The following is a 112751-nucleotide window of genomic DNA, read 5'->3' on the forward strand; positions in this document are numbered from 1 at the left end:
TTAAAGCAAGAGAAGAGTTTCAAAGCCGGCATTCAACGCAAGCGAATGATGTGCGCGATGGACCAAGAGTACCTCGCGACCGTGCTGGGAAGCCTTTCATGACGGGGATGTTCATGCGTTTTCCGTGACCCTAGGACCCTAGGATCTTTCTAGTCTCTATCCCCTAACCTCACCAACCTTCTCACCAAATTCATTCTTCCCCAACTTTGCGCGGACAAAAGTGGTGACACGCCAAACGTGGCGGAGCATCATGCAATAAAGCGCAAAACAAAATAAGAAGCTGACGAACATGATGCTTTCATGCACTTGCAGCAGTTCGCCTACAATACCGATGCCGGCAAGACTGGTGGCGAGTAAACAAATGGCGGCCAATGTCTGACGTGGTGATAGGCCAACACGCTGAAAAATATGGTGTAAATGCTCGCGATCAGGTTTAAAAGGAGAATCGCCACGCTTTACGCGCCGGAACATAGTTGCCGTCATATCCATCAGTGGCAGGGCAATCAGCCATAGTCCGGTTACGGGTCGTATCGCGGCATTAGTCGGGTGCTGGCTGGCAAGCAGTAAAAACCAAATGACGGTAAAGCCAATCAACATGCTGCCGGCATCACCCATAAACACCTTTCGCTCACGCCCCAATACACCTAAATTAAATAGCAGGTACGGTGTCATAATCACGGTAAGCACAAGGCACAGATAGGCCATTGAGTGGTGACCGTTTAAATAGAGTAAAGCGCCCAAACTGACAAAGGTCACCGTCGCCAGCCCGCCTAATAAGCCATCAATCCCATCGACCATATTAAACGCATTAATGGCGCCAATTACAGCCAGTATGGTAAGCCCGTAACCGAGGGTATCTAGATGCACACGTCCGGTGGCAAAAATATTACCCAAGCGACTTAGTTCGATATCACCCAGGGCCATCATCGCCACTGCTAGCGCCGCTTGAACACCAATCCGCAGTTTAAAGTCGAGGTCGAACTTATCATCCAAGACGCCAATCGCGACCAAAATCAGCATACAAGTTGCGTATAATCCACTATGGGGTATCACATCTGGGTTGTTCACGAGAAAGTAAACCAGTGATAAACACACCGCCAGCCCACCAACTAAGGGGACAGCGCCAGCGTGGTGCTTACGCTGATCCGGTTTATCGACTAAGCCAACACGTTTGGCGAGTTTTCTTAGCACAAACAATGAGGCCGTGGAAAAAAATAATAGTAAAGCCAAATCGACGAGTGAAATAATCACGGTATTTTCCTTTTAGTGGGCGGCCGTGTGTTTTTATTATAAGCCGCTATCTAATTTAGTGTCGGTTGTTCGGTCGTTCAAACCATGGATTTCGGCCATCGGTTAGCTGATAAAGTGAGTATTTACGGTTAAGCTTTTGTCCGCCATCACGCTGGAGGGGCTGCCACGATAGCGCGCCACGTGAGGTGGTGGGTTTAACCGAGAGCAAATCAAACGGAATCGACACATAAAAGCCTTTGGTAAAGCTGCCCTCGCCGTATTCATCGGCGGATAAGTCAGTTTTGCTGGCATAAGCTCCCACGGTGATCCCGCTATCAAACTGTTTAGCGATATCCACTGTCACCCCCACATCTTCGGTCAAATAACGTCCGGCGCTTATTTTGGCCAGTGTACCGTCAAACAGGTTGAGCGGGTTTTGCCAATACAGGGTGGCATGGCCGGTGGTGGTCCCGGTTTGCACTCGGAATCTGCGGTTGCCATTTTCGGCAGGCTGGTATTCGTTTTTAAAAAGCCCAAACGCCGAGCCGGGCTCACGTTGTTTGACATAGTTGGCATCTAACCCAAAGGCAAATGGGCTGTCGATGGGGCGATAAAGCACTTCGCCACCCACACCGGCAAACATCGTCTCTAAATAGCCGCCATAGGTTTGGGTGTACCAGTTATCGCCAAAATGGTCGAGGTAGGTCAGCTGCACATTGGTCACACGCACAGTGTCTTCAAGATACTGGCGGTTTAACGTACGCACTCGCTTAAGATCGGTGCCATCGGGCGGCACCGTGTACTTAAATTTGTCGTAGGTGTCGGCAAGATTGACATACACGCTGGACGAAGCAATAAAATGATCGCCTAACTGGGCAGCGGCGTTGCCAGCCACGCCCAGTGAATACATATAGAAACTCTCTGAGCCGCCAAACGATTGTACAAACACAGGGGCGAGGCCTGCATCAAAGCTATCGCGCTGGTTGGCCTTTATGCTGCCCGATGTCGGTTGCGGCTGCCGGCGCATGCGCGCGTCGTCAGGGTTTGCGCCTACATAGCTGTTGGTAGCGACGGCAGCATAGGTGCTGGCATCAATCACGGTTTCAGTGATGGGCTGGCGCTCAGACTGGTCAATAATCCGGTATTGTTTGGCATTAATGCCAGTATTGGCGATCAAGGTAGCGGCGCGCGTTTGCGCCATATCTTGGTCTCGGTATTTGTTTTGCTCGCCGGTGATGGTTACTGTCTCGCCATCAAAATGTACTCGGTTATCGTGATACCCCGCGACATTGGCAAGCTGTGCGCTTAATTGTTGCCATTGTGCGGCGCTTAACTCGTCGCGTTTGGCTGTTGGGCGATAACTGGGGGCGTTGTCGTCAAGCCAAAAGGGGCTTACATGATTAAAATTGGTGTTAAGGCTTATGCCAGCGGTGATCACTGCGCCACGCTCATAGGCTAACCGTGCTGCCCCCCAATCTCCCAAGCGATACACTGCGCCCACATTCCAAGGGCTATTCACCTCCATGGCAATGCCGGTGCGCGTGCTAATAAAATCGGCTTGGTAATCGTTGCCGTCGTATTCAAGCTTTAGGCTCAGCGGCGCATAAGGGGTTTGGTATTCCACCCCGCCAAATAACGCGGTACAGCCGGTGAACATACGCTCTATATCGACACTTCCACCTTTGCCGGAGTAAGTGGTATCGCGACCACAATCTACCGATTGGTTTTTATCGCCGGTGAGGTTGGCGCGGTTGCCCATATAGCCCCAGCCGATACCGAGCGAGAAATCAAACGGCCCGGCACGTTTGGAGCCGACAATGTATTCACCATCAAACAACCCGGTGCCGCCGATGTCGCGCACGCCAACGGCAAGCTCTGGCAGCCAAAAGCTTTCTTGCCACAGGCGTAATTTGGCATCAATGCTTTTATCGGTGTATTTGGTGTCGCCGCTAAAATCGGGATCATCGCTATAAAGTAAGTCGTGCACCTGGGTATAGCGAACGGTGGTTTCTAACCATGGAAACAGCTGCAGTGAGGTATTGAAGTGCACATAGTCTTCGTTATAGGTGCTGCCCAAGGTAAATTCGCCTTCGGGCGCGGTGCGCGCGGTGGGCATTTGCATCAGCCCCACGCCGCCAAAGTCGGTTTGTGAGTGCACCAGCTCGGGATAATCGAAGCTGTCTGCTGATACTGCCTGACTGACGGCAAGGGCAACGGCGGAGAGAAAAATGCGTCCGGATGCAGAAGAAAAATCCATCATGGTCGGATTAACCTATTTTGTAAAAACGTTAGCACGTGTTGGTTAGGCGCGATCGCTTGGCCTTTAATGGTTTTGCTTGGCAAGGGGATATAAATCACTGAGCCGGGTAGAATATCGCGATGCTGGTGATTCCAATATGCCACTGGGTGTTGCGTGCGTTCGCCGGTGGGGCTGATCACCCATACTTGCGATACACCGAGTGTGGTCGTTTTCGCTTGCTGTATGTAGTCACGCGCCGCTTGGCGCGCATTCCAGGGGTAGTTGCCTGGTTGATTCACCGCGCCGAGCACTGTCACTTTTGTTGGGCGTTTAGGCAGCTGTAGGTGCCAATTGCTGTTTAATGCCGGGTTGGTGTCGGGGGTGATGCGGGTGATGTCGGGATCAATCGATCCGGCCACGCGCTCGCCAACCACCATTTTGCTGAGTGCCTGATAAAGCGTTTGCCACTGCTGACGTGGTTCGCCCGTGTGAACGGCGATTTGATCGCGTATGGGTTGGAGATCGCTTATTGCTTGTGCTTGCTGGCTTTCCATACGGTAAAGACCGGCGGCGGGCCAATATACATCATCGAGTGAGCGTTGTTGGGTTTGTGTCACGGTGAGCACTGCTTCGGCAAGGCGCGGCGGCTGTGTGAACGAGAGCGCAACGTCTTGATTGGCGGTGACCACGTTATTAGCGTGGGCGGGCAGCGCTAAAAGTAATACCGCTGCGCGTAGGCTCAGTTTGATGGCTTGATACTTACTCATCAGCGCCCCCTTGATACGGTTTTAAATGCGTCAGCGTGACTGCTGGTAAGCCAGGTGCGAGGTGCTGATAGGATTTAACCATGCGGCCAGTGTCTTCGCTAACCCAATAATGATTGGTGAACTCGACATTGAGCGTCGGTAGAGTGACACGCTCATGGTATTGCACTGTGTCAATCTTTGTGCCGTTTACCGAGATGGTTTGCGGTTTTCCGCGTTTGAACGTGGAGTCGGCGCGGTAACCGCTGTGATTGCCCGGTTGCCAATCTAGGGTGCGTGACCATGTGTGGGGCATGGTAAGGGTATTCAGGCCAACGCTGAGTGGATCAGGGCTATTCACTTGAGTGGCGGTGAGGTTACCTTCAGCAAAGTTAACCGTTTTTACAATGCGGCTGTTGCGGGTGACGATCATTTCATGATCCCCCGATAACCACTTTAAGTTTGGGCTAGGATGTTGGCTGGGTTCGGCAAACGCCAGCACCATAAATCCACGTGGGCCGTTATCGAGCTGTGCATAGAGGCTGGCATAGGGCAGGGCGTTGATTTCATCCCAGCTTTTTTTGGCATCGGGAAAGCCTTGATAGGCGAATTTAAATGAATCACTCAGATCTTGCATGCGCTGTGTGCAGCCTGTGGTGGCGAGTGCGATAAAAACAGCTAAAGCTGGAAAGAAGGGCTTATTCATAGGTTATTGGTTGACGGGCTGTATATGGATAAAAAAGTAGCTACAAAGCCGCCTTTGTAACTACTTGAATGGCTCTCGCCTTTAGTTATTAGCGTTAGCGCTAACAGAGGTTGATGTGTTGTTGTCATCATTGTTAGCAGCAGCAACTGCTACGCCAACTGCCGCGGCAGCCGCAACACCAGCAGCAATCGCACCAGCGCCAATACCACCAGCTGCAGCACCAGCAGCACCAGCAGCACCAGCTGCCCCAGCACCTGCTCCAGCCCCTGCACCAGCAGCGCCCGCACTAGCACTTGTACCGGCACCCGCGCCAGCACCTGCTCCAGCGCCACCACCACTTGCGCCAGCTCCCGGCGCGGCTTCTGTTGCGGCCATTGTGCTTGCTGCGAACAGCATAGCAATCAGACCCGTTGCAATTTTTTTCATTCGTCTCTCCATGATTTTTGCATTAATACAAAAACGTCTGCAAACGCAGACACCTGTAAACTCTAATAGCTACGCGGTGAGAAGTAAAATAAATACCGCGCACATCACAGATTTTTCATTTTAAATGTGCGGAAGAGCAGGGAAAGGGCCTAGGACCTAGGACCTAGGACCTAGGACCTAGGACCTAGAGAAAGAGCAGATCGTGCTTGCATTGGGGCTCTTGCTTTTTCTGTACTCTGTATTCAGTAATCGGTATTCGGGGTCTTGAATACGGAGCGCTTCGCTTACGGAATACGGGAAAGAGCAGAAAGCAGTGCCTAGGCCCTAGGAACTTTATTTGCAGAGCCAGGCACGATAGGCTTTTTCCGTATTCCGTATTCCGTATTCCGTATTCCGTATTCCGTATTCCGTATTCCGTTATCTTTCCCTAGGACCTAGGACCTAGGACCCTAGGATCTTTCTAGTCTCTAGCCTCTCCCCTCAACGCCATACTCGCAAAAATCACCACCCCGAGGGAGAAGAACAGAATACCCGAGTGCGCGTTTATATAGTGCTGCGTCAACATATATCCAGCGATGAGGATCAAATGGCAGCGCAATAGAACCGTTGCGAGTTGCTGTTCAGCATTGGCGTTAATCTTTGGTTTTCTTGTTGCTAGCCAAGGCGCGGCGAGTAAAACAATGAGCGTGCTAAAGCCGACTAGGCCTTTCACCTGTAATTCTTCAAAGAACTGGTTATGGGCACGCCGCATGTGGGTGACAACCGGATCGGCGTGGCCTTGCTCGACTAATTTTTGTTTTTCTTCCAGCCTTTTATTATAGCCTGTTCCCGTAATAGGGTTTTCTGTCGCCAGAAGAAGTGCGGTTTTCCATAGCTCAAGCCTTATTCCTGTAGAGCTGGTGACCGTCGGTGTTTGCTTGTTTTCTTGCTCAGTAATAAGTTCAGTGTGTTTAGCCTCTTGATAGTCGTTAAATTCAGAGATAGCTGCTTCTCCTCTATTTAATGCAGGAAGAACGGCAGTAACAATAATCAGTGCAACGCTGGTGGCGATGGCGAGATAGTCTCGAAATTGAAAGTGTTTTCGGTAGTAAAAAACAGCCCACAATGCCACGAATGGCGTGATCACCCATGAGCCTCGACCACCACAGAGTAAAGGTGCAGTAAAGCCGAGAGTGATGCCTAAAAACGCGATTTTTTTCAAGGTGGGCAATGTGTGTTGACAGCTATAGATATAGGCCAAAATGCTAAACACGCTCAGGCTTGCGGCCATGCCGGCGACTTGAACCGACATATATCCACCCGTCGAAAGCGCACGAATATCAAGAATATAGTGTTGATAGAGTGCGATAAGCCCCACGGCGGATGCCCCGATACTACAGCCATATAACACGACCGTGAGCGAGGGCGGGTATTGTAAGAGCAAGGCAAAAATTATGATGGCTAACAGTACGCGACTGGGCATATCGATTTGGCTGTAGTGCTCACTGGGTATGGCGAAGAATAGGGTCACTATGAAATAAAGCAGTAATGCACCACTGATGAGCATCGCGGGGGGCGTTTTTAGCTGTCGCCACGTCCCCGGAAATAACCCTAAGCCAGCCACTGCTAATAAAATCGCGGCATACTTGTATGATTCGGGGGTGATGAGCAAGGTGGCGAAGTAGGCCAAACATAACAAGCTGGTGAGCTGTTGGCGAGAAGTAAGTAGCAACGTCCTTTCCTCTGTTTTCTTTCTGAATTTTGTGAGTAACATGGTGCTGAAATGCGATTGCATTATACACGCGTGGTTGTTGGTTGCACTTTTTGTCGTGGAATACGCAAAGAGGTAAATCGAACGCCATATGCTTGTCCCTTGGTTCTTTGCGCCAGACTAGCGGTGGAGAGCGATGTTGGAATTAGTTATAGTAAGCACCCACGAGATGACCAAAGAGACAGTTCCGATATGCCAAAAAAAGCCATTGCTCTTATTCCTGCCCGTGGGGGATCAAAGGGATTGGCAAGAAAAAATGTCCTGCCCGTTAATGGAAAACCACTGATTGCATGGACAATAGAAGCTGCATTGCATAGCGAACACCTCGATGAGGTCTATGTTTCAACCGAAGATGAAGAGATTGCCCGAGTAAGTGAAGCATTCGGCGCACAAGTGATACCGCGGCCCGCTGAGCTTGCATCGGATCAAGCAAGCAGTATCGATGTGATTACCCATGCGTTATCATGGCTCGAGCAGTACGCGTTAGGTTGTGACGTCATGACGCTATTGCAGCCAACATCACCGTTGAGAACAGCACAATGCATTGATAACGCGCTTGCGCTTTACCGTGACAAAGACGCCGACTTTGTGATCAGCGTGTTTGAGCCACAACATACGCCTGTGAAAGCCTATATTGCTCAGCATGATGGATCGATTTCTGGGCTATTCAGCGATGATGCGCCATACCAAAGGCGCCAAGACCTACCGCGCGCGTTTCAGCCAAACGGTGCTATCTATATTTTTTCGGCGGCAGAATTTAAACGCCACAACTATTTTCCGAGGTCTAAGGTTTTCCCTTATGTGATGTCAGAGTACTTGTCTGCTGATATCGATACCAAACAAGACTTAGACGTTGTCGAGCAAAGAATGAAGGAATTGAAGAATGACTCAACCTGTATTTGAGATTTCAGGCAGAAAAATTGGCCTTGATTATGACCCGCTTGTCATTGCAGAAATTGGCATAAACCACGAAGGCTCTTTGGATGTTGCATATCAAATGGTGGATGCGGCAATCGAAGGTGGTGCCGAAGTGATAAAACACCAAACGCATGTTGTCGAAGATGAAATGAGCGGGGAAGCTAAAAGTGTCGTTCCAGGCAATGCCGATGTGTCTATTTACGAGATTATGGAGCGGTGTGCCCTCAATGAAGAAGATGAATCAAAGCTAAAGAACTATGTGGAGTCCAAGGGCGTAATTTTTATCAGCACACCTTTCTCTCGCGCCGCGGCCCTGCGCTTGGAAAGAATGAATGTTCCTGCTTACAAAATAGGCTCCGGGGAATGTAATAACTATCCGTTGCTTGATCTAATTGCGAGCTTTGGCAAGCCAATCATCTTAAGCACTGGGATGAATGATATTGAATCAGTGGCCAAAGCAGTGGCGATTTTTAGAAAGCATCAAACGCCATTTTGCTTGCTGCATACTACCAACCTTTACCCCACCCCTGACCATTTAATACGTATTGGTGCGATGGAGCAGTTACAAGCTGCCTTTCCTGATGCCGTTGTCGGTTTGTCTGATCACAGTATTGATAATCTCGCCTGCTTAGGGGCGGTTGCTGCTGGCGCGTCAGTACTTGAGCGCCACTTTACAGATAGTAAAGATAGGCAAGGGCCTGATATTGTTTGCTCGATGGATAGTGAGGAATGCAGAGCTCTTATCCACCAGTCTCGTCGCATGGCGCAGATGCGAGGAGGTGAAAAGAAAGCAGCGGCTGAAGAACAAGTGACCATAGACTTTGCTTACGCCAGTGTGGTGACGACTGCCGAGATTAAAGAGGGCGAAGCGCTAACACGTGATAATATTTGGGTAAAGCGCCCTGGTACGGGCGATTTTCTTGCTGAAGATTACGAGCGCTTGCTAGGCCAAAAAGCCGTATCTGCGATCCCTGCAAATGTTCAAATAAAGAAAGCACATATTAGCTAAGATGAAAAAAATCCTATTTTTGACAGGTACTCGGGCTGACTTTGGTAAACTGAAAAGTTTGATCGGTAAAGTAGAAAGTCATCCGCATTTTGAGGCGTACGTGTTTATCACGGGCATGCATATGATGGCCAAATATGGCATGACAGCACGTGAAGTCGAGAAGGCGGGATTCAAAAACCTCTACACATATATTAATCAAAACAGTTACGATTCGATGGATATTACCTTGGCCAAAACAATACAAGGATTGTCCGACTACGTAGCCGAAACTTCACCTGACATGATTGTGGTGCACGGTGACCGTGTTGAGGCGATGTCTGGCGCGATTGTTGGAGCACTTAATAATATTCTTGTCGCACATGTTGAGGGTGGCGAGGTGTCTGGAACCATTGATGAATTGATCCGTCACTCTGTTTCAAAAATGTCGCATATCCACTTTGTCTCCAACCAAATGGCGAAAAGTCGCCTTATTCAGTTGGGTGAGACGGAATCGAGTATATACACCATCGGATCACCGGATCTCGATATCATGACGTCACCTGACTTGCCCTCGTTATCTGCAGTAAAAGAGAGATATGAGATTGGCTTTGACACTTATGCGGTGTTTATGTATCACCCGGTGACAACAGAGCTAGACAAGCTGAAAACACATATATCGAGCACCGTTGATGCGCTACTCGAAAGTGATGAAAATTATATCATCATTTTTCCCAACAACGATGCTGGCTCAGAGACGATCATTGAAGAGTTAGAACGGTTAAGAGGTCATGATCGTTTCAAAATTTATCCGAGCATTAGGTTTGAGCATTTTCTAACCCTACTTAAAAACGCTGACTTTATGATAGGTAATTCGAGTGCAGGTGTGCGAGAAGTGCCTTTTTATGGAAAGCCGAGTATTAACCTTGGAACACGGCAAGACAAACGAGCCAATGCTAATTCAATTTTTAACGTCGAGGTTGAAGAAAAAGCATTGATTTTAGAGGCGATAAAGAAAGCTAAGACGGCACAATTTACATCGGTAAAAGAATTTGGCTTGGGAAATAGTGATAGGCTTTTTTTACAGGCGCTCGAATCAGATGCGATATGGCATACTAGCAAACAAAAAGTGTTTGTGGATCTATGCTGAGATATAAAATCGGTCTAGCAAGCATTGGATGAAGTCTGTTATGAAAGGTTTTTTAAATCGCTTTTGGTGCGTCGCTCAGTGAAGGTGTGATTCAACGTCCAGATGTTGGCATGTGTTTATGCAATAATCTGTAGTAAAGATCTAAGCGCTATATCAATCAATATGGCGCTTTAAAAATAGTTATTATGAGTTGTTTATGAATTTATTCCTAGTGACATCACCCTTTCAATACCTTTGTGCTTTAGAGGCAAAAAAGCACTACAAAACAAAAGATAATATACTGTTTTTGGTTGATCAAAGTAGTACTCGTGGCCTCGAGCAGCAGGAGAAAATTTTTAACCTACGTGAGTGGGACCATGTGATCACAACCACAAGAAAAAACAGAACGATAAATATCCCTAAGGCGATAAAAAAAATAAAACATATTCTCAAAGGAGAACAGTTAGACACTTTTTTTTACGGGGAGTATAACGCATGGCGAACTAAACTAGTTGCAGAAAACTTTCGTATAAAAAAAGATGTTTACTTTGATGACGGCACGCTAACAATTTGTGAGCTCCCTGAGTTTATTGAAACAAAAATAACGTACTCTCGAAGCCGATTATTGCAGGATATCCTATTAAGAATATATGGTTGTAAGCCGACGACGAAATCTTTACCGAGAGAGAATTTGGAGTTATTCACGGTTTTTGATTTGGAAAGCAACACGGTTAATATTGAAAAAAATACGTTTAGCCACTTAAAAGCGCATTACAACCATGGCGAACTTTTTTCTGAGCATGCGCCGATAGGCTTTATTGGACAAGGTGCCGTAGGCGATAAAGGTGGGGAGCCTATAAGCTCTTATGTTGAGCGGTTATCACACTTTGCGAAGATCAACGATAGGGGCATCGTCTATTTCCCTCACCGTACTGAATCCAATGAAGTTGCAGAAAAAATATCTAGCATTAAAAACCTTACATATCACAGAAGTTCTTTACCTTTAGAGCTTGAATTAATAGATAAAAAAATAAAACTATCTGGATTGTATGGCCTAAACTCAACGGCACAATATACCGCCAAGCTCTTCTATCCCAACATGCCGATTTATAACTTAGTTCCTCGCCATAGAAGCTTAAAGCCTCGCCAAGAGAGAATAAGATCTTTTTATAAAGAATCGGGGATTGAAGAGATACTAATTTGAGGTATTCGGGGTCTTGAATACAGAGATCCTCGCTTACGGAGTACGGGAAGAGAGGAGACGCTGCGCTTCTAGAGGCTAGAAACTAGATAGAGCAGATCGTGCTCGCATTGGGGACTTGCCCTTTCTGTACTCGGTATTTAAAAGCTTGAATACGGAATACGGGAAAGAGCAGAAAGCAGTGCCTAGGACCTAGGAACTTTATTTGCAAAGCCAGGCACGATAAGCTTTTCCGTATTCCGCCGTTATCTTTCCCCAGGACCTAGGACCCTAGGATCTTTTTAGCCTCTAGCCTCTAGCCTCTTCATACCCATTCGGGTTTTTCGACTGCCAGCGCCAGGTGTCTTCTACCATGGTTTGCAGATCGCGTGTGGCCGCCCAGCCTAATGTTGCTTCGGCATAGGCCGGGTCGGCGTAGCATTCAGCGATATCTCCGGCACGACGGGGTTTGATTTCGTAAGGGATTGGACGTTTTGCTGCGGCTTCAAACGCATGCACCATTTCTAGCACACTGTTGCCCTGGCCGGTACCGAGGTTAAAAATATGGGTGCCAGGTTGATGGGTTTTTTTATCCAACGCAGCCAAATGGCCCTCGGCCAGGTCGACCACATGAATATAATCTCGCACACCGGTGCCATCGGGCGTATCATAATCGTTACCAAATATGCCTAGCTTTTCGCGTCGGCCCACTGCTACTTGTGCCACAAAAGGCAGTAAGTTATTGGGTGTGCCTTGTGGATCTTCGCCGAGCAGGCCAGATTCATGCGCGCCGACGGGGTTAAAGTAACGCAGCAAAGTGATACTCCAGTCGGGATTGGCTTGGTGAAAATCTCGTAGGCACTCTTCCACCATCAATTTGCTACGTCCATAAGGATTGGTCGCCGAGGTGGGAAAATCTTCTTTAATCGGTACCGACGCCGGATCACCATAAACGGTAGCTGATGAGCTAAAAATGAGCGATTTCACTCCAGCTATATCCATTTCACTTACGAGAGTTAGGGTGCCTGAGACATTGTTGTCGTAGTATTTCAGTGGTTTTTCAACCGACTCACCCACAGCTTTTAATCCGGCAAAGTGGATGACGCTGTCAATACTGTGTCCAGAAAATACGCGCTTTAAGAAAGCACTATCACGGATATCGCCTTGTATAAAAGTCGGTCGCACGCCAGTGACTTGCTCAATACGATCGAGCACCATTTCTTTGCTATTGCATAGATTGTCGATAACAACAGGCGTGTGGCCTTGTTCAATCAGTTGAATGCAAGTGTGGCTGCCAATATATCCTGTGCCACCGGTGACGAGTACCTTCATGATCTATTGCCTAATTTCTTCTCCAGCACGGGAGTCTAGCAGGGAAGTACCCATAAAATCGAGCCTTGACGTATTGTTTTGGTCTGTATGCTCAGAGTATGAGGTTGAGGGTGCAATTGTTCGGATCAAAGGATGAACAAGCCTATCGGCCTGTTCATCCTTTTTTGTTTGTGGTTATCGCACAATCAGGCCGAGTAAGATGCCGACCACACCAAAGTCTGCGTCGCTAAAGGTGGTGTTGGCAAAGCCCAGATCGCCGAGTACGGGGAGCAAGAACACGGGTAGGAAGGTGATCAGTAGTCCTTGCGCAAAGGCGCCTAGAATTGCGCCGCGTCGTCCGCCGGTGGCATTACCGAATACCCCTGCTGCTGCGCCGACGAAAAAGTGGGGCACCACGCCTGGGATAATCACCGTAAGCCCCAGTATATAGAGCAGGAACATACCGACAAGCCCAGCAACAAAGCTAGATAAAAAGCCTACCAACACCGCATTGGGTGCGTAGGGGAAAACCACGGGACAGTCGAGTGCTGGCTTGGCATTGGGCACCAGTTTGTCGGAAATCCCTTTAAACGCTGGCACAATCTCGGCAATCACCATTCTTACCCCTTGCAAGATCACATACACCCCGCCTGCAAAGGTGATGGATTGCATTAATGCAAACATAAACCAGTGTTTACCGTCACTCACCTCGCGCACAAAGTCTCCGCCGGCAAACAGACACGTCACCATAAAAATAATCCCCATGGTGAACGAGATAGCGACTGGCGTATCACGCAAGAACAAGAGGCTTTTGGGCACGTCCATGTCTTCGGTGGAGTGGGCTTTGTTGCCAAATTTGCTGCCAATAAAGCCGGCTAACACGTAAGAGAGGGTTGAAAAGTGGCCAATGGCGACTTCATCTGAGCCGGTGACTTGTTGCATGTAGCGATGGGCGATGGCAGGGAAAAACACCATCACCGAGCCGACAACCACAGAGCCTAATGCGACCAATGGGATCCCTTCCATTCCGCTGGTGGAAAGAATCGCGGCGACCATCATCGACATAAACAAGGTGTGATGGCCGGTTAAAAAGATGAATTTCCACGGGGTTAAGCGTGCGATAAGAATGTTAACCAGCATGCCGAAGAACATGATCATTGCCATTTCCTTACCAAAGGCTTCTTGCGCAATGGAGACAATGGCTTCGTTGTTGGGCACCACGCCACTGATACCAAACGCATGCTGGAAAATGGTGGCAAAATCCCCGAGTGAGCTGACTACCAATGAGGCACCGGCTCCTAGGATCACAAAGCCTAGAATGGTTTTGATGGTACCTTTGATGCATTCAGTCGCGGGCTTTTTCTGGGCGATTAAACCAATCAGTGCAATCAAACCCACTAATACCGCGGGCTCAGAGAGCACGTCTTTCATCAGGAAGTTAAAAAAGGGCATAACGTCACTCCTTATAGGGCACCGAGTGCTTGTAGGGCCTCAGACAAGCGGGTTTTCATTGCTTCTTTGTCCACCATGTTGTCGAGTGCGACAATGCGCGGCGACACATTCATCGCTTGTAACTGTTGGGCGATATCGTTGGTGGCGACGAATATATCGGCGTCTGTCCCAGAGACGGAGCCCAGATCGATATGGTCGACACTGGCGTCGACGCCAAGATCGTTGATGATTTTTTTGATACTCATTTCCATCATTAGGCTGGTGCCAAGACCGTGGCCGCATACGACTGTGATTTTCATAATTCAGACCTTCTATTTGGGTTAACAGGTGCATTTTCAGCATGTTCGTTGTTTTAAAGCCGATAGCTAAGGGCGAGCCCTTTGTGTCTTTAAGTGTTGTTGCTACCGATGTAAGGGTTAGTAGTTGGCGATAATGGCTAATACTTCATCCACGTTGGTGGCGCGGCTGATCTGTGTGATGTGTGTGTCATTCATAAAAAGGTTCGCCAGTTGGGAGATAGCCTCGACATGGCTATTACTGTCGGTGGCCGCGAGGGTGACTAGCACCTTAACCGGATCGTTTTCGGCGCTGTCAAAATTGACGCCGTTTTTGATCACCGTGATAGCCAGGGCGAGGCGGTTAACGCCATCCTCAGGGCGTGCGTGGGGCATCGCGATACCCGGGCCCACCACATAGTAGGGACCGATTTCTTGGTGTGAGCGATAAATCGCGTCGACATAGCTTGGCGCAATGGCACCGTTATCCAAAAGTGCTGCGCAGGCTTTGTTGATGGCATCTTGCCAATCGTTGGCATCTTGGTGAATGCGGATAACGTCGGCGGTAATCAGATCTCGTAACATGGCTCTATCCGTTTTAAAGGTTTTATTAGGTTGTTGGAGAATTGTTGATAACTCTATCGCTGAAAACTGAGCAATAAATGGACAATGATCACAAATGGTAGCGCTATCTGATAGCGCTACCATAAGATGTGATAGCGCTATCATTTTTTCTGTCTACCAATGCGTCATGCTACAAAGAGGCCATGCGGGGCACGGATTAATCGCTGATGGCTGTGATAGGATACGGTGTCATAAAATGATGAGTAATCAATAGATACGATGAGTGAACTAAGAAAACGACGCAATACGGGTAAAGTTACGCTTGCGGATGTTGCCAAACAGGCTGGGGTAGGCACCATGACGGTTTCCAGGGTGTTGCGTACCCCGGATGCTGTCTCTGACAAATTGCGCGATAAGGTTCAACGCGCCGTCGAACAACTGGGCTATATTCCTAATAAAGCTGCGGGTGCCTTGGCATCAGCGCAAAGCTATGCCATTGCGTTGATCATTCCTTCTCTATTGGAAAAGGCGTGCGCCTTGTTTTTGCCTCGTTTTCAACAGCGGTTGAATAAAGCGGGCTATCAATTGTTGCTGGGTTACAGTGATTATTCGGTCCAGCAGGAAGAGGATTTATTGGCCGGTTTTTTAGAAAGTCGGCCAGCGGCAGTGGTGCTATTTGGCAATGAGCATACTCAGCGTACCCATCAATTGCTTGAGATGGCCAATGCGCCTGTCCTCGAAATCGCTGAGTCGCCTTCCATGAATAGCTATGCCAGCATGGGCAGCGATCCCCACGACATCGGCAAGCGCTGTACATCCCACCTTGTTAGCCAGGGCTTTCATCATATTGGTTTTATTGGTGCGCGGGGCAACCATGCCACCTTGCAGCGCAAGCTACAGGGCTGGCAGGGCGCGATGATTGAGCACTATTTAACCCCTGACCATTTTCTGACAACGCATGAGGCCCCATCGGCGCAATTAGGGGCCGAAGGGTTGGCGAAATTGTTGCTTCGCGATGCCACGTTGGACGCACTGGTATGTAGCCATGAAGAGATAGCTATCGGCGCGTTGTTTGAGTGTCACCGACGGGTGTTAAAAGTGCCGACTGATATCGCGATTATCAGCCTGGAGGGCACTTCCATGAGTGAGCATGCCTTTCCGAGCTTAACGAGCGCTGAAATTGACTATCAATCCCTCGGCGTACAGGCCGCGTCGGCCATTTTACAAGCCATTGAAGGTCAGCCGCTTACAGGCGCTCAAACTATCCCATTTAAACTCGCACATCGCGCCAGCACTGCCAGAAAAAATTAGTTTTGAGCCGTTTTAGAGGGACAGGCACTTTCGTTTGAGAGGGACAGGCACTTTAGTCTGAACACAGAAAGAGACGAGACGCTGCGCTTCTAGAGACTAGAAACTAGACAGAGCAGATCGCACTCGTATTGGCGTTTTTCGATAGTGCCATTGGCGTAGGTGACACAAGCCCCGGCACCATGTCAACAATCATGCACCATGCCAACGGGCGCCTGTCACGATCGTTGCCCGATTTGACCTCGATGTCGGAGGCGCCGTGCAACGGGCGCGCGGCTACATCGAGTTATAAGATTAACATTACTCCGGCGCTTGTCCGACCTACGCGAAATTTGGGATCGTGAGTTCGGGAAAAGCGGAAAACAATTCCTAGGAACTAGGACCTAGTATCGGCTATCGAGGACCGCGGCTATCGAGGACAGTCACTTTTGGTTGGGCTCGTTCGGGTGCTAAGATAACTATGGCTGAGTTGGTTTCGGCATTCTTAGGAGGTAAATCATGACTAACCATGACACAGAAAAGACCATTCCCGAGCGTGACCAGCGGCGGTTTGCGGTGTCGGCTAACCGAGCCAAAGCGAGTCATCGTATTCGCTACGTCGAGTCGGGCGGTGCCTCGGTGGATAATCAAGAATGCACATTTTGCCAAGCGGTGCCGAGCTTGAGTGAGGCGCCGGATAAGGACGAGAACTGAGACGCTGTGCTTCTAGAAACGAGAGACTAGATAGAGCAGCTCGCGCTCGCATTGAGGCTTTTGCTCTTTCTGTACTCTGTATTCGTGAATGGGAATACGGAGCGCTTCGCTTACAGAATACGGAGAAGAGCGGAAAGCAGTGCCTAGGTCCTAGGATCCTAGGTCCTAGGAACTTTATCTACAGGACTAGGCACGATATGCTTTTTTCCGTATTCCGTATTCCGTATTCCGTCCCCTAGGATCTTTCTAGTCTCTCCCCCCTAATGTGATCTTCCCCTCTCTTTATTAATGGTTCCAATATCAATAGTCGATCCCCCTCACATCTGTGATGTTTACAGATGGTGAAATTTTTCTTTCATCTGCATTATTTGTCCATATCGAAACGTTTCGATAGCGTTTTCCTGAGAAAAACGTTGATCATAAGAAAACGTGCCAGCGCATAGTGAACGCTGATTAAGTCCATCGTGAGTGAGAAGGTGATGAATGAATAAACATGGTTTGCTCCATCCTGAACTTGCACAGTTAGTCACCCAAATCGGGCATACCGATGAATTGACGGTGTGTGATGCGGGGCTGCCGATCCCCAACTCGGTGTCGCGTATTGATTTAGCGCTGACCCAAGGCGTGCCGAGCTTTATGCAGGCAGTCGAGGCGGTGTTAACTCACACCTGCATTGAATCTGTGGTGATTGCAGACGAGCTTGCAGCAGTTAGCCCAGCGCTGCACCAAGCCTTGCTTGCGCGATTAGAGCTAGAGAGTGCGGCGCGTCAGCAGCCGATCACTGTGACCACGATCAGCCACGAGGCGTTTAAAGCACGCACGGTGCAGAGCAAAGCGGTGGTGCGCACCGGAGAGTGCACGCCTTATGCCAATGTGATTTTTCAAGCCGGTGTCACCTTTTAGGTCGGCCTAAGCGAGTAACCACAATGACGCAACCTATCTTACAACTCAGCCAAGTCGTAAAAACCTTTCCCGGGGTGCGCGCCCTCGATGAGGCGAGCTTAAATGTCTATCCCGGCGAGGTAATGGCGCTACTCGGTGAAAATGGCGCGGGCAAGTCCACGTTGATGAAGGTACTCACCGGGATTTATCACGCCGACAGTGGCGACGTGAACTATCAAGGTGAACCGGTCTCGTTTAAAGGCCCGCGTGATTCGCAGCAAGCGGGGATCAGTATTATTCACCAAGAGCTCAATTTGATCCCAGAGCTGACCATTGCAGAGAACATCTTCTTAGGCCGCGAGTTTACTAACCGGTTTGGCAAGATTGATTGGACCAAGATGGCTGAAGAAGCCGATAAGCTGCTGGCGCGTTTAAATGTGAAAGCACGTGGCACCACGCCACTTGGCAGCTTGAGTTTAGGTGAGCAGCAGATGGTGGAAATAGCCAAAGCGCTGTCGTTTGAGTCGCAGGTGATCATTATGGATGAGCCGACCGATGCTTTGACCGACACCGAAACCGCCTCGCTGTTTGCGGTGATCAACGAGCTGCGAGCGCAAGGCTGCGGCATTGTTTATATCTCTCACCGACTCAAAGAAATTTTTGAGATTTGCGATCGGATCACCGTGTTACGTGACGGCAAGTTTATTGGTGAGTGTCCCGTTAGTGATACCGATGAAGACGGCCTGATTGAAATGATGGTGGGCCGCAAACTCGCCGAACAATACCCACGAAGTGATGTCACCCCTGATGGAATAAGCCTTGAGGTGGAAAATGTCAGCGGCCACGGGGTGGAAGAGGTGAGTTTTCAGCTACACCGCAGTGAAATTCTGGGTGTATCGGGCTTGATGGGCGCCGGGCGCACGGAGTTAATGAAAATTATCTATGGCGCCATGCCGCGTGAAGCTGGCGTGATTCGGCTTGATGGCAAGGTGATTAACCCAGTAAGTCCGCAAGATGCGCTGGCCAACGGCATTGCTTACATCTCTGAAGACCGCAAAGGCGAGGGCTTGGTGCTGGGTTTATCGGTGAAAGACAACATGTCGCTCAGTGCACTCGATAAGCTCACCCATTGGGGCAAAATACAGCCGCGTGATGAAGTGATGGCGGTGGATGATTTTATTCGTCTTTTTAACATCAAAACCCCCACCCGCGAGCAAATCATTGGCAACTTATCGGGCGGGAATCAGCAGAAAGTGGCGATCGCCAAAGGGCTGATGACCAAACCGAAAGTGCTGATCTTGGATGAGCCGACTCGGGGGGTCGATGTCGGTGCCAAAAAAGAGATTTATCAGCTAATTAACCAATTTAAAGCCGAGGGCATGAGCATCATCTTGGTGTCATCAGAAATGCCCGAAGTGCTTGGCATGAGCGACCGCATTTTAGTGATGCACGAAGGCCGCGTATGCGGTGAGTTTGATGCCAAAGACGCTAACCAAGAAACTCTGCTTGCCTGTGCGGTAGGCAAAGATGCCAATGAGGATGCAGCATGAGTGAGAATGCAATGAATAAGTCCCAGCCGTCAGAAGATGGACGTAAACCCCTGTTCAGTAAAGCGTGGTTGATTGAGCAAAAATCGCTCATTGCCTTGTTGGTGCTGATCGTGGTGATGTCATTTTTAAACAGCAACTTTTTCATGGTCGACAACCTGCTTAACATCCTGCGTCAAACCTCGGTAAACGCCATTATTGCCGTGGGGATGACATTGGTGATTTTAACCGCGGGTATCGACTTGAGTGTTGGCTCGGTGTTGGCGCTGTGTGGCGCGTTTGCCGCGAGTTTGATTGCGGTTGAAGTGCCTGTGTTAGTCGCGGTGCCCACCGCTTTGTTTGCAGGTGCGGCGATTGGTGCCATGACAGGCGTCGTGGTGGCCAAAGGCAAGGTACAGGCGTTTATTGCCACCTTGGTAGCAATGACCCTCTATCGCGGTGTCACCATGGTGTATACCGATGGCCGACCTATTTCTGCAGGCTTTACTGAAACGGCGGATGCGTTTGCATGGTTTGGTACCGGCTACCTGTTGGGCATTCCCGTCCCCGTGTGGCTGATGGCAATCGTGTTTATCGGCGCTTGGTATCTGCTTAATCATACCCGTTTTGGCCGTTATATTTACGCACTCGGTGGCAATGAATCTGCGGCGCGGTTATCGGGCATTAATGTCGATCGAATCAAGGTGGGCGTGTATAGCCTGTGTGGCATGCTCGCGGCGCTGGCAGGGATCATCGTCACCTCGCGCCTGTCCTCTGGACAACCGACCGCCGGTACTGGCTATGAGCTTGATGCGATTGCCGCAGTGGTGCTGGGCGGCACCAGCTTGATGGGCGGTAAAGGTAAGATCATGGGTACATTGATTGGTGCGCTGATCATCGGCTTTTTGAACAATGCCCTCAACCTGCTGGACGTGTCGTCTTACTACCAAATGATTGCCAAAGCGGTGGTGATTTTGCTCGCCGTGCTGGTGGATAACAAAAACAAATAGCTGCTTTAGACAAAGCTTTTCGAAATAGAGCTTATTGGGACAGGCACTTTAAGTTGGCATTCGTGAATGGGAATACGGAGCGCTTCGCTTACGGAGTACGGGGAAAAGCAGGAAGCAGTGCCTAGGTCCTAGGATCCTAGGCCCTAGGAACTTTAAGTTAGCGGGACAGACACTTTTATTTCTGTTTTATTAGCAAGCAAAAACAATACCCTACAAACACAAAAGGACTGAACGCATGAAAAAACTGACTACCTTGATTACCACTGCGCTACTGTCGTCAACGCTGAGCATCAGTGCGCAAGCGGAAGATAGAATGGCAATCGTGGTCTCAACCTTAAACAATCCATTTTTTGTCACCATGAAAGAGGGCGCAGAGCAGAAAGCACAAGATCTTGGTTATGAGCTCTTGGTGCTTGATTCGCAAAACGACGCCAGTAAAGAGCTGTCGAATGTGGAGGATTTAACCATCCGTGGCGTTAAAGCCATTTTGATTAATCCGACTGACTCAGATGCGGTCTCAAACGCCATCCGTATTGCGAATCGCGCGGAGATCCCGGTGATCACCCTAGACCGTGGCGCGAGCCGTGGGGACGTGGTGAGTCATATTGCTTCTGATAACGCTCAAGGCAGTAAAATGGCGGCGGAATACATCATCGGTAAAGTCGGTGAGCGAGCCAAAGTGATCCAACTTGAGGGTATTGCCGGCACGTCAGCAGCACGCGAGCGTGGTGAAGGCTTTATGGATGCCATTGAAGGCACCGACGTTCAGCTACTCGCCAGTCAGCCAGCGGATTTTGACCGTACCAAAGGCCTGAATGTGATGGAAAACCTGCTTGCCGCACATCCAGATGTTGAAGCGGTATTCGCCCAGAACGATGAAATGGCATTTGGCGCGTTGCGCGCGGTGCAGGCATCAGGCAAAGATGTCACCATTGTTGGTTTTGATGGCACCAAAGATGGCATTGCGGCCGTCGAGCGTGGTCATCTGGCAGCGACCATCGCTCAGCAACCGGGTATGATTGGTGAGCTGGGTGTCGAAACTGCGGATAAAGTGCTGAAAGGCGAGTCGGTAGACAGCTATATTCCCGTGCCGCTTAAGGTGATCAGCCAAGAAACGATCGCTGAATAAGCCGTCAGGGAAACGTATAGTGAGCACCATCGGGTTCGCACTGGGTGGTGCTTTTTTGATTTAAAAACGGTAAGGAATAGTAATGAGCCGATTGGTTGTTCTTGGCAGCGTCAATGCTGATCATGTTTTACGCGTCTCTAGTTTTCCTCGTCCCGGAGAGACATTACACGGCCACGATTATGCCGTAATTGCGGGCGGCAAAGGGGCGAATCAAGCGGTGGCAGCGGTGCGTTGCGGTGCTGATGTTGCCTTTATTGCCAGTGTGGGTGACGACGCCTTTGGTCAGCAGATTCGTCAGTCTTATGCGCAAGAGGGGATGGATGTCAGTGCGATAAAGGTACAGCCTGATACGCCGACTGGGATTGCGATGATCCAAGTGACTGAACAGGGTGAGAACAGTATTGCACTCTCGGCAGAAGCCAATGCCAATCTGACAGCGGAGACCATCAGCGATAATCTCACTAAAATCGCCGACGCTGACTATTTACTGATGCAGTTAGAAACGCCGATGTGTGGTATCGAAAAGGCGGCGTTTCATGCCAAAGCGGCAAAGACACAGGTGGTGCTTAATCCCGCCCCTGCCGCACCGTTGAGCGACGCGCTTCTTGCCGAGGTCGATATTATCACCCCGAATGAAACGGAAGCCCAAAGCCTGACGGGTATCGCGGTAACAGACACCGCCAGCGCCCAAGCGGCCTCGGACGTGCTTCATGAAAAAGGGGTAGGGACTGTATTGATTACCCTCGGCAAACAAGGCGTCTGGCTGAGTGAAAAGGACGAACAAGCGGGCCAGCTCATTCCTGGATTCCGTGTCGATGCCGTCGATACCACTGCCGCGGGTGATACCTTTAATGGGGCATTGGTGACAGGACTGATAGAGGGACAGACACTTTATCAGGCGATTCGCTTTGCGCATGCCGCGGCGGCATTATCCGTGACCCAGCGTGGCGCACAAACCTCGATTCCTTCTCGTTCAGAGGTTGAGGCGTTTTTGGCCCATCAAGATGCTTAATCGTTATTTCACCTTAGTCAGCGGAGCGCGATAAATGGCGACCATGAAAGATATTGCCAAACGGGCGGGCGTGTCGACATCGACGGTCAGTCATGTCATTAACAACACCCGTTATGTGAGTGAGGCGATTGCTGAGAAGGTAAACCAAGCCGCGAAAGAGCTTAACTATTACGCCCCGTCGGCACTGGCTCGCAGCCTAAAAGTGAATCGTACTAAAACGTTTGGGATGCTGGTGACTACCTCCACCAACCCGTTTTTTGGTGAAGTAGTAAAAGGCGTCGAGCGCAGCTGTTATCACAATGGCTACAGTTTGATTTTATGCAACACGGAAGGCGATGCTGAGCGTATGCGTGCTTCAATTGATACGCTGTTGCAAAAGCGGGTCGATGGTTTGATTTTGATGTGCTCGACCTTGGAAGGTGAGCGGATTGAAGGCTTTGATCGTTATCCGGATATTCCCGTGGTGGTGATGGATTGGGGGCCGATTGATTTTGCTTGCGATAAAATTCAAGACAATTCCTATCAAGGCGGCTATTTAGCGACCCAGCACTTGATTGACTGTGGCCACCGCCAGATTGGTTGCATCAGTGGTCCTTTGCTTAAACAACAAGCACAGCGCCGTTTTCAAGGCTTTAAAGATGCGCTGCGCGATGCTGGACTTACTGAGAACGCAGACTGGATGGTAGAAGCGGACTTTGAGTGTGAGGGAGGCTATCAAGGCATGCAAGCGATCGCCGCGAGCGGCTCCCTGCCGAGCGCGATTTTTGCCGGCAATGACATGATGGCGATGGGCGCGATCAATGCTGCTAATGCACTCGGCATTCGGGTACCCGAGGATCTTTCTATCATGGGGTACGATGATATCCACCTCGCAAAATTTGTCTCGCCCTCCCTGACCACTATTCACCAGCCCAAGTACCGTCTCGGTCAAGCGGCCGTTGAAACGCTACTCCACAAACTGGATGACCCTCAAAGTGACAGCCAAACCGTTCAGCTCGAGCCAACTTTAGTAGTGCGCGAGAGTGTGAAGCGGGTATAGCTATCAAGCTATCAGCTATCGGGGACAGGCACTTTAAGCTAACTAGATATTAGCAAACGGGACAGACACTTTTGAACACTCGGGGGACAGTCACTTATAAACACTCGGGGGACAGTCACTTATATGATTGCCCTAGCGACGTAAGTGTGAAGTCGTTATGATGCCTGTCCTCAGTGGCCAACCGGTAAATCGCCTCGTTATGTTTTCAATTGTCGACCAAAACCAATACTTTGTGGTGATCAATAAGCACCACGGCGTTAGCGTGCAAAAAGAAGCCGATCATGCGGTACTTCTACCGGCCGTGGCGGCGCATATTGGGGTTGAGAAAGTCTACCTTGTGCATCGGTTGGACAAGATGACATCGGGCTTGCTGCTGCTGGCAACTTCTTCTCATGCGGCGTCTGTCCTCTCTGGGCTGTTTGCTTCTCGCGAGATAGAAAAGTTCTATTTGGCATTAAGTGCGAAAAAGCCGCGTAAGAAGCAGGGATTGATCGTTGGTGATATGACTAAGGGGCGGCGAGGTAGCTGGAAATTACTGACCAGCAAAGATAACCCTGCGAGAACGCGTTTTACCTCTATTGCTGGTGGTGAGGGGCGGCGACTTTTTCTCTGTCGGCCCTACACAGGCAAAACCCATCAAATTCGCGTGGCGATGAAAAGCATTGGCTCTCCGCTTATCGGTGATGATTACTATGGCGGCGAGCCTGCAGATCGTGGCTACTTACACGCTTATGGGCTGCAATTTACATGTCGTTTTACCGACGATCAGCCTGAAACACGCTATAGCTATGTACTGCCCCCGAGCGCAGGCGAGTTGTGGCCAGCCTTACCGGCGGAGTGGGAACAGCCTTGGCAATTAATTAGCTAGCACATCCGGGGGCATCGATAGCGTTTTTGAGGATTTGTCGACCACGGGTGTCGCGAACCAAAATGGTATAGCTGATACCACTATCTAACATACTGCGGATATCGTTATCCTCGCAATAACGACGCTCTAAGCCGGAAAAGAGCTGCCCCGGTGCTTTTTTGGCATTCTTCTCCAGAAGCGTCAGCTCGATAATGGCATCTTGCGCACGAGCGCGAACCAGTGAGTAGCCTTCAATATCCATCGGCAGTAACTGTGCAATCATGTCGGCACGTTGGATTGCGGCTTCTGCGGCTTGGTCATGCTGGGTGCTACTACAGGCACTCAGTATTAGCCCAATGGCAGCCATCATTAATACTTTTACTAATCGCATTAGGCAGGGTCCTGAGGAAGCACTTTTTTGAAAGGTTTAACGGTTACGTCTGCATAGACGCCAGCGGCTACATAAGGGTCTTTGTCGGCCCAGACTTGGGCGGCTGATAATGACTCAAACCAAGCAAGAACGGTTGATCCCGTAAACCCAGCTTCGCCCGGCTCGTCGCTATCAACGGCAGGGTTTGGTCCTGCAATCATCAAACGGTTTTCTTTTTCCAGTTGGTGTAAGCGCTCAAGGTGTGCGTCGCGCGCTTGCTTGCGTAGCGGTAGGCTGTTCTCGATGTCTTGCGAATAAATGAGATACCACATCGTCATTGTCCTTGATAGATGTTTATAGCCACTAGGATACAGAGTCCAGATTTCTGAGTACAGTGTATTAGTGAGTATTGGGGGGGGGCAGGCACTTAAGCATCTAAAGTGTCTGTCCCCCCAACAAGCTAGAATCAAACCTGAATATCCCTTTACCTTCCTGTTACTGGAAGGCTTATTCTTCTGGAAAAACGTTCAGGAGATAATATGGGATGCTGTAATCAATCCCCGGAAGGTGGAGCAAAAGGGCTAAAGCCGCTCTTAAAAGCGGTGGGTGTGTTGTTTGTACTGATAATGGCGCTGGCCTATTGGATTGGATGAGGCCTTAGCGAGTTTATTTGGTGTTTACGTTATGGGGATGCACTCAACGACAAGCCCAACTCACTTTAGATCATGACGCCAGTCATGCGTTTTAGACCGAGTGTCGGCAATACCGCCTGAATACTCGATAGTGAACCTACGATATTCCCGCCCTCTAAGTGAGAGCATGTACTTAACCAGGTTTCACGTGAGATGTTCAGCTGTGTGAGTAGCTGTGGTCTCGGGAGTGAATTGGCGTTCTGGCCCTGAGCGCACGTCCATTCTACCAGAGCCAAATAGTCCATAAGGCGAAAAGGGATACCGTCGGGCATCGACTTTCTCGGGTTCCCGGCGAAGGGGAACAAGCCGGCTGGGGTCGCTTTATTTTGCTCGAGTGATTCAACGCGCTTTTTAATCGATGTGTAATTGGCATGTTTAGGCTGTTTGGTGATACCTGCTCGCACTGGGTTCAAATCGACATAGGCCATCGCCGCAGCGAGTGCTTTTTCATCTAATATGGCTTGGCTTTTAAAACGTCCCTCCCAAAAAAGCCCTGAACATTGATCCTCTCGGTTCGCTTGTGTCGAAATATATTGATTAAGCAGCTTCATAAACCAGCTGACAGACATCAAACGTTCGCGCCAGTTCTCAATGATGTGAAAACACGCTTTTCGCTCTGAGTGAGAGAGCGATTCACCCTGATAAAAACGTTGTATAAGCGTAGGCGCTTGATGAAAGGCTAGCCAGCGTTCAACAACCTCGATATTGGTTAAAGACCGAGCCGCTTTGGCGTTGATATGCAAAACAACGTGATAGTGGTTGCTCATAATGGCATAAGCACAGACATCGATACAAAACGCTTTGGCTAGTGCAAGTAAACGCGTTTCTATCCATGTGCGACGATGCTCATAGCTTTTTTGTGACTGCGCATCATAGCCGCACAAAAACGAGCGGCGCACACAACGTGAGACGCAATGGTAATAGGGGGTGGCGGCTAAATTTATTTGCGATGCGCGAGCTTTGGTCATCGTCGGTCCCTCTTAGCATCTAGGTATGAGTAAAATATACTGTATAAATAAACAGCCTTCATGCTTTCTAGCTAGAGTTTTCGTGACAGTGCAAGAAGTGGTGTAATTATGAGAGTTATTATTTTCTTAACATGTCTGTCCCAAGAAGTACTTCTCGAGAATAGTGAGTAGTGATGGCGTAGGAAGTCATAACAGGGACAGTCACTACAGAGTGTCTGTCCTGATAGGGGAAAAGGTTCGAACGTTGGAGAAAAACGACGAGGACAGTCATCAAGGGTTGACTGTCCTCGCGAGAATCAACAGTGCCTGTCCCAATAAGAAGAAGCTAAGCAGGGGGGCCGCTGTGAAAGCGGAATTGGTTGTCGGGTGCTTGGATCAACTCGGCTTCGCGCTCGCCGATGGTTTGAATCCGGTCGCGAATGTCTCCGCCGGCGATGGTTTCTGCAAGCGTGAGGTAATCTTGATAATGGCGTGCTTCGGAGCGCAGTAGCGAGATATAGAACTTTTGCAGTTCATCATCAAGGTGTGGGGCGACTTTAGCAAAGCGCTCGCAGGAGCGTGCTTCAATGTAGGCGCCAATAATCAATTTATCGACCAAGGTTGCCGGCTCGTGAGTGCGTGCCGCGCTCATTAATCCTTTGGCGTAGCGGCCTGCTTCTAACGGTTGATAAGGAATGCCGCGTGCGTCCATGATTTCAATCACTTGCTCAAAGTGATGAAACTCTTCTTTGATTAAGCGGACCATTTTATCAATCAAGGCTTGGCCGTGGGCAAAACCCCCTTTAGGGGTTAAAGGCGCGCTGAGACCGTTTTTTCGCGCGTGGAAGATCCCATCGCGAACGCCGCGATAAACAAAGTCTTCATAGGGTTTGGCCCATGCCAGTAGTTGCTCGCCACTCGCCGCGTCAACCGCATATTTACGGATCAACCACATCGCGGTTTGGCTGGCTTTTAATTCGCAGTTCGCGTGATCGCGTAAAAGAATCGATTGGTTGTCAGGCTGGATGGCCGCGTCAATCCAACTGTCGGGGGTTTGACAGTGCAGAAAACCATGAATAGGGGTGAGTAGGGTATTAATTTCTTGGCGTAGCATGCCGGAAACACTCTCAGACTGACAACAATGGCTGAGCATTATAAACAGATGGGATGCGAGCGCAAAGAGCTGGCAGCGCAGGGCGCGCTGCCAGGTGGGCGAATTCGGCCTACTTGTTCGATGCCCAAGGGGAACGGTATTGAATACCGAACTTGTCTAAGCGCGGTAATTGCGCTTTGAGTCTGGCTAGATAATCGAGCCAGTCACGGCGCTCGCTGTGGCTCCAAGCCGCTTCCGCAATGGCGGTAAGCCTTGGAAATACCATGTAATCGAGCCTGTCCTGATTGGTGATCAGCTCACTCCAAAGTGCACATTGCACGCCTAGCATATGCTCACGGGCGGGATCGTCACTGGCAAGACTTGCCAGTGGCTCATATTGATAGGCTTTTTCTAGTGGCGTGACGCCCGCCCAGTCGAGGCCAGGCTCGGTGGCAGCATAATCTTGCACCATATCGAGATAGGTCGCCTGACCGGGGGTTAAAATCACATCAAACCCATGCTGCGCACAATGCAGTGCGGCGTCTTCGCTTTGCCATGAATAGATCACGGTATTCTTGCTCACTTTATCGCCGTGCTGCACTTCTTCCCAGCCAACCATATGTTTGCCCAAGGCGCGAAGCTTTTGCTCCGCATAGGTCAGTATCTGTCCCTGTAGCGAAGCGGTCGTTTCTCCGTTCATGCGTCTGTCCCGATAAATTGGGCTATCCGTCCATACCCCGTCAGGGACTTCATCGGCACCAATATGAACCCATGAGGCGGGGAAAAGATCGGCGACTTCACTTAATACCGTATCTAAAAATCGATACGTGCCATCGAGGGCTGGCGATAATACGTTATCGGTGTAGTGTTGTACGCTGCGGTAAGTAGAGCGGTCGTCGGCATCGTGTAGCCAATCAGGCAGTGCTTTGATGGCTGCGCGACAGTGACCGGGAATATCAATTTCTGGAATGACGGTAATACCGCGGGCTGCGGCGTATTCAATCACGTCACGTACGTCTTCTTGGCGATAATAACCTTCGTGACGTTCTGCAATATGACTGAATTGCGGGGCAAGGCGGGTATTGGGGCCGCGTTGACTCCCATAGCGCGTCAATTCAGGCAGGGCTTTAATCTCCAGTCGCCAGCCTTCATCGTCGGTTAAGTGCCAGTGAAAGGTATTGAACTTAAAATAGGCTAACTGGTTAATCAGTCGCTTTACCGTGTCCACCGAATGAAAATGGCGCGCGCAATCGAGCATCATCCCTCGGTAAGCAAAGCGTGGTGCATCGCTGATTTTTATTGCCGGTATTCGAAGTTGTGTTTCATGCTCTTGGCAAAGTTGTAACAGCGATGCGCAGCCGTGAATAAACCCGCGTTCAGCACAGGCTTGGATCACCACGCCTTGGTCGGTGACGGTGAGCTGGTAGGCCTCATCACGGTGTGCGATATCTCGAAGTGCGGAGTCGGGTAATGGCCGTAAGATAATAGCATGATCGCCAGTGACCGCATCTTGGTGGCGCGGGTCGAGTGCAATATCAGCTTGCGGATACATGCGAACCCATTCGTTACTTAACCACTGAGCGGCGGGAAGGGCCTGTGGATCCACCGCGATTAACGGTGTTGTAGGTGAAAGCGTAAAGTACCCTGGCTGGTGGCGCACTGATTTGGGCACCGGAATAATGGCGTGCTCGGCGGGATGAACATCTGGAATCGTTGATCGTGTGGTATGAGTGTGTGCCAAGTTAATGGGAGTGAGCATCACTGAATATTGCTCGCCATTGGCATAGAGCAGTGCATCTTTAAAGCCCGCACAAAGGAACCGCAATGGCGGCGTGTGGGCATCAAACTCGATGTATAAGCTCTGATTGGCATCGAGAGTTTGATGCGCCGGTGTAATGACGCAATAGCTGCCAATTTGCTCAATACTGCCTTGTGACAGGGTATTGGGGTTGATGAAGCGATCAAACAGTACCGCAATGGACAGCGCTTCCAACGAACGGTCGGTGAGGTTATGCAAGGTTAACCCCATTCGGCTGCGCGGCGGGGTGTCATTGGGATACTCGTTGATCACACTAAGATCGAGGCGGTAAGTCATCACGCGTTCTCCTTGTTCGAGTGGCCGTTGCCAATCAGTGTTTGCGCACTGATGGCGAGCATAAACCAGCTTGCATGTGGCAACCACTGCTCGCCCCATCGCCAGTTTTGCGCCATATCATCGCAATATGGCACGGGGTTGAATGCAATCTGTGTTTCATCCTCCATCCCTGCGGTAATGCCATTGCAGATCCCCCCTTTGGCATTAAAAAAGCCCAAGTGTGGTAGGTAATCTGGGTTGTTGTGGCCATGTCCATCGAGCATACAGATATCAAATGGGTTTAAACCGAGGATCCAATTAAGCGCCCGTTGGCTAAAGGTGTGGAGGGCAGTATTCAGCGTATCGTCATGAATATGGCGCGTGGCATGACATGCAAAGGTCGCCAGTGATCCCAAGCGTGCATTCTCGCCTTGCCACCAATAGCCGGTTTCATTGTGGTGAGGAATAAAATGACGCACCTGTTTGACGCCATCGACGGGTTTGACGTACTGACGCGGATACGCGAATGGATTATCGGCGGTTTGTGTTAGGTTGAGCTCAAACTGGCAGGCGCGTTCCAGGGCTGTTTGTGCGATAGCTTGATGGCTGGGGTCGGTTTCCACATCGAGATAGCGAATTAATGCCAACCCGGGTAGGCCCGCATCAGCGGCATGGTAAAAGGGGCGGCTCCCATCAGCATTTGCTGACCAATAATACTGGCAAGTTTCATCACTGTGTTGCCGTGCGACCAGCTTTTGCATCCAGCCTCGAGCCTCGCTCAAGAAGGGACAGTCACCGTTCGCACTAATGTGTCTGTCCCCAGAACCTAAAGGTGCCTGTCCCATTAAATAAGCGTGACTGTCCCCAATAGATTGCTCCTCGGTAGATTGCCGAGTGGCGTGATGTAACTCGCATGCGGCGAGAAGGGCGCAGGTTTCGTCAATAATGTTTGGCTCACCGTTATCAAGGTAATGGTGGTTATGTTCAACCAAATGCCAGTAGCCGCGAATGGCGGCGTCTAAATAGCGTGTTTGTTGGTCTGGCTCGGCGCAAAGCGGGGCTCGGCTTGCAGCGGAAAGGGCAGCAATCGCCATGCCGCCGCCTTGCCGAAAACCGGCTTGGTAAGCCTCACTCATCACGCCATCTTGCGTCGCGTAAGCGCAAAGGGTGCGGCGCTCCGGGTCTTTCGACCATTGATCAAACACCGTCATATAAAAAAAGCCACTGGGGTGTTGCATACGGAGAAGAAAATCGGCGCCGTGTTTCGCTTCATCGGCTAATCGCGTACGCATAAACGCGGGCAGCGTTTCCGAGCTAAACTGGCTGGCAAGATCGGCCAGCCCCCAAGCCAAAAGAGGGATTTGTTGCGGATTGAAGTAATTGGCATAGGAAAGGTGGCTCAGGTATTTGCTCACATCGCCAGAGGCATCGTACCAACCGCCGGACACATCCATGCGTTCATCAGAGCCAAATACCTTAGCGCGCTGATCCGCGTGTTCGTAAATACCGCTACACCGCTGCGATTTAAAGTAATGGAGCAGGTCGGAAAACGTGGTGTGAAACAGACAATTATCCCTTATCTCAAACGGATGGGAATATACCGGTGTGTCTGTTAACAGCACGAGTTGATAGCGTCCGCGATGCGCAAAGGCAGAAAAATCGAGGGTATAAGCTGTGCCCATCTGCCAGTTGTTTAACTGTGTTCCTTGGTGTAATTCAAACTGCGCGACCACGTTATCGAGTGATACTGTGTCTGTCCCACTAACAAAAGTGTCTGTCCCGTGAATAAGAGTGCCTGTCCCCGTAAAATTTTGCGCGCCTTCTGCGGCATCATTAAAGTGCCTGTCTCCAGAGGAGGAGGCAGCTTTATCTGCCGAATTAAGAGTGCCTGTCCCCTTAAGAGGGGGCAGAGAAATCAGTGCCACGGGCGTGCCGGTGAGGCGGTCGCTGTCACTGATGATCACCGCGTATTTGTCTCCGCGTAACGAGTAGCCAATGTGATTGGTCAGCACTTGCATGATGGTATCCTTATTGGTCGCTATTGCTCGTACAAATAGCAGCGCACATAGTGGTTGTCGGCGAGTTTGGTCACGCCGGGTAACTGCTCAGCGCATTTGGCTGTCGCATGTGGGCAGCGGCCAGCAAAAGGGCAGCCGACCGAATCCGGTGTCCATAGGGGGATCTCACCCTTGTTGCCCTTTAGTTTTTCATGAATAGACTTGCTCGGGTCGGGTACGGCCGAGACCAACAGCTGGGTATAAGGGTGTTGGGGATGGTGAATAATCTCTTCGGTGTCTCCCCATTCGACCATATGGCCGACGTACATCACCGCCAAGTCTTCGGCAATGTAGCGCGCGGTGGCGATATCATGGGTGATGTAGAGCAGCGACATTTGCTTCTCCACTTTCATCTCTTCCATGAGGTTAAGTACACCGGCACGAATCGACACATCCAGCATCGAGGTCGGCTCGTCGGCGAGTACCACTTCCGCACCCACGGCGATGTTTCGCGCTAGGTTTATCCTCTGGCGTTGACCGCCCGACAACTGGTGGGGGAATTTCTCCGCCGTTTCTTTGGCCGGAGTCAAGCCCACTTGCTCGAGCAGCTCGAACACCCGCTCTTTCAACTGAGCTTTATCGCGCTTGGCGACTTTTTTGTGGATCAATAACGGGCGCGCAATATGGTGAAACACATTATGGGTGGGGTTGAGCGAGCCAAAAGGGTCTTGCCATACCATTTGTAGGCCTTCGCGATAGCGCATCAGCTCATCACGTTTTTTAATGGTGGTAATATCGCGGCCTCGATATTCAATGCAGCCGTCGGTCGGGGCGTACATTTTTGCGATCATTTTCGCGGTGGTTGACTTTCCCGAGCCCGACTCACCCACCACGGCAAGTCCACGGCCTTTGTACATTTTGAACGAGACATCATTGATCGCTCGCATCATGGGTTGTTTAAGGGCATGACTGTTAATGGGAAAATCTTTCACCACGTTTTTCCCTTCAACCAGCAGTTCTCCAAAACCTGTACTCATCTCTGACTTCCTCACATTGGCGCGTTATTAGAGTTTTTGTTGGGCGATGGGCTCGCCGTATAGATGGCAGTTGGAATACCGTCCTGGTTCGATTTGGCGCAGCGCCGTTTGGGTGGTTCGACACCGCTCATGCACCTGAGCACAGCGCGCTTGAAAGCGGCAGCCGGTCGGGATTTCGAGCAAATTGAGTGGATTGCCCGGGATCCCCGTGAGCTGGCGCTTAGGCCCGGTGAGTGAGGGGAATGAGCTGCCCAGCCCTTCGGTGTAGGGGTGGTAGGGGTTGTTGAGCACCTGTTTGGACGGTGCGACTTCAATCAGCTCACCGGAGTACATGATCCCAATCCGGTCGGAGAACTCCACCATGAGCGATAAGTCATGGGTGATAAACAGAATCGAAAAGCCAAACTCTTCTTTTAACGCGTAGATTTTTTGCAAGATCTCGCGCTGCACTACCACATCTAATGCCGTGGTGGGTTCATCCATGATGATCATTTTCGGATTGAGGGCCAGTGCAATCGCAATCACTAGACGTTGACGCATTCCGCCCGAAAATTGGTGCGGATAATCGGTCAGGCGGCTAGGGTGAATATCGACAATTTCCAGCAAGCCCTGAGCCCGTTTGACCGCTTGTTTGCGGGTCAGGTTGGTGTGGCGCATTAGCACATCGCAAAACTGTTCTTCGAGCGTCAGCACTGGATTAAGGGCATTCATGGCGCTTTGAAACACCATCGACATCTCCCGCCAGCGAAAGTCGCGCATCCGAGCGTCGCTGTAATCGAGGATATTCTCGCCGTTAAAGATGACTTCTCCGCCGGTGATAAAGGCGGGTGGCTTATGTAGACGCATCAGCGAAAAGGCAACGGTGGATTTACCGCAACCCGATTCGCCGGCCAGACCAAAAACTTCACCGGGGGCAATGTCAAAACTAACGTGATCACAGGCTCGGACATCACCGGCATCGGTAATGTAGTCCACGCACAGGTCACGGATTGAGATAAGTGGGGTGCGACTCATGATTTATCTCCACTGATCAGCATGTGTTCGGCAACGGGATTCTCGTCGCGGGCTTTCTTTTCTTGTTGGCTGAGTTTTTTCCAGCGCTTCATCCCTTTTTGCGCTCGTAATTGCGGGTTGGCAATTTCATCCACCGCGAAGTTGAGTAACGCAAGCCCCGTAACCAGTAAAGTCAGCGCAATACAAGGTGCGAGCAGCTCCCACCACGCGCCAATTAACATGGATGAAGAGGTTTGCACGTTGTAGAGCATGATCCCCCAGCTGATGGTGTTGGGATCGCCAAGGCCTAGAAAGGAGATAATCGACTCCATGGCAATGGCATACATCACCGAACCAATAAAGCTAGCGCCAACAATGGGCACGAGATTAGGTAAGATCTCGACAAAGGTGATACGAAAGCGCGACTCACCCAGCACTTCGGCAGCTTTCACGAACTCTTTTTCGCGCAGGGCAAGGGTTTGTGAGCGAACCACCCGTGCGCCCCACGCCCACGAGGTGCAGCCAATAATGATGGCGATCGTCAGCGGTCCGGCTTCGCCGATAAATGCGGCGAGCACGAACAAGAGTGGGTATTGCGGGATCACCAACATAATGTTCATCGCGGCGGTGAGTACATCGTCAACCCAACCGCCTAAATAGCCGGCGGTAATACCAATTAAGGTGGCGAGCACACACACGGTGATGCCTGCCCCAAAACCCACCGCTAACGAAACACGGGCGCCATGTACTAACTGCGACCAGACATCACGACCCATACGGGTGGTACCAAGGACATGGTCGGCCTTTTTCGACATCAGTAGGGTGCGACGATCATCCGCTAAGTGTGTGGCGACCCAGCCGTCTGGATTTGCTTGCGCCGCTTTGACGATAAAGCTTGGGTATTCATGCGGGTTACCGGTGCGTTTATCAGGTGCATGCTGGGTTAATAAAGGCGCGAAGACCGCCATTAATATAAATAGGCCAACAATGATGGAGCCTGCGCGGGCAATTTTATTGCGTACTATAAGGGTGAGGAGATCTTTCATATTATTTGCCTCCTTTGCGCAGGCGTGGGTCAAGGACCACGTACAGCATGTCAGCAATTAAGTTAAACGAGAGCATAAACAAGGTCATAATCAGTAGCTGGCCTTGTAGGACTTGGTAGTCACGCGCGTTGATCGCATTCAAAAGCACTGAGCCAAGACCGGGGTAGTTAAAAATGATCTCCACAATCAGTTGGCCCCCGATGGCAATACCCAGCGACATCGATAGCGCAGTAACACTGGGCAAGAGTGCGTTCCGGGCGGCGTAGTTAAATACCACGCGGTTTTCACTTAACCCTTTGCCGCGGGCCATGGTGATGTAGTCTTCCGCAAGCAGGTTAATCATGTTGTTACGCATGTTGACCAAAAAGCCGCCGACTTGAATGATGGAGGCACAAAAAAGCGGGAGTACGGCGTGATAGGCCACATCTTTAATAAAGGCCCAGCTGGTCCAGTCAGGGGTGACGCCCGGCGTGTAGGCATATCCGGTTGGAAACCATTTCAGGCCAATGGCGAAAATAAACAGCGCTAACATCGCGATAACCACTTGAGGTACCGCTTGGATGATTAGCATTCCTGGGGTGATCACAGCATCGTATTTTCCGCCGCGCTTCCAAGCGGCAAAAATCCCCAAAATCGAGCCCAGCGAGAAGGACAGCAGCACTGCACTGCCGGCAAGAAACAGCGACCAGCCAAAGGCTTTGCCGAGGAGCTCGTTTACTGACAACGGATAAAACTGGATGGAGGTGCCTAAATCCCAGCTCAACACGTTTTTCATGTAGGTGAAATACTGCATATAGAGGGGGCCATCAACAAAGCCCAGCAGTTGTTTCATTGCCTCAATCCGCTCTGGAGTGACTTGCACCGAGGCGTTGGCAAACATCATGGTGACAGGATCACCGGGCATGGCACGAGGAATAATAAAATTGAGTGTTGCTGCCACTAAAAGGGCAATCATGTAAAAAGTTAGCCGTCGGAAAAAATAACCCATAACCCACACCTTACACAGCGAAGTGGTGATGTTCGTGGCGTGAACACCGTGGAAAAGCGGGCGCGCAAGGCGCCCGATATTGGTTACTGAACGGGCTTAAGGTCCAGCACATGAAGAAGACGCTCAGGAATGCCGGCCCAGATAGAGGGGCGACCTTTCGGATTGTCTTCGTTCCACCAACCGGTGAAGCGGGTGGTGTTGTATTGATACATTTGTGCACCAGAAAGCACCGGAATAGTGACCTGATCCTTGGCGATAATCGCTTGGATTTGGTGGGCAATTTCCAGCTGCTCAGCCTTGTCCGCGGTTTTGTAGAAGCTGTCTAACAGCTTGTCGAGCTCGGCATTTTGGTAGTAATGCATTGCGAACCGCGGCATGCCATCCCCTTCCTGTAAGTTGGAGTTATACGCGCTATTCCAATAGGTATAAGGATCAGCACCGTGGAAGTAGTTGGTGTAGGCGACGTCGTAGTCGGCTTCGAGCATCGCTTGGCGGTATACCGAGAAATCAGGGGTACGTGCTTTGGCTTTGATACCGGCCTCGGCAAGTTGCTCAACTGTTAGTTGAACGGTGTTGTTGAAATCGGTCCAGCCATTGGGGGATTGGATCTCGAGCTCAAACGACTTACCTGATGGCGTTTCCACAAAGCCATCGCCGTCTTGATCTTTAAAGCCGGCTTTAGCGAGCAGTGCTTTGGCGCCGTCTAGATCGTACGTATTGTATTGGCGATATTTTTCATGCACTGCTTCGTCGGACCAAGACTCAAAGGCATAACCTAAGCCAGAGGCGAAGTCGTTTACCGTACCACCACCATAAAACGCGATATCAATGATGGTTTGACGGTCCAGCGCCATCGAAAAGGCGCGACGGAAGTCGACATTGGTTAGCGCTTCACGCTTGGCAGGGTCTGGGTCATTAAAATTAACCATAAAGGCTTGGGTGCCGGCGGCAGGATACCAATAGTGATGGTTTGGATTAGCGGCGGCATAGGTGCGATCAATGTCAGGAATAAACGATGAGGTCCAGTCCATTTCGCCGTTGATCACTTTACTTAAAAACTGATCGTTATTGGCAATTTGTGGTACGCGCAGACAGTCAACATCGAGGTTGTCGTTATCCCAATAATGCGGGTTACGACATTGAATATAGAGCTGTGATGTGAAGGTATCGATGGTGGTGAAGGGGCCAGAGCCTACCGGGTTTTCATTGGTGTAAGACGCGGGCTCTTCAACATTTTTCCAGACGTGTTCAGGCACCACAGGTACTTTCGCAATTTCGTAGGGGACATTCGAGTTTGCCTCAGTGAGTTCAAAGCGGACGGTGTAGTCGTCTAGCTTCTTCACGTCATCAACCCATTGGTTAATCCCAGATTGATCCAACTCAGGGTGGTTTTTGACCAAATCAAACGAATACACCACATCATCGGCGGTATAGGCTTCACCGTCTGACCATTTCACCCCTTCGCGAAGGGTGAAGGTGACACTTTTCAGGTCATCCGCCATTTCATAGCCACTCGCGAGACGAAAGACAGGCTGGTTGCCTTTCATTTCGTTAAACACCACTAAAGGCTCATAGATAAAGTCAGTGGTGGTGTGCAGATAGGTAGCGCCGAGGAAAGGGTTAAAGTTACGGACAAAAGTATTGAATTCTTTCGGGTGGATAGTGAGCTCACTGCGCTCGGCGGCACTGACGCCAGCACTTGCGCTCAGCGCACCGATAATTGCAGAGGCAAGTAGGGTCTTGCTGGCAACTCTAATGTTACTCGAAAACATAGCCATTCCTTACTGTTGCTTTCAGTTCACGTGATGGATAGTGAGCTCGTTGCTTACAACCTTCGCGAGCTCAAGCTTACTGTGTTGCCGACCCTGACGTTGTGATTATGGATGGGATGCCCCAAGCGATACTTGTTGCTCCAGGCCAGCAAACAACTCCACTAAGCCCAAGTTAAGTGAAGGCTGCAATGTGAATAATCGTTAAAACCGTAAAAAAGCGCGACGTTGACGTTATTTTCGTTAAAAAAAACAGCTAAAAAGGTTGTCCGCTTCAGGATGCAATCACGATTCTCTCCTGATAACGACCCTGGATGGAATTATAATAATATAAAAATCATAAGGTTATGCTTAATTGTCTTTTGGGTGATGCATGTCACACGCCAAAACACGCTTATTTTTTAACGAGAAAAATAGGTATCTATTTTGTTGTGACAAGTCGCGCATTTCTGAGTTATATCCGACATAAAAGGGGATTTTTGCCAAGAAGCATTGCGATTGAAATGAGGTTGGTTCGCAAAGATTATTAATGAGCGATTTTAGCTCGTCAGTCAGAACACTTCAGTCAGAGGGCGTCAGTCAGAGGACAGGCACGTGAAGAGAACCGCCAATAGGACAGTCACCGAGGTTTGCTCACTTACTTCGATGCGCCTGTCCTGATAGGGCGCTAAAAGGGAGTGCTATAAGTGTCTGTCCCCACAAGAGCTGATAGTGTGTCGGACAGAACGAGGAGCCTGCGGCTAACATGTAGGTGCCTGTCCTTACAAAAATGAGAGCGCAAGAAGTACGACTGTCCTCATAAGAGACAGTGCCTGTCCCCGTAAGAGGGTGCCTTAAGAGGGTGCTTGTCAGGGTAAAAGTGCCTGTCCCCAGAAGCAGGGATGCTTAAGAGGGTGGAGAAACGATAGCGGGAACGAAGCAGTGCCTGTCCCGATAGGAGCTACCTGTCCCGATAGGAGAGGCACTGGGAGAGGGAGCGATTTGGCTGTGTTAGTCTTCTAGCAGTAGCTGGCGAAGTTGTTGGTAATAGGACTCCAGCTGAGTACGGGTCGTACTACGTTTGTCACAATGATCGAGGATAAAACGAATGGAGCTCAGCACTGTGCGCCATCGCGGGGTTTTTGGCAGGGTTTCGATGAGCAGGTACTTATCCAATGTGCGGGTTTGTAAGCTACTACGGTCAAGGTAGACGCGCCAAAGACCACTTTGCTCGGCAAAATCGAATTTGCTTTTGCCTGTGGCTTCTTCCCAGTAATGCAAGCTGGCTACCATGGCATCAACAATTAGCTGTCTGCGTGCGTTGGCTTTATCTTGTTGTTGGTGTTGCGCTTTTTCAGCGATAGCTTCAAATTCGCCCCCCATGGCTTTTAGCGTTTCAAGTTGGCGCGAGTCTCCGCCTAATGCGTAGCCAGATAAGGCTTCGATGGCGCTTTCTAGGCTCTGTATACGAGACTGAGACACGGGAGCGTCTGTGTTGATGACATACAGGCTATCAATGTCAGACTCTGCGGGAAAACGCAGCAGCATGCCGTCGACGTCTCGGGGACGTCCTTCAATATAAATGGTCAGTGGGCCTTGATAGCGCTCCATCTGATTGGCCTGCTCGGGCGCTCTCACTAAGGCTTGGCCATGCATCCGTTTTACCTCGTCTTGCTCACGCTCAAACAAGGAGGCTGCCGCTTGGTTAACAAAGCGAACCTGGCCATCTTTTCGCATACCTAACATAGCTTCAGGAGCGAGAGAGAGCTGTGAAATCAACCAAGACTGGGTTTCGAGTAGACTGGCCTGTTGCCGAGCACTTTGTTCAAGCGCCTGCTCGAGGCGTTGATTTTCTTGGCGGCGCTGTTCCGCTTGGCTAGCGGCAAGATGTGTTGCTATCCGTGCGGCGAGCTCTCTTTTATCAAAGGGCTTACAGAGATAATCATTCGCGCCGACCTCAAAGCCATAGATGCGATCATCAGGCTGATTTAAGGCCGTTAGCATGATAATCGGAAGTGCAGCATGGTCATAGCGTGCACGCAGCTGCTCACAGACCTCGAATCCACTCATTCCGGGCATTAGCACATCGAGTAAGATGAGATCTGGCTTTGTGGTGGCGATATGATCAATCGCTGTACGTCCATCACTGGCTGTACTGACCTGATAGCCTTCAATATTAAGAAAACTGGTCAGCACTTGTTGGTTGGTTGGCTCATCATCGACCACTAAAATATGTAAGCCATTGTGATTATGCTGGCTTTGCGAAACAACGTCCGAAGAGGAGTGAGCGAGGGTCTCTCGCGTGTCATCTTGATGAATGTGTTGGGTAGAGACGGCGGAAAGCTCGGTGGTCAACACCGGAGGCTCATTGACGCTCGGAAGGGTGAAGCTAAAGGTGGTCCCCACTTGCGGCTGACTACTGACGTACAGCTGGCCGCCCATCAGCTCAACAAGTTGACGACTGATGGATAGACCGAGGCCTGCGCCGTGTTGATAATGATAGTGGCTACTCACTGCTTGTGCGAGCGGTTCAAAAACGGTGCTTAGCTGTTCCGCGGGGATCCCTTTACCCGTATCAACCACTTGGATGCGAACGCGATCGTCCAAGGTGTCGGCGCTAATAACAATCTTACCCGCATCGGTGAACTTAATCGCATTTCCCAGTAAATTGTACATAACTTGCTCAAGCCGTTGGGGATCCGCGTGTACCCAGATTGGCGTGTCGCTAAGCTGATTAATGATGTCTAGCGGCTTCTCTTTTTTAAGGTGCTTGGCGAGTGACAGCACAAGCTGTGTGATGGCGTTGAGATTGACAGGACCTTGCTCCAAATCCAATTGCCCATAGCGCATTTTATGGTAGTCCAAGAGATCATCAACCAACTTGGCCAAGCGCTGGCCGCTGTTGACGATAATCGACAGTTGATACTGATGATCGCGACTAACCGGACCGTTCGCACCGTCAATCAGTGCTTCGGCAATCCCTATCATGCCGTGTAAGGGGGTGCGAAGTTCGTGAGAGGTGGTGGCCAGGAATTCATCTTTCAGCTTGTTGGCGACATGCAGCTCTTCATTCTGAGCACGTATGGTGGTGATGTTAGCTTCTAAGGCCTGGTTTTGTTGGCGTATTAAGGCCAGTTTTTCGCGAATGGCATGGCGCATGCGGGCAAAGCTCACCGCCAAACGCCCGATTTCATCACGACGACGCGTGTGGTGGATTTGGGTATCAAGGTCACCTGCACTGACTTTTTCTGCCGCCCATGTAAGCTGAAGCAGTGGGCGAGTAATAAAGTTGGACATATAGTGCGAGGCAATGACCACCGCCAGAATCGCAAGTAACATGGCAACGATAAAAAGCTGTTGCAGCTGGTGGATTCGAGCGTAGGCCACTTGCGTAGGGACTTCAGCCACTAGCCCCCATTTGAGACCGTGGGCGTGAATGGGGGTGTAGGCAGCGAGCATAGTTTGGCCTGATTGGGTTTGATAGCGGGTGACGCCCGTTTCTCCGGCTAATGCTTTTTCTATGGCAGGCGTGTTATTGACAAGCTGACTGTTGCTGGTTGAATGCGCTCGAGTCTTGCCGTCATCGCCGACGAGGTGTGTTTCAATTGCATTGGTTTCTCTGGGGGCCATTAGCCTGGTAAGGGCATGATTAGGAAGCCGGAAGATCGCGTAGCTATGCAGGTACCCTTGCTGAATAATGGGGGCGCCAAGCCATGCAACGGGTGCGTCGGTATCTTCAGCAGAAAAGTCCGAGATAATCACCTTAGGCGTCGGATCTAACTTCCCTTTTGTTTGTTGCGTTTGCTGTTTTAGGGCCGCGAAAGTGTGTCCCAGTCGTGCATTGCGATGCGGGCCTGAGAGTAGGTTAGTGCCAAAATTGTCCAGCTTTTTCACCGAATAGGTGACGTTGCCTTGCTTGTCGACTAAGAGGAGGTCGTCAAAATCTGCGCGAGCGAGCAAAGCTTGATAAGCGCGGTGGTAGCGTTTGTGTAGCAGCCGATAACGCTCGGTGGCGGAATAATTGGGATCGTCCTTGTGCACAGGTGTTTTGACCCCTTCACCGGACCCAAGGTAATAGCGGCGTTGTGCGTAATCACGAGCGGCGTCGATGTTTGGTCGTAGTCGCTGAAAAGCATTGACCAAACCATAAAAATGCCCACCACTGGCGTAGGCGAGCTCTGAAGCAACAAATCCAAGGACTTCCGCCTCTTTCGCCTCAAAGTAATCGTTGATTTGCTGCTGCTTACCGTCGCGAACCGATAAAAGGTGTGCCGTGCTTTGTTCTTGTAGATCTTGGCTATGGGCGTTAAGAAAAAACAAGGCGACCAAAATCAGAGGGAGGAGGCTCAATAGCAGGAAGGCCAGCATCAAGGTGTGATGGAGGCGTTTAAATGGGTAAGCAGTAAACAAGGTTTTCATAAGCAACAGCATCTTCCCTACAGCAACGTTCCAATGTCGTGGCCAGCGTCTACGCCTCTGATGAGCCTGTTTCTCGCGCGACGACACGACAATCATTGTCTGCCTTGACGTTACTGAGTTTTTTCGCTTTGACAAGGAAGTCGCGATGGAAGCGTGTGGATCGACGCACTTTTCCGTGTATCGCTGCAAGATTGCGTATGTTTTGCCCACGTTATTTCATGGAACAACGGTCAAATAAAAAGGCCTCGACAGATGCCGAGGCCTTTAGCATTCCGAAAGCAAACGGAATTAGTACTGAGGTTTGGTCGCCGGTGCGTAGGCAGACGCTCGTGCCTCTGCGCTTCCCGCCGCTTTCGCTTCTGGGTTAGGCGCTTTAAAGGCAGCGACTGCCACAGGGCTGTCATCCATCGGTTGGATCGGTGCCGGCGCTTTCATCATTGGTGATGTGGCGCGGCGGTATTGAATCGTTGCCGTCGGGGCGTTGATTTCCGCTTCGCGCTCAATCACTTTCTCGGTCACCAAATCGACCTCTGAGTCTTGCTCAGGGGTTGTCGCTGGCGCGTCTGGCGTCGCGACCTTAGGCGCAGCGTCGATCACAGGTGTTGCTTGGTTTTGTGCCGGTTGCGGTGCAGGCTCAGGGGTGTTTATCGAAGCCATCGGTTGGGTCGACACTGTGTCCGTCTCCTCCGATTTAGCTTGCATGATAATGACTTTACCCATGGCCATTTCTGGACGAGCAACACCACTGACAATGGCCTTATTGTTTTGGCGCTTGTCTTGGCGGCGGCGATCTTGCTTCACTTTCACCGGTTGCTCTGCCGACCACACCTTGCCCATCGCCATTTCGGGTGATGCCATACCGGTGGTGAGTGGCATTGGGCTTTTCACCATTGGGCGACGGCGACGACGCTGTCCACTGGCGCGAAGGTGGCGCGGTGAGCGACGGTTACGGCGCTTGTCCTGCTGACCTTCTTTCTTCGCGTTATCAGGCTGCTGCTTGGCTTGTTGTGCCACTTCCGCCCCGACCTGTTGCAAGTCTTTGCTTTGATCAGATGTAGTGTCTGTGGTGGCTTGCGTCTCCGCATTGTCTTTGTTGATACGCACGCTGCGGTTCAGCTTACGACGCTGGCGACGTTGTTTAACCTGTTCGGTTTTCTCCGCCTTTTGGTCTTGCTGCTTGTTGCCTTTATCCGCATTGTCAGACTGTGGCTTGTTTACCTTGGCCTCATCTTGTTGCGTCGTAGGCTTTTTCGCTTTGTCGTTGCGGTTATCGTTACGGGTTTTCTTCCCTTTACGATTGTTATCGCGACGCTCTTCTTGCGGCTTATTCTGGCGGCGTTGTTTGTTGTCACGTCCACGTTCGCCGTTGTTGCTATCACTTTGCTCATCGCGGTTTTGTGGCTTATGGCCACGCGACTTATTGCGTTGGTTATGTGAGTCGTGTGATGGCTTCTGGTTTTGCTTCGTCTGAGCTGGCTCAGGTGCAGCGGCAGGCTGTGACGACGCGGTTGCTGTATCCTCTGCTGGCGCGGCAAACAGGCGAGAGAAAAACTTACCAACTGTCGCGAACAGGCCTGGCTTGGCTGTCTCGGCTTCAGTGGCAGACGTGGTGGTTTTGGTTGCGCTTGGTGCCGGCGAGCTTGGCGCTGCAAACCCTTGTAATACAGGTTCTTCACGTTTTTTCGCTGGACGCGCTTGTTGTGGCTCTTCGCGTGCTTCTACTTCTCTGAGCGCATCAATCTGGCTTGGCAGCTGATAAGACAGGTTCGCCATTTCTTCACCGCCGCGGACGCGAACCACATCAAAGTGTGGCGTCTGCATGTCGGCATTGGGTACCACGACCACTTTGACATTGTGGTATTTCTCAATGTGCTGGACCGAGCGGCGTTTTTCGTTAAGTAGGTAAGAGGCGACGGGGACAGGGACGATACCCAGTACTTGCGCCGTGTTCTCTTTCATTGCCTCTTCTTCCATCAAACGAAGAATGGACAATGCTAGCGATTCGTTATCACGAATTACACCAGTGCCTTTACAGCGCGGGCAGATATGATGACTGGCTTCTGCCAGAGACGGGCTGAGGCGCTGACGTGACATTTCCAGCAAACCAAAGCGTGAAATGCGGCCAATTTGTACCCGTGCACGGTCCATGCGGACAGAGTCACGCAATTTGTTTTCCACCTCGCGCTGGTGGCGGACAGGGGTCATATCGATGAAGTCGATCACGACCAAACCACCCAAGTCACGCAGACGCAATTGGCGTGCAATCTCTTCTGCTGCTTCGATGTTGGTTTGGCGAGCCGTCTCTTCAATATCACTGCCTTTGGTGGCTCGGGCAGAGTTAATATCGATTGAGGTTAGGGCTTCGGTAGGATCAATGACAATTGAGCCACCTGAGGGTAAGCGCACTTCGCGTTGGAAAGCAGATTCGATCTGACTTTCAATCTGATAGTGGCTAAATAGCGGCACTTCGCCTTCATAAAACTTGATGCGGCTGACAAAGTCAGGACGAACCAGTTTGATGTGCTCTTGGGCGCGTTGGAAGACCTTCTCACTGTCGATCAAGATTTCACCGATATCACGGCGCAGATAGTCACGGATTGCACGGGCAATCACGTTACTTTCTTGATGGATCAGGAAAGGCGCAGGGTTGGCGCCAGCCGCTTCTTTCACCGCTTGCCAATGATTGAGCAGGACTTTCAAATCCCATTCAAGCTCTTCGGCCGATTTACCCACACCTGCAGTGCGTACAATCAAGCCCATCCCTTGTGGCAGTTCGAGGCCAGACATGGCTTCTTTTAGCTGACTGCGTTCTTCCCCCTCGATGCGACGAGAAATCCCGCCAGCACGTGGGTTGTTTGGCATTAATACCAAATAGCTGCCCGCAAGCGAGACAAATGTAGTCAGTGCAGCCCCTTTGTTGCCGCGTTCTTCTTTGTCCACTTGGACAATCACTTCCTGGCCTTCTTTCACCACATCTTTGATGTTTGGACGGCCTTGATAGGTGTAACCGGAAGGGAAGTATTCGCGAGCAATTTCTTTTAGAGGGAGAAAACCGTGTCGTTCGGCGCCATAGTCAACAAATGCCGCTTCCAGGCTAGGTTCGATACGGGTAATGCGTCCTTTATAGATATTAGCTTTTTTCGATTCATGGCCAGGACTCTCGATATCGAGATCGTATAGCCGTTGACCGTCAACCAATGCGACGCGCAACTCTTCCTTCTGAGTTGCGTTAATCAACATTCTTTTCATCTGATTTTTCTCATTTATTTATCGTTGTTATTAGCGGTTGATGACGAGAGCAGTCGTCAATGCTGCCTGACCCCAAGTCTGATATGGTGCAGCCTCCCGGCTGGAGAAAATCAGGGGTGCGCTCGGGCAAGTTTTAATCGGCCAGCTGCAACGGTTTTTATGGCTCACCGGATTACGCAGTTGGCGTCCGCCGTTTTTACCGATGGCGGAGAGCTCTGACACTGACTAACAGTCTCGTGTCAACACACTAAACGGGTGCTTTTGGTTTACGTCTTACGCCAATTGCCGCGTAACGCCTTAAAAGCATTCGGAATTATGGTTCTTTTACGGATATAACCGTATACAGCTATCACTTGATTGACTCATCGCAGACCAGGCCTTTTGTCGAAAAGTGCATGTTCCACTGATGAAATCGCTGTCACAGGCGATAAGCTGTGTTTCAGATAAGCGTTTGCTTTTCTGATTAACGCCGCAACTATAGCAGGGAGACTAAAGTCCAGCAATCGGCTTTATTCGCTTATGTTGTGTTGGTAGTAAAACCGCGCAGATGTGGTGTTTTTTTGCACGATAATGCCTTGTGCCGCTCGCGGTTACAGGGGGGGAACACAACCCGCTGCTGTGCTCAGTGAGGGGTGACTTGCCGTAGCAGGTGCATGTCGCTGTGCTTAGCGGTAGAATGAAGGTTATGACAGAACAAAAAACTCAAGTGCGATTCATCGACATCGATGACGACATCGCCGGCCAACGAATTGACAATTTTCTGCGAAATCAGCTGAAAAACGTCCCAAAAAGTATGATTTATCGCGTACTTCGTAAAGGAGAAGTGCGAGTTAATAAAAAACGCATAAAACCAGAGTATAAGCTGCAAGCCGGAGATGTGGTGAGGGTGCCTCCCATCCGCCTTCCAGAGCGCGATGAGAAAGCCGCGCCCAGTACTAAATTAGACAAAGTGGCCGCGCTTGAGCATTGCATTCTTTATGAAGATGACCATCTGTTGGTGCTCAATAAACCTTCGGGGACAGCGGTGCACGGAGGAAGTGGGTTACAATTTGGGGCAATAGAAGCGATGCGCGCGCTTCGCCCTAAGGCACGTTTTTTGGAGCTCGTACACAGGATCGATCGAGATACGTCTGGGATTTTGCTGATTGCGAAGAAACGTTCCGCGTTGCGTCATTTGCAAGCGCAATTTCGCGAAAAAACAGTACGTAAAGACTATTACGCCTTGGTGATGGGCAAATGGCCCGCTAAACAGCGCAAAGTAACGGCACCTTTATTGAAAAATGAGGTGAACAGTATTGTACGCGTCAATCCTAAGGGTAAGCCGTCAGAAACCCGTTTTAAAGTGCTTGAAAGCTTCGCTGAAGCAACCTTAGTGCAAGCAAGCCCTGTGACTGGGAGAACGCATCAAATTCGTGTGCACGCTCAGTATATGGGTCATCCGTTGGCGTGGGACGATCGTTATGGCGATCCACGTTTTGATGCGTATACCAAGTCGTTTGGGCTGGATCGTTTATTTTTACATGCGGCCACCATCCGCTTCCTACACCCGGGCAAGGATGAAAGCATGACGCTTAATGCGCCGATGGAACCTAAGCTTGAGCGGGCGCTTGAGGGACTAAGGGCGAAAACAGCATCACTCAGAGGTTAAAGTAATGACAGTTGAATCACCGTTTACTTCCCCTTGGCAACCTGGCGCAAGCGAGATCAAGCAACCGTCGCATTCCGTGATTGCGCCATATTCACTGTTAATTTTTGACTGGGATGGCACTGTGATGGATTCGATTGGGCGCATTGTCTCAAGCCTGGACGCGGCGGCTAGGCTGACTGAGCAGTTGCCTATATTGCCACCAGAACGCTTGCAAACCATGATTGGCTTGAGCTTAGAAAAGGGCTATCAGCGGCTTTACCCTGACGCTGATCCGGCGTGGTATGCCGATTGGATTCAGCACTACCGTCAACAATTTGTCTACGATAATCCGACGCCTTGTCAGCTCTATCCTGGCGTAAAAAACACCCTTATCTCTTTGAGAACGCAGGGTTTTACGCTCGCGGTGGCAACTGGGAAATCACGCACTGGACTTGATCGGGCCATGGCGGAAACGGGAACTCACGATTTGTTTTCGGTGACCCGATGCGCCGATGAAACGGCCTCTAAGCCGGATCCTCAAATGTTGGATGAAGTGTTAGCGCAAACAGGTATTCCACGTGATAAAGCGCTGATGATTGGTGATACCGGCCATGATATGCAATTGGCCATCAATGCGGATATGGCAAGGCTCGCGGTTACTTGGGGCGTAGAAGACTCTGCCAGCCTTTCGACCTATGAGCCAGTTGCCGTACTAAACAGCCTAAACGAGCTGGTGATGGAGAGAGTATAGTACTTGTTAAGGTCTGAACGCTATCTTGCAGTCCCCAAAGATATAGACCATGATGAGTCAAGGTTTAGATGGAAGCGAAAAAAATGAATAGAAAAATTGAAACTTATGGCGTTCAATCGATCCAAAGACCAAAAATTAAAGCGAAGAAAAGCATTGATCTATCGGGCGATCTTGGACGTCAGATTATTAAGTCTGAGACTAAACTGGCTTTACGAACACACGCGAATACGTTTAAAAAGCTAGCGGATATGTGATGGATATCATTTGTTTCCCATTCGAGCGCGTTATTGAGATAAACGCTTTTATCTTAGCGTCTGGTCCCGGGATGCAAGGAGCTGTAGATCTCGGGAAACTACAAGGTGCGTTGAGTAGAATTGATAATGCAATTATCTACGATGGGTTGGATGACGTATTTGAAATCGCCGCAAAATACACAGCATGTATTGCAGTCGCGCACGCGCTTCCAGATGCAAACAAGCGTACTGGCCTAGCGGTCGCTCTAGAATACCTGTCGCTCAACGATTTCGAAATCGTACATGATAACGATCTTCTTGCGGATGCTGTTCGAGACCTTGTTGTGGGAGAAATCAATGAACTAGACTTCGCTGATGTGCTCTACGCACAATATGCGAGAGTATAAATAGTATTCCATCTATGTTGCTTTAAGACAGGGAGCGCCGATTTAGCACATCATAGCCACTAGATCACGAATATACCTTCCTTTTCTAACATTTCACGCAAGCGTATCAGTGGGAGGCCCACAAGGGTATTCGGATCACGCCCGTGCATGGCATTGAAAAGGGCAATGCCCAAACCTTCACATTTAAAGCTGCCAGCACAATCTAGCGGCAGCTCTTTGTCGATATAACGAACGATTTCTTGTTCGCTTAGCTCACGAAAATCGACATGAAAGGGCTCAACGTCCGATTGATGCTCTCCCGTATCACTATTAATCAACGCGATTCCTGTGTAAAAGGTGACTTGCTTGCCGCTTGCGCGTTTTAGCTGTTCGATCGCCACCTCTCGCTCATGCGGCTTGCCTAATACCTCCTCGTCAATTACACACACTTGGTCTGAACCGATAATGAGCGCATTATCGAATAGCGGCATCCCCGCCATGGCTTTTTCGAGTGCCAAGCGTTCAACCATGTCGGTGGCACGCTCGTTTTCATGCCGGCTTTCATCGATCGCCGGCGCGAATGCAGTAAACGGAAGCGCAAACTTTTTAAAGATGGCTTGACGATACGGTGAGCTTGAAGCCAGCACAATTTTGGGAGGTTGCGTCGTGTGCATGATCGTTCCTTATATTGCGCGCAGTTGAAGGTGACTAAACAATCTGCGTGGTCGATGATTGTTTATTTTCAACTCTCAGTCTAACCTGAAAAAATAGCGGGCGCGACTTTGAGTCGGGCAAAGCGGGAGAGGTATGTCTGGCTGGCTTGTTGACCGCGGTGAAAGGGTTGGTTTTCATCGTTGTCGGTCTGAGTAAACGAGGCGCCAGAGGCATCCCGATCACCAATGGCTTGTGCGCTTTTGTCTCTATCATCCTTTCGCGCCTGACACAGGTAACATTTTCTTTGACTCCAGCGCATTTGGAGGCTAATATTCGCGCCCTATGCAGAAGGTAAAGCTACCGCTGACGGTTGATCCGTTCCGTTGTGCACAAAAGCAACTTGACTATGATGGTATTGTAGACAAGCAGCGTTTAGTGCGTCTCGGTGAGGCAACCCAAAGCATCGATAGTGATGCGGAAGTGATGCTTTCGTTCGACATTGACGCCCAAGGGCTCAAAACTGTCACCGGTCGTGCGACCGTAACAGTGAGTCTTGAGTGTCAACGTTGTTGGGAACCATTTTCATATCGCTGTGAAACTGAATTCGTTTATAGCCCGGTTTTCAATGATGACCAGGTTGGCAATTTACCGGATGCTTATGAGCCGGCATTAGTCGACGAAAACGGTGAGATTGATCTGATTCAATTAGTCGAAGACGAGTTGATTGTGGCCTTGCCACAAGTCGCCATGCACGAAGACACCGACTGTAAGGTCAGTGCAGACAACATGGTGTATGGGGAAATCCCACTTGCTGATGAGCGTCCAAATCCGTTTGCCGTACTAAAAAACTTAAAGCAAAGTAACGAGGAGTAGGGTCAATGGCCGTACAAAAGAACCGTAAAACCCGTTCTAAGCGTGGTATGCGTCGTTCACACGATGCACTGGGTACTCAAGCTGTATCTGTAGACAAAACTAGCGGTGAAACTCACCTGCGTCATAACATGACGGCAGATGGTTTCTATCGCGGCCGCAAGGTTATCAACAAGTAAGGTTGACCCTTGACTAGGTTAACCATTGCACTCGATGCGATGGGCGGGGATTTCGGTCCCCAAGTCACAGTGCCTGCCTCCGTGCAGGCATTGTCGCATTTTGCGGACCTAAATGTGATCCTGGTGGGGGACCAATCTCGCATCCAGGCGTCACTGAATCAACGCCATGCCCAGCATCATTCCCGACTATCTATCGTCCATGCCCCGGACGTTATTCCTAATGACATGCGACCATCCACGGCGCTGCGTCGCAGCCATGGCACGTCTATGCGTGTCGCACTGGAAAAGGTGGCCAGTGGTGAAGCAGATGCGTGTGTGAGTGCGGGCAATACCGGCGCGCTTATGGCGCTATCCAAATACTTGCTCAAGCTCTTACCCGGCATCGACCGTCCCGCTCTAGTGACAGCCTTACCAGGTGCTAATTATCAACGTAAATGGTTGCTGGATTTAGGCGCCAATGTGGCCTGTGATGCCGATACCTTATTCCAATTTGCAGTGATGGGCGCGGTGTTGGCGGAGGCTGAATTGGGGTATACACCTCGAATCGGGCTGCTAAACATTGGTGAAGAAGCGATCAAAGGGAATGACTTGGTGCGCCGCTGTGCCGATCTCTTGCAGCAAAGTGAGGCAGTGCGGTATACCGGCTACGTTGAGGGCGATCAAATCTATACAGGCGAGACCGATGTGATTGTCTGTGATGGCTTTGTCGGCAACGTGGCGTTAAAAACCAGCGAAGGTGTCGCACGCTTGATCATCGACAAGGTGAAAGCCCATCTCCACCCGCATCCTATTAAGCGTTGGATCGCGAAATGGCTATTTTCTGATCTTTTAAATCAACTCCAACAGCTGAAACCCGACCAGTACAACGGCGCAAGTTTGCTAGGATTGCGCGGCATCGTTGTAAAAAGTCACGGACGCGCTGATATCGCCGCTTACGAAAACGCTATTTTTGAAGCGGTGCACGAGGTCGAACGGCAAATCCCAACTAAGATAAGTGACCGTTTAGAGGCAGTTCTTCTCGAGAGGCATTAGTAGTCTTCATGTATAGTAAGATTTTGGGCACAGGCAGCTATTTGCCTGAACAGGTTCGCACCAATGCTGACCTTGAACAGATGGTAGACACCAGTGATGAATGGATTGTGACCCGTACGGGGATCAAAGAGCGTCGCATTGCTGCACCCACAGATACCGTTGCCTCGATGGCTTATCAGGCCGCCGTGCAGGCGATAGAGATGTCTGCCATTGATAAACATGACATTGACCTGATTATTGTGGCGACCACCAGTGGTGAGCGTGCCTTTCCCGCTGCCGCTTGTGATGTGCAAGCGATGTTGGGGATTAAAGGCTGTCCCGCTTTTGATATTGCGGCGGCATGCTCTGGGTTTGTGTATGCGTTAAGTGTCGCGGATCAATATGTTAAAAACGGGTTAGCCAAAAATGCACTGGTTGTGGGCGCTGATCGCCTTTCACATACCTGTGATCCCGATGATCGCTCCACCATCATTTTGTTTGGTGATGGTGCAGGCGCGGTCGTGCTTTCCGCCGATGAAAATGATGGCATTTTGTCCACCCACTTAAAAGCCGACGGTAAATTTGGCGAGCTCTTGAAACTTAAGTATCCAGAGCGTGGTCAATCGTTAGAGGCCGATGAAGCTTGGCTTTATATGGCGGGGAATGAAGTCTTTAAAGTGGCGGTGACACAACTGGCCAATATTGTGACAGAAACGCTTCAGGCCAACCAAATTGAAAAGACAGACATTGACTGGTTGGTGCCGCATCAGGCCAATTACCGCATTATTAAAGCGACAGCGAAAAAACTGTCGATGTCGATGGATCAAGTGGTATTGACGCTTGACCGTCATGGCAATACGTCGGCAGCGTCAGTACCGACCGCACTGGATGAGGCGGTACGTGATGGGCGTATTCAACGCGGACACACCGTGTTACTCGAAGCCTTTGGTGGTGGTTTTGCGTGGGGATCCGCGCTCGTAAGATTCTAAAATTAATAGGAAAACAGCTATGTCTTCAACAGCTAGTTCTTCAACAGCGACGTCTTCAACTGCGATTGTTTTTCCCGGTCAAGGCTCCCAAACCGTGGGTATGCTCGGGGAGATCGCCGAACAATATGGTGTTGTCCAGCAGACGTTTGCAGAAGCCTCAGAAGTGCTTGGCTATGACCTTTGGGCATTGGTCCAGCAAGGGCCAGAAGCGGATTTAAATGAAACGCACCGCACACAGCCAGCTTTGTTGACGGCGTCTGTGGCTATTTGGCGCGTCTGGCAATCACAAGGTGGTGCCGCGCCCGCGATGCTTGCTGGCCATAGTTTGGGTGAATATTCTGCTTTGGTTTGTGCGGGTGTATTGGATTTTAAAGAAGCCGTTAAGCTTGTCGAGCTGCGCGGTCAATTGATGCAAGAGGCGGTCCCAGCCGGTGTGGGAGCGATGTCGGCAATTATTGGCTTGGATAACGATGCGATTGCGGCAGCCTGTGAGCAAGCGGCGCAAGGCCAGGTGGTCTCACCGGTTAACTTCAACTCGCCAGGCCAAGTGGTCATTGCGGGTAATAAAGAAGCGGTGGAGCGCGCCAATGCGTTGTGTAAAGAGGCGGGTGCAAAACGTGCATTACCGCTGCCAGTGTCGGTGCCTTCTCACTGTGCGCTGATGAAACCGGCAGCAGAAAAACTGGCGCAAGCACTGGAATCTGTCACGTTTAATGCGCCACGTACTCCTGTGGTCAACAACGCTGATGTGGAAACGCCGATAGAGCCGGCTGCAATTAAAGAAGCCTTAGTGCGTCAATTACATAGCCCGGTGCGCTGGACCGAAACGGTTGAGCATATGGCGGCTGAAGGGGTGGAACAGCTGTTGGAATTTGGCCCAGGTAAAGTACTGACTGGCTTGACCAAACGCATCAACAAGGCGTTGAGCAGCGCGGCCGTCAATGATAGCGCCAGCCTCGCCACTGCGAAGGCATAAACCGTATTACGAAGACACTTTTTGACTGCCGGTGCATGCCGGCAGAATCAACTAAAAGGGTAACCGAATGAAACTAGACGGAAAAGTAGCGCTGGTGACAGGCGCAAGCCGTGGGATCGGCCGAGCAACGGCAGAGCTTTTAGCGGAGCGTGGTGCCACCGTGATTGGTACGGCGACCAGCGAAAAAGGCGCCGCTGCAATTAGCGATTATCTCGGTGAAAACGGTAGAGGCCTGGCACTCAATGTGACCTCGCCAGAGTCGGTCGCAGAGGTGCTTGATACGATCAAAAAAGAATTTGGCGACGTTGATATTCTGGTTAACAACGCGGGTATCACTCGTGATAACCTATTGATGCGGATGAAAGACGATGAGTGGCAGGACATTATGGACACCAACTTAACGTCAATCTTCCGTTTATCAAAGGCAGTATTGCGTGCGATGATGAAAAAACGCTGTGGCCGAATCATTAATATTGGTTCTGTGGTCGGTGTGATGGGTAATGCGGGACAGGCAAATTATGCGGCAGCAAAAGCCGGCGTGATTGGCTTTACCAAATCCATGGCACGTGAGGTGGCTGCGCGTGGCATCACAGTGAATACAGTCGCGCCTGGTTTTATCGAAACCGATATGACCAAGGCGCTAAATGATGAACAGCGCGCTGCGACGCTGGCACAAGTGCCAGCAGGGCGTTTGGGTGATCCAAAAGAGATTGCTGCAACGGTGGCGTTTTTAGCCTCTGATGATGCTGCTTATATGACGGGCGAGACCTTGCACGTCAATGGCGGTATGTACATGATTTGATCGAGACCGTTGCAATCTCGAATGACACACGTCAAACTCCGATTGATTTGTCCCCAAATCGTGGTTTGACCAGCCGTGGAGGTCTTGCAACTTCCACATTAATGAATAAACTACAGCACATATCGCATCTGCGAATCTTGTAAGGACTAGTATTAATATGAGCAACATCGAAGAACGCGTAAAGAAAATCATCGTTGAGCAACTAGGTGTCGACGAAGCAGAAGTGAAAAACGAAGCTTCATTCGTAGACGACTTGGGCGCGGACTCTCTGGATACCGTTGAGCTGGTAATGGCTCTTGAAGAGGAATTCGATACAGAGATTCCAGATGAAGAAGCAGAGAAGATTACTACTGTACAGGCAGCTATCGACTACGTTGTCGGCGCTTCAGCGTAATCTCAGAATCCTACCAGGCGGTCTCCTCGACCGCCTGTGTTCTTTTTAAGCTATTCTAATTTCCAAACTTATATTCTCCGGAGAATATCATCGTGTCTAAGCGTCGTGTTGTTGTGACTGGCATGGGTATGTTGTCACCCGTGGGTAACTCAGTTGAGTCTTCATGGAAAGCTCTGCTAGCCGGGCAAAGCGGTATCTCAGCGATTGAGCATTTTGATGCCACTAACTTTGCTACTCAATTTGCGGGCATGGTTAAGGACTTCAATTGTGAAGACTACATGTCGAAAAAAGATGCACGAAAAATGGACTTGTTCATTCAATATGGCATTGCTGCCAGTGTGCAAGCCATTAAAGACTCCGGACTGCAAGTTGATGACAACAATGCACACCGTATTGGTGTCGCGATAGGTTCAGGCATTGGTGGTCTTGGTTTGATTGAACAAAACCATCGTGCGTATATGGAGAAGGGTCCACGTAAAATCAGCCCCTTCTTTGTCCCATCAACCATCGTTAATATGATTGCAGGGCACGTGTCGATTAATTACGGCATGCGTGGCCCAAACATCTCGATTTCCACCGCATGCACCACAGGCCTGCATAATATTGGTCATGCCGCCCGTATGATTGCATACGGTGATGCAGACGCTATGGTGGCCGGCGGCGCAGAGAAAGCCTCTACCGAGCTTGGTATTGGCGGTTTTGCCGCCGCCAAAGCATTATCAACACGTAACGATGATCCACAGTCGGCCTCTCGCCCATGGGACAAAGATCGTGATGGTTTTGTGCTGGGTGATGGTGCTGGCGTCATGGTGCTTGAAGAATATGAACACGCGAAAGCACGTGGCGCGACCATTTACTGTGAATTAGCCGGTTTTGGCATGAGCGGGGATGCTTACCATATGACGTCACCCAGTGAAGATGGCTCAGGGGCGGCACTGGCGATGGAAGCAGCGATTCGTGATGCGGGGATTAACCCAGCACAAATCGGTTACGTTAACGCGCACGGTACCTCGACACCGGCAGGCGATGTGGCGGAAAGTAAAGCGATCCGTCGTGCAATGGGCGAGGCGGCGGACAGTGTATTGGTCTCTTCAACCAAGTCGATGACCGGTCATTTGCTCGGTGCGGCAGGCTCTGCTGAGTCAATTATCACTGCCATGTCGCTGATTGATCAAGCCGTACCACCAACGATCAACCTTGATAATGTCGATGAGGGTTGCGATTTAGATTACGTACCGCACGAAGCGCGTGACGTAAAAATGGAGTACGCCTTGTGTAACTCCTTTGGTTTTGGTGGCACCAACGGCTCTTTGATCTTCAAAAAGCTGTAATACGCATAGGCGTTTATACAGCCTAAAAAGAGTCTGCTATAGTAACGGCCCGACGATTCGGGCCGTTTTTTATTGTCGGTAAGGTTTTTATTGTCGGTAAGAATAGTTGACTGTCGAGGTTGATAAATGATCTGGGTAAACGGACATCCTTGTCGCGAATTAGCGGTCGCTGACCGAGGGCTCCAATTTGGTGATGGTTGCTTTACCACTGGCCATGTGTATCAGGGGCTATTACTTGATCGCGATGCACATATACTGCGTTTACAAAGCACTTGTGAGCGATTAGCCATTCGCGAGGTTGATTGGTCGGCACTCGCGATAACGCTCGATCAAGCGTGTCAGTATTCGCAGGATGAACAGGTGTTGAAGGTGATTATCACCCGAGGCCAGGGGGGACGCGGTTACAGTCCCAAAGGCTGCTCGTCGCCAACCGTCATTGTTAGCCTGCATCCGTTTCCTCGCCATTATCATCATTGGCAACAGCATGGGGTGGCGTTGGCGACGACGCAGATGCAACTTGGCGCGTCACCATTTGCGGGGCTTAAACATCTCAATCGGTTAGAGCAGGTGCGTCTAAAGCTGGCACTGGAAGACGTGGAGGCCGATGATTTCGTGGTCGCGGACATGTTTGGCAACCTGGTTGAGACCACGGCGTCCAATCTTTTCTGGTGCCAAGACCATGTCATTTATACACCTGATTTGGCATATGCCGGTGTGGCGGGACTGATGCGAGAAAAAGTGATGGCCGTGATTGAAGGTTTCACGGACTACCAATGTAAAACGGTCGCGGTCGATGAGACGGCGCTGTGGCGTGCCGATGAAGTGTTTATTTGCAATACCTTGATGAAGGTGGTGCCAGTGACATCCATCAATGAAACAAGTTATAAAACGCATACGCTGACAAGGCGATTACAACAGAGGTTAAACGCGTGCTAAAAAAGCGATTTTTGGGGCTGGTGAGCGTATTGATGGCGATAGTCTTGGCCTCAGTCGCTGGGGTGCTTTGGCAAACGAAGGCGTTTATTTCCACGCCGTTATCCTTGCAGACGCCTCAGCTATTCACCGTACCTAGCGGTGCACATTACCATAAGGTCATTGCAAAATTTGAAGACAACGGTTGGATGACATCAAGCATCTGGTCGAAGTTTGCGCCACGGGTTTATCCAGAGCTGACTCGAGTACAAGCGGGCACCTTTCAGGTTCAACCTGGACAAACATTAGCCGAGGCGTTCGCGACTCTGCGTTCAGGGCAGCAATATCAAGATGAAATCACCTTTGTCGAAGGGAGTACGTTTGCCCAGTGGCGCAAGCAGCTTGCCTCCGCGCCGCATCTCGACAAAACATTGGATGGCATGAGTGAACAGGCAATTGCTGATGCGCTTGGGCTCACACACGATAAATTAGAAGGATTACTGCTTCCTGAAACCTACGCCTATGATGTGGGGGATACCGACATTGCATTGCTAAAACGCGCCGCGCGTGCAATGGAAGTGGCCTTGGAGCAGGCTTGGCAGCAACGTATCGAGGACTTACCGATAGAAACCCCTTATCAGCTATTAATCCTGGCTTCCATCATTGAAAAAGAGACCGCGGTGGCGAGTGAGCGAGAAAAGGTGGCGTCGGTATTTGTTAATCGGTTGCGACGCGGTATGCGTTTACAAACCGATCCCACCGTGATTTATGGTATGGGTGATCAGTATGAGGGGAATATTCGTAAACGTGACTTACGTACACCGACGCCTTATAACACTTATGTGATTAATGGCTTGCCCCCGACGCCGATCGCGATGCCAGGTAAAGCGGCCATCTTTGCCGCTGCCCAGCCAGCAAAAACGGATTACTACTATTTTGTCGCCACGGGTAAAGGCGGCCACCAATTTTCTACCACCTTGGCCGAACACAATCGGGCCGTGCGTGATTACTTAAAAGTGTTGAAGAATCAATGAAGAACCATTTCATCGTTGTAGAAGGCCTTGAAGGCGCGGGCAAAAGTACGGCCATCAATCAGATCAAACAGGTGTTACTCGACGCCGGAATCCAGGATGTGATCACTACGCGAGAGCCCGGCGGCACGCCGCTTGCTGAACAGTTGCGTACGCTTGTCAAACAAGGTCACCCGGATGAACCGCTCACGGATAAAGCCGAGCTTCTCATGCTTTACGCCGCACGGGTACAGCTTGTCGAAAACGTGATCAAACCCGCCCTGGCGAAGGGCCAATGGGTGGTGGGTGATCGCCATGATATGTCATCACAGGCCTACCAAGGTGGGGGACGGGGTATGGACACGTCGCTGATGAAAAGCCTGAAAGAAACGGTCTTGGGGACGTTTGCCCCCTCACTGACCTTGTATATGGACATCGACCCAGAGGTAGGCCTTGCACGTGCGCGGGGTCGAGGTGAGTTGGATAGGATTGAGACCATGCAACTGGATTTTTTTGAGCGCACGCGAGCGCGTTATCTGGCATTGGCAAACGACGATCCCAGTGTGGTGGTGATTGATGCGGGCCAGTCGCTAGACACAGTGACCGCTCAGATTAAAACGGCACTAGAAAATTGGCTTAAGCAGCAACCAGGCGTATGAGTGACAAGATAACATTGGCATACCCAGCGCCTTACGTTTATCCCTGGTTTGAAGGCGTTTGGGCGCATTGGCAGCAACTATTGACGAGTGCGCGCTTTCCGCACGCGCTCTTGTTGGCCGCGCCTCCGGGCAGCGGCCGTCGCGCATTGATAAGCCAGCTTGCCAAGGTGCGACTGTGTGGCCATCAAAACGATAGCGCCTGTGGGCATTGTCATCATTGCCAGCTTTTTGCGGCGGGTAACCACCCCGATATTCACTGGCTAGCCCCCGAGAAGCCCGGCAAGCAGATTGGTATTGATGCAGTGCGCAAGGTGCAACGACAAGCGCTGGAAACGTCGCAATTGGGCGGGGCGCGCTTTATTGTCATAGAGTGTGTCGAGCGTTTAGGGGAAGCCGCGGCCAATGCGTTGCTTAAATCGCTAGAAGAGCCACCTTCAGGGTGTTACTTCGTGTTATTGACAGACTCGCTGGATAGTTTACTCGCGACGATTATCAGTCGCTGTAGCGTGTGGAAAGCCCCGCAGGCGGAGGCTGAAACAGCCAAAACTTGGGTAGAGCAAGCATTGCAGCGCTCGGTGCCAGACCATGCGGTAGGCTTATATCGGGGCGCCCCCTTGGCTGCTCGTGACTTTGTGGCATCGGGCGGGTTAGATCATCACCATAGTGTGGTAGAAAGCTTTTCTACCTATGTGCGCGATAGAACGGGCCTGTTTGACACTATCGAGGTGTTGGTCGCACACTATCCCGCTTCATTGAACTGGCTCAGTCATTTTCTGCTTGATGTACTTAAATGGCGTCAAGGTGTGGGGCAGACCATTGTGCATCGGTATCATCATCAACGGGTTGCCGAGGTGGCCAATGTGCTGACCACCCAGCAAGTTCATTCACTACTACGTGCGCTGCATCAATTACAGCGTCAGTTACAAATTCATACAGGGCTAAATACCGAATTGGTTGTTAGCCAGTGGTTATTATCGATTGGAGAATAACGTGTTAATAGACTCTCATTGCCATCTCGACAAACTGGATTACGACTCGCTGCACCAGAATGTTGCCGATGTTTTAGATAAAGCGCAGGCAAGGGGCGTCGACTATTTCCTTTCGGTGGGGGTAACGCTAGATAGCTTTCCGGCGATGCTAGACATGATCCGACCTTACTCGCATGTTTTTGCCTCATGTGGTGTGCACCCTTTGGATATCGAAAATGGTTTCGATTACGACCGATTGAAAGCCTTAGCGGCTGATGAGCGTGTCGTGGCGGTAGGAGAGACAGGGCTTGATTACCACTATCAGCCAGAGCTTGCTGAGCAGCAGCAAGCGATTTTCCGCCAGCACGTCCGTCTCGCGGTTGAGCTTAACAAACCCTTGATTATCCATACTCGCGCGGCACGTGAAGACACGCTTGCGATTTTACGTGAGGAGGGCGCTGAGCGCGTCGGGGGTGTGCTACACTGTTTTACAGAAAGCTATGAGATGGCAGAGGCGGCGATTGAACTCGGTTTCTACATTTCAATTTCTGGGATAGTGACGTTCAACAAGGCCACAGAGCTGAAAGATGTGGTGCGTCGTATACCGCTTGAGCGCCTGCTGGTTGAAACAGACTCGCCATACTTGGCACCTGTTCCCCATCGTGGCAAGCAAAACCAGCCAGCTTATGTGAAAGAAGTTGCTGAGTACGTCGCGATGTTAAAGGGTGAATCGGTGGAAACGGTCTGTGACGTCACCAGCCGTAACTTTTTTACGCTTTTTTCTGGTGCAAACCCGCAATAATTCAAGTCGCCCGATAACCTTGTCGGGCGTTTTTCTTGCTTAGCACGTCACGCTCCTTTCGCCGCAAGAAAACACCGCTTTTTGATTATCTCGGCCTTGATAAGGCACCATCCCACTTGGTCAATTCTGCGTCATTTTTCGGTTATGTTTGCAACAAAATAACCGATTTATATCGCTAGCCTATCAAAGTTGATCTCGCGCAATTTCACATCTACCTTTTTGAAATGATTAGGAATTATCAATCTATGTCCTAGGTATTACGCGCTGTATTAATTCGTTACGTGAAATACCACACGTTTTATAAATTATTGTTTTCAATTCTTTTTACCTCCTTTTAGATTCTCGATGGGGCACGTATGGGACACGGTGGAAAAGCGCTTATTTAGCTTTTCAACTTGCTGGCCGCTTCTGCTTGGCATGAACTTGCCATAGGTAGTCATCACCATTCTGGCGTCCTTGTGACCCATCTGACGAGCTATCCAGCTCGGATTGGCATCTTCGGTTAGCATCCAGCACGCATAGGTGTGACGGGTTTGATAAGGCGTCCTACGGCGTATACCTGTTCGCTTCATGCAGCTGTTCCAAACAACGGCCAAACCGCTTTTACTGTAGTAACTCCCGCCCTCCGCTTTGGTTGCAGATTTCATGGTTGGTTTGAACACCCATCGACAAGACTCCTCTCGCTGCCTACCTGGCTCTCGAAGCAATACGCTTACACTCTCTTCGTGTGCTAAATAGGTGAGGGCTTTCTGTCGATTCAAAGCATCGATAGCAGGCTCTAATAAGTTAATCGTCCGCTCGCCTGACTTTGTTTTTGGCACCTTGAAGTAGCCGCCGATTGATAGGTTGCGAGTCACTTTTATTTCTCCTCGCTTGAGATCGATATCTTCCCATGCCAAGGCACATAGCTCCCCGTGACGTAAGCCTGTGTATACCGCTACTGTCCAAAGATTTCTCTCTTGTTCAGTGATGGAGGGATGATTAATCAGCGACAGAAATTCATCATATTCGAGTGGATCCGGCTCGGTATCGTCACTACGTACAGGCTTGATTGTCTCGAATGGATTGGAAGCGATATAGCCGGACAGGCAAGCGAAACGCCAAACCTCGGCACACAACGACATGTAAGAGTTGACCGTCCCTGCGGAACGGCCTTTCTTATTGCCGCGATGACTATAAAGAGTCTGACCAGAAATAAGCTGGCTTCGCAGAAGTAATCCATCTTCATAATTGACGTTGACGGCTAGTTTCTCTGGCCCAAGCATTTGAACGCAGGTTTTAGCCACCGATCGTTTATTCCTGAGAGTGGTTCTTGAGTAATCGGCCGCTTTCGCGTTAAGCCACTTCTCAAAAAGCTCTGCAACGGTCATCGACTTGCTTAGGGACGCTGCGCTGCCAAGCTCTCTCGCCTTCTTGGAGTTGGGAAAGCGCGCCAGGTAGTCAAATGTGCCGTCTGATATTTCCGATACAATGACGGCGCGAAGCCGCCCTGCTTTTCGGATATTGGCCGGCGTGGCTTGCCAGCCTTTAAGAGTTTCTTTGCAACGTTTACCGCGGTACAAAAACCAGATACGAATTGATGTGCCGCGTACTTCTACGCCTTCCGGTGTCATCATCACGCGATCCTCTGGTAGTTGTAAAAGGACTTGTCAATTGCCTTACGGTTATATAGCACCTTTCTTCCATTGAGGCGTCCAGAGGGAGATACCTTGATGAATTCAACGCCTTCAATCCAGACGTTGAGTCGAAATTCTTCTATGGTCTTCCTGCCAAGCCCGGTCAATTGACTTAGCATCTTTTCTTCTACCCAATCATTGGGCTGTACGAGTTCTATTGGTTTGGTCATTTGGTCGTTACCTCAAAGAGTTGTAGAAGCCGTTTCCGGCCTTGGTCGTTGTACCAAAAGGTTTCGATTTGCTTTTTGCTATTGGCGGCCTGGTCGAGCCGCCATTCACCGAACTCTTGGCGTTTAAGATTATTTGCGTTGGCCACTCGGCCCACTTTCTGTGGAGAGACACCGATCTCTTTTGCTATGTCGGTTGCAGAGTAGTGGGGGAGTGTGGTGACTGGCATATCCCAGCCAGAGGCGATCAGGGCTTTGATTGCGTTATCAGATAGCCGGCAAGCTGAGAGCAGGCCTAGCGCGACGTCTAGGCTGCAGCTTTCACAGTACGAGTCGAAGCGTGTATGGGCAATGGCTTCGCTGGTTTGGCATCGAGTACATAGCATGGGCGACCTCCCTGGGTGAAGGTAAGTCGCACCATGCAGTTATGGAAGGGGCTGGAGTGTCATATCTATCGGTCAAATGAAACCGATAGCTCTACCCAATCACGATAATCCTTTTTCGTTGCGGTAAGATTGAATAAGCCCTGCTCGAGAAAATAATTAGCGTGTTCGTGAATCCTATAAATGCTAGAGTCGGGATAATCCATTGGATAAGGGAATATGGGTTGGTAACTCAGAGGCTCAGTAAACTTGTTCAATTTGCTTAGTATTGAATACAGGTGATGTTTAATTGTACCTCTACCATTGTTAGACCCCCCCGGGTAAAGCTTTTCATCCTCGGGTGCAAAGTAATAGACGAATTCCCCCTCGCAAAGATCTGATTCTTCAGTTCCATTGGGAAGAAAATCCTCTTCAGACTTTGCTTCAATCCAGTGCTTGTAAAGCGTATAGTTTTTGTCTCGGATAACAAAGAGTATCAGCAAGAGAGATGGATTAAAGCTTTTATCCGCATGATAAAGGCAAGCTAATAGTTTATCGCTAAGCTGCTCGATTTCTCGCAGTGAGAGTTTGTAGTAGTCCGCAACCTCGAAAATAATACGGGCGAGGTGTCTAGGCTTAGTGATTGATGGTATATGCTCGCTCCAGTGGGTTTGTATAGTTACACTACTTCCAATCATTGTCTCGATAAAGTTCAGTGTCGATGGTTCACTTAAGGAATAACGACGGCGAAAAAAACGACCTAAATATGTCTGAGCATCAAAGTCTTCACCATATACTGCCTTGACTGTGTGCTGAAGCTGCTCTGTATTCGTAGCTATGATGAAAACAATTTTATTTAGCTCGAAAAAGTGCTTGACGACTTCGAGCATTTCAACGGCATAGCTAGGGCGGCAGCGATCTAATTCGTCGATAAACACGAATGCTGGTGACTTAATATTATCCCGATGTGCCACTACGGCCTCAACTAACTTCTTGACTTCCTCCCTTAAGTGCTGAATTGAAAGGAGCTTTTCGTTATGCTCATTGACTAAGAGCTTGGCTAGCTTGGCCGCAGAATCACTTACAACTTCTGAGAAATCCACGTCATCAATATGGTCAGAATGCAGGATTTCGGAAGTATCCTCTGTGTTTGAAAATGCATCGGGATCGATGCCAGTGGCTTTTTTAAACAACGCTCTGGTTAATATAGGCGCGGCAGTTTTCATGAATTTAGCGGATTTTTGAGCGATGTTATTGATTGATTGATTTCCCGCGGGAAGCTGACCTTCAAAAGCATTGATTAGAGATGACACGACAGTCAGCATCGGATCATCTGAATAATCTTGCTTCCATGCATCTATGTAAACTACAGGATGAGTATCTTCAATGCTATCCACCCACCGCTTGATGAAGAAGGTCTTTCCGGCTCCCCAACTAGCGTTTAAATTAAGAACATAGCCCCCGCTTTTTGCTACATCTACCAGGTAATTATGTAAGAATGAGGCATATCGAGCTCTGTCCAGAGTGTCTGGCGGAAGCTTTTCACTAGTTGTCGGGCTAGACCAATTAAAGCTTAATGTTTGTTCGGGCATGAGGGATTCCTACTTTTCGCGGGAGAGGGATAACATTCTTGTCCGCTTTGTTGTCCGAGTAGCGACCTCTGGAGGTTAGGGCCGCTTTTTAGACTAGAAGAGCTAATGATTTGCCGACCGTTGTGACAGCATCTTATTGAGTCGAATTAGACATTAGAGCTCTCAATTTCACTATCTCCTCTTTATCTGTTTCATCGAGAACAGGTTTGGGGAATGACCTTTCGTAACTTGCTTTGTTGGTTGGCGAGCCTCCCAAGTATGGCCTCAGTGCGGATTTGCACTGAGAACCATCATCTCCCGCTCTTTGTCCCAAAACAGATAGCAGCATACCTTCGAGGCATACAGGCTTGGAGATAATGATTTCTATACCGCGTTTTCTAGCATACGCCCAGTCTTTTTCTGTGATCTCTACATCATCATCCATGAGAATAAAGCGTCGATCATAGGCCGCCTCTTTTTGTTTACACGCTGCTCTAATAATACTCCCTGGTGACCCCCCGTCAGATGATTCAACCTTGATGGTTTGGCCGTTATGCCTATCATCGTAAAGGCCTTTCATGTGATTTAGGAATGCTCTATCGTGGACTCCTTCCCCAACAATCAATAAAGATGTGACGCTAACCCTGCGACTTTTTCGGCCAGCTCTTCGTTTTGGCTTCGACATGCTGCTATCTCTCCCTAAACGTTTGGTACTGCACCTAGCGCGCCTGCCTGGTACTTAGCATAAAGATTATCATCTGCTCTAATGCCGACCATTTCATCCAGCCTCCATGCTTCACTTGCTAAGTTCTCTTTCTCCACTAGATAGACTTGATGCTTCTTTAAAATATTCAAGACCTCTGGAGTGTGGCAAGTAAATATCAACTGAGCGTCATTAGGATTGGTTTCTTTGTGCTTGAACCAATCTAAAATAACGGGAAGCATGTGTGGATGAAGATCGTTGTCAATCTCATCTAGTACTGCAATGCCCCCAAATTGCAACACGGGAGCAACTCGTCTTAAAAGCACGAAGAGGGCTTTTGTTCCACTTGATTCTTCAAAAAGAGGTAGAGAAAAAGCACCATTCTCACATTTATGTACAGCATATGGAAAAGGAAATGTTATTTCTTTCCCACTTTCATCGTTAAAAGTATGCTCTTTATATTCAATGTCATCAATTCCAAGATCGAGATCGAATATAGCCTGGTGCACCATATCCATTAATGTTTCATTATCTCTTAGGTACTCGGCGACCTCTACTATTGCAGCCTCATGAAAATGTCTACGACCTCTGAATGTAAGGTTAGAAACAAATTTTTTGAAAAACTCATATATATCATTAGCGGTAGATACGTTCTGTTGGTATGCCGCTGATATTACTGATACATTCTGCCTTACTTTTTTTCCTTGTGTGACAGAAAAACCAAAACCTTTCTGCTTAAATGTATAGCCTCCATTATCATCCAGATCGCGGACAAAAACATATGAAAAACTTCGGCTTGTTTTTTTGTACAAAGCTTCACTAATTATACACTTCCTAGTCAGTGAGATAATATACTTATACTCCTGCTCGTCTAGTGTAAAATGAAGCTCAAAGGAAGTTGGCTTATCTCTAAATAGTTGATGTGGAATAAAAGGGATAGCCTCATCCGGCTTGAGATCAAAAGCCGAATCAATAATGAATGAGCTTAAAAAAGCTAATGGACGAAGGAATTGGGTTTTGCCGGCGCCATTGGCACCAACGACTGCCGCTACCTTATTAACACGCTCTCCAGATGGTGCATCAATGTCATAATAAGAAGCGGAAGGCTTTCTTCCGACTTCAAATGACAACTCCTGCTCCTCTGCGAACGAGTAAAAGTTACTGAATAGGAGTTTAGTAAGCAATTTGACCACCTTTGTACAAAATTTTGTTGATTATGGCTTAAAATGAAGGTCTTTTCAAATCAGTTAGCTTGTCAAGAGTGCACGCATGTCACAGAAAGCTCGGTGTTGCAGACCGATCAAAGGTTGTGCAGACAAGCTTTACAGTAGACTCACACTCATTCCCCCAGGAATCCCACCCCTCAATGTTTTGACGAGCAAACAGCTCTATCCGCGGTACATCACCAACTAGCTCTGTGAGTAAATCGCGAAACACCGCCGGCTTCTCACTATGCTGCCCGCGTGGTGCAGTTACATGCTGAATGATCCCGGCGTCCATTCGCTCTAGTAGCTTGCCTTTCACGCCAAAGAGCATATCCTCAGAATTGCCTCGGGTCAGATGGCCCATGCCCATGCAGTCTTTGCCGCTTTTGGCGTGAATCTTATGCCAAGTAAAGCCTTTCATTGTCATCAAGCGGAATCCCCATGCGTGACAAAGTTCGACGGCCTCCATCGGCATTGTTGGCACATGCCACATCGCAAGAAGGCATTGCTCGTCAGCCAAATCCCACACAGGCAAGCGTTTTAAATCTTCTAACTTCATCACCGGGTACTTATGCTTGGCGCCGCGTTTGCCTGAGTTCGCGCTATCTCGATAGCGCCATGGTGGATCTGCGTAAATCAGTTTGTAGCTCATGCCGCCTCCTCGTTGAGCAATCCAAGCTCTCTGGCTTCCCATTTCGAAAGGCAATCCCATCCGCCCATGCTCGCGAAAATTTTGCCGGCCTGCTTTTCGTCGAATTCAATGGGATGAGGCGATGCCATATACCCCGCGGAGATAAAGTGCTCAGGGTTTTGTTGTGCGATAAGTGCATCCTGATGCTCTCGCATCGCTTCAATCAGATCGCTCTCGTAATAGTTCGCGCCTGTCTGCACTTCAGAGTATTTGGCGTACTCTTGGCCATCTTGGCGGCGGCAGAAAACTGCAAGCAATATCGTCCACTGGTGAGGCGCTTCGCCAAGCGCCTGAGCCATCATGCGAGTTACCTTCTCGCGCTTACCATTCTTCAAATTGAAGACACTGCTCTCTTTGTTCTCGCCTTGAACCCACGCAACAGCCAGATTATGAGTTGTAGCGCTAGCAAGGCGGCGAAACGATGTTAGTGCGTTGAATTTTTTGTTCCGCTTTTTCGTCTTTTTACTCATTGGGCACCTCACGCAGCTTGCTCGCGACGCACGTATTTAGTGCCATCAATATTGATAATTGCTGGCTGATAGGCCTCGCCAGAGCTTTCGCCGAACGCAAGCCAGTTTTTATCGACGCCAATAATTTTGGATAGCGCCTCGATGCTGCTCAGCCGCGGCTCTGTCTTTCCCGTTTCAAGATCTAGATAGGTTTGACGGGCGCAGTCGAGCTGCTTGGCCACAGATACTTGAGTGATCCCGGCGTCAATGCGAGCTTGATGTAGTCGTGCTGAAAATGGTGTGGTCATTGGTCGTTACCTCATGTCGGTCGTTTGAAAAGGGGCCGGAGCCCCAGGTTTGGCTTAGCTTGCGAATTGGCCGATAAACGTCTTGATGTGTTTAGCGTTTTCGCTGGCCAGCTTGTCGATGATGATGCCTTTGAACTCTTCGCCCATGGCCTCCACGTGCGCTTCGAGCTTTTTGATGCGCAGCACTAGGATTTGGTTACCGATAGCGCTCATGCGTAACTCAAAGCTGCGCTCTGACAGCCCGTGATAGGGGATACACGTGAACTTGAATACTGCCGGCATCGGGTACTCTTCTTTGGTGCGGATCGCCATCGACTCGTATTCAGACTGACTGGCGCTAAAATCTTCAACGGAAGAATCACCGCCACGCTTATGCTCAAATGTCATGTTACGAACAGCTGCGCTGGCGACGGAAATGTCGATAGGCGTTCCGTTAGATTCGAACGCCTGCAAATTTCCGCTGTAATCTTCAACCCATTCGGCAAGCACTTTCTGTGCGTTACGCTCACCGTCGATTTCTTTGAGTGCTCGGAAGTCTGCCGTGGGTTTTAGCTTGAGTTTCGCCTGGTGCTTACAATGTCCAGGCTCTGCTTGGGTGCCCAGGTCGAAAATGGCTTCTGCGGTCATCACGTCAGGGTCAATAAAGCACTGTGCGCCGTCTTGCTCGTACTTGATTGCATAGTTGATGAACTCATCGATGTGATTGCTTTTCATCACCCCGCGGAATTGGTTGCGGTGCGGCATGTATTGCTCAAGAGAGTGAAGATTGAAATTCTCGGGTAGGGCAGCAACCGGGAAACCAGTACCTGTCAGTTGCTTAAGCAGCTCTGGTGCAGAGCCCAGGGTTTGAATTTGCGTGATTGCGGATTTGTCCATCATGGTTAGCGCACCTCTTTGAGTTTGCGTGGTTCATCGAAAGCCATTTGGCCGTTAACATCTTCTTTAGGGCGGTCGTAGGTCAGCTTCCCGCCTTTTCCGACGTATGCTATTGAGCGATACTGGAAGTCCTCTTTTTTCTTACCGAAGTTGAGCTTTGGCTCGTCCACGGTGATGCCCGCGATAACATCTAAGAATGAGTTATCACTGCTACCGCCCGGCTTTAACTTCAGCTTGATAGTGACTTCGCCCTGTTTGTTGGCCGCTGCCACTGCGCGGCCCACGTTAGATAGAGCAAGCCCGAGTACGTTAGCGACAACCCCACCATCGATGTCTTGCATCAGTTTGGGGAAGTTGGTTACTCGGTCGTACTCTGGTTTCTTTTCCGTTTCATCGGTCATGGTCATTACCTCTTGATTAATGGTTGCGGCGGTAAAGGTGGTGCGTATACCGCTTTGGTTTGCCAGCTTGGTGAACGATGATCAGTGCTTGTTCGCCTGTATAATGCACGTCCACTTTTGTGCCTCGCCGTCGGTATAACTCAACCAGCTCTGCCGCCTCTTGTTTACTGACAGTCTGTGTTTGGTATTCCATTGCGTTCCAAATTGTTAAAGAGCGATATCTAAAAGCACACTGTGGGCAATGCGCTTATAGATGCCCCTGAAAAGCCAGGGGCGGGCATTGTTATGCTGCGCGGTCGTTCAGTGATGCCATGGCATCGTCATAACCAGACCAGTTATCAACTCCGTGGGCTTTGAGTGCGTCCAGCTCTGCTTCACACTGCTGCAAGTGGCGGTACTCGCGCATTGAGATGGAAACCATGCTGTTTTCTAGCTGCTGCTTGGTACTTGGGCCTTGGCTAATATCTGAGGCTTTGCGCATGGCAGGGGCTGTATTTTGCTGCTGCGCTTGTACGGGAGCCTGCTGAGTGGTTGCCGCTTGCTCGGCGCTAGCCTTGGCTTCGGCTTGTGCCTTTTCCTCAGCCTTGCGTGCTTCCTCTTGGCGAATGCGTTGGCGCTCTGCCTCTAGTCGCGCTTCTTCTGCTTTTTGATGATCAGTCATGCGCTTGGCGACAATCGCCTCAAAGGCTGCCGGGTCTGTGAATGCAAGCTGTGCCCAGTCGTTAAATAGGAACAAGTGATCGGATCCGTGCTCAGCAAGGAAGGCTTTGTTTTGGCGGCCAACTTCGGCATAGCTATCTAACTCAATCTTGGCTTTGGCGACGGCATCATTTGCGGCATCTTGCAGGCTATCTAGCTTTTTCTTGCCCTTGAGCGCGTTAGCAATGGAGACGGCAATAGACGGAGTGGGAGCGTTGAGCTCCGCTTCTATGGCGCGTTCGTAGTCACTAATTTGACGATCTGCGGCATCGTGGATTTCTTTGCGGATTTCTTTCTTGCGCTCTTCAACCTGTTTGTTTGCAGCAAGGCGCGCTTGACGGATTTGCTCGCCGATGTAGTTGAGATCTTTGGTGAACTGATCAATGTCAGCCACTTCACCCAGCACCTGCTGGTTGATTGTCTTGATGTTCGCCTCTGCGCTTTTGAATACTTTTACAAGCGCTTCGGCGTTAGCAAAGTCCTGATCGGTTTTCAGTGGTTTTTTAGAGTCCTCAACCAGTTTTTCGGCGGCGGCTCTGTACTCTGGAAGATTGGAGTCCAGTTTTAGGCCATTCATCTGATAGCGGATGGCTGGCAGATCGCGGATTGGCTCCGCCTCTGCTTCCTCGACCTTTTCCGGCGCTTGGTACTCAGAAAGATCTTTCATGAACTGATGCCAGCCCGCCACCAAAGCTTCACGGCGTTTAGGATCGGACTCGTAAAAGCAGTAAGCGTAGTTTTCGCCTTCAACGGGCTCGCTGCCGTCAGTTAAGTCCGAGCACATAAAGATTGCTTTCTCTGCGCCAGACACCAACAGCTGCTGCTCTAGCTGCCAAATGTAATGCAGGTCTAGGCTTTCGTTTTGCACATCTTGAATCAGCTGCTTGTTTAACAATTTGTGCTCAAAAACCACATCATCCAGCATGGTGACGCCATCAAAGCTGGCTAGCATCCAGTCGTATTCATCACTGATTGCAGTGCTTGGGAATAGCTCGTCATCGATAATGCTTTCAGCCAGTGGGCGCGCTGCATCTTCTGCTGCGTGACCTTTATCAAAAATGTGCTTTTGCGCTGGGGTCACCTCTGGCACTTCGCCTGTCGCTTTTTGGTGAAGCAATTTAGCGCGTGTTAGGTATTTGCTATCGCCCATCATCGCAGGCGCTTCGCTCGCGGTCATTTTAGTAGCGCGTAGCTCGTGCCATTCCGCAGAGCCTTGAGTGACATTAATGGTGATCATGCTGCATTCTCCTGTGCTTCAACATTGCGGATGGCTTGCATCTGCGCATCGGTTAGCGTGCCCTTCGACGTTATCTTGGCGATAATCGCTTCGGCGGTGGTTTTGCCTTCGGTAATTGCCTTGGCCCATGCCTCGAAGTTCTTCTCAAAGTGCGCAGCCGGATATTCAGGTTTTTCTAGCTCCGCTTCATGTTTGGGGGTAGGGTTAACCTCTTTCTCCTCAGCTTGAGCTGGGATATCGCGAACTTCTTCCGCAAGGCTGATACCACGTAAGCGATCCGCGTAGGCTTTCCGTGCCGAGAAGCCAAATGCCCGCCATTCAAGCATTTTCTTGGGGTAGGCTTTCCAGGTATTGCGCCCCCATAGGCCAGCTTGCTCTGCATCTTGTTTTGAAAACTCGCCCACGAACTCAATGTTCTTGCCGTTGCGCTGTCGCACGATGATGCAACGCGCTGTCATGGTCCCTTCATCAAACTCATCGCGAATATCAATGAGATCAGGGGCTGACATAATCAAAGCGCGAAGTCCATCACCCCATACTGAGGGGCGGCCATTGACTACGGCGATATTTTGAAGCGCTTGTACCGGTTGAAGGCCAAGCTCTGCGCCCATCTGCACGGCGACGAGTACGTTGCCAGGTTTACCCTGATAATCCTTTGGCACCATTTCAGAGTTGGCCATTAAATCCGCCATTCGCATGGCTTCGTCGAGTGATTGCGGGGTGAGCGAAAACCCGCCAGTCGTTGCTAGCTGTGTCATGGTCGTTACCTTTTTATTTGATTACGCGGCCTGGGCAGGCAGCTGGTCGAATGCTTGTTCGATGCGCTGGCGATGTTCTTCAATGAACGAATCTAGAGCGCTGTATGCGAATGCTTGTAAACCAAGTAGCTTTTGCATGACGTGTGGCGCGTCGGGGTCGTAGTCCATCAAAAACTTGAGTAGGCCGTCGGCAGCTTTTCCTTCTTGGAAGTCGCCGAAGTAGAAAGAGCCAAAGTCACTGAGTGATAGGCCACAGAACTCTCTATTGCCCAAGATTCGGTCTTTGCCATCCTCAATGAATGCCTTAAGTTCATTGGCGCGAGCATCTTGGCGGTCGAGCTTGTCTGTATGCTCTGCGAGTTGAGCGTCGTAATGGTTATCAATGCCTGAAATCATGTTACAATCCTCATGTTGTGCGGGTTTTCTTGGTCGTTAACCCCTCAATCCAATGCTCTTCAGTAGAGATTGGTTGTTACCTCAAGCCGCGAAAGCGGTTGGGAAGTGTGATTTGGTCGTTGCACTTCCCCGAACTGGCCCCGCCTCTGTGCGGGGCTTTTTCGTATTAGGCTTAACTACCTCGTACGTAACGTTAATTGCTCTGCGCTAATGCGATGGAAGGATGGTAATATTAATTACGCAATAAAGTCAAACTATTTTTCGTAATATAAATTACTTTGGGTAATTATAATGACACTATGAGGTAAAAAAAACCGCAAGCGCGGTTTATCTATGATTTCTAGGCGGGGTGTGACCTAAACTGGGCGAACGTGGGCAACTACAGTTCCGACCAACCGGCAGTTACCGTTAATCTTTATATATTTCATATCTGGCGGATAGTTGGGATTAAGTGCTTTGAGTATCTTCTGCCCATCAATGATCTGTAATTGCTTAAAGGTCGCTTCATTAGACTCTTCAAGCTGAGCAACTACAAACTTACCATGCTCGGGCTCGACGATATCTGGATCGACATAAATTAGATCTCCCTCACAAAATCGGTCAAGCATTGAGTCGCCGCGAACAGTCAATATGAATGTTCGAGGTCCACACCTAGATGGGCAAGGGTAGTATTCGTAATCTTGCTCTGGATACTCATTGATAGCTGTAAATGCGCCAGCCTGAACCCAGCTGATCAGCGGGCACTTTTGCTCAACTTTGGGGCCCGGAGATACATTTGATTGGATGGAATCTTGTTCTTCTACGGGCAGATCTCCAAAAGCTAGCCACTGAGCCCGGCAGTTTAGCTCGTAGGTAAGTGCGACCAGTACCCTATCCTTAACCCCTTTCTGTATACCCAGCTCAAGGTTAGATATTGAGATTCGGCTGAACTTCATCTCCGGTAAACGTTTGGCAACGCGTCTCGCCAGCTCATCTTGTGTCAGCCCGAGCTCCACTCGCCTTTGCTTTACCCGATCGCCAATAGTCATCGTCAACTCTCTTAAGTTTTTTATTTCTTTAATTAATTACTGTCACGGACAGAATGCCACATTTATTACTTTTTTTTATTACGTCACAAAGATTGAGTTTTTAGGTAATTAAAATTACTATTGGTGTGGGAGGTAGAGATGAAAAGCAATCTTTATGACATTTTGTTGAGCGTTTATGGTTCCGAAGCCGCCATTGCCAAAGCCTTTGGCGTCGAACGAGCTGCGCACTGGAAGAGAAAAGTACCAGAGCGCGTTGCGCTTTTGTGCCATCTAAGTCCCGACATCCCTTATCAGTACAACCCTACGACATATCAGAGGGATATGAAGGGCCTTAGGCTTGTTTTAGAAAAACCAACGACCAATAACGAGGTAACGACCAATGACCAAAACCTATATTCACAAGCGGCTTGACCAGCTGGAGCAGAATCGGCTGATTGGCAAGCCTGGCTTATCGATGAAGGACGTTCGAGACAGCCAGGTCAAAGTACGCTTCACTGAGCATGAGAATGACTTGCTTACTCTTTTAAGCAAGCAACTCGGCCAGCCCAAAGCCGTTTTATCAAACGTGATTTTGATTGACGCGATTATCGACTTGCTGGCTGAAGACCCTCTTTTACGCAGTGATGTTATGGCTGCGTGGCGCGACCAAGGCCAACCTGAACTCGACTTTTTCTCTGAAATCGACAAGCGCGCTAAGTATCAACCTGAGCCGATTGATGGCGAATTCTGCCATATCCCGCCAGCTGATCACCGCTTGGAGCTACTTCGTCGCGAGGAGGATCTGTGAAAAACGTTCTCATGCAGTACATCCGAGGAGAGCGCAAGATAGAAAACCTAGATGCTCACGATGCCTTTAGTGAGCTAGTGATTAACGCTGCGGCTAATCGCCGCGGCGTTCGTCCCGATCAAATGCGCTTATCTCTCACCATCAAGTCAATCTCAGACCCTGTAATGACGGGGCCTGATAACTACGTTTGCATGCCAAAAGTTAACGAATGGCAGGGGCTGCACTAATGAAAGATCACGCCATCATAGCCGAGCTGCTGGGGCAGGGCGCAAACCTGTCTATATCACGCATTGTTGTTCGTATGTGCGGGGGTAACTACACCGTTGCCGCTGTGCTGAGTCAGCTTATTTTCTGGTCGAATCGTGCCAGTCAAAAGGGCGGGTGGTTTTATAAAAGTCAGGTCGAGTTAGCTGATGAACTGGAGCTTAGCCGAGACCAGGTGAAGCGTGCTATTTCCAAAGCTAAATCATTGCACTCTGACGTGATTGAAACCCATGTTAGGCGTGCTAATGGCGCACCAACAACGCACTTTAAAATCAACTTTGAATCACTGATTGAAGCCGCAAAAACCGTTATGGCGGAATCGCCCAATCGAAATGGCGAAACCGCACAATCCATTGGGCGAAATCGCCCAAACCACGGGGCGGATGCGCCCAATCCACAGGGCGGAACCGCCCAATCCATAACAGATCCGAACACAGATCCGATCACAGATCCGAACAACAATAATACGCGCAAGTCTGCGCTGGACTTCTCGACTTGGCCTAGCAAACCCTCTCGGGATGTTTTCAAAGACTGGAAAACCCTTCGAGACAAAAAACGGGCTCCCATCACCCAGACCGTGATTAACCGACTCGGCAAAAAAATCACCGATGCAAACCAACGTCTCGGACTCACCGTCGATGACGTTCTGGGAATTTGTGTTGAACGGGGATGGCAGGGCTTTGAAGTCGCCTGGCTTGAGAACTACGCCACGCAACCTGGCGGTAAGCAAGCTCAACTCGAACAGCGAAACCGCAGCGCTGTTGACGAGTGGCTAGGGGAAAACCACTGCGGAAACGTGTACGACCACAAGTAAAACACGAGGTAACGACCAAATGACTAGCAACGACCGAAAACAATTTGCCACTGCGCTCACTGACGTCCTCGCCGTGTATGGCCGCGAGACGTCAAAGGGCGTTCTACGTGTGTACTGGGAAGCGCTGAAGCACTACGACCTAAGCGCAGTGTTAGAAGCGCTGTCTCGACATACGCAAAACCCGGACAACGGCCAGTTTGCACCGAAACCTGCGGATCTTATCAAGCTGATGGGTGGCACGAGTAATGACCGAGCGCTGATCGCATGGGCCAAAGTCAGCAAAGCCATCGGCTCTGTTGGTGGGCAAAACTCCATTGTGTTTGATGATGCGCTAATTCACGCCGTGATCCACGACATGGGCGGCTGGCCGGCAATCTGCCAACGGCCAGAAGACGAGCTCAAGTTTGTGGCGAAGGAGTTTGAAAACCGCTATCGCACTTACTTGTTCCATCAGCCGCAAAGCTATCCGTCAAAGCTTATCGGCATAGCTGAAATGGGCAACGCACAGGCGGGGTTTCCCGTTGATCCGCCACTGATTATCGGTCAGCGAGAAACATGCCGACTGGTGTACAAGAGTGGCAGCCGCAACGAGTCAGCTCCAAAGGCGCTCATTGAAACACGCAAGCTGATCTCTGGAGGTGCCCATGCAGCCTAATCACGAAGAAATGCGCGCAGAGCTAGCGGCGGATGCCTTTGTAGCATACGTGCGCCTGCTATCACTGCACAGTTCTGACAAAGCACAAGCAATCAAAGAAATTGCTGGTTGCACCGGTAAATCGGAGGTGACCGTTCGTGGCTGGCAAAAACGCGGCGTGCAAGGGCGCGATAACGCGATGGTGATGTGCCAATTCGCCCAATTACGTGGCTTCTACTTTGGCATTCACATGTTGATGCCAACAGAAAAGGTGGTGGCGCGTTACATCGATATCGAGCGCGCAAGGCTTGGCTATGCAGCATGACCGCAAGCTAACAGCCGAGCTTTTGACCGAAGCCGGCATGATGCCGTTTGTCAGAGGAATCGCGGCACGGTTTGGCACAAACGGCAAGCTCGAAGATATCGCGGTGATCACAAAACGCGGGGGCGCTTACGTGGGTCAGTATCCACAACGCGCTGAAAACCGCGTGGTGCCACTCGATACGCAGTACAAGTGAGGTAACGACCAATGGCATTAATCGAAAAACATCCGATGCGAACGCCGCTCAAAGAAATGATGGCGATTCGTAGGCATGCCGCTAGGTGGGTGAAGTCGGGCAAATATCGGCTCAAACAAGGCACGCAGTTCAGCAGGGTGGCAACGATTGCGCGCGGATCAGCATGGAAAACGCTTCGAGAAATCGAAGCGGATATTCAATATTTCTTTCCCGATACGCCGGATACGCAAGCCGCGATTTCGGCAAGGCTGCGCGAAGTCAGTCCCTGTAAACATGGCCTAGTAAAACAGCGAACGTACTACACGAGCGAACGCGGCACGATTGTGCATGTTTACCGTTTGGTGCCTGTCACATGGCTGGAAGAGAAAGCAGAGCGGGAGGCGGCATGACAGCACAAGAAATAGGTCTTGCTGTTTGGGCTGTGATTGCTCTAGTCGGTTACGTGCTGTGGCTGGGTAAGTTCTTCTGCGGGAATGAGAGGGACTACGACTGATGCAATTGTCTCTTGTTAAGTTACAAGGCGGCACGCTGATGCCGCTCACTGATGACGATAAATCGCTGATCGACAAAAAGCGCGTCGGTACGGTGCTTGAAGCGCACTTTAAAGAGAATCGTAACCCGCGGTTTCACAGGAAATATTTTGCGCTGCTGAATCTTGGCTTTGACTACTGGACGCCAAAAGGTGGGGCTATCTCGCCGCATGAGCGCAACCTTGTGTGTCGGTTTGCGAAGGAGCTTTCAAAGATTGGCGGCGCGGAGCAGACGCTGCAAGAGCTGGCTAGCAATTATCTGGATGCTATGGCAGCGAAGCGCGCCAATATCGAAGTGGAGAAGAGCTTCGAGGCTTATCGGAAGTGGGTAGTGGCCGAAGCTGGTTTCTACAAAACCGTGACGTTACCGAACGGGACCGTTAAGCGTGAAGCTAAATCGATCAGCTTTGCGCGTATGGACGAGCGCGAGTTCGACGAGCTCTACACCGCGTCACTAACTGTCATTTGGAATCACATACTGCATGGGCATTTTGAAAGTGAAGCCGACGTGGATCATGCGGTGAACACATTGCTGGGGTTTGTATGAAAGCGAAAGCACCGGCGTTACGCAGCAAGAAACTTACCGACGGAGCTCGCGGACAGCAGTGCGCATTGCAGATTGTTGGCGTGTGCAATTACAACCCGGAAACTGTCGTGTTTGCGCACTTGCCAAGCGAAACCCATGGCATGGCGTACAAATCGGACGACATTTGGGGCGTTGATGCGTGCTCTGCTTGTCATGATGCTATCGATGGACGAATTGGATACGAGTTCGAACCAGGCGAGCGTGAGCAGTACATGCTGCGCGCATTGCACATCACGCTGATGCGTCGCGTACGTGACGGCGTTATTGAGATTAAGGGGGCTAAGTATGTTTGATGACAACGTGTATTCCCTAGAGCGCAAATTGGGGCGGATTAAGCACCAGGGCGGCAACGTGAAGAAAGTCCGTCGCGAAGCTGAAACCGAAGAGTGTGCAGAGTTGGTACGCTGGGCGCGCAAGACCGTGATCGCTGGCATTACCGTGGGTGATTTCTTGACGCATGTGCCAAACGAAGGCAAACGCGGCAAGAAAGCGAGAGCCGACTTCTATCGCCTTGGCGGTCAGCCCGGCTACCCGGATTACATTCTCGATGTAGCGGCTTGTGACTATCACGGCCTGCGAATCGAAGCAAAAGAGCCGAATGGTGGACGTATTAGCGACGACCAGCGCAAGTGGGAAATGCGATTGACGAGCCAAAACTATCTATTCGTCTACTGCTACAGCGCAGATGAAATGAAAACACTGATTACTGAATACTTAACCGGCCAATTGCAGGGGCCGACATTAGGAGGTGCCGCATGAGCCAAGGACTAGAACTGTTTATTCGTATGCATTTGGAGAAGACACCAAGCATGCAACGTGGGCGCCAGACACTGACTGGTGATGTGATACTAGGCGTGCTGGGTAAGTTGCAGCGTGGACATCCTTTGGGCAGTGACGCGATCATGTGGCGGTGGCTTGATGATGCGCAGGCTCGGGAGCGGATTGAGCAACGACTGCTTCACGAACTCAAGCAGGGAGAGAATGTCCGTAAAGACCTGGGCAAGCATATCGTAGTGACCGCGATAGATGCGTTTCATGGTACGCCGACGCTTGGCCAGGCGCGGAAACTTAAGACGCTATGGAAGTCGCACAGTGAGCAAGCTAAGCGCAGCAAGCGGCTTATTCGTGGCTACAAGTTGAGCATAGCGAAAGCAGAGAAGCAGGAGCTGGCCGCGACGAGTGAGTTTAGACAGAAGCATTATCAGGGCGAGATTGCACGGCTGAATGAGCTTGTCGAGGCAGAGCGGGCGCGGCTTGATACATACGCAGAGAAGCAGGCGGCCAAGAGCACTAAGTGTCCGAAATGCGCTGGGACGGGGCAAGTGAAGATGAATGCCTGTGGCGCATGTGAAGGGCGTGGTGCGTTACGACTGACTGCGGATGGTTTGAGAAAAATACTGCGGAGTAATGGGGTGCGAATGTCGGAGAAGCTTTGGCGGGACGAGTTGGAGCCATTGTTTACGCAGACATTGTGGAGGCTTGATGTTGCGCATGATGAGGCGGCGCATGCGTTGAGTAAGTATCTAATTTATGAGGGAAATGAACAAGCCTTTATGGATATACCATAAACGCGCTGCTCGTAACATTTTACGTGGTTAAACACTATATATTTTCCTGAGGTCTGATAAGCTATAGCTCAAGGGCTTTGTATGGCTTATAACCCCTGAGCTGTTCGGGTTGTACCGGAGTTTTAGCTGTATGTAACATATGGAATTATTGTACATGGATGTTGAGGGCGGTTTAGTTCACGGCCCTTGGTAGAAACTGAGAGCATATTATAATTGCTTGATATTGCTGGTAATTCTACCAATTTAATTTTTTATGAAAAGGTTTGTAGTGTTTGAAATTAAAAGGCTCAATGTTAATCCTGACGATCTTGAACAGCTAGGCACGAAAGAAAAATTTTGGTTTAGTTTTAAAGGTGGAAATGTTCAGTGGCTTTTTAAATACTCGCGTGAAAACACTGGAGAGCACTGGTCTGAGAAAGTCGCGGAAGAACTATGCAAGCTGCTGGGAATTCCCCATGTGAAGTATGAAATGGCTCAGATGAATGAGCGGTATGGGATTGTAACTCCCAATGCTGTGCCTGAGCAGTATCGAATGATTATGGGTAACGAAGTTCTACACAAAGATAGTCCTTCGACGTACCCAGAACCGTTTGGTGATACACAGCAGTTTGTTAGAGTTAAGCAGCATACTGTCAGTAGAGTTCTTGGTTGTCTTGATGGTGTAAATCCACCTAAGAGTTGGGAAGGTAATAATAATCTCAATGCGGGAGATGTATTCTGTGGATACTTGTTGCTAGATGCATTAATTAGTAACCAAGATCGACATCATGAAAATTGGGCAATAGTGATGAATGTTGATACGCAAGAGAAGTTTTTATGCGAAACCTATGATCATGCAGCGAGTCTTGGGAGAGAGTTGCTCGATCAGGAGCGTCACGAGCGTTTAACAACCAAAGACATTAATAGAGGTGTTGGCAAGTTTGTTCGTAGAGCAAGGTCTGAGCTTTTTAAGCTAAAAACAGATAAAAAGCCACTATTTACAAATGAAGCATTTTTTCACGCGGTTGATAAACGAGCTAGAACAAAAGACTATTGGCTTGGGAAATTAGCTTCAATTAATGATGATGATATTTTTGATATTTTTAATCGAATACCGGCGGAAGTTATATCTGAATTGGCTAAAGAGTTTTCTTTTAAAATGGTGATTGAAAATAAAAAAAGGTTATTAGAAGATGAACGAGCATGAGGCAGTATACTTGGCGTGGCAATCACCGGACTCCAGGGACTGGTATGTGATTGGTGCATTAACTCGAATTTCTAATGGGTACGAGTTTCATTATACCAAAGGCGCATTGTATGCGGAAAAATTCGTTCCATTTAGTGGAATGGAGGACCTGTATAAGTCATATGTATCTTCTGAATTATTTCCGCTATTTCAAAATAGAGTGTTATCTAGTAAGCGGCCAGAATACCCTAGATTTATTAAATGGTTAGGTCTTTCTGAGGAAGAAGCCACCCCAATCAACATTTTAGCAAGATCGGGTGGACTTAGAAGTACTGATAGGATGCAAATGTTTAGGAAGATCTCCACTAGAAAAGATGGCAGTTTTGAACACTTTTTCTTTGTTCATGGTTTAAGTTATTTAACAAGATCGGCACAGAAGCGAGTAGAGACATTAGAGGCTGGAGAGGCTTTATCTTTATGTTTAGATTGTCAAAATAAGCACGATGAAAATGCAGTTATCATTCGTGCTGATAACCCAGCTGAAATTGTTGGATATTGCCCTCGATATTTAGCCAAAGACATCGCAAAGCTTTTAAATATTTCAGATTATGTGGATTTAACAGTAGAAAAAATTGAAAAAGATGCACCAGTCAATTATCAATTGATGTGCAAAGTTTCAGGTAGAGTGAGTGAGAGCTATAGCAATAAATTGGACATGCAAGAAGAATATGAGTTTATCGTGTGATAGAACTCTGGCGTGTCCTCTTATTATTGACGGTTTACCACTGTATGCGTCGGCTGGTTATATCCAGCCGATATTGGGTATTTGCCATATTGTCGATGGTATCTTACTTCATCGATAGGATAGAAGGTACGCAATAGTTCTCAATGATGCCCGCTGCTTAGTTTGTGAATGCTTATTGAGCTAGCTGGAGTGTCAGCGAGTTTAAACGTGATAGTGTTTAGTTGTACAGTTTCCAGTTGGTAATGTTTCATTGAATCTATTCCATGCGACCTCGCTAACATAACTTCACGGAAGGCTAAACCCGTAATAGCTTACCCGCCTATCGGACGCTGAAGGATGTGCAAGCTTGATAGCGTTTGTATGCGTTGCCGCCATTTAATTATCTGGCGTTGTTTTATATTGCATTTTGCCTTGATAGGACGCCCACAGAATCGTAAGCTTGACAGCATATCTCCACGATTTAACGCGGCAGTGCTCTAGCAAGATTTTAGACGAGCTTGATGACACGTAGTGAGCAATACATCTTGAAAGGTTACTCAAAAGTTATAAGAGTGCGGTGAAAAGTAGCATGTAAATTTATGCTGGTGAACATATGCACAAGGGTAGGCTGTTAGTGATAAATTTTTTAGGCAGGTAAAGATGCAAGAAGCATTTCAATTTGAGAACCAGCGCTTAGAAGCGGAACTTGCTGCTTGGGAGGTATCTGACTCGGATAAAGGGCAAATATATACACGCCCTGAAGTAGTTGAGTTTATGCTAACAGCAATTGGCCTAAACACTGCCGAGGATGTAGAGCAATGTCGCATATTGGAGCCTTCGTGTGGGGAGGGAGAGTTTGTAATCGCCATAGTGCGACGGTTGCTCTCAGTATATGAGCAACGGCCATCCGTAGATAAGCTCTCTCCCATGCTGCTTGCTGTGGATATGGTTGGTATTAGTCTAGACATAGCTAAGCGGAAAGTGTCAAGCTTGCTGTTTGGTCATGGCTACAACTCCACCGAAGTCGAGTTTTTGTTAAGTCAGTGGTTTTTAAAAGCAGATTTTCTGCAGGCTGATATACCTCAAGGTTTTACGCATGTTATCGGCAATCCACCGTATGTAAGGGTGGAAAGCATACCCAAGGGCATATTGAGGAGTTATCGGCAAAGATTTGTCACTATGACAGATCGTGCAGATTTATATATTCCCTTTTACGAAAAAGGTCTATCTGTACTTGAAAAAAAAGGCCGCCTCTCATTTATTTGTACAGATCGCTGGGTAAAGAATACTTACGGTAAATCTCTTCGAAAGTTCATAAGTGACTCGTTCGGACTAGAGTTATTTGTTGATCTATACGGTGTTGAAGCTTTTGAAAAAACCGTGATGACGTATCCTGCTATCACTCAAATAGTTAAGAAACGACGAGATTTAACTGTTTTAATGCACGAAACAGACTTTTCTGAAAAAGAAGCAAAGAAAGCTGTAGCTGCGTTACAAGGCGAGGGTACGGATCTTCAGGTAAGAAGAGATGTTGTTAACGGTGAGCGACCTTGGTTGCTTGGTTCTTCGGACCAAGTAGCACTAGTAAATAAGTTGGAAAGTAAATTTCCCCTGTTGGAGGACGCTGGGTGCAAAGTGTTTATTGGTGCAGCGACTGGCGCCAATAAGGTATACATCGTTAACTCAGATCATGTAGGCGCTGTTATTGAAGAAAGTAGGCTTTTGCCTTTGATTACAGCAAATGAGATTAAGAATGGAGATATACGATGGAAAGAGCGTTATCTCATCAACACTTATGATGATAATGGCCTTGTTGACTTAGATGATTATCCATTATTATCAGAGTACCTCAACAATCATAAAAAGGCACTTTGCGAGCGTCATGTGGCGAAAAAAGATCCGACGCGATGGTATAAAACAATTGATCGAGTTTATGAACACCGAGCCAGGACAGAGAAACTACTGATACCTGACATAAGTAGTGAGCCGGTCGTTATTTACGATGAAGGTAGATATTATCCAAATAATTCAATTTACTACGTATGTTCTGACGAATGGGACCTAAGCGCTCTAAGAGTGATCCTGCTGTCCAATATAACAAAGGTGTTTATATCGACCTATAGCACAAAAATTGCCAAGGGATATCTTCGCTTCCAAGCTCAGCACTTGAGAAAATTAAGATTGCCACGCTGGAATAGCTTATCTGAGGATCTAAGAAACCGGCTTATCGCTGCAGGTCAAATGGAGCCGGTGGAAATGGACTTCTTGTCATTAGCATGTGAAGTCTATGAATTGAATGAAAAAGAAAAATCTATAGTAGGTATTTAGATGGCACTAAACCTAGAAGGGTACGAAAAGCGCGTTTCAGATGCAGTGAAGAGCTTTTGGAGCGTTAGGGAAAGAGAGGGCGTTCGAAGTGGAAAAACTCTTGATGCTTTTGTAGAGCTACTAACATGGGTTGTCCGGAGGCATGGATTGCCAGAGGCCATCGTACTTACTGGTAGAAAAGCACAGTTACCAGGCTTCTTTCGGCCTACAAAGTCTTGGGACGTTATTATTATGGACCACGACACATTAATTGCCGCTATCGAGCTCAAGTCAATTGCTGACTCTTTCGGAAAAAATGCGAATAATCGTAACGAGGAGGCTCTTGGTAGCGGAGTAGATATAAAAGAAGCATTCGAAGAAAACGCTTTCGAAGGGCTAACGCGATTATTCACAGGTTATTTAATTTTAGTTGAAGACTGCCAGCAAACTCGTACGAGTGTACAAATTCAAATGAAGCACTTTAGGGCCATGGAAGAGTTTATGCTAAACCCCAAAGAGCGAGACACTTTGTATACGAAAAATTCTAAAGATGAGTATCCGGCTATCGATGGTGTTTCGTATATGAATCGATTTGACATTCTTTGTCGCCGGCTAATGCAGAAAAATCTTTACACAGCAGCATCTGTTATCAAGTCACCAAGAAGTGCTATCGAAAGTGGAGATTATAGCGCTATTACCAGAGAGACAAGTATTAAAGCGTTCCTGGCTTCGTTAGCCAGCCACGCGGAAACTATTGCTGCTATAAAAACTGACTGACAGGCAGCCGCATAAGTAAATAGTATTGTAGCTGGCATACCTATAGCTTATCTTGCCAGGATAAATTTAAAGGTAGCACCATGGGGCATTAACCGTTTTACTGCGGCTGAAAAATATAGACAGAAGGACAGCGCAATAATGTCACTTAAAAGCAAAAATACAGGGCTTGTTCCTGGCTGTTACACGTTGAGTTGCATTCCGGGAAGAGAGATAAAAGCATCCCTAGGTGTAATAGAATACACTTTAACCTTTACGCAAAGCGAGCCTGCAGAAAAAGTTACTCAGGCCTTTGAGGGGTTACTTGAGCGAGCGCTTAGTCAGGGAGCTCATTCAGTTGTGAATGTGAGACTAGAAACAAGCATATATCGCCCTTTTTTTGGGATCGACTCAACCATTTTATTTGCCTATGGAGAAGCTGTTTTAGTTGAATAGACTAGTACCGGGCAGGTAAACTATTTCTTGCTCGCTTTTTTGTACATCACAACATCTTCAAGCCAAAACTGCCACTTGCCCGCGCCAATGATTATGGGGCGGGGGAATGACACACCATCATGTTGGCGTTTCTCATATACTGCTTCTCTGACGGCTTGTACACTCATATCGAGCAGTGTGGCCGTTTCTGTTATCGATAATCGAAGGGGAGTTGGCATAGATCGTTATCATCGCTATATGTACTATAAGCCTAGCAGGCACGACCGCATATGTAGTACTACTACTGGGGTGTAGTAGTACTCAATAGCGATAACAATCACAAAATACGGCACAACCCTGATTTTGAATCTAGAAAAAACTAGAAATCTAGATTTTTGGTGGTATTGTATGATCTGTAACTTTGCAGGAGGTACATATGCCCAACTACTATGTTGATGCCGAGATAGCATCTAGGATCGAAATGCTTGTTAAAAAAGAACCATTTGAGGAGCTTACATTTAATGAAGCATTATTACGCTTGCTTGCTCTTATTCCTAAAGAGAAAGCTGAGGCTGATAAGATACTGGAGGAGATCCTGGGCTCTATCTCTGATAAACCCAAGGTGAAATCCTCTCCTAGGCCTCACGAATGGGTGATGGATGTCCCTGAGCTTAAAGGGAAAAAGAGGTTTGCGACCTGGAAGTCTATATGTGACTATTTATCTATCGATGTCGGATCTGATTCTGCAAGGCGAAAGCTGCAGGCATGGGTTATGACTAATCGGCCCAATTGGCCTTCCGTTCCAGATGCTTGAGCTGGTTTAAGCTATCTATACCAAGCAAGAGATTGCTTTGTCACTCCCTTGCTTGGCTTGAGAAGCAATGATTCGACACGTGTCTTTGTTTCTCTCATGCCGATGTGTTATTTGTTAGTCAATTCTAATGGAACGAATAACACCATGACTAAAAATCTATTCTGTATTCTATCTTTGGCACTCCCCCTGGTGTTGCTTTCTGGCAATGCTGATGCGTCCACAGTAAAGAAGAGCAAGTCTGGCATCTGTCACGACACCCATAGCTCTTTTTACAGCCGCACTAAGAACTTCACCCCTTTCGATACCCTTCAAGCTTGCTTAAACAGCGGTGGCCGGTTACCAAAGAACTACTCGGGCCCCGGTGTCAAAGCTGCTGTGAGCCAAGCTACCGATGAAGCCAAGCGAGAGAACCGGGCATACAGTAAGCTTTACGATCGCGATGACTGGCCGCATTGGTCTGATCATGATGGAGATTGTCAGGATACGCGCGCCGAGATTTTAATTGAGCGTTCAGAGGCTCCTGTAACGTTTACTAATGATCGTGATTGCACTGTTAAGACCGGTCGCTGGATAGGGCAGTTCACCGGCAAGATATATACGAAGGCTAGTGATGTTGATATTGACCATGTCGTCGCTCTGAAGTGGGCGCATGGCCATGGCGGGCAGGATTGGTCACGCAGCGAGAAAGAGCGGTTTGCTAATGAACCGGACAACTTGATTATCGTCGATGACGGTTTGAATTCGCAGAAGGGTGCACAGGGGCCGGATGATTGGTTGCCTGAAGTGCAGCCGTATCGTTGCAATTACCTGCGACAGTTTACGAGTGTTATGACCGAGTACGGGCTTGCTTATGTGGATGCTGAGCGGGCCAGGGTGGCTGAGTTGCGGCTTGAGTGTTCTGCTGATCTTTAATCGTACAAGTAAAGAGTTTTGGAGTTATTAGTAATGGAAGAGCAAAGCGTCGAGGATATATATCGTCACCTATGGGAGCAGGATGAAAAAGCGAAGGAAGTAAACAGGTCTTTTGTATTCAGGAAAAAAGACTTCTTAATAATGGTGGGAGGTTTTTTGCTTGCTATTTTGTCAATTGTATTCTTGTTCATCGAGGCGAGAACTAGTAATCACCAATATGAGCAATTATCTCTAGCGTGCTTGGGTCTTAGCCTTCTTTTTATGCAGGGCCCTGCTGTATTAGTAATCATCAAATCCTTGAAAAGACCCGTGAGAAGTACTTTTGAGGCAATAGCCGAAGCGAGTGGATCTGATTACGATCTTGCCCAAGAGCTAGCTAAATTTGAGTACTCAGAGTTGAAGCATGTACAAGCAAGAATAGAAATGGAGAAAGGGGCCGTTGATGCTAAGTTGGGCATGATATTTGGTAATATCAGAAAGATTGGGTGGCTACCAACGGCACTGACAGTTGTCGCCACCTTTCACACCTTAGCTCAAGAGGATAGCTCATTTCCTTGGATAAAAGCCGCTGCCATAGTGACTACGATTTATGCGTTGTCGGGGCTGATATACGCAATATGTTTTCGAATAGACCGCTGCCTAGTGACTCTTGACTCCGCTATTAGAGTGAAAGATGAGAAAGCGCACGCAGCGAGCTCATGATGAAGGAGTATGATTAGCCTACGCACAGCGCCTTGTTTTCGCTATTAGAAAGGGCCTCGATTTGGCCAGTAAAAACTATCATCATGAGGTAGGGGGGAAGGCACTTTAGTACGGCTCTTCTTGTAGTGTTTAATTCGTTCCTTAAAGTCACCTTTATCGTTTGACATGATCATTAAGTCTGGACCATGTAAAGCGAAATCCACTACGATTTGCTCTCTATATCTTAGCCATGTAATCAACGCGCCCACATTGGTTATGGAGTCGCGTTTGACTGCGAGCCATGCTGTTGCCTCAATATCTCGATTTGACATCTTTTTGTAGGGGTTTCTAAAGCCAGCTAAGCGGTCAATCAAGTGAAAATGATTAGCTATGACCAACAAAGCGATCGCGGCTATAATGATATACCTATCCGTTTGCATCTGTCATATTCCTTTTTCAGCGGCATAAGATTATTAATTGCTGAGAGGCGTTTTAGTTAAACCCTATCCCTTTAAGTCGAGTCGCTCTACATGTAAGCCTCTATCAACGGCATAAAGCTCGGCATCATGGTTAGTGAATGGAACACCGATGATATTGAAGCCAATTTTCTTAAGTAGTCCTTGGCGCTTCGCTTCGAGTTCCGTCGCCTGCTCGTTTGAAGCAGTCAGCAAATTCTCGTAAAACGCGTTCATCTCATCTGCGAGCGTTTGAATTTCCTCAATGTGCGCGATGACGACGCCTGAATCGGCGCCGGCGTCAAACAACAGGTTTAGCTCATTGTGTGTTAGTAGCGTGTATTGCATGTTAAGCCTTGCCATATCGAATAATATCTTGAGCCTGGCGCCACTCACGTCCGCATTGCTCGGCTATCTCGTCAGTAATAAAGTCTGGATCAAAGTCATCGTTATCCGTGAAGACGGGGATCAGCGTTCTGCGCGTGGGTTTAACTTTATCGTCAGTGTAAAAGTCCTCGTCGGCAACTCTGAATCTATCGCACGATTTTCCAGTGCTCAGTTTTAAGGATCCGCTATCATCATCGTAATAAGCGATGTCAACGCGACAAAACAGGTCGCCGTTCTTGCCCAGGTAGTGTCGATTACCTCTGATAAAATCGATTAAAAGAGCTTCCCAGTCAGCTAAACCATGTCTTGCGGCGCGCAGGCTGGGCTGAGCTGCTTTAAACGAGTATCCGTGCGAAATACGGTTCCTCCCCAAATCAAGCAAATCATAACGATACTGTGTGTTAATCTCCACTTCTGCAACGATAGCGCTGACTTCTGGGGAGTCATATTCCAGGCTAACAAAAATACTCGCAATTCCCCCATGAATGACGATGTAATCTTCTGGCGGATAGCAGTCATCTTGGCTAACTATGTGTTTTGTGGTGTTCAGAGTGCTATCAAAATCAGTGATGAGGTTTTCGATTCTGTTTAGTGTGTTGTTTGTGGTCATGGTCGTTATCTCGGTATCTATTGGTCGTTTTTTAACGCAGCCTCTAGGTCTTCAATCATGCAGAGAGTGACGTACTCTGTCGCTTTACCTTTTGTCGCTCGGTCAATTGATGACTTGCTTGGCGCCGCACCGCGAAGCGCTCTAATCAATTGCTCTGCTTTGCGATAGCTTCCTGCCTTGGATACAAGAGCAGAAAGGCGTTCGCCTGGGCTGGTTTGACTCGTTGTCACTCGCTGTTTGCACCCTTCAACTACCTTCTTTTATTGTATGTCCCAAATCGGGACAAAACACCTTTTAATGATAGAGAATTCGAGTGGAGTCACATGTTTACTAATATTGAACCGGGCCGAGCTCTGGGGTAATCTTAACCCATAATGCTAAAGCCTCGACCTTTACCCGGTCGGGGCTTTTTTTATGCCTGAACGGGACAGATTATGAACGACCTATTCGACAAAGTGACTGGATACCTCACGTACTTTTTTAGTGCTCTTGGTATGGTAATCGGCGGCCTATCGCTAGAGCAGTGGTACTTCCTTTCATCCATTATTATCGGCTTAGCCATGTTTATTAGTAACCAGTGGCACAAACGCGAAATGCGTAAGATTGCGCGTGAGAAGGGCATCATCCTCGAGCGAGACTAAAGGTTAACGAATGCGTTTCAATAAGCTCACGAAAGCACTGCTTGTGGGGGCTGTCGCGTTAACCGGAGGATTCGAGGGTTACAGACAAGTCGCTTACCAAGACAGCGGCGGTACCTGGACAGCCTGCTACGGTGAAACCCTCGGTATAGAGCAAGGCGACGAGTTCACAAAAGCCGAATGCGATAAGATGTTTGGCCAGTCACTAGAAAAACACAACACCCCACTCGAAGACATTCCCCAGCAACTCCCTGCAAACGTTCATCTTGCGTCTCTCGACATGGCTTACAACATTGGTACCGGCGCGTTTCAACGCTCAACGTTGTATCAGTACCTGCTCGCTGGTCAATATCCAGACGCGTGCATGGAAATGCCGCGGTGGCGCTTTGTCACTATCGACGGTAAGCCAAGAGATTGCCGTATAGCCAAGTGGAATTGCCGCGGCATCGTGACACGCAGAGAAATAGTGTCGCAGTTGTGCCTGGGGCAGTTATCTATCAACGATGCTCTGGCCAGGTTAGGGCAGTTACCACTCGACAAAGAAATCATAGAACGGATTAAAGCCGATGCTGATACCGAGTAAGACAACGCTTATCACCTCTGTAGCCGCTGTCGCGGTGGTGGGGTTTCTCTGGCTACGCATAGACACGCTATCAGCACGTAACGAAACGCTTACCGCAGAGCTGCGCAATGCAAAAGCGACAAGCCAGGCCCGGCAAAACATCATCACGCAGTACAGCTCAGAGCGCGAGTACATGACAACGCTGCTCACCAAGCGCCAACAGCACGCAAACAAAACACAGGAGAAGCTACGCAATGACATTAAAGCGATGGAAGTGGCCATGGCTGATAAAAGCTGTCTGTCTCAGCCTTGGCCTGATGCTGTCACTAAGCGGCTGCACGAGCCGTACTGAGACAGTCGTCGATACTCAATACATCTTACCGCCAGCCGGATTGATTGTTCCTTGCCAAAAACCTCAGCTCACAGGCAAAACCCCAGCCGAAACCGCCAAAGAAATCCCTTACTTGAAATCAGCGCTGAGTCAGTGCGCAGCTCAGGCTGATGAATATCTAGAGTGGCGAAAGCAACGCGAAGACGGGCATTGACTAACTAATAACGAGTAATGCGCATAACAGGGCGCTCTTACGGGAGAGAGCGTCCGATTATGTTCATCACATATCACATGCTGATTAAGCGAGAAGCCATGAATACAGGAGTCATTGTGTTGGTAATTGGCTGGAACGGTAAATCAGCACACGTTGAGCTATCAAACGGCAGCACTATCAGCATCAAAGCCTCGCATCGTCCCAAGGTAGGTGACTGGGTCGTAGAGGGTGAGTTAAGTACGGAGTTATAAGTAGTAATGGCAACTCAGGATTGGAAAGCGTTACAAGCTCAATTCGAGCATGACCATGCTAAATACGGCACTGGCGCTAAAGAGTGGTGCGAAGCGAAAGGGCTTAATTACTCGAGTGCTAGACGTTATATCAAAGTGCGCAAAACTGCGCAGTCAGAAAGTGCGCAATGCAAAAGTGCGCAGAGTGCGCAAAAGCCAACTGCGCAAAAGAAAACGCGCAAAAATGTTTCTAAAGACAAATCCAATAAACCATCCGCCCCCGCAAAAACGCCCGAAAAACCGCACTTGGATGAGCCTAAGCGTGATGAGAGTGGACGGTTCAAGCCCGGTCATTCGTTTTCAGCGGGCAATACTGGCAACACAAACGTGCCGGTGAATGCGTTTGAGGAAGGCAATCAGGTAGCGCGCAAAGGAGGGATTTATGCGCGGTACTTTCCAGAGCAAAAACAGCACATGTTCGACTTGTCGCAGATAGCGACACTCAATGATGAGCTGATGCTAACACGGGCGCGTTTGCAGAGCGGCATTGAGTACCTTGGGAAGATTCACGCGGATATGGAGAACGCGAGTTCGCTTGATGAGCGCATTGCGCTGTATGAGTCGTTTACTCGAGTAAATACACAGCTCGACACTCTAACAGGTCGCATTGAATCGATGACGCGGACACTGAGCGCTCTCGGTATCGATGGAGTGAACAAAGAAAAGATTGTGGCAGATACGAGCAGATTGAAAAGCGCGACACGCAAACTGACGCTCGAAGCGGATCGCATGGCCAAAGAAGGACAGGCAGATGATACGCCGGTTAGTCAGATGCTGGATGACTTGCAGGACAGCGGCACTGGCGGGTTGATGTCGAAATGACAGATGTAATGGACCCAAGCACAGAGCAAGAGCTAGATGAAATCCAGCGTCTGCTGAGTGACAAATGGTGGCGCATGGACAATTTGTACAAAGTAGAAAACGAGCGCGGCGAACTGGTCACATTCAAGCTGCGTCCAGCTCAGCGTTTGCTATTTGAGCTCATGCACTGGCTAAACATCATCCTCAAAGCGCGTCAGCTCGGATTCTCGACAGCCATCGATATTTATCTGCTAGACGAAGCGCTTTTCAATAAGAACATGAAATGCGGGATCATCGCTCAAGACCAACAAGCGGCGGGCGAGATTTTCCGTACCAAGATTGAAATCCCATTCGACAACTTGCCAGCCTGGCTCAAGTCACGCCTCAAAGTGAAAAGCCGTCGCTCAGGTGCTCACGGCGGTTACATTCTTTTCGAACACGGCTCGAGTCTGCAAGTCGCTACATCGTTCCGCTCGGGTACAGTCCAACGCTTGCACGTTTCAGAATACGGAAAGGTATGCGCGAAGTATCCGCAGAAAGCTAAGGAAGTGCGCACTGGTACGCTCAACGCAATCCATGAGGGCTGCGTGGCATTCATCGAATCCACAGCAGAGGGCGTTGGCGGCGATTTTTATGGCATGACCATGCGCTCGATGGAAATGGACAAGTCTGGACAAGCACTCAGCAGCCTGGACTGGAAATTCCATTTCTTTGCGTGGTGGCAAGATCCCAAGTATCGCAGTCCCGTCCCTGTATCCGGGGTGACGATGAGCAAAGCCCAGCGCGAGTATTTTGAAGCGATTGAAGACGTCATGGGTTGCACCATCGATGACGAGCAGCGGCAGTGGTATGTGCTGAAAGAAGCCGAGCAGGGCGAGGAAATGAAGCAAGAGTTTCCGAGCACGCCGATTGAAGCGTTTCTTGTGTCAGGCCGTCGTGTGTTTGATGCGCAAGATGTGATGCGCGCTGAGTCTCGATGCAAAGCGCCACTGATTGTCTATGACATGGACCCAGTCACCGGTGAGCGTCATAAAGTGAGTAAACCAGAGCGCTTGGACGAGCAAGGACAGCGCAGCCTGGCGAACATGACGCTGGTTTGGGAGCTGCCCGACGAGGACGAAGAATACGCCATTGGCGTCGATATCGCAGAAGGCTTAGAGCACGGTGACCGCTCTAGCATCGACGTTGTTAAGCAATCCAATGGTGAGCAGGTATTGCACTGGTTTGGACATATCGACGTGGAGTTTCTCGCAGAGCTCACTGCGCATATTGGCCGTTGGTACAACCAAGCCTACGTTGGCCCCGAGCGCAACAACCACGGCCACGCCTTTATCCTAAAACTCAAAGACATTTACCCCGGCTCTCGAATCTACGCAGAGCAGTACATCGACCGCGAAGACGAGGACGAAACCGTCAAGCTAGGTTGGCTCACTACGCGGCACAGCAAACCGATACTCACCGAAGGCATCAAGGTATTGCTCAAAAATGGACAGTCAGGCATGCGCTGGATTGGCACAGTTAACGAAGCGCACACGTTTGTCTATGACAAACGGGGCAGCATGAACGCACAGGAAGGCTGCTTCGATGATCAGCTCATGAGCTACATGATTGCGCAAGAAATGCGAGTACGTATGCCCAAGCGCGTGAAGAAACAAGAAACACAGCGTGAACACAGACACTGGATGACGCGATGAAACTGAATAAGAGCTCGATTGATACCGAAACATTGCTGAGCATCATGGCTGACATTGACGGCCAGCCGAGCTGGCGAAGTAATGCAAACAAAGCATGCGCATACTACGACGGTGATCAGCTTCATCCCAAAATTGTTGAAGTGCTGCGTGAGCGTGGCCAGCCGGAGACTATGCACAACTTAATCGCGCCAACGGTAGACGGTGTGCTGGGTATGGAAGCGAAGACCCGCACCGACTTGCTTGTCATGGCCGATGACCCAGACGATGAAACCGAGCAGCTTGCTGAGGCTATCAATGCGCAGTTTGCTGATGTGTGTCGCCTTGGCAGATTAGACAAAGCCCGATCAGATGCGTATGCCGGGCAAATTAAGTGTGGTATTGGGTTCGTCGAAGTCTATCGAAACCCCAATGCGTTTGGGCCCCGCTATAAAATCAAGAATGTGCCGCGTGATGAGGTCCATTGGGACTGGCTATCTGTTGAGCCTGATTGGTCAGACTGCCGCTGGGTGATGCGTGAGCGTTGGATTGATGCGGATGAGCTCAAGTCATTGGTGCCGAATAAAGCCGAAGTAATTGATCACGCAGTTAATGAGTGGAAGGGGTTCGTTGACGTAGACAACATTGAAGGTCACGAGGCTGGGCTAGTGTCCGCATGGGAAGAGTACCAGAGCTGGAGCCGTCGCGAAGCCGAGTATCTAAGCTCTGACCGCAAGCGCCTAAAACTGCAAATCGTCTATTTTCGCAAGATTGAGCGCAAGCCGGTTATCCGACTGAGCAACGGTCGCGTGATTGAGTACGACAAGAACAACACCATGCATGCCACGGCAGTGGGCATGGGGAAAGTGCAGGTCGAGATGACGCAAGTATCACGTATTATTGAGACCTGGTTTGCGGGACCACACAAGCTGGGCGAGCGTGATTGCGATGCGCCGCATGGCATGTTCCCAATTGTGCCGTTTTTTGGCTACCGCAAGGATTCTACCAACGAGCCCTACGGCTTGATTGCGCGTGCCATCCCGGCACAAGACGAGGTTAATTTTCGTCGTATCAAGCTGACCTGGCTACTGCAAGCCAAGCGCATCATTGCTGACAATGACGCGACGAACCTGAGTCGTGATCAGCTGATTGAAGAAGTCGAACGCCCCGACGGTTACATCCCGCTCAACCCTGACCGCCGCAACAAGAAGACAATCAGTGAGGCATTGAAGGTAGAGCAAGACTTCAACATCGCGAATCAGCAATTCCAGGTGATGCAGGAGTCGATGAAGCTGATCCAGGATACGATGGGTATCTATTCCGCGTTTCTTGGCCAAGAGGGCGGTGCTGATTCTGGTGTGGCTATTGCTAACTTGGTAGAACAGGGCGCAACCACGTTGGCAGAGATTAACGATAACTACCGCTATGGCTGTCAGCTAGTTGGTGAATTGCTCTTGGGCTATCTCATCGAAGACATGAAGAAGCAGCGCAATAAGAAAGTCACCCTGCACAAGGAAGACAAGCATAAGCGCAAAAACATTATCATTAACCAAGAAAGCGGTGATGGTAGCTTAACAAACGATGTGACGCGGTTACGTGCTCATATCACCTTGGCGCCAATCCAGCAAACCACCGCATACAAATCGCAGCTGGCTGATCGCATGATGCAGCTGACTGCGCAACTGCCACCGCAAGTGCAAGCCGCTGTAATTGACCTCGTTGCTGAGCTGTCTGATATCCCGAATAAGTCTGAATTCATGGAGCGGGTGCGTAATGCGATGCAAGTGCCCAAAGACCCAGAGGACATGACCGAGGAAGAGCAGCAGGCTTATCAGCAGCAACAAGCCGAGCAGCAGCAACAGAAAGAGCTGGCCATGCGCGAGATGGCCGCCAAAGTTGCGAAGCTTGAAAGTGAGGTCGAGAAAGTCAGAGCCGGCGCGAGTAAGGATGAAGCCGACGCGGATAGCAAACGCTACTCAAACGCGAAAACACAAGCAGAGACAGGCAAAATCATCAAAGAGATGGAGCGGCTAGCGCAAGAGATGAATCAAGCCAAAGCGGAGTATGAGTCGCTGCTTAGCCAGCAGATCGAGTCGCTAATGCTCTAACTGTACTCAAGCAGATCTCTCGAAATCTCATTAATGTGCTTGTCGAAACGGGCTGAGTTCTCTTTGATTGTGTTCTGTTGCTTAATTATGGCGAGTCCGGCTAAAAATAGTGTGAGCATTATTGCCATTGGCCAGTCCGTATAGCTGAATAACGCCATAACCATGACGAGTGCAGTAAGTATCCATGGACCATGAGATGCTCGATTAAACTCATGCGTTACACCAAGCCTTTTTAGTAGCTTAGTTGGTGCCATTAAGTGAGTCCAGCTGCGAGAGTTATGATTGATCATAGTGCATAACTCTCGGTGATTTGTTTCAAACCTTATCGCATACAGCAAAGTGACTTCTTGCCCTTTTATTAAGGGAGCGTCCGTGCCCTCTAACATGATTTGTGCCTCTGTACCATCACGCCTCCTTAACCAAAACTCGTGATGTTGCACAGATTTAGGTTTCAATTGAGGTATGCTAGCGCCCCCGGCTAACTGCATGACACTCCCAAGTACGTTAGAGATCACCCAGGACTTGAAACTTTCACGTTCGTTTTTAACTGAGTCTATTACCTCACCAGAGTCAGTGAAGAAATCAATCTGATTGCCTTTAATGCTATGAAAAGGATGCATTTTTTAGTCTGTGCTTTGAGGGTTCTGTACTAGTGTTCGGAACCTTTCTAGGTAATGCAATTTTAATCGTGATAGCTATCGCCAAATATGTGGTTTGAGTCAAATAACACTCTCTATTTCAACACTATTGAAGCGGTGCAAAATGTGGGATAGATTATCCCCATAGTGCCAAAGCCTCGATCCTAACCCGGTCGGGGCTTTTTGTTTGCAGACAGCGTTCCCGGCAAGCATATACGTTGCCACTCAAGCCACCTTAGCGGGTGGCTTTTTTGTTTACAGCTATTGGAGCTTACATGACCGAGCAATCACGAGAGACAGGATCATCAAGCGTACTGATCCACTTATCTTCAATCATGGATTGGTTCAAAAGTCACAAGCAGGTGCAAGCCGGTATTATTCGCGCCGTCGAGAATGAAGATGACAGCGGCATGGAGGTGATCATTTCTCACCCCGACGTTGATGATTTGAATCTCGCATTCACGCTGACGCCGGAAATGATTGCACGTTACAAGCCCAAGGCAGGGGATTACGTAGTGCTGTATGACAATGATTATCTGTCTATCAGCCCCAAGAAGGCGTTTGAGTCAGGCTACCGATCACTGCAAGGCACGCAAAACAAAATCAGCAAGTCTCACATTGACCGCTTGGTGTCATCTTTGCGCTTTGAGTTTGCGCGTGTGGGTGACACGACAGTCACCGGTTGCTGGGCGTTCCTGCCCGATGGCTTCAAAGTTGGCTATGGAGAATCGTCTTGCGTGGACCCTGAGCGATTCAGCTTTGAAACGGGCTGCCACCATGCGAAGGAGCGTTGCATTCAAGATGCAACCAACAAGCTCTGGGAGCTTGAGGGCTATCTACTCAAAGTGACCGGTGCGGATAGCAGCGTCATGCCAACAAGCATCAGCAAGCTGCCCGAGCCTTCACCAGAGCGAGAGGGCTTCATGGTATACAAAAGCAAACCCACTGAGCGGACGGCGTACCAGATCCGCGAGAGCGATATGCTTCATGCCGTCACAGACACCAAAAAGCGCATCAATATTGGCGGCGTTGAGTATGAGTTCGTTCATCACGAGCCCGTAGGTGTTGGCGACTTTATCTGCTTTTTGAGCGAAGAAGATATTTATCATGTTCGCAAAGAAATCATGGCGGAGCGCAACTACTTGTAAAGCCATAGACAAACTTTCAAGCCTCGGCACTTGCCGGGGCTTTTTTGTATGTGCCGCTAAGCGCTTTCACGAGAGTGCTTAACCGCACAGACAGCGATACGTCTACACACAGGAGAGGCAAATGTTTGAAGTAACCGGTAACGAAACAGTTGAAGAGCTAGAAGCGATGATGGAGCAGTTCGAAGACGCTGAGCTAGCAGACGATGACGATAGCGCATCCGAGCAGCCAGCGGCGCAAACTGAACAACAAAGCGCTGATAGCGAGGCACAGTCAGACTCGGATAACGCCGATAACGCGGACTCGGCATCCGCAGCCGAAAGTGACAGTGCGGCAACTGAGGGCGACGATAAACCAAAAGGCGTTGCAACCAAAGACGGCGAGCACGTTATTCCTTACGACGTATTGGAGCGTGAACGTACTGAAAAGCAGCAGCTCAAAGAGCAGCTTGAAGCGATGCAGCAAAAGCAAAGCGAATGGGAGCAATCTCAGCGCCTGTTAGATGTGCGCAACAAGCAACTCGAAAAACTTGGCGTCGAGCCCGACGACTTACCCGAAAACTTCAAAATCTCAGAAGAGCAGCTAGATACCCTGGCAGAAGACTATCCCGAAATCGGACAAACCATTCGTGGCTTGTTCGCTAAAGTCGAAGCCATGAGTCAGCAATCTCAAAGCGCACCAGAAACGAAGCCAGCCGAAAACGATCCAGCACCCGAGCGAGACGTAGTTGGGGAAGCCATTGCCAAAAATCCCGATTTGGCAAAGTGGTCGCAAGAAGGTGGCGAACAGTGGCAAAAGGCGATTGAGTTTGATGACAAGCTGCGCGCTGATCCTGCATGGGCTGAAAAGTCCATTGATGAGCGATTTGCGGAAGCAGCCCGACTGACCAAGGCACACTATGCGGATAGCGCAAAAGCCAAGGCAGACAAGGCAGAATCTGACGCAAGTAATTCGCTACCCCCATCACCGAGCGAGACAGGTTCGACGTCGAGTCAAAGTGGATCCATCATGGACAAGGTCGCTAACGCTGACGAAAGTGAGCTGTACGGCTTAATGTCTGGCATGACCGAGGACCAGATCGAGGACCTACTCTCTCAAGTTTAACGCCGTGTAGACGGCATCGAGCACCCGCCCATCGAGGCGGGTGTTTTTGTTTGAGGGTTTTATAACATGACCACGATTACCAAAGCACAAGCAAAGCGAATGCAGGAAGTCGCCCTTTTTATGGCGGCAAACCGCAACCGCAGCATGACCAACATGCTCACCGACGCCGCGCCGAAAAAAGCGCAAGGCGACAAGAAAGGCAATAAGCAATCATCACCTGGCGCGCCAATTGTCACCGTTAACGACCTGACCAAGACAGCAGGCGATACCGTGGACATGCAGATTGTTCACAAGCTGTCTAAACGCCCAACCATGGGCGATAAGCGCATTGCAGGAAACGGTGAAAGCCTCGACTTCACCGATTTTGAGTTGTCAATCAACCAGGGTCGTCACCAAGTCGATGCCGGCGGCAAAATGAGCCAGCAGCGCACTGGTCATAACTTGATGAGCACAGCGCGTACATTGCTTGGCACCTACTTCAACGATGTTAAAGACCAGCTAGCCACCGTGCACATGGCGGGCGCACGCGGTGATTACATCCAAGATGACATCATCGTGCCGCTCAGCAATCACGAGGATTTTGGTGACATGCTGGTCAACCCCGTCATGCCACCGACCTACGATCGTCACTTCTTTGGTGGTGATGCGACCGGCTTTGAGCAGCTTGACCAGGCGGACGTGTTTGGCATGGAAACAGTGGACAACATTTCACTGTTCATTGATGAGATGGCGCACCCGCTCCAGCCTATCCGTTTCAAAGACGACAAGCTGGCGGGTGATGAGCCTTTCTTCATCCTGAACGTTACGCCGCGCCAATGGCATGACTTTAAGCGCACGTCCAGCTACAAGGACTGGCAGCAGCTGATGGCAAATGCGATGAAGCGCCGCGGCAGCTTCGATCACCAAGTGTTCCGTGGTGAGTGTGTGATGCACGGCAATATTTTGGTGCGTCAGTACAAGGGCATGCCAGTCCGCTTTAACCCCGGCTCAACCGTCGATGTGTCGAAAAACGACAACAAAGCGACGACCCAGCAAGTTGAAGCGGGCACCACCATCGATCGCGCCATGCTGATTGGTGCGCAAGCACTGGCTGACGCATGGGGTAAAACCAAAAACGGCAGCCAGTTCTCAATCCACACCGAGAAAACCGATGCGGGTAACCGTGATGAGGTCACCATCGGCTGGATGAACGGCCTGAAGAAAGTGCGCTTTGCGGACAAATCAGGCCGCCTCAATGACCACGGCGTGATCGCGCTCGATACCGCGGTTTCAACTGGTTACTAATCGGGATGCGGCCTAGCGCCGCGCCCTTTTGCCCAATCCATTAAAGAGGTTTATCTCATGGGAACGATTAAAGCACCAAGCATGCACGACCGCATTTACGTCGGCGCGCATGGCAATGTATCAATGGCGCTGACCCAGGTGTCACTCAAAGCAGCCGCTACTGGCGATGTGGTGGAAATGGTTGAGCTGCCCATCGGCCTATCGCTCACCGGCTTCCGTGTTCATACCGAAGGTCTTGGCGCGTCCGTCAAGATTGATATCAAGTCGGGTGATGATGTGCTTGCCGCTGATGTGGATGTATCAAGCAAGACCGACGAAGCCTTGGTTATCCCGCCTACTTACAACGACGAAAAGCGTGTACTGGCAGTGGAAATCAAAGGCGGTGAAGCGACTGGCACGCTGCAAGTCAATCCCGAGTACCGAGTGATCGGCTACTAAATCAAACCTGGGGCGCAATCGCGCCCCTTTTGTTTTTGTTTCAGATAAGCAGGTACACAAATGAAAATCGCAATTGCTTACGTCGGGCCTAAAGAGTTTAAGCGCGACACTATTACCGGCTCGCGCCAAGTATTCCCCCAAAACAAGCCGATCGAAGTGTCAGAAGAAGTCGCCGCGGTATTGCTGCGTTTTGACAAAGTGTTTGTTGAAGCGGATCAGATTGACGATGTGCTCAAAGCGCGAGAAGCAAAAGAGCAGGCGCGCAAAGAAGCTGAGGCCAAAGCCGAAGAGGCGCGCAAAAAGGCAGAGGCCGAAGCGTGCATGGTTGTCACTCTGGGCGGTGAAGAAATCGACTTGAACAAGCTCACAGGCGCACAAGTCACGACCCTGGTCGAGTCTCATGATTTAGATATTACCAAGGGCCCACAAGAGAAAGTAGACACGTTCAAAAAACGTGTTCGTGACGCCATCCGAGCAAGCGAGGCCGAGTAATGCGCACCGTCCCCGTTGACGACTTCCTGCCTACCTTGCGGCAAATGGTCTCAACGCCACTCCCGATGCAGATGAAAGACGCGATCGTGAAAAGCGCGATCCGCTTTTGTCGAAAGACAGGCGTGGTGTTTACCGAGCGGACGATTTACCAAGTCTACGAAGGACAGACCATTAAGGCGGTTTCTGGCAGTCGAGTGAATCGCAAAAGTGGCGGCAATTTAAAAGCGTCTGATAAGAGTGAAATCTCCATCGATGGTGTCGAGCTCGTTGCAGGGCAAGACTTTACCCACATTGAAATGGACGATATTTACTTTCTGCGTGATCTGCGCAATGTCTCGATTCGCTGCGCCGTGGAGCCGGCACCCAATGCAAAAGAGCTGCCCGCAAAACTTCTGGATGACTGGGTATATGGTGTTTGTGCGGGGGCGGCATCATGGCTTTATGGCCAACCTAATCTGATGAACGGCGATCTGCATGGGTATTACGAGCGAGAGTTCATCGAGCAGACACGCCACGCGGCGCGCTGGCGGTTAGAAACCCAACCTCAAACTACTCGCCCCACGCGTAAGCGGAGTTTCTTCTAATGATTCATGCGTCAGACATTATCAACCGCGTCGCCAAAGAGCTTATCGATGACGGTTTCGTTTATTGGTCGGTAGACGAGCACATTAGCAACCTCAATGACGCGGTTAGCGCTATTTTGTTCGTCAAGCCGGAAGCGACACGGACCACCGTCGAAGTCAATGTGGCAACGGGACAAAGCCGGGTCAGACTACCGGAAGATGCCTATACCATTCTCAGCGTTAACCAGGTCGATGGGATTGGCGTTCAGTACATTGCAATGTCTGAGCTCGACAGGCTTTACCCAGATTGGCGCAATATGACAGACACGCCTTCCAACTGGACGAAGTATGACAACGAAGATACCAGCTTTTGGCTGTTCCCCGCGCCTGATGCTGATGCCAAAGCAGAGATCGACTACGCCAAGCAAGTCCGTGCGCCGTCAATAGACGACACCTTGCCTATTCAAGCAACCTACGAGCCGGTGCTATTTGATTACATGCTTTACCGTGCTTACTCGAAGAATGCGAATAGTGAGTCCAGTGTGTCTCGTGCCAATCTCCACCTGCGTTCGTTTGAATTGCTTTTAAAGGGCAAGTCAAACATTGACGTGCGTGCTCGCCAGCAGATAAAGCAGCAATAGGAACGGCGAATGATTAACGTAAAAGGCATATTGACGGATGCAGAGGGCGTGCCGCTACCTCAGGCCATCATTGAGTTTTACTCAACTCGCAACGCCGGGGAGAGCTTGAATGGGGCGGCAGCCGTTACCCGAACCGATGAGCATGGTGGTTATGACTTCATATTAAAATCGGGTGAGTACGAGCTGTATGCCCAAGTGGCGAAAAGCACTGACGTCTATTTTGTGGGCGAGTGTACTGTCACGCGGACCATGACGGGTGCCTATGACCTTGAAGCGTTAATGTCGATGGCTGTTCCCTTGCTGCCAGAGTCGGTTACCCAGGCTATCGATGCCGCAGATACCGCAGTTGAGGCTCGCGGACAAGTTCATGCGTTGCATAGCAGTGTTGAGCAGTATGCGGGGAGCGCGAAAGTATATCGCGACGAGTCGGCCGCTCACGCAAAAGCTGCCGCAATGAGCGCGCAGGCTGGGTCAGAGAGTGAGTCTAAGGCCAAAGCTAGCGAAGAGGCCGCAGCGCTACACGAACAGGCAAGCGAAGACAATGCAATCGCATCAGGCAACGCCGCATCAGAAGCGAGCCAGAGTGAATTGATGGCTGCTTCACACGCGCATAAGGCGCTGGAGCATAAAAACGCAGCAGGCGTCAGTGAAGGCAATGCCAAAAATAGCGAGCTAGCAGCGAAGGCTAGCGAGCAAGGCGCTCTGAGTCATAAGAATGCGGCCAGTCTCAGTGAGAATAATGCCCAGAGTGAGGCGGAAGCATCAGCACAAAACGCCCTGGTAGCAACAGAGCAAGCAGGCATTGCAACAGAGCAGGCGGATCTTGCTGCTAGTCGGGCGAATGCGGCAGCAACGAGCGCAGGCGATGCTAACAGTGCGGCAAAACGCGCAGAGTCGTCCGCAGCGGCAATGACAGGTGCGCTGCTAGAGATGGGAGCGGTTAATTTATCAAGTGGTGTCGCTCCCGCTCCTTATGAAGACGAAGAAGGCACCAAACGTGCCTGTTTCTGGAAAGTTGTTGTCCCAGGTGTCATTGATGGCGTTAATTACGGGGTAGGTGACAGTATTGTCTATTCAGCCGAGCTAGACACGTATTACAAAATTGATAATACAGAGTCAGTCACCTCGGTTAATGGCAAGAAAGGCGTTGTGACTTTGTCTGCTTTGGATATCGGGGCATTGCCTGCCGGCAGTAATGCGGTCAGTGCGAGCAAATGGGCCACGCCCAGAGTCATTACCATCGATGGCGATGCGCAGGGCTCAGTAACCATTGATGGCAGTGCTAATGTCAGTCTCTCCTTGTCTATCAGAGACGCCACACACGCCCACGCGATTTCAAACATCACCGGCCTTCGTGCCGAACTTGACGGCAAGTCAGAGACGGGGCACAGCCATACGGCCAGCGAGATCGGCGCACGACCTGATACTTGGGTGCCCAGTTTTAATCAAGTGACAGGTAAACCAACTTCTTACCCAACGAACTGGAGCATGATTGGCAGCAAGCCGGAAACGGCCACGCGATGGCCCTCGTTGACGGAGATAGGCGCGTTGGGCAAAACAGAAGTGGCGGACTCTGTTAAGCCGGCGACTGCCACAAAGTGCGGCGGCGTAAAAATTGAATTTGATGGCACCACTTTAAATATCGTGACGGGGTAGGCCGTGGCAGATACGCGTAACCTTAGCTTAAACGGCGCCACCGTTGAGAATGTCACTTTTAATGGCCAACAAGTACAGGTATTACAGATTGATGGTGTGACAGTGTGGGAAAATGACGTAACCACGCGCTACACCACGAGCCAAAACACCGAGTACATGACGGACAAGCTGACGTCGAAAATAACGGCTTGGGGAACCAGTAAGACAACAAGTAAATCAACTGACTTTACCACCAGTTATGGCACCTCTTACGGCACATCCTGGAGCACGTCTAGGGGTACATCGAGGAAAACGGGTCGCCGCACGTACTACACGGCGGGCGGTAGCCGACCAATATCAACCAGTCGCTGGACATCTTACTGGACAGGCTGGAATACCGTGTGGGCGACGTCTCGAAGCACATCGCGAGGCACTAGCCATGTCACGCAAAGAGCGACGAGTTACGTGACATCCACAGAAGACTCGCGAAGCACCGAATTTACCACGAGCAAATCCACGCTCAAGAGTACATCTTGGGAAACAAGCAGAGTAACGAATCAATATGGCGACGGATAAAGAAAAAATAGCTGAGCTTGAAAAGAAGGTCGATCGGCTTTACGAGTTGGTGGAGAGTGTGGCTCTCAATGTGGTTGACCATACGACAAACATCGATCGGCAAATTAACGACAAGCTAAAGAGTTTGACGCGCCGGGGCCGGACTACCAATCATCAATCTACACGCTAGCTTCTTGCATGATGAATAATGCGTTCAATCTGATCGACTCGGCGTCAGGGTTGTTAGATAGAACAGGCGTGGTAGGGAGCAACTATCCCTCTGGTTTTCAGAGAGCAGTAGATTACTTTCAAGCGCGTAATGGTGGTCGAAAAAGCCAGTACGACTTGTCTTATGAGGGCAGTAGAGATGAGTTTGTTCACACGCCAATCTTTAACGAGATGTTGTATATCAGCACCACGTCAAACGATTTCAATACCCACCTGATTGAGTCTATCGCAAATAAAACGCGACACGTTGAGTTGTGCTTAAAGCCCAAGTATCTCCAGCTTGACTACCCAGGCAGCGTCGATGAAGTGATCATTATGCCTGGCTCTAACCTGATGCAAGAGGTTGACCCAACGGTTTTGAAAATCCTCGCCAAGCGGGGAGCGAAGTGCAAGCTGCACCCCATTACTTGCCGGCTCGATATATCGCTATGCAAAGAGCGCATTGAGATCATAGAGGGGCATTTTTCTGGCGTTGACGTCGTGAGCAAGTCAAAACGCGTTCATGCCGCGGATAGTAGTGAACTGGGGCTTATTGCCAAGTATCTCGGCAAAGACGTCACTCGACTGTATTTGCGTCGGCCTGGTACGTATTGCGCGCTTTACGACAACATTGACCAGATGGATACCTGGTTAAATTCTGCCAAGTCAGGCGTGATCAGAATGGATCACTACAAAGAGGATATTGATGAATACCTCGAACATTACTGGCGTCATCACGACGATAACGTATCGCTATATTAAAAAGCAGCTTGAATGCGTCCTTCCCCAATTAAACAACGTCATTGTTTGCTGTGATAACCCTGACCTCGATTTATCGTCGCTGACATGCGATCCGCGAGTAACACTCATAAATACCGGCGGGGTAGGTCAATCAAAAGCCAGGTTGGAGGGCGCCAGGCGTGTCAAAACTGAGTATGTCCATGTGATGGATGATGACGACTTTCTTTGTCGTAATTTCTATCCCAGCAATATTGCGCGAGCGGATGTGTGGTTTACCCAGAATATTGCATTGCTGCGCGGTTGGGGTTTGGAGACAAAGGACTTTGATATTACTCAGGTCAATGTGAGCTGCCACATTGTGCGCACATCAATCATGCTTGAGTGCTTGGAGGTGTGCCAGGACTTTACCAACCAGGCAGAGGATCACGTTTACTACGACTACTTTGGCAAGTTTGACGTCAGGGAGTTCGATGGCTCGCTCCTGCGCCTGCTGATAAAAGAGCGGCACCTGAAAACACTCAATGAGCCTTTATTGGATGCGTTAAAGCGCATCATCAGTGAGCCCTGCCGGTGCACTAATCCGAGGTATCGGCGCATCCTCATGAAGTACAGAAAAGTTAATAAGAGGATTGTATGTATATAGTGCAGTGTGTGAACAAAGAGTACTTAGATCCTTACTATGTATCTCGGCAAAGTCAGATAGAGGCGGGCGTTCCCTATGAGCACTTGCTGTTTAGTTACGATGACTTGCCTGTCGATCACATCAAAATTGAAGAGCCTGCTTGGCAAAATGTCACCGAGTTTTCTGATGTTGAGATGAAAGGGATGGTGCTGAGGCTGGCGGCGTTTGACTGGTTGAAAGCAAACGGGTTTGACCGCGTGCTTTACATTGACTGTGACACAATCATTCAAGGCGATCTTTCCGAGCTTGAACACGTCAATATCAAGGGTAACTGGCTCGCGGCGGCTTCGGAAAACCACTGCAAGTATTACGATAAAAGCATTTATAAGCACCGATACCCCCAAGAAGAGCAGCGACGATTCGAGCTTAACCCCGAATACTTCAATAGCGGCGTTCTACTCCTAGACTTGCAAAAATGCCCCGTTCAGAGCTTTGTTGAAGGCTTTGGCCTAGAGCTGGATCGCTATCTATTGCCCGATCAAGACTACCTCAACTCTTTAGCTATCCCTTATGCGCGAATGCCGAGGACGTATAACTGTGTGCCTGAAATGCGCGTTGCTGATTTGCTCGAAACGCAGCACCTTGTGGATCTTCATCGCGAGTTGCTGGGCGCGGATATTATCCACTTCGCCGCAAGGATAAAGCCATACACGGAAAACAAGCTGGATTACTACGGTTTACAGATCCCGTATGAGAGATATTACGAGTATGCACAACGCACCGAGGGAGTAAGCCAAGGGTTCCTGGACATCATCAAGGGAAACGTAGATCTGTTCAAAAGCACCATCAATTGTATAAGGCCCTTTCTATGAATCGACCATTATGCACCGCACCATTTACGAGCTATTCACATAAGCCTGAAGGGTTTAGGCCCTGTTGCTCGCGTCACGCGAAGCCGGTGCAGGCAGATACGAGACGTTGGTGGAATGGCGAGTACATGAGGCAATTGCGCAAAAACATGTTTGCTTATGAGACGCTGCCGCAAGAGTGCAAAGATTGCATTGATGAAAACGGCGCAGGTGGTGAGCAGTATTCGCACCCGTTTAACTTAAAGGACTATAACGAAGCAACAGGCGTGATGAGAGCCCAGCCTAGTCAGGTGTACTTGTTTACAGGTAATCGCTGTAATCTTGCCTGCGAGACGTGCGACTCAACGTTTAGCGATAAGCACGCTGAGGTATTCCCTGAGAGGGTTATCCCCGTGGAGGGGGAGCTTCTCGATCCGATGGCTATCGCAAGAAAGTTTTCACCCAAGCAGTGGGTAGTATATGGCGGGGAGCCGTTTATATATGAAAACATTTATGAGTTAACACTCATGCTGCTGCAAAAGCCTGGCATCGTGTCTTTCTTGACGAATGGCATGTATAACGTCAAAACGCACCCCGTCTTCCAGGACATGATCCTCCCTAACCACAAAAAATTCTCAGTGTGCTTTTCTGTCGATGGTGATGCGGCACTGAATGAGAAAATCCGTATCGGTGCAAGCACCAAAAGGATACTGGCCAACGCTAAAATCTGCGCCGAAAAAGGGGTGACGACAGACATTCACTACACGCATTCCTCCTTAAATAGCCACGGGTTTGTGGATTTTTGCAAAATGCTGTTAGACGAAGGCATGTACGATTACCCATTCAGTATCAATACATGCCCCGTCGAGTTTCCAGAGGCGTTTTCGCCTAAAGGCTTGCCAAATGAAGAGAAGCGGCGCGTGATAGAGCAAGTCAGCGACTTCATGAAAGAGAACATCCCCGAGGATATGCTGATCGCCTCGCGCAATATCATCGCTTCTCTGCAATACCGACAGGTTGGTGACATCCTGTAGGGGTCAACCAGAGCGCCCATCCCTTATTCTTTCACGCTTTATAAAGAGCCCTTCATGCTAATTGACATTCAAATGATGCGCGGCGAAGTGCCCCGCCTCAAAGACCACTTATTGCCTAACGAAGCAGCGACATTGGCAAGTGATTGTGAGTTTGAGCGTGGCGTGATTGCTCCCATGCTCGATAATCGTTTTGCGCTAGATTTGCCATACAGCGCGAAGCGTTTGCACAAGTACGACGGCGCGTGGCTGCTATGGAGCGATGCCAGGGTAAGCGCGATTGATAGCCCCCTTTCCCAAGACGAGTGGCAGCGCGTTTACTTTACCGGTGATGGAAAGCCGAAAGTGACGGCGCAAGATATTGCCATTGACGGGTCAGGCTTTGGCCCCGCAGCAAGTTATGACCTTGGCGTGCCCAGGCCAGCGCTTCCGCCAACGGTAACAGATGTTGATGGATCAACCGGTGATTCGCCGCCGGATGGCGAACCGGCAATGATTGACGACGAGGATCGGGTCTATATCCAGACCTATGTCACGCGGTTTGGTGAAGAGAGCGCGCCCGGTGACCCGTCTAATTCCGTGCTGATTGAAAGACCTGGCTCGACTGTAACGGTGCAGTTATCTCAGCCATCAACGAATACACACAATATTACCCACACGCGCCTTTATCGCTCGGTAACCGCGGCAGGTGTGGGCGAATACATGTTGGTTGCAGAGCTGCCGATAGCGACAAGCGAATATCAAGATACAGAAAAAGAGCTCAATAGCGCCGTTGTTGAAACGTGGGACTATGATGCGCCGCCGGAGAACATGCAGGGACTTTGTACCATGGCTAACGGTATCTGTGCGGGCTTTGCGGGTAATGAAGTCATGTTTTCAGCGGCCTATTTGCCTTACGCATGGCCTACGTCCTACCGGCTTACGACAGAGCATGACATTCAAGCCATTGTGCCCGTCGGTACATCGTTAGTGGTAGCTACAAAAGGGATTCCGTTTGTTTTCTCAGGCGTGACGCCGGATGCAATGACAGCCGCCAAGCTGGACGTTGAACAATCTTGCGTTAGCGCTGAATCGTTAGTGGTCGTTGCGGGGATGGCGATGTATGCCTCACCTGATGGGCTTGTGGTGGTTAGCTCGGATGGCGCCGCTATCGCTACCGAGGAAATTATCGACCGCAAACAGTGGCAAGCAATGAAGCCAGAAACCATTAAAGCGGTTGCCGTTGAGGGCTGGTATGTCGCGCAGTCTGAAGTGGGCGGATTTATTTACGATCCCTTATCCAAATCGTTCACGCGGATTAGCGAGCTGTGGGATGCGAGCTATGTGGATCTCGCCCAGGATGCGCTCATGATTGTGAGAGGCTCTGAGCTTCAAGAGTGGCGAGCGGGCAGCAATAGCAAACCAATGACATGGCGCTCTAAGTCTTTCGCGCTGCCCGTTGGGGCGTCATTGAGTGCAGGCAGAGTGATAGCTGATAACTATCAAGCGCTGACTGTGACTGTTTTTGCTGATAATCAACCTGTTTTATCACTCAGTCCTGGAAGCGTTACCGATCGCCCTTTCCGGCTCCCGCCTGTTCGCGCCAGCCGTTGGCAGATAGAAGTGGCAGGTAGAGCTAGCGTTGAGCGCATCATGCTGGCAAGTAGTGTTGAGGAGTTGCTGTAATGTCAAAGAGCGGATTCGTCGGCGGAAGAAATGAGCAGGCACTCTATGAAAACATCGAAAAGCTAACAGGCCAGCGGGGTAGCGGCCTAGATAGGGCGATTACAGTCAGGGAGCTTCATGCGCTTGGGTTGGTCAATGTGAAGCGTCGAGCAGGTGGCGGGGTCAATGTTACGCCGGCACCTAACACAAATGATGGTGGTGGCGTCGAGTTGCCATCACAAATGCCTAGCGCGCCGATGAATCTGCAGGTGTCGGGTGGCTTTGGAAGTATCATGCTGACATGGGACGCGCCTGACTACTTGGGGCATGCTTATACCGAAGTTTGGCGTGCTAGCACGAACGACATTGACGCAGCGACCCTAATTGCAACCGTTTCAGCAACGGTTTTTGGTGATATCGTTGCCGCGGGATCTGCCTTCTACTACTGGATACGCCACGTCAATATTAAGGATATTCCAGGGCCGTATAACGATAGGCTGGGAGTTCAAGGTAAAACCAGTGAGGACATCGAGAATGTCGTCGATCGCATTGGTGAACAACTGGGTGCGTCCAAACTGGTGAAGGAGCTCAACGAAAAGGGCACGTCTGCATTTCAAAGCATGTGGAGCCAAAAGGCGCAAGCTGAGGACATCACTGCAGGGATTGGCATTTTGGCTGACGATGACGGAACGAGCCAAGTCGCTGTCAGTGCAAGTCAGTTCTTTGTGTTTGACCCAAACAGCGACGCACCAATGCAACCATTGTTCGCTATTGACCAGGGCCAGGTCATTATCCCTGAAGCCGTCATCGAGTCGGCAACTATTCAGATCTTAGAGTCGCAATCTATTGTTGCCGATGAGGTGCGAGCAGGGGCTTTTGTTAGTTCTCCGATTATTGAAGGGGCGAAAATCCGAGGGGGGAGCGCTGCCTTTGGTGTCGGAGGGCCTTTCGATGGTTATCATACTCACATAAGCGATGACGGTATGTTGCGCACCGATAATATAGAAGCCAGTGGCACGGTGTTTGGGAGCAAAATTGAGGGCAGCGAGATACATGGTACTGACATATATGGTGCCACCATCTACGGCGGAACGTTAGTACAGCTGGTCACGAAGTATCAAGTGGAAGGAGGGCTGGAATACCCTGATGGTGAGCCAATACTCGCCGAATACTCTCTCTACAAAAGTATCAGCTCTAGCACCAATACCACTCAATATATAGGGCTGTACCCTTACAACAACGACAACGTAGTCAGTGAGTACCGGATGCGGTGGTCAACGATTGGGAGCACAAGCACATCGGGGATCAGAGTGTCTTTCGGCGGGCAGACCTCTAGCTATAAGCGTGGATCGTATAGGGTGAGATTTCACTATACGGATAATGACGGAGTCAGCCGAACACACACCACGGGCACGCTCAATACCGGTGGAGTTTACACCGTCGCCATTGCGCCAGGCACATGGGTGATCCAAACGAGCGTATCAACCCGCGAAGTGGAAGATATTCGAGGCTCCATGCCTTATACATACAACGTGTACACGCTAACGGGAAGCATATACACCAAGTCAGGCAGTTACACGGCGAAGATCGACCGCATAAGTATCATTTCAACCGACCGCATTATGAAAAAAGTGAACGGCCTCAGTGGCTATATGAGCGTGAAAAACTACGAGAGAAAGCCGTGATGGGGAAATACAAATACTGTGATAGAGCACATACCCTGGTTGGGTATTATGAAAACGGGAAAGTCACGCACCTTAAACCAGAGGAAGCGCCAGAAGGTGTAGTGATTGAGAGCGCTTGGAGTGATGAAGATGAGGCGCTATTGCTTAAAGAGGCGGACGAGCGCAAAGAGCGCGCTTGGCGTGACAGTGAAATGCAACGTGTAGTAAGCAGCCTCGATCAGATAAAAAATGATCGAGAGTTTGGCGGCACTAGCTATCAAGGTGATGCGACTGCCGAGCAGCTAAATGACTACCGTATAAAGCTGTGTGAGTACCCAAATCAGCCAGAATTCCCCTATGGGGCGCGCCCAAAATTTTCGGAGGTGTAATGAGCCAGCTTTACTCTGCTCCTTGGCACCAATACCGCGACAAACTTCTCCCGATCATTCAAAAAACACAACAACGGAATGATCATCAATTTGCCGACGAAATTGACGACGCCCTCCACACAGAGAGGGCGTTTCTATTTTTGGTGGAAGATGGCTTCACCGTTCTTTTGCCAAAACGACGGGGCGTCTTGCCCTGGCTTAACGTGATGTTTGCGTTTAGTTGGGGCGGCAATGCCATTGATCGTTACCAGCCAGGCATTGAGCTCAAAGCGCGACAAATGGGGGCAAGGGGCGTGGAACTATACACAGCCGTTGAGGGGCTAGAGCAAGCGTTACTCGGCAATGGGTATGTTAAAACAACGGGTGAAGCCCGCATTCAGCACTGGGAAAAGATTCTGTAGGAGGGCCATATGGGTGGCGGCGGAGACTCAGAAGTCAAAGAAACAGAAGCGCAACGTGCAGCGTCAGAGGTGGCTAAAAAGCAGTGGAATTTATACCAATCTGACTTTAAGCAGCATGAAGACAATTTCATTGCGCGGGTTGACGCTTACAACAGCGATAACAACATGGCAGAAGCCAAACAGGCGGCTGATGTGGGATACAACAAAGAGTACTCCAAAAACCGTGAAGGCGCGGCCAAGTCCCTATCAGCGAGTGGCGTTGATCCGACGTCGGGCAAGTTTCAATCCACCATGGCGGAGATGACAACGGATCAAGCGATTGGGCAGTCCGACACTGCCAATCGTGCGCAGTCGTCAGAGCAGGATAAGTATTTGGCGGGGCTGAGTGATGTCGCAGCTATCGGCATGGGGCAGCAAACCGGTGCGCTCGACGGCATGAGTGATGTCGCCAATACCAGCCTAAACAAGGCAACGGCAGACGCCGAGGCCGATTTTAATAAGCGCTCGTCAAACTTGCAGCTAGCAGGTGCAGTGGCTGGCGCGGGGCTTAGAAGCTACCAAGCAGGCTGGGGAGGCAATGAAACCGAAACATTTGAAGCCATGCAAAGCGGCTCCAAGAATGGGTTTTCGCCAATGGGCGGGCCAAGCTCGTATGGGTTAGATCAACATTAATCAGCGGGGTAAAGCATGGGCATTGCAGCAGACAGATACGCAAGTATCACGCGCCAACAATATGACGACTGGTATCGGCGCTTTTATCCCGAGCAGAAAAAGCTCATGGAGCAATCGCAAAGTGGCGAATTGCTTAGTGAGCAGCTTGGGCGTGTAGATGAGAATGTGGATAGCGCCGCTCAGGCCGCAGAGGCAGGACAAACCAACCGCATGGCGCGTTACGGCGTCACCGCAGAAGAGGACCCAAACCAAGATGCCAAGCTAGCACTTAGCAAGGTGTCAGCAAAAAACGGCTTACGCACCTACGAGCGTGACCGGTCGATGAAAACGCTATCTGGCTCAAGTATGGGTTTGCGAAACGCACCACAACAGCAGCAGGGGTAACCAATGGGGTATAGCTTACTCAGCATGGGGCAGCATCAAAAAGGCGCTGCCATGAAAGGGCTACGTGACGCAGCTAACCGAGAAGAAAAACGCGAAGCGGCGAACAAGAAGCTCGAAGCAGCAGAGCGGCAACAGACTATCAGCGCTGTAGGCTCGGGTGCGGCGATTGGCGGCATGGTTGGCGGCCCCATAGGTGCAGGAATTGGTGCCGCGGCTGGGCTCGTCGTGGGCGAATTGTTTTAGGAGACGATAATGGGTTTAGATACACGCGGATTTATGGATGGCGCCTTGCGCGCATATAGCATTGCCGACCGTCACTACCAACGCAAAGAAGATCGCGAGCTGCAAAAAGAGCAGCTGGAGCAAGACAGAAAAGAGCGAGAGCAGCGCATGTCGCTTCGCCAAGCGCAAGAAGAGCGTCAGCAAAAGAAATTCGATTATAACTACGGTAAAGACGGCAAGGGCGGTGCGCTGCGTGATGCCGAAGAGCGCGATAAAAAGCTGTTTGATGCAAAATTGAAAAACCAACAAACACAGCAAGAGCTCAACGAATATCAGCTTGGACAGCAAAAGCGCACGCACTTCATTCAGGAAAACAGCCCACTCATTCAAAAAGGGTGGAAGCGCTGGATGGAATCGGGGGAGATTGACCCCGTGCTTGATAATGAAATGATTGCGGGCAGCGCATATGATCCGCGTCGCTACCTGGATCCAGAGGTAAACAAAGCCGGCGAGTTGCTTGAAACGAAACTGCCAGCCGTGCTCGATGGCAAGGCCGACTTCAATGACCCAGAAATCAAAAGCGCGCTGAACACCATCTACAGTAAGAACATCAAAGCGTCAATTGGGCAGAAAGACCCAAGAACTGGCAAGGTAATCAAGGACGCCCGTTGGGGTGGTGTCACACTAGCTGCAGATATTAACCCAGAGATGGAGGGAGAGCAGCCAGGCTTGGTGATCACAACGGAAGTGAGCTATGGCGAAGATAAATGGGTGCCCAAGCCCGTGACCGAGGGGCGCGGTACAGGTGATGAGCAAGTCAAAGTCATCCCTCTTGAGCAGGCCATGCAGGATTTAACCGGGCAATTAGCGATGCGCCGCCAAGCGATGACATCACCGGCATTCAAATCCGTGTTTGGCGGTGAAGGTGAGGAAGTTAATGACGCTTATCAGAAAGAAATGGCATCTATCGAGAGCGACCGAAGCAAGGCGCTTGCTAAACTCTATAGCGAGCAAAATGGATTCGATACCAAGCCAGAAGACATCAAACAAAAAGAGTCTGAGATCAACCGTATTTATGACCAGCGATTGGCACGTGTTGCTCAGCAATACGGTATTCAAAATCCCGATGCTGGCGGTTTGGGTGAGAGCCCAGCGGAGGTGCCCGCCGAGGTGGAGCAATGGGCTACCGATGATCCGAGAAAGCAGTATTTCTTAAAAGCGCTGAAGCAGAAAGGGCACGAACTAAGTGGTTATGATGTGCAGACCATTGAGCGTGCGTTTAATGACCAGTTAGCCAAACAGAAAGCTGAAAAAAGCTCTGAGGTTGCGAATAGCTTGCGAGCTCAACACGCTCAGCGTTATGCGGATCGATAGTTAACATCATTGCATTACCCTAGCTGAAATGACTAATGGCGAAAATAGCGATTGCCGCTGTACATGCCAAGAGGAAAAAAGAAATAGATGTAGCGACGAGTAAGACTGCTCTATCTGCGGCGCGGCCTGATAGCTTCCCGCTGATGCTGAATGTAAATGTCAACTTAAGAAAACTCGATAGTTTGAACATATTATGCCCCTCTGTCGCATACTGTGAGTGTGGGGCTATTATCAGAGCTTTAGGGGGGCTGAGTATGGGACAAATTAATGTCAAATGATGTGATATGTCCCTCGATGCCATTCTTGAGTATGGTTTCAAGAAACTGTTCAAAGGTCTCAGAGTCCTTTTGTGACTTCTGATACGCCTCGGTTAGTAACCAATGCCACTCGAAAGCGTTGAATTTCAGTAC

125 protein-coding genes (1 of these 125 running past the window's edge) are annotated in these 112751 nt (G+C 49.8%); 79 read left to right on the forward strand and 46 right to left on the reverse strand.

What is annotated here, in order from left to right; genetic code table 11:
* Positions 1-102, forward strand: a 102-nt coding sequence (locus tag EHW58_RS15860; protein WP_102504739.1) for a glycosyl transferase, incomplete at its 5' end; no start/stop codon positions are given.
* A 54-nt stretch (positions 103-156) separates the two neighbouring features.
* On the opposite strand, the gene wecA is transcribed toward EHW58_RS15860, so the two are convergent.
* From wecA to EHW58_RS11195, 6 genes are all read right to left on the reverse strand, one after another.
* Complete coding sequence (gene wecA, locus EHW58_RS11170) at positions 157-1251, reverse strand: UDP-N-acetylglucosamine--undecaprenyl-phosphate N-acetylglucosaminephosphotransferase (RefSeq protein WP_370517859.1); 1095 nt, start codon at positions 1249-1251, stop codon at positions 157-159.
* Positions 1252-1306: 55 nt separating this feature from the next.
* Positions 1307-3490, reverse strand: a complete 2184-nt coding sequence (locus EHW58_RS11175; RefSeq protein WP_152796440.1) for a YjbH domain-containing protein — start codon at positions 3488-3490, stop codon at positions 1307-1309.
* Positions 3487-4236 carry a capsule biosynthesis GfcC family protein gene (locus EHW58_RS11180; protein ID WP_152796442.1) on the reverse strand — a complete coding sequence of 250 codons (750 nt, stop codon included), beginning with the start codon at positions 4234-4236 and terminating at the stop codon, positions 3487-3489. Before EHW58_RS11180 ends, EHW58_RS11175 begins: the two co-directional genes overlap by 4 nt.
* Positions 4229-4918, reverse strand: a complete 690-nt coding sequence (locus EHW58_RS11185; RefSeq protein ID WP_152796444.1) for a YjbF family lipoprotein — start codon at positions 4916-4918, stop codon at positions 4229-4231. The genes EHW58_RS11180 and EHW58_RS11185 overlap by 8 nt, the downstream gene beginning before the upstream one ends.
* A gap of 149 nt (positions 4919-5067) precedes the next feature.
* Complete coding sequence (locus EHW58_RS15690) at positions 5068-5256, reverse strand: hypothetical protein (RefSeq protein WP_194163220.1); 189 nt, start codon at positions 5254-5256, stop codon at positions 5068-5070.
* A 548-nt stretch (positions 5257-5804) separates the two neighbouring features.
* Positions 5805-7055: an O-antigen ligase gene (locus EHW58_RS11195; RefSeq protein WP_194163221.1), complete on the reverse strand. Its 1251-nt coding sequence runs from the start codon at positions 7053-7055 to the stop codon at positions 5805-5807.
* Between the two features lie 231 nt (positions 7056-7286).
* Here EHW58_RS11195 and EHW58_RS11200 point away from each other — a divergent pair, with 231 nt between their 5' ends.
* From EHW58_RS11200 to EHW58_RS11215, 4 genes are all read left to right on the forward strand, one after another.
* Positions 7287-7997 carry a cytidylyltransferase domain-containing protein gene (locus EHW58_RS11200; RefSeq protein WP_152796448.1) on the forward strand — a complete coding sequence of 237 codons (711 nt, stop codon included), beginning with the start codon at positions 7287-7289 and terminating at the stop codon, positions 7995-7997.
* On the forward strand, positions 7978-9021 hold the full coding sequence (locus EHW58_RS11205) for an N-acetylneuraminate synthase family protein (RefSeq protein ID WP_152796450.1): 1044 nt from the start codon (positions 7978-7980) through the stop codon (positions 9019-9021). The genes EHW58_RS11200 and EHW58_RS11205 overlap by 20 nt, the downstream gene beginning before the upstream one ends.
* Before the next feature lies 1 nt (position 9022).
* Positions 9023-10147, forward strand: coding sequence for a UDP-N-acetylglucosamine 2-epimerase (neuC, locus tag EHW58_RS11210; RefSeq protein WP_152796452.1), 1125 nt, complete (start codon positions 9023-9025; stop codon positions 10145-10147).
* A 196-nt stretch (positions 10148-10343) separates the two neighbouring features.
* Positions 10344-11330 carry a glycosyltransferase 52 family protein gene (locus EHW58_RS11215; protein ID WP_152796454.1) on the forward strand — a complete coding sequence of 329 codons (987 nt, stop codon included), beginning with the start codon at positions 10344-10346 and terminating at the stop codon, positions 11328-11330.
* A gap of 285 nt (positions 11331-11615) precedes the next feature.
* Here the strand turns inward: EHW58_RS11215 and galE are convergent, their stop codons facing one another.
* The 4 genes from galE to EHW58_RS11235 form a co-directional block, all read right to left on the reverse strand.
* Entirely contained in the window at positions 11616-12638 is a 1023-nt protein-coding gene (galE, locus tag EHW58_RS11220; RefSeq protein WP_152796456.1) for a UDP-glucose 4-epimerase GalE, read from the reverse strand.
* Positions 12639-12812: 174 nt separating this feature from the next.
* The gene (locus tag EHW58_RS11225; protein ID WP_077458580.1) at positions 12813-14069 is read right to left on the reverse strand and encodes a PTS ascorbate transporter subunit IIC; all 1257 of its coding nucleotides are present in this window, start codon (positions 14067-14069) and stop codon (positions 12813-12815) included.
* An 11-nt stretch (positions 14070-14080) separates the two neighbouring features.
* Positions 14081-14368, reverse strand: a complete 288-nt coding sequence (locus tag EHW58_RS11230) for a PTS sugar transporter subunit IIB (RefSeq protein WP_152796458.1) — start codon at positions 14366-14368, stop codon at positions 14081-14083.
* A 117-nt stretch (positions 14369-14485) separates the two neighbouring features.
* A complete protein-coding gene (locus EHW58_RS11235) occupies positions 14486-14929 on the reverse strand; it encodes a PTS sugar transporter subunit IIA (RefSeq protein WP_152796460.1) in 444 nt (147 codons plus the stop codon).
* A 258-nt stretch (positions 14930-15187) separates the two neighbouring features.
* On the opposite strand from EHW58_RS11235, the gene EHW58_RS11240 reads away from it, so the two are divergent.
* From EHW58_RS11240 to EHW58_RS11280, 9 genes are all read left to right on the forward strand, one after another.
* Positions 15188-16219: a LacI family DNA-binding transcriptional regulator gene (locus EHW58_RS11240; RefSeq protein WP_152796462.1), complete on the forward strand. Its 1032-nt coding sequence runs from the start codon at positions 15188-15190 to the stop codon at positions 16217-16219.
* A gap of 495 nt (positions 16220-16714) precedes the next feature.
* Positions 16715-16909: a hypothetical protein gene (locus tag EHW58_RS11245; protein WP_152796464.1), complete on the forward strand. Its 195-nt coding sequence runs from the start codon at positions 16715-16717 to the stop codon at positions 16907-16909.
* Positions 16910-17392: 483 nt separating this feature from the next.
* A complete protein-coding gene (rbsD, locus tag EHW58_RS11250) occupies positions 17393-17812 on the forward strand; it encodes a D-ribose pyranase (protein ID WP_152796466.1) in 420 nt (139 codons plus the stop codon).
* Between the two features lie 23 nt (positions 17813-17835).
* The gene (rbsA, locus tag EHW58_RS11255; RefSeq protein WP_152796468.1) at positions 17836-19341 is read left to right on the forward strand and encodes a ribose ABC transporter ATP-binding protein RbsA; all 1506 of its coding nucleotides are present in this window, start codon (positions 17836-17838) and stop codon (positions 19339-19341) included.
* Positions 19338-20327, forward strand: coding sequence for a ribose ABC transporter permease (rbsC, locus tag EHW58_RS11260; protein ID WP_077456017.1), 990 nt, complete (start codon positions 19338-19340; stop codon positions 20325-20327). Before rbsA ends, rbsC begins: the two co-directional genes overlap by 4 nt.
* 235 nt (positions 20328-20562) lie before the next feature.
* Entirely contained in the window at positions 20563-21456 is an 894-nt protein-coding gene (gene rbsB, locus EHW58_RS11265) for a ribose ABC transporter substrate-binding protein RbsB (protein WP_046075416.1), read from the forward strand.
* 82 nt (positions 21457-21538) lie between these two features.
* Complete coding sequence (rbsK, locus tag EHW58_RS11270) at positions 21539-22468, forward strand: ribokinase (RefSeq protein ID WP_152796470.1); 930 nt, start codon at positions 21539-21541, stop codon at positions 22466-22468.
* A gap of 34 nt (positions 22469-22502) precedes the next feature.
* Positions 22503-23507 (forward strand): substrate-binding domain-containing protein, encoded by a 1005-nt coding sequence (locus tag EHW58_RS11275; RefSeq protein ID WP_046075418.1) that lies wholly within the window; start codon positions 22503-22505, stop codon positions 23505-23507.
* 199 nt (positions 23508-23706) lie between these two features.
* A complete protein-coding gene (locus EHW58_RS11280; protein WP_152796655.1) occupies positions 23707-24375 on the forward strand; it encodes a TIGR01621 family pseudouridine synthase in 669 nt (222 codons plus the stop codon).
* Here EHW58_RS11280 and gspS2 read toward each other — a convergent pair.
* From gspS2 to rne, 13 genes are all read right to left on the reverse strand, one after another.
* Positions 24368-24745: a type II secretion system pilot lipoprotein GspS-beta gene (gene gspS2 / locus EHW58_RS11285; protein WP_152796472.1), complete on the reverse strand. Its 378-nt coding sequence runs from the start codon at positions 24743-24745 to the stop codon at positions 24368-24370. The two genes, EHW58_RS11280 and gspS2, sit on opposite strands and share 8 nt — an antisense overlap.
* A complete protein-coding gene (locus EHW58_RS11290; RefSeq protein ID WP_152796474.1) occupies positions 24745-25056 on the reverse strand; it encodes a YciI family protein in 312 nt (103 codons plus the stop codon). The genes gspS2 and EHW58_RS11290 overlap by 1 nt, the downstream gene beginning before the upstream one ends.
* A 386-nt stretch (positions 25057-25442) precedes the next feature.
* A complete protein-coding gene (locus EHW58_RS11295; protein WP_152796476.1) occupies positions 25443-26384 on the reverse strand; it encodes a transposase in 942 nt (313 codons plus the stop codon).
* Between the two features lie 325 nt (positions 26385-26709).
* Positions 26710-27477 carry a tRNA-(ms[2]io[6]A)-hydroxylase gene (locus EHW58_RS11300; protein ID WP_152796478.1) on the reverse strand — a complete coding sequence of 256 codons (768 nt, stop codon included), beginning with the start codon at positions 27475-27477 and terminating at the stop codon, positions 26710-26712.
* Positions 27478-27586: 109 nt separating this feature from the next.
* Positions 27587-29551 (reverse strand): beta-N-acetylhexosaminidase, encoded by a 1965-nt coding sequence (locus EHW58_RS11305; protein WP_152796656.1) that lies wholly within the window; start codon positions 29549-29551, stop codon positions 27587-27589.
* Positions 29551-31548, reverse strand: coding sequence for a glycoside hydrolase family 9 protein (locus EHW58_RS11310; RefSeq protein WP_227486455.1), 1998 nt, complete (start codon positions 31546-31548; stop codon positions 29551-29553). The genes EHW58_RS11305 and EHW58_RS11310 overlap by 1 nt, the downstream gene beginning before the upstream one ends.
* Positions 31549-31568: 20 nt before the next feature.
* Complete coding sequence (locus EHW58_RS11315; protein ID WP_152796480.1) at positions 31569-32564, reverse strand: ABC transporter ATP-binding protein; 996 nt, start codon at positions 32562-32564, stop codon at positions 31569-31571.
* Positions 32565-32591: 27 nt separating this feature from the next.
* Complete coding sequence (locus tag EHW58_RS11320) at positions 32592-33578, reverse strand: ABC transporter ATP-binding protein (protein ID WP_046075426.1); 987 nt, start codon at positions 33576-33578, stop codon at positions 32592-32594.
* Entirely contained in the window at positions 33575-34603 is a 1029-nt protein-coding gene (locus EHW58_RS11325; protein WP_046075427.1) for an ABC transporter permease, read from the reverse strand. Before EHW58_RS11325 ends, EHW58_RS11320 begins: the two co-directional genes overlap by 4 nt.
* A gap of 1 nt (position 34604) precedes the next feature.
* Complete coding sequence (locus tag EHW58_RS11330) at positions 34605-35591, reverse strand: ABC transporter permease (protein WP_077579530.1); 987 nt, start codon at positions 35589-35591, stop codon at positions 34605-34607.
* 83 nt (positions 35592-35674) lie between these two features.
* Positions 35675-37363, reverse strand: coding sequence for an ABC transporter substrate-binding protein (locus EHW58_RS11335; protein WP_046075429.1), 1689 nt, complete (start codon positions 37361-37363; stop codon positions 35675-35677).
* A gap of 987 nt (positions 37364-38350) precedes the next feature.
* On the reverse strand, positions 38351-41758 hold the full coding sequence (locus EHW58_RS11340) for a response regulator (RefSeq protein WP_152796482.1): 3408 nt from the start codon (positions 41756-41758) through the stop codon (positions 38351-38353).
* A gap of 288 nt (positions 41759-42046) precedes the next feature.
* Positions 42047-44998 carry a ribonuclease E gene (gene rne, locus EHW58_RS11345; protein WP_152796658.1) on the reverse strand — a complete coding sequence of 984 codons (2952 nt, stop codon included), beginning with the start codon at positions 44996-44998 and terminating at the stop codon, positions 42047-42049.
* A 694-nt stretch (positions 44999-45692) separates the two neighbouring features.
* On the opposite strand from rne, the gene rluC reads away from it, so the two are divergent.
* The 4 genes from rluC (at position 45693) to EHW58_RS11365 (ending at position 48025) form a co-directional block, all read left to right on the forward strand.
* Complete coding sequence (gene rluC, locus EHW58_RS11350) at positions 45693-46655, forward strand: 23S rRNA pseudouridine(955/2504/2580) synthase RluC (RefSeq protein ID WP_077578964.1); 963 nt, start codon at positions 45693-45695, stop codon at positions 46653-46655.
* A 4-nt stretch (positions 46656-46659) separates the two neighbouring features.
* Positions 46660-47385: an HAD-IA family hydrolase gene (locus EHW58_RS11355; RefSeq protein ID WP_152796484.1), complete on the forward strand. Its 726-nt coding sequence runs from the start codon at positions 46660-46662 to the stop codon at positions 47383-47385.
* An 83-nt stretch (positions 47386-47468) separates the two neighbouring features.
* Complete coding sequence (locus EHW58_RS11360) at positions 47469-47639, forward strand: acetyltransferase (RefSeq protein ID WP_077607486.1); 171 nt, start codon at positions 47469-47471, stop codon at positions 47637-47639.
* Positions 47639-48025 (forward strand): type II toxin-antitoxin system death-on-curing family toxin, encoded by a 387-nt coding sequence (locus EHW58_RS11365; protein ID WP_077607468.1) that lies wholly within the window; start codon positions 47639-47641, stop codon positions 48023-48025. The genes EHW58_RS11360 and EHW58_RS11365 overlap by 1 nt, the downstream gene beginning before the upstream one ends.
* Positions 48026-48084: 59 nt before the next feature.
* On the opposite strand, the gene EHW58_RS11370 is transcribed toward EHW58_RS11365, so the two are convergent.
* Positions 48085-48678: a nucleoside triphosphate pyrophosphatase gene (locus EHW58_RS11370; RefSeq protein ID WP_152796486.1), complete on the reverse strand. Its 594-nt coding sequence runs from the start codon at positions 48676-48678 to the stop codon at positions 48085-48087.
* A 322-nt stretch (positions 48679-49000) separates the two neighbouring features.
* Between EHW58_RS11370 and yceD the strand changes: the two genes are divergently transcribed.
* The 13 genes from yceD (at position 49001) to EHW58_RS11435 (ending at position 59561) form a co-directional block, all read left to right on the forward strand.
* A complete protein-coding gene (gene yceD, locus EHW58_RS11375) occupies positions 49001-49531 on the forward strand; it encodes a 23S rRNA accumulation protein YceD (RefSeq protein ID WP_152796489.1) in 531 nt (176 codons plus the stop codon).
* A 5-nt stretch (positions 49532-49536) separates the two neighbouring features.
* The gene (gene rpmF, locus EHW58_RS11380; protein WP_046075434.1) at positions 49537-49707 is read left to right on the forward strand and encodes a 50S ribosomal protein L32; all 171 of its coding nucleotides are present in this window, start codon (positions 49537-49539) and stop codon (positions 49705-49707) included.
* Between the two features lie 9 nt (positions 49708-49716).
* Positions 49717-50739, forward strand: coding sequence for a phosphate acyltransferase PlsX (plsX, locus tag EHW58_RS11385; RefSeq protein WP_152796491.1), 1023 nt, complete (start codon positions 49717-49719; stop codon positions 50737-50739).
* 8 nt (positions 50740-50747) lie between these two features.
* A complete protein-coding gene (locus EHW58_RS11390; RefSeq protein WP_046075436.1) occupies positions 50748-51707 on the forward strand; it encodes a beta-ketoacyl-ACP synthase III in 960 nt (319 codons plus the stop codon).
* A gap of 19 nt (positions 51708-51726) precedes the next feature.
* A complete protein-coding gene (gene fabD / locus EHW58_RS11395; protein ID WP_152796493.1) occupies positions 51727-52683 on the forward strand; it encodes an ACP S-malonyltransferase in 957 nt (318 codons plus the stop codon).
* 67 nt (positions 52684-52750) lie between these two features.
* On the forward strand, positions 52751-53485 hold the full coding sequence (fabG, locus tag EHW58_RS11400; protein WP_046075438.1) for a 3-oxoacyl-ACP reductase FabG: 735 nt from the start codon (positions 52751-52753) through the stop codon (positions 53483-53485).
* Positions 53486-53642: 157 nt separating this feature from the next.
* Entirely contained in the window at positions 53643-53879 is a 237-nt protein-coding gene (acpP, locus tag EHW58_RS11405; RefSeq protein WP_046075439.1) for an acyl carrier protein, read from the forward strand.
* Between the two features lie 92 nt (positions 53880-53971).
* Positions 53972-55210 carry a beta-ketoacyl-ACP synthase II gene (fabF, locus tag EHW58_RS11410; protein WP_046075440.1) on the forward strand — a complete coding sequence of 413 codons (1239 nt, stop codon included), beginning with the start codon at positions 53972-53974 and terminating at the stop codon, positions 55208-55210.
* Positions 55211-55336: 126 nt separating this feature from the next.
* Positions 55337-56146: an aminodeoxychorismate lyase gene (pabC, locus tag EHW58_RS11415; protein ID WP_152796495.1), complete on the forward strand. Its 810-nt coding sequence runs from the start codon at positions 55337-55339 to the stop codon at positions 56144-56146.
* Positions 56140-57156 carry an endolytic transglycosylase MltG gene (gene mltG / locus EHW58_RS11420; protein WP_172969965.1) on the forward strand — a complete coding sequence of 339 codons (1017 nt, stop codon included), beginning with the start codon at positions 56140-56142 and terminating at the stop codon, positions 57154-57156. Before pabC ends, mltG begins: the two co-directional genes overlap by 7 nt.
* Positions 57153-57791 carry a dTMP kinase gene (tmk, locus tag EHW58_RS11425; RefSeq protein ID WP_046075443.1) on the forward strand — a complete coding sequence of 213 codons (639 nt, stop codon included), beginning with the start codon at positions 57153-57155 and terminating at the stop codon, positions 57789-57791. The genes mltG and tmk overlap by 4 nt, the downstream gene beginning before the upstream one ends.
* A complete protein-coding gene (gene holB, locus EHW58_RS11430) occupies positions 57788-58780 on the forward strand; it encodes a DNA polymerase III subunit delta' (RefSeq protein WP_152796497.1) in 993 nt (330 codons plus the stop codon). The genes tmk and holB overlap by 4 nt, the downstream gene beginning before the upstream one ends.
* 1 nt (position 58781) lies before the next feature.
* Entirely contained in the window at positions 58782-59561 is a 780-nt protein-coding gene (locus EHW58_RS11435; protein WP_172969964.1) for a YchF/TatD family DNA exonuclease, read from the forward strand.
* 314 nt (positions 59562-59875) lie between these two features.
* Here the strand turns inward: EHW58_RS11435 and EHW58_RS11440 are convergent, their stop codons facing one another.
* From EHW58_RS11440 to EHW58_RS11510, 16 genes are all read right to left on the reverse strand, one after another.
* Positions 59876-61177: a site-specific integrase gene (locus EHW58_RS11440; protein WP_152796501.1), complete on the reverse strand. Its 1302-nt coding sequence runs from the start codon at positions 61175-61177 to the stop codon at positions 59876-59878.
* A complete protein-coding gene (gene xisR, locus EHW58_RS11445; protein ID WP_077458550.1) occupies positions 61177-61407 on the reverse strand; it encodes an excisionase family protein in 231 nt (76 codons plus the stop codon). The genes EHW58_RS11440 and xisR overlap by 1 nt, the downstream gene beginning before the upstream one ends.
* Entirely contained in the window at positions 61404-61790 is a 387-nt protein-coding gene (locus EHW58_RS11450) for a hypothetical protein (protein WP_152796503.1), read from the reverse strand. The genes xisR and EHW58_RS11450 overlap by 4 nt, the downstream gene beginning before the upstream one ends.
* A 65-nt stretch (positions 61791-61855) precedes the next feature.
* Positions 61856-63358, reverse strand: a complete 1503-nt coding sequence (locus EHW58_RS11455; protein ID WP_152796504.1) for a P-loop NTPase fold protein — start codon at positions 63356-63358, stop codon at positions 61856-61858.
* 133 nt (positions 63359-63491) lie between these two features.
* Positions 63492-64022: a hypothetical protein gene (locus EHW58_RS15695; RefSeq protein WP_194163222.1), complete on the reverse strand. Its 531-nt coding sequence runs from the start codon at positions 64020-64022 to the stop codon at positions 63492-63494.
* Positions 64023-64036: 14 nt separating this feature from the next.
* Positions 64037-65170, reverse strand: coding sequence for an ATP/GTP-binding protein (locus EHW58_RS11465; protein WP_227986312.1), 1134 nt, complete (start codon positions 65168-65170; stop codon positions 64037-64039).
* Positions 65171-65312: 142 nt separating this feature from the next.
* A complete protein-coding gene (locus tag EHW58_RS11470) occupies positions 65313-65897 on the reverse strand; it encodes an MT-A70 family methyltransferase (RefSeq protein WP_152796508.1) in 585 nt (194 codons plus the stop codon).
* A complete protein-coding gene (locus EHW58_RS11475; protein ID WP_152796510.1) occupies positions 65894-66238 on the reverse strand; it encodes a hypothetical protein in 345 nt (114 codons plus the stop codon). Before EHW58_RS11475 ends, EHW58_RS11470 begins: the two co-directional genes overlap by 4 nt.
* Positions 66239-66414: 176 nt before the next feature.
* Complete coding sequence (locus tag EHW58_RS11480) at positions 66415-66693, reverse strand: helix-turn-helix transcriptional regulator (protein ID WP_152796512.1); 279 nt, start codon at positions 66691-66693, stop codon at positions 66415-66417.
* A gap of 54 nt (positions 66694-66747) precedes the next feature.
* Positions 66748-67572 carry a DUF2303 family protein gene (locus EHW58_RS11485; RefSeq protein WP_227986313.1) on the reverse strand — a complete coding sequence of 275 codons (825 nt, stop codon included), beginning with the start codon at positions 67570-67572 and terminating at the stop codon, positions 66748-66750.
* Between the two features lie 2 nt (positions 67573-67574).
* Complete coding sequence (locus EHW58_RS11490; protein WP_152796514.1) at positions 67575-67970, reverse strand: hypothetical protein; 396 nt, start codon at positions 67968-67970, stop codon at positions 67575-67577.
* A 16-nt stretch (positions 67971-67986) separates the two neighbouring features.
* Positions 67987-68163 (reverse strand): hypothetical protein, encoded by a 177-nt coding sequence (locus EHW58_RS15700; protein ID WP_194163223.1) that lies wholly within the window; start codon positions 68161-68163, stop codon positions 67987-67989.
* Positions 68164-68253: 90 nt separating this feature from the next.
* Complete coding sequence (locus EHW58_RS11495; protein WP_152796516.1) at positions 68254-69906, reverse strand: lambda-exonuclease family protein; 1653 nt, start codon at positions 69904-69906, stop codon at positions 68254-68256.
* Positions 69903-70664 (reverse strand): hypothetical protein, encoded by a 762-nt coding sequence (locus EHW58_RS11500; RefSeq protein WP_152796518.1) that lies wholly within the window; start codon positions 70662-70664, stop codon positions 69903-69905. Before EHW58_RS11500 ends, EHW58_RS11495 begins: the two co-directional genes overlap by 4 nt.
* Before the next feature lie 21 nt (positions 70665-70685).
* Positions 70686-71060 carry a hypothetical protein gene (locus EHW58_RS11505; protein ID WP_152796520.1) on the reverse strand — a complete coding sequence of 125 codons (375 nt, stop codon included), beginning with the start codon at positions 71058-71060 and terminating at the stop codon, positions 70686-70688.
* 356 nt (positions 71061-71416) lie between these two features.
* Positions 71417-72088 carry a S24 family peptidase gene (locus EHW58_RS11510; protein ID WP_152796522.1) on the reverse strand — a complete coding sequence of 224 codons (672 nt, stop codon included), beginning with the start codon at positions 72086-72088 and terminating at the stop codon, positions 71417-71419.
* Between the two features lie 138 nt (positions 72089-72226).
* On the opposite strand from EHW58_RS11510, the gene EHW58_RS11515 reads away from it, so the two are divergent.
* From EHW58_RS11515 to EHW58_RS11595, 17 genes are all read left to right on the forward strand, one after another.
* Positions 72227-72499 carry a hypothetical protein gene (locus EHW58_RS11515; RefSeq protein ID WP_152796524.1) on the forward strand — a complete coding sequence of 91 codons (273 nt, stop codon included), beginning with the start codon at positions 72227-72229 and terminating at the stop codon, positions 72497-72499.
* The gene (locus EHW58_RS11520; RefSeq protein WP_152796526.1) at positions 72468-72875 is read left to right on the forward strand and encodes a hypothetical protein; all 408 of its coding nucleotides are present in this window, start codon (positions 72468-72470) and stop codon (positions 72873-72875) included. The genes EHW58_RS11515 and EHW58_RS11520 overlap by 32 nt, the downstream gene beginning before the upstream one ends.
* Positions 72872-73102: a hypothetical protein gene (locus EHW58_RS11525; protein ID WP_077459545.1), complete on the forward strand. Its 231-nt coding sequence runs from the start codon at positions 72872-72874 to the stop codon at positions 73100-73102. Before EHW58_RS11520 ends, EHW58_RS11525 begins: the two co-directional genes overlap by 4 nt.
* Positions 73102-73953 (forward strand): hypothetical protein, encoded by an 852-nt coding sequence (locus tag EHW58_RS11530; protein ID WP_152796528.1) that lies wholly within the window; start codon positions 73102-73104, stop codon positions 73951-73953. Before EHW58_RS11525 ends, EHW58_RS11530 begins: the two co-directional genes overlap by 1 nt.
* Before the next feature lie 19 nt (positions 73954-73972).
* Positions 73973-74608, forward strand: coding sequence for a DUF6475 domain-containing protein (locus tag EHW58_RS11535; protein WP_152796530.1), 636 nt, complete (start codon positions 73973-73975; stop codon positions 74606-74608).
* The gene (locus EHW58_RS11540) at positions 74598-74912 is read left to right on the forward strand and encodes a hypothetical protein (RefSeq protein ID WP_152796532.1); all 315 of its coding nucleotides are present in this window, start codon (positions 74598-74600) and stop codon (positions 74910-74912) included. The genes EHW58_RS11535 and EHW58_RS11540 overlap by 11 nt, the downstream gene beginning before the upstream one ends.
* Complete coding sequence (locus tag EHW58_RS11545; protein ID WP_152796534.1) at positions 74902-75105, forward strand: hypothetical protein; 204 nt, start codon at positions 74902-74904, stop codon at positions 75103-75105. Before EHW58_RS11540 ends, EHW58_RS11545 begins: the two co-directional genes overlap by 11 nt.
* A gap of 11 nt (positions 75106-75116) precedes the next feature.
* Positions 75117-75494 (forward strand): hypothetical protein, encoded by a 378-nt coding sequence (locus tag EHW58_RS11550; RefSeq protein ID WP_052708100.1) that lies wholly within the window; start codon positions 75117-75119, stop codon positions 75492-75494.
* Between the two features lie 103 nt (positions 75495-75597).
* A complete protein-coding gene (locus tag EHW58_RS11555; protein WP_152796536.1) occupies positions 75598-76182 on the forward strand; it encodes a DUF1367 family protein in 585 nt (194 codons plus the stop codon).
* A complete protein-coding gene (locus EHW58_RS11560) occupies positions 76179-76514 on the forward strand; it encodes a nuclease domain-containing protein (RefSeq protein ID WP_152796538.1) in 336 nt (111 codons plus the stop codon). The genes EHW58_RS11555 and EHW58_RS11560 overlap by 4 nt, the downstream gene beginning before the upstream one ends.
* Positions 76507-76980, forward strand: a complete 474-nt coding sequence (locus EHW58_RS11565) for a VRR-NUC domain-containing protein (RefSeq protein WP_152796540.1) — start codon at positions 76507-76509, stop codon at positions 76978-76980. Before EHW58_RS11560 ends, EHW58_RS11565 begins: the two co-directional genes overlap by 8 nt.
* Positions 76977-77789, forward strand: a complete 813-nt coding sequence (locus EHW58_RS11570; RefSeq protein ID WP_152796541.1) for a TIGR02642 family protein — start codon at positions 76977-76979, stop codon at positions 77787-77789. The genes EHW58_RS11565 and EHW58_RS11570 overlap by 4 nt, the downstream gene beginning before the upstream one ends.
* A 268-nt stretch (positions 77790-78057) precedes the next feature.
* Positions 78058-78975, forward strand: coding sequence for a hypothetical protein (locus tag EHW58_RS11575; protein ID WP_227986314.1), 918 nt, complete (start codon positions 78058-78060; stop codon positions 78973-78975).
* On the forward strand, positions 78962-79699 hold the full coding sequence (locus tag EHW58_RS11580; protein ID WP_152796545.1) for an HIRAN domain-containing protein: 738 nt from the start codon (positions 78962-78964) through the stop codon (positions 79697-79699). The genes EHW58_RS11575 and EHW58_RS11580 overlap by 14 nt, the downstream gene beginning before the upstream one ends.
* A gap of 639 nt (positions 79700-80338) precedes the next feature.
* Entirely contained in the window at positions 80339-82006 is a 1668-nt protein-coding gene (locus EHW58_RS11585) for a TaqI-like C-terminal specificity domain-containing protein (RefSeq protein ID WP_152796547.1), read from the forward strand.
* On the forward strand, positions 82007-82762 hold the full coding sequence (locus EHW58_RS11590; protein WP_152796549.1) for a PaeR7I family type II restriction endonuclease: 756 nt from the start codon (positions 82007-82009) through the stop codon (positions 82760-82762). It abuts the gene before it with no gap.
* Between the two features lie 138 nt (positions 82763-82900).
* Positions 82901-83194: a heavy metal-binding domain-containing protein gene (locus tag EHW58_RS11595; protein ID WP_152796551.1), complete on the forward strand. Its 294-nt coding sequence runs from the start codon at positions 82901-82903 to the stop codon at positions 83192-83194.
* Positions 83195-83214: 20 nt separating this feature from the next.
* Here the strand turns inward: EHW58_RS11595 and EHW58_RS11600 are convergent, their stop codons facing one another.
* The gene (locus EHW58_RS11600) at positions 83215-83412 is read right to left on the reverse strand and encodes a hypothetical protein (protein ID WP_152796553.1); all 198 of its coding nucleotides are present in this window, start codon (positions 83410-83412) and stop codon (positions 83215-83217) included.
* Between the two features lie 197 nt (positions 83413-83609).
* Here EHW58_RS11600 and EHW58_RS11605 point away from each other — a divergent pair, with 197 nt between their 5' ends.
* The 3 genes from EHW58_RS11605 (at position 83610) to EHW58_RS11615 (ending at position 85601) form a co-directional block, all read left to right on the forward strand.
* Positions 83610-83987, forward strand: a complete 378-nt coding sequence (locus EHW58_RS11605; protein WP_152796556.1) for a hypothetical protein — start codon at positions 83610-83612, stop codon at positions 83985-83987.
* A gap of 144 nt (positions 83988-84131) precedes the next feature.
* Entirely contained in the window at positions 84132-84899 is a 768-nt protein-coding gene (locus tag EHW58_RS11610) for an HNH endonuclease family protein (RefSeq protein ID WP_152796558.1), read from the forward strand.
* 33 nt (positions 84900-84932) lie between these two features.
* Positions 84933-85601: a hypothetical protein gene (locus tag EHW58_RS11615; RefSeq protein ID WP_152796560.1), complete on the forward strand. Its 669-nt coding sequence runs from the start codon at positions 84933-84935 to the stop codon at positions 85599-85601.
* 44 nt (positions 85602-85645) lie between these two features.
* Here the strand turns inward: EHW58_RS11615 and EHW58_RS11620 are convergent, their stop codons facing one another.
* The 3 genes from EHW58_RS11620 to EHW58_RS11630 form a co-directional block, all read right to left on the reverse strand.
* Positions 85646-86020 carry a hypothetical protein gene (locus tag EHW58_RS11620; RefSeq protein WP_152796562.1) on the reverse strand — a complete coding sequence of 125 codons (375 nt, stop codon included), beginning with the start codon at positions 86018-86020 and terminating at the stop codon, positions 85646-85648.
* A 63-nt stretch (positions 86021-86083) separates the two neighbouring features.
* On the reverse strand, positions 86084-86383 hold the full coding sequence (locus EHW58_RS11625) for a hypothetical protein (RefSeq protein WP_152796564.1): 300 nt from the start codon (positions 86381-86383) through the stop codon (positions 86084-86086).
* 1 nt (position 86384) lies between these two features.
* Positions 86385-87032: a hypothetical protein gene (locus EHW58_RS11630; protein WP_152796566.1), complete on the reverse strand. Its 648-nt coding sequence runs from the start codon at positions 87030-87032 to the stop codon at positions 86385-86387.
* Between the two features lie 434 nt (positions 87033-87466).
* Between EHW58_RS11630 and EHW58_RS11640 the strand changes: the two genes are divergently transcribed.
* From EHW58_RS11640 to EHW58_RS11675, 7 genes are all read left to right on the forward strand, one after another.
* Positions 87467-87673, forward strand: coding sequence for an HP1 family phage holin (locus EHW58_RS11640; protein ID WP_106406686.1), 207 nt, complete (start codon positions 87467-87469; stop codon positions 87671-87673).
* Positions 87674-87683: 10 nt separating this feature from the next.
* Positions 87684-88253, forward strand: a complete 570-nt coding sequence (locus EHW58_RS11645) for a lysozyme (protein WP_152796569.1) — start codon at positions 87684-87686, stop codon at positions 88251-88253.
* Positions 88237-88584 (forward strand): hypothetical protein, encoded by a 348-nt coding sequence (locus tag EHW58_RS11650; RefSeq protein WP_152796571.1) that lies wholly within the window; start codon positions 88237-88239, stop codon positions 88582-88584. Before EHW58_RS11645 ends, EHW58_RS11650 begins: the two co-directional genes overlap by 17 nt.
* Before the next feature lie 291 nt (positions 88585-88875).
* A complete protein-coding gene (locus tag EHW58_RS11660; RefSeq protein WP_194163227.1) occupies positions 88876-89028 on the forward strand; it encodes a hypothetical protein in 153 nt (50 codons plus the stop codon).
* 6 nt (positions 89029-89034) lie between these two features.
* Complete coding sequence (locus EHW58_RS11665; protein ID WP_152796577.1) at positions 89035-89889, forward strand: hypothetical protein; 855 nt, start codon at positions 89035-89037, stop codon at positions 89887-89889.
* Entirely contained in the window at positions 89886-91562 is a 1677-nt protein-coding gene (locus EHW58_RS11670; RefSeq protein ID WP_152796579.1) for a terminase, read from the forward strand. The genes EHW58_RS11665 and EHW58_RS11670 overlap by 4 nt, the downstream gene beginning before the upstream one ends.
* The gene (locus EHW58_RS11675) at positions 91559-93646 is read left to right on the forward strand and encodes a portal protein (RefSeq protein WP_152796581.1); all 2088 of its coding nucleotides are present in this window, start codon (positions 91559-91561) and stop codon (positions 93644-93646) included. The genes EHW58_RS11670 and EHW58_RS11675 overlap by 4 nt, the downstream gene beginning before the upstream one ends.
* Here EHW58_RS11675 and EHW58_RS11680 read toward each other — a convergent pair.
* Entirely contained in the window at positions 93643-94266 is a 624-nt protein-coding gene (locus EHW58_RS11680; RefSeq protein WP_152796583.1) for a hypothetical protein, read from the reverse strand. The genes EHW58_RS11675 and EHW58_RS11680 overlap by 4 nt on opposite strands.
* 293 nt (positions 94267-94559) lie before the next feature.
* Here EHW58_RS11680 and EHW58_RS11685 point away from each other — a divergent pair, with 293 nt between their 5' ends.
* The 21 genes from EHW58_RS11685 to EHW58_RS11785 all read left to right on the forward strand — a co-directional run bounded on the left by EHW58_RS11685 (position 94560) and on the right by EHW58_RS11785 (position 112341).
* Entirely contained in the window at positions 94560-95432 is an 873-nt protein-coding gene (locus tag EHW58_RS11685) for a Gp49 family protein (protein WP_227986315.1), read from the forward strand.
* A gap of 121 nt (positions 95433-95553) precedes the next feature.
* On the forward strand, positions 95554-96534 hold the full coding sequence (locus EHW58_RS11690) for a hypothetical protein (RefSeq protein ID WP_152796585.1): 981 nt from the start codon (positions 95554-95556) through the stop codon (positions 96532-96534).
* A 66-nt stretch (positions 96535-96600) separates the two neighbouring features.
* The gene (locus EHW58_RS11695) at positions 96601-97818 is read left to right on the forward strand and encodes a N4-gp56 family major capsid protein (protein WP_152796587.1); all 1218 of its coding nucleotides are present in this window, start codon (positions 96601-96603) and stop codon (positions 97816-97818) included.
* Positions 97819-97875: 57 nt separating this feature from the next.
* The gene (locus tag EHW58_RS11700; RefSeq protein ID WP_152796589.1) at positions 97876-98256 is read left to right on the forward strand and encodes a hypothetical protein; all 381 of its coding nucleotides are present in this window, start codon (positions 97876-97878) and stop codon (positions 98254-98256) included.
* Positions 98257-98316: 60 nt separating this feature from the next.
* Positions 98317-98748 (forward strand): hypothetical protein, encoded by a 432-nt coding sequence (locus EHW58_RS11705; RefSeq protein WP_152796591.1) that lies wholly within the window; start codon positions 98317-98319, stop codon positions 98746-98748.
* Complete coding sequence (locus EHW58_RS11710) at positions 98748-99332, forward strand: hypothetical protein (RefSeq protein WP_152796594.1); 585 nt, start codon at positions 98748-98750, stop codon at positions 99330-99332. The genes EHW58_RS11705 and EHW58_RS11710 overlap by 1 nt, the downstream gene beginning before the upstream one ends.
* On the forward strand, positions 99332-99952 hold the full coding sequence (locus EHW58_RS11715; RefSeq protein WP_152796596.1) for a DUF6682 family protein: 621 nt from the start codon (positions 99332-99334) through the stop codon (positions 99950-99952). The genes EHW58_RS11710 and EHW58_RS11715 overlap by 1 nt, the downstream gene beginning before the upstream one ends.
* Positions 99953-99961: 9 nt before the next feature.
* Positions 99962-101608: a hypothetical protein gene (locus EHW58_RS11720; RefSeq protein WP_152796598.1), complete on the forward strand. Its 1647-nt coding sequence runs from the start codon at positions 99962-99964 to the stop codon at positions 101606-101608.
* 541 nt (positions 101609-102149) lie between these two features.
* Positions 102150-102332 (forward strand): hypothetical protein, encoded by a 183-nt coding sequence (locus EHW58_RS11725; protein ID WP_152796600.1) that lies wholly within the window; start codon positions 102150-102152, stop codon positions 102330-102332.
* Between the two features lie 8 nt (positions 102333-102340).
* On the forward strand, positions 102341-103111 hold the full coding sequence (locus EHW58_RS11730) for a hypothetical protein (RefSeq protein WP_152796602.1): 771 nt from the start codon (positions 102341-102343) through the stop codon (positions 103109-103111).
* Positions 103056-103733, forward strand: coding sequence for a glycosyltransferase family A protein (locus tag EHW58_RS11735; protein WP_152796604.1), 678 nt, complete (start codon positions 103056-103058; stop codon positions 103731-103733). Before EHW58_RS11730 ends, EHW58_RS11735 begins: the two co-directional genes overlap by 56 nt.
* A complete protein-coding gene (locus EHW58_RS11740; protein ID WP_152796605.1) occupies positions 103724-104584 on the forward strand; it encodes a glycosyltransferase in 861 nt (286 codons plus the stop codon). Before EHW58_RS11735 ends, EHW58_RS11740 begins: the two co-directional genes overlap by 10 nt.
* Positions 104585-104709: 125 nt before the next feature.
* Entirely contained in the window at positions 104710-105594 is an 885-nt protein-coding gene (locus tag EHW58_RS11745) for a radical SAM protein (protein WP_194163224.1), read from the forward strand.
* A gap of 54 nt (positions 105595-105648) precedes the next feature.
* The gene (locus EHW58_RS11750) at positions 105649-107256 is read left to right on the forward strand and encodes a hypothetical protein (RefSeq protein WP_152796609.1); all 1608 of its coding nucleotides are present in this window, start codon (positions 105649-105651) and stop codon (positions 107254-107256) included.
* A complete protein-coding gene (locus tag EHW58_RS11755; RefSeq protein ID WP_152796611.1) occupies positions 107256-108920 on the forward strand; it encodes a DUF1983 domain-containing protein in 1665 nt (554 codons plus the stop codon). The genes EHW58_RS11750 and EHW58_RS11755 overlap by 1 nt, the downstream gene beginning before the upstream one ends.
* Entirely contained in the window at positions 108920-109288 is a 369-nt protein-coding gene (locus EHW58_RS11760) for a hypothetical protein (protein ID WP_152796613.1), read from the forward strand. The genes EHW58_RS11755 and EHW58_RS11760 overlap by 1 nt, the downstream gene beginning before the upstream one ends.
* Positions 109288-109689 (forward strand): hypothetical protein, encoded by a 402-nt coding sequence (locus EHW58_RS11765; RefSeq protein WP_152796615.1) that lies wholly within the window; start codon positions 109288-109290, stop codon positions 109687-109689. Before EHW58_RS11760 ends, EHW58_RS11765 begins: the two co-directional genes overlap by 1 nt.
* 9 nt (positions 109690-109698) lie before the next feature.
* Positions 109699-110361: a hypothetical protein gene (locus tag EHW58_RS11770; protein ID WP_194163225.1), complete on the forward strand. Its 663-nt coding sequence runs from the start codon at positions 109699-109701 to the stop codon at positions 110359-110361.
* Positions 110362-110376: 15 nt separating this feature from the next.
* Positions 110377-110745: a hypothetical protein gene (locus tag EHW58_RS11775; protein ID WP_152796617.1), complete on the forward strand. Its 369-nt coding sequence runs from the start codon at positions 110377-110379 to the stop codon at positions 110743-110745.
* A gap of 3 nt (positions 110746-110748) precedes the next feature.
* On the forward strand, positions 110749-110988 hold the full coding sequence (locus tag EHW58_RS11780; protein WP_152796618.1) for a bacteriocin: 240 nt from the start codon (positions 110749-110751) through the stop codon (positions 110986-110988).
* A gap of 9 nt (positions 110989-110997) precedes the next feature.
* Positions 110998-112341, forward strand: coding sequence for a hypothetical protein (locus tag EHW58_RS11785; protein WP_152796620.1), 1344 nt, complete (start codon positions 110998-111000; stop codon positions 112339-112341).
* 239 nt (positions 112342-112580) lie between these two features.
* Here the strand turns inward: EHW58_RS11785 and EHW58_RS11790 are convergent, their stop codons facing one another.
* On the reverse strand, positions 112581-112751 hold the end of the coding sequence (locus tag EHW58_RS11790; RefSeq protein WP_152796622.1) for a hypothetical protein. The gene runs 756 nt beyond the window's last position; the window shows 171 of its 927 coding nt (coding positions 757-927); its start codon lies off the right edge, out of view; its stop codon occupies positions 112581-112583.

Origin of the sequence: Salinivibrio sp. VYel1, assembly GCF_009377945.1 — a bacterium.
Classification (GTDB): Bacteria; Pseudomonadota; Gammaproteobacteria; order Enterobacterales; family Vibrionaceae; genus Salinivibrio; species Salinivibrio siamensis.

Bases quoted from the DNA above. Each gene is read 5' to 3' on its own strand.
- EHW58_RS11645 (WP_152796569.1), top strand. From the start codon at position 87,684: ATGCGTTTCAATAAGCTCACGAAAGCACTGCTTGTGGGGGCTGTCGCG.
- rbsD (WP_152796466.1), top strand. From the start codon at position 17,393: ATGAATAAACATGGTTTGCTCCATCCTGAACTTGCACAGTTAGTCACC.
- EHW58_RS11680 (WP_152796583.1), bottom strand. From the start codon at position 94,266: ATGCATCCTTTTCATAGCATTAAAGGCAATCAGATTGATTTCTTCACT.
- EHW58_RS11470 (WP_152796508.1), bottom strand. From the start codon at position 65,897: ATGAGCTACAAACTGATTTACGCAGATCCACCATGGCGCTATCGAGAT.
- gspS2 (WP_152796472.1), bottom strand. From the start codon at position 24,745: ATGCGATTAGTAAAAGTATTAATGATGGCTGCCATTGGGCTAATACTG.
- EHW58_RS11695 (WP_152796587.1), top strand. From the start codon at position 96,601: ATGACCACGATTACCAAAGCACAAGCAAAGCGAATGCAGGAAGTCGCC.
- EHW58_RS11700 (WP_152796589.1), top strand. From the start codon at position 97,876: ATGGGAACGATTAAAGCACCAAGCATGCACGACCGCATTTACGTCGGC.
- EHW58_RS11200 (WP_152796448.1), top strand. From the start codon at position 7,287: ATGCCAAAAAAAGCCATTGCTCTTATTCCTGCCCGTGGGGGATCAAAG.
- EHW58_RS11650 (WP_152796571.1), top strand. From the start codon at position 88,237: ATGCTGATACCGAGTAAGACAACGCTTATCACCTCTGTAGCCGCTGTC.
- EHW58_RS11355 (WP_152796484.1), top strand. From the start codon at position 46,660: ATGACAGTTGAATCACCGTTTACTTCCCCTTGGCAACCTGGCGCAAGC.
- EHW58_RS11205 (WP_152796450.1), top strand. From the start codon at position 7,978: ATGACTCAACCTGTATTTGAGATTTCAGGCAGAAAAATTGGCCTTGAT.
- EHW58_RS11640 (WP_106406686.1), top strand. From the start codon at position 87,467: ATGAACGACCTATTCGACAAAGTGACTGGATACCTCACGTACTTTTTT.
- EHW58_RS11785 (WP_152796620.1), top strand. From the start codon at position 110,998: ATGGGTTTAGATACACGCGGATTTATGGATGGCGCCTTGCGCGCATAT.
- EHW58_RS11660 (WP_194163227.1), top strand. From the start codon at position 88,876: ATGAATACAGGAGTCATTGTGTTGGTAATTGGCTGGAACGGTAAATCA.
- EHW58_RS11675 (WP_152796581.1), top strand. From the start codon at position 91,559: ATGAAACTGAATAAGAGCTCGATTGATACCGAAACATTGCTGAGCATC.
- EHW58_RS11585 (WP_152796547.1), top strand. From the start codon at position 80,339: ATGCAAGAAGCATTTCAATTTGAGAACCAGCGCTTAGAAGCGGAACTT.
- EHW58_RS11320 (WP_046075426.1), bottom strand. From the start codon at position 33,578: ATGAGTCGCACCCCACTTATCTCAATCCGTGACCTGTGCGTGGACTAC.
- EHW58_RS11475 (WP_152796510.1), bottom strand. From the start codon at position 66,238: ATGATGGCTCAGGCGCTTGGCGAAGCGCCTCACCAGTGGACGATATTG.
- EHW58_RS11745 (WP_194163224.1), top strand. From the start codon at position 104,710: ATGAGGCAATTGCGCAAAAACATGTTTGCTTATGAGACGCTGCCGCAA.
- EHW58_RS11710 (WP_152796594.1), top strand. From the start codon at position 98,748: ATGCGCACCGTCCCCGTTGACGACTTCCTGCCTACCTTGCGGCAAATG.
- rbsC (WP_077456017.1), top strand. From the start codon at position 19,338: ATGAGTGAGAATGCAATGAATAAGTCCCAGCCGTCAGAAGATGGACGT.
- EHW58_RS11560 (WP_152796538.1), top strand. From the start codon at position 76,179: ATGAAAGCGAAAGCACCGGCGTTACGCAGCAAGAAACTTACCGACGGA.
- EHW58_RS11505 (WP_152796520.1), bottom strand. From the start codon at position 71,060: ATGATTTCAGGCATTGATAACCATTACGACGCTCAACTCGCAGAGCAT.
- EHW58_RS11665 (WP_152796577.1), top strand. From the start codon at position 89,035: ATGGCAACTCAGGATTGGAAAGCGTTACAAGCTCAATTCGAGCATGAC.
- EHW58_RS11625 (WP_152796564.1), bottom strand. From the start codon at position 86,383: ATGCAATACACGCTACTAACACACAATGAGCTAAACCTGTTGTTTGAC.
- holB (WP_152796497.1), top strand. From the start codon at position 57,788: ATGAGTGACAAGATAACATTGGCATACCCAGCGCCTTACGTTTATCCC.
- EHW58_RS11615 (WP_152796560.1), top strand. From the start codon at position 84,933: ATGGAAGAGCAAAGCGTCGAGGATATATATCGTCACCTATGGGAGCAG.
- rbsB (WP_046075416.1), top strand. From the start codon at position 20,563: ATGAAAAAACTGACTACCTTGATTACCACTGCGCTACTGTCGTCAACG.
- EHW58_RS11245 (WP_152796464.1), top strand. From the start codon at position 16,715: ATGACTAACCATGACACAGAAAAGACCATTCCCGAGCGTGACCAGCGG.
- neuC (WP_152796452.1), top strand. From the start codon at position 9,023: ATGAAAAAAATCCTATTTTTGACAGGTACTCGGGCTGACTTTGGTAAA.
- EHW58_RS11780 (WP_152796618.1), top strand. From the start codon at position 110,749: ATGGGGTATAGCTTACTCAGCATGGGGCAGCATCAAAAAGGCGCTGCC.
- EHW58_RS11305 (WP_152796656.1), bottom strand. From the start codon at position 29,551: ATGACTTACCGCCTCGATCTTAGTGTGATCAACGAGTATCCCAATGAC.
- EHW58_RS11765 (WP_152796615.1), top strand. From the start codon at position 109,288: ATGAGCCAGCTTTACTCTGCTCCTTGGCACCAATACCGCGACAAACTT.
- EHW58_RS11225 (WP_077458580.1), bottom strand. From the start codon at position 14,069: ATGCCCTTTTTTAACTTCCTGATGAAAGACGTGCTCTCTGAGCCCGCG.
- EHW58_RS11370 (WP_152796486.1), bottom strand. From the start codon at position 48,678: ATGCACACGACGCAACCTCCCAAAATTGTGCTGGCTTCAAGCTCACCG.
- EHW58_RS11450 (WP_152796503.1), bottom strand. From the start codon at position 61,790: ATGCTATGTACTCGATGCCAAACCAGCGAAGCCATTGCCCATACACGC.
- EHW58_RS11730 (WP_152796602.1), top strand. From the start codon at position 102,341: ATGATGAATAATGCGTTCAATCTGATCGACTCGGCGTCAGGGTTGTTA.
- EHW58_RS11705 (WP_152796591.1), top strand. From the start codon at position 98,317: ATGAAAATCGCAATTGCTTACGTCGGGCCTAAAGAGTTTAAGCGCGAC.
- EHW58_RS11770 (WP_194163225.1), top strand. From the start codon at position 109,699: ATGGGTGGCGGCGGAGACTCAGAAGTCAAAGAAACAGAAGCGCAACGT.
- EHW58_RS11510 (WP_152796522.1), bottom strand. From the start codon at position 72,088: ATGACTATTGGCGATCGGGTAAAGCAAAGGCGAGTGGAGCTCGGGCTG.
- EHW58_RS11715 (WP_152796596.1), top strand. From the start codon at position 99,332: ATGATTCATGCGTCAGACATTATCAACCGCGTCGCCAAAGAGCTTATC.
- EHW58_RS11580 (WP_152796545.1), top strand. From the start codon at position 78,962: ATGAACGAGCATGAGGCAGTATACTTGGCGTGGCAATCACCGGACTCC.
- EHW58_RS11520 (WP_152796526.1), top strand. From the start codon at position 72,468: ATGACCAAAACCTATATTCACAAGCGGCTTGACCAGCTGGAGCAGAAT.
- fabG (WP_046075438.1), top strand. From the start codon at position 52,751: ATGAAACTAGACGGAAAAGTAGCGCTGGTGACAGGCGCAAGCCGTGGG.
- EHW58_RS11775 (WP_152796617.1), top strand. From the start codon at position 110,377: ATGGGCATTGCAGCAGACAGATACGCAAGTATCACGCGCCAACAATAT.
- EHW58_RS11555 (WP_152796536.1), top strand. From the start codon at position 75,598: ATGCAATTGTCTCTTGTTAAGTTACAAGGCGGCACGCTGATGCCGCTC.
- EHW58_RS11175 (WP_152796440.1), bottom strand. From the start codon at position 3,490: ATGATGGATTTTTCTTCTGCATCCGGACGCATTTTTCTCTCCGCCGTT.
- EHW58_RS11620 (WP_152796562.1), bottom strand. From the start codon at position 86,020: ATGCAAACGGATAGGTATATCATTATAGCCGCGATCGCTTTGTTGGTC.
- EHW58_RS11600 (WP_152796553.1), bottom strand. From the start codon at position 83,412: ATGCCAACTCCCCTTCGATTATCGATAACAGAAACGGCCACACTGCTC.
- rbsK (WP_152796470.1), top strand. From the start codon at position 21,539: ATGAGCCGATTGGTTGTTCTTGGCAGCGTCAATGCTGATCATGTTTTA.
- EHW58_RS11240 (WP_152796462.1), top strand. From the start codon at position 15,188: ATGAGTGAACTAAGAAAACGACGCAATACGGGTAAAGTTACGCTTGCG.
- rne (WP_152796658.1), bottom strand. From the start codon at position 44,998: ATGTTGATTAACGCAACTCAGAAGGAAGAGTTGCGCGTCGCATTGGTT.
- EHW58_RS11535 (WP_152796530.1), top strand. From the start codon at position 73,973: ATGACTAGCAACGACCGAAAACAATTTGCCACTGCGCTCACTGACGTC.
- EHW58_RS11440 (WP_152796501.1), bottom strand. From the start codon at position 61,177: ATGATGACACCGGAAGGCGTAGAAGTACGCGGCACATCAATTCGTATC.
- xisR (WP_077458550.1), bottom strand. From the start codon at position 61,407: ATGACCAAACCAATAGAACTCGTACAGCCCAATGATTGGGTAGAAGAA.
- EHW58_RS11215 (WP_152796454.1), top strand. From the start codon at position 10,344: ATGAATTTATTCCTAGTGACATCACCCTTTCAATACCTTTGTGCTTTA.
- galE (WP_152796456.1), bottom strand. From the start codon at position 12,638: ATGAAGGTACTCGTCACCGGTGGCACAGGATATATTGGCAGCCACACT.
- EHW58_RS11690 (WP_152796585.1), top strand. From the start codon at position 95,554: ATGTTTGAAGTAACCGGTAACGAAACAGTTGAAGAGCTAGAAGCGATG.
- EHW58_RS11390 (WP_046075436.1), top strand. From the start codon at position 50,748: ATGTATAGTAAGATTTTGGGCACAGGCAGCTATTTGCCTGAACAGGTT.
- EHW58_RS11455 (WP_152796504.1), bottom strand. From the start codon at position 63,358: ATGCCCGAACAAACATTAAGCTTTAATTGGTCTAGCCCGACAACTAGT.
- rluC (WP_077578964.1), top strand. From the start codon at position 45,693: ATGACAGAACAAAAAACTCAAGTGCGATTCATCGACATCGATGACGAC.
- EHW58_RS11630 (WP_152796566.1), bottom strand. From the start codon at position 87,032: ATGACCACAAACAACACACTAAACAGAATCGAAAACCTCATCACTGAT.
- EHW58_RS15700 (WP_194163223.1), bottom strand. From the start codon at position 68,163: ATGGAATACCAAACACAGACTGTCAGTAAACAAGAGGCGGCAGAGCTG.
- EHW58_RS11500 (WP_152796518.1), bottom strand. From the start codon at position 70,664: ATGACACAGCTAGCAACGACTGGCGGGTTTTCGCTCACCCCGCAATCA.
- acpP (WP_046075439.1), top strand. From the start codon at position 53,643: ATGAGCAACATCGAAGAACGCGTAAAGAAAATCATCGTTGAGCAACTA.
- EHW58_RS11720 (WP_152796598.1), top strand. From the start codon at position 99,962: ATGATTAACGTAAAAGGCATATTGACGGATGCAGAGGGCGTGCCGCTA.
- EHW58_RS11530 (WP_152796528.1), top strand. From the start codon at position 73,102: ATGAAAGATCACGCCATCATAGCCGAGCTGCTGGGGCAGGGCGCAAAC.
- EHW58_RS11235 (WP_152796460.1), bottom strand. From the start codon at position 14,929: ATGTTACGAGATCTGATTACCGCCGACGTTATCCGCATTCACCAAGAT.
- EHW58_RS11590 (WP_152796549.1), top strand. From the start codon at position 82,007: ATGGCACTAAACCTAGAAGGGTACGAAAAGCGCGTTTCAGATGCAGTG.
- EHW58_RS11275 (WP_046075418.1), top strand. From the start codon at position 22,503: ATGGCGACCATGAAAGATATTGCCAAACGGGCGGGCGTGTCGACATCG.
- EHW58_RS11550 (WP_052708100.1), top strand. From the start codon at position 75,117: ATGGCATTAATCGAAAAACATCCGATGCGAACGCCGCTCAAAGAAATG.
- yceD (WP_152796489.1), top strand. From the start codon at position 49,001: ATGCAGAAGGTAAAGCTACCGCTGACGGTTGATCCGTTCCGTTGTGCA.
- EHW58_RS11565 (WP_152796540.1), top strand. From the start codon at position 76,507: ATGTTTGATGACAACGTGTATTCCCTAGAGCGCAAATTGGGGCGGATT.
- EHW58_RS11290 (WP_152796474.1), bottom strand. From the start codon at position 25,056: ATGTGGTATCTCATTTATTCGCAAGACATCGAGAACAGCCTACCGCTA.
- EHW58_RS11335 (WP_046075429.1), bottom strand. From the start codon at position 37,363: ATGTTTTCGAGTAACATTAGAGTTGCCAGCAAGACCCTACTTGCCTCT.
- EHW58_RS11360 (WP_077607486.1), top strand. From the start codon at position 47,469: ATGAATAGAAAAATTGAAACTTATGGCGTTCAATCGATCCAAAGACCA.
- EHW58_RS11755 (WP_152796611.1), top strand. From the start codon at position 107,256: ATGTCAAAGAGCGGATTCGTCGGCGGAAGAAATGAGCAGGCACTCTAT.
- EHW58_RS11760 (WP_152796613.1), top strand. From the start codon at position 108,920: ATGGGGAAATACAAATACTGTGATAGAGCACATACCCTGGTTGGGTAT.
- EHW58_RS11750 (WP_152796609.1), top strand. From the start codon at position 105,649: ATGCTAATTGACATTCAAATGATGCGCGGCGAAGTGCCCCGCCTCAAA.
- EHW58_RS11365 (WP_077607468.1), top strand. From the start codon at position 47,639: ATGGATATCATTTGTTTCCCATTCGAGCGCGTTATTGAGATAAACGCT.
- EHW58_RS11545 (WP_152796534.1), top strand. From the start codon at position 74,902: ATGCAGCATGACCGCAAGCTAACAGCCGAGCTTTTGACCGAAGCCGGC.
- rpmF (WP_046075434.1), top strand. From the start codon at position 49,537: ATGGCCGTACAAAAGAACCGTAAAACCCGTTCTAAGCGTGGTATGCGT.
- EHW58_RS11515 (WP_152796524.1), top strand. From the start codon at position 72,227: ATGAAAAGCAATCTTTATGACATTTTGTTGAGCGTTTATGGTTCCGAA.
- EHW58_RS11300 (WP_152796478.1), bottom strand. From the start codon at position 27,477: ATGCTACGCCAAGAAATTAATACCCTACTCACCCCTATTCATGGTTTT.
- EHW58_RS11605 (WP_152796556.1), top strand. From the start codon at position 83,610: ATGCCCAACTACTATGTTGATGCCGAGATAGCATCTAGGATCGAAATG.
- EHW58_RS11725 (WP_152796600.1), top strand. From the start codon at position 102,150: ATGGCGACGGATAAAGAAAAAATAGCTGAGCTTGAAAAGAAGGTCGAT.
- EHW58_RS11185 (WP_152796444.1), bottom strand. From the start codon at position 4,918: ATGAATAAGCCCTTCTTTCCAGCTTTAGCTGTTTTTATCGCACTCGCC.
- EHW58_RS15695 (WP_194163222.1), bottom strand. From the start codon at position 64,022: ATGTCGAAGCCAAAACGAAGAGCTGGCCGAAAAAGTCGCAGGGTTAGC.
- EHW58_RS11540 (WP_152796532.1), top strand. From the start codon at position 74,598: ATGCAGCCTAATCACGAAGAAATGCGCGCAGAGCTAGCGGCGGATGCC.
- EHW58_RS11495 (WP_152796516.1), bottom strand. From the start codon at position 69,906: ATGATCACCATTAATGTCACTCAAGGCTCTGCGGAATGGCACGAGCTA.
- EHW58_RS11310 (WP_227486455.1), bottom strand. From the start codon at position 31,548: ATGCAAGTGCTGACCAATCACATTGGCTACTCGTTACGCGGAGACAAA.
- fabD (WP_152796493.1), top strand. From the start codon at position 51,727: ATGTCTTCAACAGCTAGTTCTTCAACAGCGACGTCTTCAACTGCGATT.
- EHW58_RS11230 (WP_152796458.1), bottom strand. From the start codon at position 14,368: ATGAAAATCACAGTCGTATGCGGCCACGGTCTTGGCACCAGCCTAATG.
- EHW58_RS11295 (WP_152796476.1), bottom strand. From the start codon at position 26,384: ATGACCAAAGCTCGCGCATCGCAAATAAATTTAGCCGCCACCCCCTAT.
- rbsA (WP_152796468.1), top strand. From the start codon at position 17,836: ATGACGCAACCTATCTTACAACTCAGCCAAGTCGTAAAAACCTTTCCC.
- EHW58_RS11685 (WP_227986315.1), top strand. From the start codon at position 94,560: ATGACCGAGCAATCACGAGAGACAGGATCATCAAGCGTACTGATCCAC.
- EHW58_RS11330 (WP_077579530.1), bottom strand. From the start codon at position 35,591: ATGGGTTATTTTTTCCGACGGCTAACTTTTTACATGATTGCCCTTTTA.
- EHW58_RS11595 (WP_152796551.1), top strand. From the start codon at position 82,901: ATGTCACTTAAAAGCAAAAATACAGGGCTTGTTCCTGGCTGTTACACG.
- EHW58_RS11180 (WP_152796442.1), bottom strand. From the start codon at position 4,236: ATGAGTAAGTATCAAGCCATCAAACTGAGCCTACGCGCAGCGGTATTA.
- EHW58_RS11570 (WP_152796541.1), top strand. From the start codon at position 76,977: ATGAGCCAAGGACTAGAACTGTTTATTCGTATGCATTTGGAGAAGACA.
- EHW58_RS11735 (WP_152796604.1), top strand. From the start codon at position 103,056: ATGAATACCTCGAACATTACTGGCGTCATCACGACGATAACGTATCGC.
- EHW58_RS11740 (WP_152796605.1), top strand. From the start codon at position 103,724: ATGTATATAGTGCAGTGTGTGAACAAAGAGTACTTAGATCCTTACTAT.
- EHW58_RS11325 (WP_046075427.1), bottom strand. From the start codon at position 34,603: ATGAAAGATCTCCTCACCCTTATAGTACGCAATAAAATTGCCCGCGCA.
- EHW58_RS11340 (WP_152796482.1), bottom strand. From the start codon at position 41,758: ATGAAAACCTTGTTTACTGCTTACCCATTTAAACGCCTCCATCACACC.
- EHW58_RS11315 (WP_152796480.1), bottom strand. From the start codon at position 32,564: ATGAGTACAGGTTTTGGAGAACTGCTGGTTGAAGGGAAAAACGTGGTG.
- EHW58_RS11280 (WP_152796655.1), top strand. From the start codon at position 23,707: ATGTTTTCAATTGTCGACCAAAACCAATACTTTGTGGTGATCAATAAG.
- EHW58_RS11480 (WP_152796512.1), bottom strand. From the start codon at position 66,693: ATGACCACACCATTTTCAGCACGACTACATCAAGCTCGCATTGACGCC.
- EHW58_RS11610 (WP_152796558.1), top strand. From the start codon at position 84,132: ATGACTAAAAATCTATTCTGTATTCTATCTTTGGCACTCCCCCTGGTG.
- EHW58_RS11485 (WP_227986313.1), bottom strand. From the start codon at position 67,572: ATGATGGACAAATCCGCAATCACGCAAATTCAAACCCTGGGCTCTGCA.
- pabC (WP_152796495.1), top strand. From the start codon at position 55,337: ATGATCTGGGTAAACGGACATCCTTGTCGCGAATTAGCGGTCGCTGAC.
- EHW58_RS11490 (WP_152796514.1), bottom strand. From the start codon at position 67,970: ATGACCGATGAAACGGAAAAGAAACCAGAGTACGACCGAGTAACCAAC.
- tmk (WP_046075443.1), top strand. From the start codon at position 57,153: ATGAAGAACCATTTCATCGTTGTAGAAGGCCTTGAAGGCGCGGGCAAA.
- EHW58_RS11670 (WP_152796579.1), top strand. From the start codon at position 89,886: ATGACAGATGTAATGGACCCAAGCACAGAGCAAGAGCTAGATGAAATC.